94 protein-coding genes, 1 tRNA gene and 3 pseudogenes are annotated in these 103,756 nt (G+C 61.3%); 79 read left to right on the top strand and 19 right to left on the bottom strand.

Annotated features, from left to right (window positions below; all coding sequences use genetic code 11):
- The 18 genes from J7024_RS14935 to J7024_RS14845 form a co-directional block, all read left to right on the top strand.
- Nucleotides 1–976, top strand: a 976-nt coding sequence (locus J7024_RS14935) for a SelB domain-containing protein (protein WP_234745189.1), incomplete at its 5' end; no start/stop codon positions are given.
- Nucleotides 977–1,014: 38 nt separating this feature from the next.
- Nucleotides 1,015–1,107 (top strand) — tRNA-Sec (locus J7024_RS14930).
- A 248-nt stretch (nt 1,108–1,355) separates the two neighbouring features.
- Nucleotides 1,356–2,066 carry a hypothetical protein gene (locus J7024_RS14925; protein ID WP_234745188.1) on the top strand — a complete coding sequence of 237 codons (711 nt, stop codon included), beginning with the start codon at nt 1,356–1,358 and terminating at the stop codon, nt 2,064–2,066.
- Entirely contained in the window at nt 2,066–2,452 is a 387-nt protein-coding gene (locus J7024_RS14920) for a Dabb family protein (protein ID WP_234745196.1), read from the top strand. The genes J7024_RS14925 and J7024_RS14920 overlap by 1 nt, the downstream gene beginning before the upstream one ends.
- Nucleotides 2,453–2,860: 408 nt before the next feature.
- Nucleotides 2,861–3,850 (top strand): XdhC family protein, encoded by a 990-nt coding sequence (locus J7024_RS14915; protein WP_234745187.1) that lies wholly within the window; start codon nt 2,861–2,863, stop codon nt 3,848–3,850.
- Nucleotides 3,851–3,908: 58 nt separating this feature from the next.
- Nucleotides 3,909–4,916, top strand: coding sequence for a winged helix-turn-helix transcriptional regulator (locus tag J7024_RS37335; protein ID WP_124660002.1), 1,008 nt, complete (start codon nt 3,909–3,911; stop codon nt 4,914–4,916).
- A gap of 587 nt (nt 4,917–5,503) precedes the next feature.
- Complete coding sequence (locus tag J7024_RS14900; protein WP_234745186.1) at nt 5,504–6,655, top strand: iron-containing alcohol dehydrogenase; 1,152 nt, start codon at nt 5,504–5,506, stop codon at nt 6,653–6,655.
- 11 nt (nt 6,656–6,666) lie between these two features.
- The gene (locus J7024_RS14895) at nt 6,667–7,089 is read left to right on the top strand and encodes an acyl-CoA thioesterase (RefSeq protein ID WP_234745194.1); all 423 of its coding nucleotides are present in this window, start codon (nt 6,667–6,669) and stop codon (nt 7,087–7,089) included.
- 38 nt (nt 7,090–7,127) lie between these two features.
- Nucleotides 7,128–8,669 carry an enoyl-CoA hydratase-related protein gene (locus J7024_RS14890; protein ID WP_234745185.1) on the top strand — a complete coding sequence of 514 codons (1,542 nt, stop codon included), beginning with the start codon at nt 7,128–7,130 and terminating at the stop codon, nt 8,667–8,669.
- A gap of 11 nt (nt 8,670–8,680) precedes the next feature.
- Entirely contained in the window at nt 8,681–9,559 is an 879-nt protein-coding gene (locus J7024_RS14885) for an FAD binding domain-containing protein (protein WP_234745184.1), read from the top strand.
- The gene (locus tag J7024_RS14880) at nt 9,529–10,089 is read left to right on the top strand and encodes a (2Fe-2S)-binding protein (protein ID WP_268838333.1); all 561 of its coding nucleotides are present in this window, start codon (nt 9,529–9,531) and stop codon (nt 10,087–10,089) included. The genes J7024_RS14885 and J7024_RS14880 overlap by 31 nt, the downstream gene beginning before the upstream one ends.
- Nucleotides 10,086–10,847, top strand: a complete 762-nt coding sequence (locus J7024_RS14875; RefSeq protein ID WP_234745183.1) for an N-acyl homoserine lactonase family protein — start codon at nt 10,086–10,088, stop codon at nt 10,845–10,847. Before J7024_RS14880 ends, J7024_RS14875 begins: the two co-directional genes overlap by 4 nt.
- Nucleotides 10,840–13,284 (top strand): xanthine dehydrogenase family protein molybdopterin-binding subunit, encoded by a 2,445-nt coding sequence (locus tag J7024_RS14870; RefSeq protein ID WP_268838332.1) that lies wholly within the window; start codon nt 10,840–10,842, stop codon nt 13,282–13,284. The genes J7024_RS14875 and J7024_RS14870 overlap by 8 nt, the downstream gene beginning before the upstream one ends.
- On the top strand, nt 13,268–14,020 hold the full coding sequence (locus J7024_RS14865) for an SDR family NAD(P)-dependent oxidoreductase (RefSeq protein ID WP_234745182.1): 753 nt from the start codon (nt 13,268–13,270) through the stop codon (nt 14,018–14,020). The genes J7024_RS14870 and J7024_RS14865 overlap by 17 nt, the downstream gene beginning before the upstream one ends.
- A gap of 83 nt (nt 14,021–14,103) precedes the next feature.
- The gene (locus tag J7024_RS14860) at nt 14,104–15,669 is read left to right on the top strand and encodes a class I adenylate-forming enzyme family protein (RefSeq protein WP_124474563.1); all 1,566 of its coding nucleotides are present in this window, start codon (nt 14,104–14,106) and stop codon (nt 15,667–15,669) included.
- Between the two features lie 35 nt (nt 15,670–15,704).
- The gene (gabD, locus tag J7024_RS14855) at nt 15,705–17,186 is read left to right on the top strand and encodes an NADP-dependent succinate-semialdehyde dehydrogenase (protein ID WP_234745181.1); all 1,482 of its coding nucleotides are present in this window, start codon (nt 15,705–15,707) and stop codon (nt 17,184–17,186) included.
- 140 nt (nt 17,187–17,326) lie between these two features.
- Nucleotides 17,327–18,982, top strand: coding sequence for an MFS transporter (locus tag J7024_RS14850; RefSeq protein WP_124494197.1), 1,656 nt, complete (start codon nt 17,327–17,329; stop codon nt 18,980–18,982).
- Between the two features lie 34 nt (nt 18,983–19,016).
- Complete coding sequence (locus J7024_RS14845; RefSeq protein WP_124474560.1) at nt 19,017–19,556, top strand: gamma carbonic anhydrase family protein; 540 nt, start codon at nt 19,017–19,019, stop codon at nt 19,554–19,556.
- A 179-nt stretch (nt 19,557–19,735) separates the two neighbouring features.
- Here J7024_RS14845 and J7024_RS14840 read toward each other — a convergent pair whose 3' ends face one another.
- Entirely contained in the window at nt 19,736–20,323 is a 588-nt protein-coding gene (locus J7024_RS14840; protein ID WP_234745180.1) for a hypothetical protein, read from the bottom strand.
- Between the two features lie 23 nt (nt 20,324–20,346).
- Nucleotides 20,347–21,192, bottom strand: coding sequence for a hypothetical protein (locus J7024_RS14835; protein WP_234745179.1), 846 nt, complete (start codon nt 21,190–21,192; stop codon nt 20,347–20,349).
- A gap of 185 nt (nt 21,193–21,377) precedes the next feature.
- Between J7024_RS14835 and J7024_RS14830 the strand changes: the two genes are divergently transcribed.
- The 20 genes from J7024_RS14830 to J7024_RS14735 all read left to right on the top strand — a co-directional run bounded on the left by J7024_RS14830 (nt 21,378) and on the right by J7024_RS14735 (nt 44,596).
- Nucleotides 21,378–22,259: a sugar-binding transcriptional regulator gene (locus J7024_RS14830; RefSeq protein ID WP_226238130.1), complete on the top strand. Its 882-nt coding sequence runs from the start codon at nt 21,378–21,380 to the stop codon at nt 22,257–22,259.
- A gap of 387 nt (nt 22,260–22,646) precedes the next feature.
- The gene (locus J7024_RS14825) at nt 22,647–23,975 is read left to right on the top strand and encodes an NAD(P)H-dependent oxidoreductase (protein WP_050011230.1); all 1,329 of its coding nucleotides are present in this window, start codon (nt 22,647–22,649) and stop codon (nt 23,973–23,975) included.
- 10 nt (nt 23,976–23,985) lie between these two features.
- On the top strand, nt 23,986–25,014 hold the full coding sequence (locus J7024_RS14820) for a thiamine pyrophosphate-dependent dehydrogenase E1 component subunit alpha (RefSeq protein ID WP_234745178.1): 1,029 nt from the start codon (nt 23,986–23,988) through the stop codon (nt 25,012–25,014).
- On the top strand, nt 25,001–26,002 hold the full coding sequence (locus tag J7024_RS14815; RefSeq protein WP_282972217.1) for an alpha-ketoacid dehydrogenase subunit beta: 1,002 nt from the start codon (nt 25,001–25,003) through the stop codon (nt 26,000–26,002). The genes J7024_RS14820 and J7024_RS14815 overlap by 14 nt, the downstream gene beginning before the upstream one ends.
- Nucleotide 26,003: 1 nt before the next feature.
- Complete coding sequence (locus J7024_RS14810) at nt 26,004–27,314, top strand: acetoin dehydrogenase dihydrolipoyllysine-residue acetyltransferase subunit (RefSeq protein ID WP_212061788.1); 1,311 nt, start codon at nt 26,004–26,006, stop codon at nt 27,312–27,314.
- Nucleotides 27,315–27,326: 12 nt separating this feature from the next.
- The gene (locus tag J7024_RS14805) at nt 27,327–28,070 is read left to right on the top strand and encodes an SDR family NAD(P)-dependent oxidoreductase (RefSeq protein ID WP_212061790.1); all 744 of its coding nucleotides are present in this window, start codon (nt 27,327–27,329) and stop codon (nt 28,068–28,070) included.
- Nucleotides 28,071–28,230: 160 nt separating this feature from the next.
- Nucleotides 28,231–28,647: a transcriptional regulator GutM gene (locus tag J7024_RS14800; RefSeq protein WP_212061792.1), complete on the top strand. Its 417-nt coding sequence runs from the start codon at nt 28,231–28,233 to the stop codon at nt 28,645–28,647.
- Nucleotides 28,648–28,730: 83 nt separating this feature from the next.
- Nucleotides 28,731–29,285: a PTS glucitol/sorbitol transporter subunit IIC gene (gene srlA, locus J7024_RS14795; protein ID WP_212061800.1), complete on the top strand. Its 555-nt coding sequence runs from the start codon at nt 28,731–28,733 to the stop codon at nt 29,283–29,285.
- A gap of 44 nt (nt 29,286–29,329) precedes the next feature.
- Complete coding sequence (gene srlE / locus J7024_RS14790; protein ID WP_212061802.1) at nt 29,330–30,346, top strand: PTS glucitol/sorbitol transporter subunit IIB; 1,017 nt, start codon at nt 29,330–29,332, stop codon at nt 30,344–30,346.
- A 19-nt stretch (nt 30,347–30,365) separates the two neighbouring features.
- Nucleotides 30,366–30,743, top strand: coding sequence for a PTS glucitol/sorbitol transporter subunit IIA (locus J7024_RS14785; protein ID WP_212061804.1), 378 nt, complete (start codon nt 30,366–30,368; stop codon nt 30,741–30,743).
- A 50-nt stretch (nt 30,744–30,793) separates the two neighbouring features.
- Entirely contained in the window at nt 30,794–32,770 is a 1,977-nt protein-coding gene (gene ptsP / locus J7024_RS14780) for a phosphoenolpyruvate--protein phosphotransferase (RefSeq protein ID WP_212061806.1), read from the top strand.
- A gap of 875 nt (nt 32,771–33,645) precedes the next feature.
- Nucleotides 33,646–35,040: an APC family permease gene (locus J7024_RS14775; RefSeq protein ID WP_234745177.1), complete on the top strand. Its 1,395-nt coding sequence runs from the start codon at nt 33,646–33,648 to the stop codon at nt 35,038–35,040.
- Between the two features lie 210 nt (nt 35,041–35,250).
- A complete protein-coding gene (locus J7024_RS14770; protein WP_212061813.1) occupies nt 35,251–36,390 on the top strand; it encodes an MFS transporter in 1,140 nt (379 codons plus the stop codon).
- Between the two features lie 278 nt (nt 36,391–36,668).
- On the top strand, nt 36,669–37,655 hold the full coding sequence (locus J7024_RS14765) for a threonine ammonia-lyase (RefSeq protein WP_212061814.1): 987 nt from the start codon (nt 36,669–36,671) through the stop codon (nt 37,653–37,655).
- Between the two features lie 51 nt (nt 37,656–37,706).
- Nucleotides 37,707–38,774 (top strand): DUF4392 domain-containing protein, encoded by a 1,068-nt coding sequence (locus J7024_RS14760; protein WP_234745176.1) that lies wholly within the window; start codon nt 37,707–37,709, stop codon nt 38,772–38,774.
- On the top strand, nt 38,771–39,250 hold the full coding sequence (locus J7024_RS14755; RefSeq protein ID WP_212061815.1) for a RidA family protein: 480 nt from the start codon (nt 38,771–38,773) through the stop codon (nt 39,248–39,250). The genes J7024_RS14760 and J7024_RS14755 overlap by 4 nt, the downstream gene beginning before the upstream one ends.
- A 71-nt stretch (nt 39,251–39,321) precedes the next feature.
- Nucleotides 39,322–40,638, top strand: coding sequence for an MFS transporter (locus J7024_RS14750; RefSeq protein WP_234745175.1), 1,317 nt, complete (start codon nt 39,322–39,324; stop codon nt 40,636–40,638).
- Nucleotides 40,639–40,718: 80 nt separating this feature from the next.
- Nucleotides 40,719–41,612 carry a LysR family transcriptional regulator gene (locus tag J7024_RS14745; RefSeq protein ID WP_234745174.1) on the top strand — a complete coding sequence of 298 codons (894 nt, stop codon included), beginning with the start codon at nt 40,719–40,721 and terminating at the stop codon, nt 41,610–41,612.
- A 298-nt stretch (nt 41,613–41,910) separates the two neighbouring features.
- Nucleotides 41,911–42,900 (top strand): lipoyl synthase, encoded by a 990-nt coding sequence (gene lipA / locus J7024_RS14740; RefSeq protein WP_234745173.1) that lies wholly within the window; start codon nt 41,911–41,913, stop codon nt 42,898–42,900.
- A 232-nt stretch (nt 42,901–43,132) separates the two neighbouring features.
- The gene (locus J7024_RS14735; RefSeq protein ID WP_212061824.1) at nt 43,133–44,596 is read left to right on the top strand and encodes an APC family permease; all 1,464 of its coding nucleotides are present in this window, start codon (nt 43,133–43,135) and stop codon (nt 44,594–44,596) included.
- Between the two features lie 73 nt (nt 44,597–44,669).
- Here the strand turns inward: J7024_RS14735 and J7024_RS14730 are convergent, their stop codons facing one another.
- Nucleotides 44,670–45,563 (bottom strand): LysR family transcriptional regulator, encoded by an 894-nt coding sequence (locus J7024_RS14730; protein ID WP_234745172.1) that lies wholly within the window; start codon nt 45,561–45,563, stop codon nt 44,670–44,672.
- Nucleotides 45,564–46,111: 548 nt separating this feature from the next.
- Between J7024_RS14730 and J7024_RS14725 the strand changes: the two genes are divergently transcribed.
- The 24 genes and pseudogenes from J7024_RS14725 to J7024_RS14610 all read left to right on the top strand — a co-directional run.
- Entirely contained in the window at nt 46,112–47,089 is a 978-nt protein-coding gene (locus tag J7024_RS14725; protein ID WP_234745171.1) for a thiamine pyrophosphate-dependent dehydrogenase E1 component subunit alpha, read from the top strand.
- A gap of 12 nt (nt 47,090–47,101) precedes the next feature.
- Nucleotides 47,102–48,109, top strand: coding sequence for an alpha-ketoacid dehydrogenase subunit beta (locus J7024_RS14720; protein WP_212061826.1), 1,008 nt, complete (start codon nt 47,102–47,104; stop codon nt 48,107–48,109).
- A gap of 6 nt (nt 48,110–48,115) precedes the next feature.
- Nucleotides 48,116–49,237: an acetoin dehydrogenase dihydrolipoyllysine-residue acetyltransferase subunit gene (locus J7024_RS14715; RefSeq protein WP_234745170.1), complete on the top strand. Its 1,122-nt coding sequence runs from the start codon at nt 48,116–48,118 to the stop codon at nt 49,235–49,237.
- A 35-nt stretch (nt 49,238–49,272) separates the two neighbouring features.
- Complete coding sequence (locus tag J7024_RS14710) at nt 49,273–50,070, top strand: SDR family NAD(P)-dependent oxidoreductase (protein ID WP_234745169.1); 798 nt, start codon at nt 49,273–49,275, stop codon at nt 50,068–50,070.
- Nucleotides 50,071–50,097: 27 nt separating this feature from the next.
- Nucleotides 50,098–50,511: a GlcG/HbpS family heme-binding protein gene (locus J7024_RS14705; protein ID WP_212061828.1), complete on the top strand. Its 414-nt coding sequence runs from the start codon at nt 50,098–50,100 to the stop codon at nt 50,509–50,511.
- Between the two features lie 26 nt (nt 50,512–50,537).
- Nucleotides 50,538–51,332 (top strand): putative hydro-lyase, encoded by a 795-nt coding sequence (locus J7024_RS14700; protein ID WP_212061830.1) that lies wholly within the window; start codon nt 50,538–50,540, stop codon nt 51,330–51,332.
- Between the two features lie 16 nt (nt 51,333–51,348).
- Nucleotides 51,349–51,666 carry a hypothetical protein gene (locus J7024_RS14695; RefSeq protein WP_212061832.1) on the top strand — a complete coding sequence of 106 codons (318 nt, stop codon included), beginning with the start codon at nt 51,349–51,351 and terminating at the stop codon, nt 51,664–51,666.
- Between the two features lie 73 nt (nt 51,667–51,739).
- On the top strand, nt 51,740–52,189 hold the full coding sequence (locus J7024_RS14690; protein ID WP_212061834.1) for an OsmC family protein: 450 nt from the start codon (nt 51,740–51,742) through the stop codon (nt 52,187–52,189).
- A gap of 54 nt (nt 52,190–52,243) precedes the next feature.
- Nucleotides 52,244–52,540, top strand: coding sequence for a putative quinol monooxygenase (locus tag J7024_RS14685; RefSeq protein WP_234745168.1), 297 nt, complete (start codon nt 52,244–52,246; stop codon nt 52,538–52,540).
- Between the two features lie 65 nt (nt 52,541–52,605).
- On the top strand, nt 52,606–53,391 hold the full coding sequence (locus tag J7024_RS14680) for a LamB/YcsF family protein (protein ID WP_212061838.1): 786 nt from the start codon (nt 52,606–52,608) through the stop codon (nt 53,389–53,391).
- Complete coding sequence (locus J7024_RS14675) at nt 53,384–54,982, top strand: urea amidolyase family protein (RefSeq protein ID WP_327796262.1); 1,599 nt, start codon at nt 53,384–53,386, stop codon at nt 54,980–54,982. Before J7024_RS14680 ends, J7024_RS14675 begins: the two co-directional genes overlap by 8 nt.
- Nucleotides 54,979–56,691 carry an acetyl/propionyl/methylcrotonyl-CoA carboxylase subunit alpha gene (locus J7024_RS14670; RefSeq protein ID WP_234745167.1) on the top strand — a complete coding sequence of 571 codons (1,713 nt, stop codon included), beginning with the start codon at nt 54,979–54,981 and terminating at the stop codon, nt 56,689–56,691. The genes J7024_RS14675 and J7024_RS14670 overlap by 4 nt, the downstream gene beginning before the upstream one ends.
- Nucleotides 56,692–56,856: 165 nt before the next feature.
- Complete coding sequence (locus J7024_RS14665; RefSeq protein WP_212061842.1) at nt 56,857–58,023, top strand: Gfo/Idh/MocA family protein; 1,167 nt, start codon at nt 56,857–56,859, stop codon at nt 58,021–58,023.
- 209 nt (nt 58,024–58,232) lie between these two features.
- Nucleotides 58,233–59,213, top strand: a complete 981-nt coding sequence (locus tag J7024_RS14660) for a Gfo/Idh/MocA family protein (RefSeq protein WP_234745166.1) — start codon at nt 58,233–58,235, stop codon at nt 59,211–59,213.
- Between the two features lie 49 nt (nt 59,214–59,262).
- Nucleotides 59,263–60,255, top strand: a complete 993-nt coding sequence (gene iolG / locus J7024_RS14655; protein ID WP_234745165.1) for an inositol 2-dehydrogenase — start codon at nt 59,263–59,265, stop codon at nt 60,253–60,255.
- Nucleotides 60,252–61,280 (top strand): Gfo/Idh/MocA family protein, encoded by a 1,029-nt coding sequence (locus tag J7024_RS14650; RefSeq protein WP_234745164.1) that lies wholly within the window; start codon nt 60,252–60,254, stop codon nt 61,278–61,280. Before iolG ends, J7024_RS14650 begins: the two co-directional genes overlap by 4 nt.
- Complete coding sequence (locus J7024_RS14645; RefSeq protein ID WP_327796261.1) at nt 61,201–62,373, top strand: Gfo/Idh/MocA family protein; 1,173 nt, start codon at nt 61,201–61,203, stop codon at nt 62,371–62,373. The genes J7024_RS14650 and J7024_RS14645 overlap by 80 nt, the downstream gene beginning before the upstream one ends.
- 591 nt (nt 62,374–62,964) lie before the next feature.
- Nucleotides 62,965–63,897, top strand: a complete 933-nt coding sequence (locus tag J7024_RS14640; protein ID WP_234745162.1) for a LysR family transcriptional regulator — start codon at nt 62,965–62,967, stop codon at nt 63,895–63,897.
- A gap of 267 nt (nt 63,898–64,164) precedes the next feature.
- The gene (locus J7024_RS14635) at nt 64,165–64,869 is read left to right on the top strand and encodes a response regulator transcription factor (protein ID WP_205787339.1); all 705 of its coding nucleotides are present in this window, start codon (nt 64,165–64,167) and stop codon (nt 64,867–64,869) included.
- Nucleotides 64,870–65,379: 510 nt separating this feature from the next.
- Nucleotides 65,380–66,153, top strand: coding sequence for an SDR family NAD(P)-dependent oxidoreductase (locus tag J7024_RS14630; protein ID WP_048985709.1), 774 nt, complete (start codon nt 65,380–65,382; stop codon nt 66,151–66,153).
- 78 nt (nt 66,154–66,231) lie between these two features.
- The gene (locus tag J7024_RS14625; RefSeq protein ID WP_234745161.1) at nt 66,232–67,116 is read left to right on the top strand and encodes an alpha/beta fold hydrolase; all 885 of its coding nucleotides are present in this window, start codon (nt 66,232–66,234) and stop codon (nt 67,114–67,116) included.
- A 247-nt stretch (nt 67,117–67,363) separates the two neighbouring features.
- Nucleotides 67,364–68,488: a porin gene (locus J7024_RS14620; RefSeq protein WP_062885823.1), complete on the top strand. Its 1,125-nt coding sequence runs from the start codon at nt 67,364–67,366 to the stop codon at nt 68,486–68,488.
- Between the two features lie 106 nt (nt 68,489–68,594).
- Complete coding sequence (locus tag J7024_RS14615; RefSeq protein WP_212061852.1) at nt 68,595–69,923, top strand: hypothetical protein; 1,329 nt, start codon at nt 68,595–68,597, stop codon at nt 69,921–69,923.
- 85 nt (nt 69,924–70,008) lie between these two features.
- A pseudogene (locus J7024_RS14610) lies at nt 70,009–70,227 on the top strand (transposase); the annotation flags it as partial.
- Nucleotides 70,228–70,985: 758 nt separating this feature from the next.
- On the opposite strand, the gene J7024_RS14605 reads toward J7024_RS14610, so the two are convergent.
- Entirely contained in the window at nt 70,986–71,684 is a 699-nt protein-coding gene (locus tag J7024_RS14605; RefSeq protein ID WP_212061854.1) for a response regulator transcription factor, read from the bottom strand.
- A 423-nt stretch (nt 71,685–72,107) separates the two neighbouring features.
- On the opposite strand from J7024_RS14605, the gene J7024_RS14600 reads away from it, so the two are divergent.
- The 6 genes from J7024_RS14600 (at nt 72,108) to J7024_RS14575 (ending at nt 79,739) form a co-directional block, all read left to right on the top strand.
- On the top strand, nt 72,108–73,607 hold the full coding sequence (locus J7024_RS14600) for an APC family permease (RefSeq protein WP_234745160.1): 1,500 nt from the start codon (nt 72,108–72,110) through the stop codon (nt 73,605–73,607).
- A 104-nt stretch (nt 73,608–73,711) separates the two neighbouring features.
- Nucleotides 73,712–74,965 carry a hypothetical protein gene (locus tag J7024_RS14595; protein WP_234745159.1) on the top strand — a complete coding sequence of 418 codons (1,254 nt, stop codon included), beginning with the start codon at nt 73,712–73,714 and terminating at the stop codon, nt 74,963–74,965.
- 24 nt (nt 74,966–74,989) lie between these two features.
- Nucleotides 74,990–75,445 (top strand): flavodoxin domain-containing protein, encoded by a 456-nt coding sequence (locus J7024_RS14590; protein ID WP_234745158.1) that lies wholly within the window; start codon nt 74,990–74,992, stop codon nt 75,443–75,445.
- 34 nt (nt 75,446–75,479) lie between these two features.
- Nucleotides 75,480–76,652 (top strand): cytochrome P450, encoded by a 1,173-nt coding sequence (locus J7024_RS14585; RefSeq protein WP_234745157.1) that lies wholly within the window; start codon nt 75,480–75,482, stop codon nt 76,650–76,652.
- 136 nt (nt 76,653–76,788) lie between these two features.
- On the top strand, nt 76,789–78,132 hold the full coding sequence (locus J7024_RS14580; RefSeq protein ID WP_234745156.1) for an MFS transporter: 1,344 nt from the start codon (nt 76,789–76,791) through the stop codon (nt 78,130–78,132).
- Nucleotides 78,133–78,608: 476 nt separating this feature from the next.
- Nucleotides 78,609–79,739, top strand: a complete 1,131-nt coding sequence (locus J7024_RS14575) for a porin (protein ID WP_234745155.1) — start codon at nt 78,609–78,611, stop codon at nt 79,737–79,739.
- An 80-nt stretch (nt 79,740–79,819) separates the two neighbouring features.
- Here J7024_RS14575 and J7024_RS14570 read toward each other — a convergent pair whose 3' ends face one another.
- From J7024_RS14570 to J7024_RS14550, 5 genes are all read right to left on the bottom strand, one after another.
- Nucleotides 79,820–80,515, bottom strand: coding sequence for a GntR family transcriptional regulator (locus J7024_RS14570; RefSeq protein ID WP_234745154.1), 696 nt, complete (start codon nt 80,513–80,515; stop codon nt 79,820–79,822).
- A gap of 146 nt (nt 80,516–80,661) precedes the next feature.
- Entirely contained in the window at nt 80,662–82,275 is a 1,614-nt protein-coding gene (locus J7024_RS14565) for a bifunctional 3-(3-hydroxy-phenyl)propionate/3-hydroxycinnamic acid hydroxylase (protein ID WP_234745153.1), read from the bottom strand.
- A 90-nt stretch (nt 82,276–82,365) separates the two neighbouring features.
- Complete coding sequence (locus J7024_RS14560; protein WP_234745152.1) at nt 82,366–83,799, bottom strand: aldehyde dehydrogenase family protein; 1,434 nt, start codon at nt 83,797–83,799, stop codon at nt 82,366–82,368.
- A 77-nt stretch (nt 83,800–83,876) separates the two neighbouring features.
- Nucleotides 83,877–84,440, bottom strand: coding sequence for a VOC family protein (locus J7024_RS14555; protein ID WP_234745151.1), 564 nt, complete (start codon nt 84,438–84,440; stop codon nt 83,877–83,879).
- Between the two features lie 28 nt (nt 84,441–84,468).
- Nucleotides 84,469–85,317 (bottom strand): fumarylacetoacetate hydrolase family protein, encoded by an 849-nt coding sequence (locus J7024_RS14550; protein WP_212061875.1) that lies wholly within the window; start codon nt 85,315–85,317, stop codon nt 84,469–84,471.
- A gap of 121 nt (nt 85,318–85,438) precedes the next feature.
- Between J7024_RS14550 and J7024_RS14545 the strand changes: the two genes are divergently transcribed.
- The 4 genes from J7024_RS14545 (at nt 85,439) to J7024_RS14530 (ending at nt 88,518) form a co-directional block, all read left to right on the top strand.
- Nucleotides 85,439–86,020: an amino acid synthesis family protein gene (locus tag J7024_RS14545; protein WP_234745190.1), complete on the top strand. Its 582-nt coding sequence runs from the start codon at nt 85,439–85,441 to the stop codon at nt 86,018–86,020.
- Between the two features lie 133 nt (nt 86,021–86,153).
- The gene (locus J7024_RS14540; protein ID WP_234745150.1) at nt 86,154–87,263 is read left to right on the top strand and encodes an alcohol dehydrogenase catalytic domain-containing protein; all 1,110 of its coding nucleotides are present in this window, start codon (nt 86,154–86,156) and stop codon (nt 87,261–87,263) included.
- Between the two features lie 326 nt (nt 87,264–87,589).
- On the top strand, nt 87,590–87,880 hold the full coding sequence (locus tag J7024_RS14535) for a cupin domain-containing protein (RefSeq protein WP_234745149.1): 291 nt from the start codon (nt 87,590–87,592) through the stop codon (nt 87,878–87,880).
- Nucleotides 87,881–87,924: 44 nt separating this feature from the next.
- Complete coding sequence (locus tag J7024_RS14530) at nt 87,925–88,518, top strand: malonic semialdehyde reductase (protein WP_050011388.1); 594 nt, start codon at nt 87,925–87,927, stop codon at nt 88,516–88,518.
- 88 nt (nt 88,519–88,606) lie between these two features.
- On the opposite strand, the gene J7024_RS14525 is transcribed toward J7024_RS14530, so the two are convergent.
- A complete protein-coding gene (locus J7024_RS14525) occupies nt 88,607–89,557 on the bottom strand; it encodes a LysR substrate-binding domain-containing protein (RefSeq protein WP_234745148.1) in 951 nt (316 codons plus the stop codon).
- A gap of 130 nt (nt 89,558–89,687) precedes the next feature.
- Between J7024_RS14525 and J7024_RS14520 the strand changes: the two genes are divergently transcribed.
- The 3 genes from J7024_RS14520 to J7024_RS14510 are packed head-to-tail and all read left to right on the top strand — an operon-like array spanning nt 89,688 to nt 92,391.
- Nucleotides 89,688–90,875 (top strand): acyl-CoA dehydrogenase, encoded by a 1,188-nt coding sequence (locus J7024_RS14520; RefSeq protein ID WP_234745147.1) that lies wholly within the window; start codon nt 89,688–89,690, stop codon nt 90,873–90,875.
- A gap of 6 nt (nt 90,876–90,881) precedes the next feature.
- Nucleotides 90,882–92,120 carry a CaiB/BaiF CoA transferase family protein gene (locus tag J7024_RS14515; protein ID WP_234745146.1) on the top strand — a complete coding sequence of 413 codons (1,239 nt, stop codon included), beginning with the start codon at nt 90,882–90,884 and terminating at the stop codon, nt 92,118–92,120.
- 58 nt (nt 92,121–92,178) lie between these two features.
- On the top strand, nt 92,179–92,391 hold the full coding sequence (locus J7024_RS14510) for a hypothetical protein (protein ID WP_234745145.1): 213 nt from the start codon (nt 92,179–92,181) through the stop codon (nt 92,389–92,391).
- Nucleotides 92,392–92,523: 132 nt separating this feature from the next.
- On the opposite strand, the gene J7024_RS14505 is transcribed toward J7024_RS14510, so the two are convergent.
- The 5 genes and pseudogenes from J7024_RS14505 to J7024_RS37330 form a co-directional block, all read right to left on the bottom strand.
- Complete coding sequence (locus tag J7024_RS14505; RefSeq protein ID WP_233410085.1) at nt 92,524–92,718, bottom strand: hypothetical protein; 195 nt, start codon at nt 92,716–92,718, stop codon at nt 92,524–92,526.
- 662 nt (nt 92,719–93,380) lie between these two features.
- A complete protein-coding gene (locus J7024_RS14500) occupies nt 93,381–94,688 on the bottom strand; it encodes a vWA domain-containing protein (protein ID WP_124826355.1) in 1,308 nt (435 codons plus the stop codon).
- 31 nt (nt 94,689–94,719) lie between these two features.
- A complete protein-coding gene (locus J7024_RS14495; RefSeq protein ID WP_124826354.1) occupies nt 94,720–95,169 on the bottom strand; it encodes a TadE/TadG family type IV pilus assembly protein in 450 nt (149 codons plus the stop codon).
- A 21-nt stretch (nt 95,170–95,190) separates the two neighbouring features.
- A complete protein-coding gene (locus J7024_RS37505) occupies nt 95,191–95,643 on the bottom strand; it encodes a TadE/TadG family type IV pilus assembly protein (protein WP_175751639.1) in 453 nt (150 codons plus the stop codon).
- A gap of 645 nt (nt 95,644–96,288) precedes the next feature.
- Nucleotides 96,289–96,623 (bottom strand): annotated as a pseudogene (locus tag J7024_RS37330) (helix-turn-helix domain-containing protein).
- Between the two features lie 30 nt (nt 96,624–96,653).
- Between J7024_RS37330 and J7024_RS14485 the strand changes: the two are divergent.
- Together J7024_RS14485 and J7024_RS14480 are read left to right on the top strand one after the other, a co-directional pair.
- A pseudogene (locus J7024_RS14485) lies at nt 96,654–96,902 on the top strand (glycoside hydrolase family protein); the annotation flags it as partial.
- Between the two features lie 157 nt (nt 96,903–97,059).
- Nucleotides 97,060–97,272, top strand: coding sequence for a hypothetical protein (locus J7024_RS14480; RefSeq protein ID WP_175751637.1), 213 nt, complete (start codon nt 97,060–97,062; stop codon nt 97,270–97,272).
- A 48-nt stretch (nt 97,273–97,320) separates the two neighbouring features.
- On the opposite strand, the gene J7024_RS14475 is transcribed toward J7024_RS14480, so the two are convergent.
- The 4 genes from J7024_RS14475 to J7024_RS14460 form a co-directional block, all read right to left on the bottom strand.
- The gene (locus J7024_RS14475; protein WP_175751635.1) at nt 97,321–97,620 is read right to left on the bottom strand and encodes a hydrogenase maturation factor; all 300 of its coding nucleotides are present in this window, start codon (nt 97,618–97,620) and stop codon (nt 97,321–97,323) included.
- A gap of 86 nt (nt 97,621–97,706) precedes the next feature.
- A complete protein-coding gene (locus tag J7024_RS14470; protein WP_124826350.1) occupies nt 97,707–98,129 on the bottom strand; it encodes an NUDIX hydrolase in 423 nt (140 codons plus the stop codon).
- Nucleotides 98,130–98,221: 92 nt separating this feature from the next.
- A complete protein-coding gene (locus tag J7024_RS14465) occupies nt 98,222–99,610 on the bottom strand; it encodes a nucleobase:cation symporter-2 family protein (protein ID WP_124826349.1) in 1,389 nt (462 codons plus the stop codon).
- Nucleotides 99,611–99,719: 109 nt separating this feature from the next.
- Nucleotides 99,720–100,508: an AraC family transcriptional regulator gene (locus J7024_RS14460; protein ID WP_175751633.1), complete on the bottom strand. Its 789-nt coding sequence runs from the start codon at nt 100,506–100,508 to the stop codon at nt 99,720–99,722.
- Nucleotides 100,509–100,740: 232 nt separating this feature from the next.
- Here J7024_RS14460 and J7024_RS14455 point away from each other — a divergent pair, with 232 nt between their 5' ends.
- Together J7024_RS14455 and J7024_RS14450 are read left to right on the top strand one after the other, a co-directional pair.
- Nucleotides 100,741–102,873, top strand: coding sequence for a TonB-dependent siderophore receptor (locus J7024_RS14455; RefSeq protein ID WP_234745144.1), 2,133 nt, complete (start codon nt 100,741–100,743; stop codon nt 102,871–102,873).
- Nucleotides 102,867–103,756, top strand: an 890-nt coding sequence (locus J7024_RS14450) for an ABC transporter substrate-binding protein (protein WP_234745143.1), incomplete at its 3' end; no start/stop codon positions are given. The genes J7024_RS14455 and J7024_RS14450, both read left to right, overlap by 7 nt.

The raw sequence follows: 103,756 nt of genomic DNA, 5'->3' as shown, positions 1-103,756 counted from the left end.
GATGCGTGTGCAACTCGTGTTCGACGAACCGGTATTCGCGCTGCCGGGCGATAGATTCATCGTGCGCAACCCGCAAGCGACGCGTACCGTCGGCGGCGGCCGTGTGCTCGATCCGTTCGGACCAGCGCGCAAGCGGCGCACGCCTGCGCGCCGCGCATGGCTCGACGCGCTGGCCGTGTGGCTCGACGAAGGGCGGCTCGATGCGCTGCTCGCGCAGGCGCCGCTCGGCATTGCCCGCACGATGCTCACGCATCTGACGGGGTTCGCGCCGGAGGCGCTCGTGCTGCCGGACGATGCGCTGGCGATCGGCCAGCGCAATGCGGCGTCGAACGACGGCACGGTGATGGCGCGCACGCACTGGCATGCGTTGCAGGCACGGGCGATCGACACGCTGCGCGTGTATCACGAGCGGATGCCGGACGAGCAGGGGATCGATGCGGCACGTCTGCGACGGATGGCGGCGCCGGTCGTCGACGAGGCGCTGTGGCGCTCACTCGTCGATGCGCTGGTGGCGGGCGGGGACGTCGTGCGAAGCGGGCCGTGGCTGCATCTGCCGTCGCATTCGGTGAGCTTCGACGCACGCGAGGAGGCGCTGGCGCGGCAACTGCTGCCGCTGCTTCATGCGGGGCGTTTCGATCCGCCGTGGGTACGCGATCTGGCGCACGACACGGGCGCGGCCGAGGACGCCGTGCGCACGCTGCTGCGCAAGCTCGCGCGGCGCGGCGATGTGCATCAGATCGTGCGCGACCTGTTCTATCACACGGACGTCGTGCGCGAACTGGCCGGGCTGGTTGCGCATCTCGCGCCGACGCGCGGCGGCGGGCTCGATGCCGCGACGTTTCGTGACGCGACCGGGCTCGGCCGCAAGCGGGCGATCCAGATTCTCGAGTTCTTCGATCGGGTTGGGTATACTCGCTTCCACCGCGATCTTCACTTCCTGCGGCCTGACAGCGGTTGGGCGGGTATTCAGGCGTAGGCGCTCGTCGTTCTTCTCGCTCTTTTGTTTTTCCCCACGGAAGGCATTCGTATCCGGTGGTACGGCCGGACTTCAAATCCGGTTGGGGGTGTCAGACACTCCCGGGTAGGTTCGACTCCTGCTGCCTTCCGCCCGGAGCTTCCGAGGCGTTCCTTGGATGGCCTGCAACGTCCGTAAGTTATTGATTCGGCATGTTTCTTGACGCCGACGTCTCTCCGCGTTTCAGCTATTCACATATGGGTTCTGCGTGAATTCGTGGGTAGAGGCATGGGTAGGGCTGCTCCGGGAACGCAGAGGCACACTGGATACGCGACCGGACAAGGAAAAGCACGATCTCTCTTCGCGGTTTCGAGTTCCGCGAAGGAAGTCGAAGCAGGGTGTGCTCAAATGGCTGAGCACGCTGATGGTCCTGCCGGATGCGTTGTCGAACGGAAAACTGGAACCGACGCAGACGCTGGCGGCGTCGATCGTACTCGGTTGCTATCGGTTCTGTATGAGTCCGTGGATCATCTGCGTATTCGACGACGATGCAGGCAATCGCTTCGTCTTGCAGTTGGCCGCAGCATTGGCCATGCAGACGCCGCATCGGATGCTGACGGGCAGGTTTTCGCCTGCGTACGACGCTAGCATCGAGCGTCTTGCGGGTCATCCGGACACGTTATCGTTGATCTCGCAGCCGTCGACCGGAGCGGGCCCCGCGCCGCGGCTCTTCGAGGTTCGCGCCGACGCGCTCATCGGTGATTCGGCTTTGCATGAGAGGTATTCGGCCCAGCAGTCGTCGTCGTGCGGGTTCAGTCGATCGCGCAGGGCACCTGACGGTCACGCTGTGGGGCGCGGCCGCGGACACGCCGGACAATCGCGCGCTGTACGCGCAGCCGAGCGGATCGGTGGGCGCATCCTTTTCGCCGGTGTGCCGATCGGAGTGGTCGTCGCGCACGCTCAGCGTCACGGTGGTCCGTGGCCGACATCGGTCTGCCTGCGGACGACCTCGGTTGGTTATGCGGCGATTGAATGCTTCTTGCGGCCGGTCGCGATGCAGGGCGCCCCGGCCTACGCGATTGCAGCGCGAGACGGGAAGGCCGCATCGTGATGAAGCATATTGTGACGTTTCGAAAGCTCGCCGACGTGCGGCGGCAAGCCGAACTGGAGCAGGAACTGGTTGCGCGAATGAGCGCATTAAACGCCGAGATCCCATTCGTGCGCGAGTGGCGCATGTCGGCCAACGAACTGGATCGGCCGATCTGCAGGGACTATGTGCTGGAGTCGTCTTTAGATAGCCAAGCCGACTTGGAGCGCTATCTGCGACATCCGTCGCACGTGTCGCTGATTCAGGCGCTCAAGCAGGCCCCTGCGTCGCCGAAGGGAGGGCGGTGTCCATTCCATCTCGGTCGTTCAGAGTCGTTTGCGTCGCTGCAGAACCGCCATTCGCTGTCGCGTGCAGCTCCTGGCGTCGGGATCGACGCGACAGCGGGATAGGGAACCTTACCACTACGCCACGATCGTCCGTTCAAACGGAGGTTCCGCGCAACGCGTGGCCGGCGGCTGTCACCGCTCCAGGGGGATTGACATTGGTCTTCGCGAAGCCGGGCTCGGTTAGAACTTTAGTTCGCGGCTGCGATCCCTTGATTCACAAGGGTTTCGCATCTTTCGGTCGACCGAGACTGGCGAAGTGACATCTTTACTTCATAAACGGTGACGACTTTATTTTGGCCTACGGTTGCCCGAACTGTCGCAGCAACTCGAAGCCTGTCCCTCCGTGCCAAGGGCTATCAAAGTCGAAACCAGCGGCAAACCTTCTCACGTGTGTCAGGCGTGCGTTACTTGCATAAATGAACTAATTGGCATACTGTGGAAGGGCCGTGGAGGGGAACTGCGTTGGATAGCATGGATCGAGACGTACTGGAAACTGCCGTCATGTGGCATCGCGCCGAGCGCGCGGTGATGCTCGGCACGGTTCTGAAGACGTGGGGCTCGGCGCCTCGCCCGATCGGCGCGATGGTCGCGCTGCGTGACGACGGTGCAGTGAAGGGTTCCGTATCGGGCGGGTGTCTCGAGGACGATCTGATCGAGCGCGTGTGGCGCGTCGGATTTTCGGGCTCGACGCCGACTGTCGTAACCTACGGCCTCTCGGCGGACGACGCCCATCGCTTCGGCCTTCCGTGCGGCGGCACGCTGATGATTCTCGTGGAACCGGTCCGGGTATCGTCGCGCCTTGACGAGGCGCTGGAATGGGTCAGGCGTGGCCGGGTAGTGATCCGCAACGTGAATGCCAATACCGGCGAAGCCGACGTGAGGCCGACCGATTCGGCGGCCCCGACCTCGTTCGACGGCGTGTCGTTGCGCGCATGTTACGGACCGAGACATCGCCTGCTGATCATCGGTGCAGGGCAACTGTCCGAATATGTTGCGCGGATGGCGGTGGCGCTGGGCTATCGCGTCATCGTTTGCGACCCGCGTGAAGAGTACCTCGGGGAATGGTCTGTGGCTCATACCGAAGTATTTCGCGAAATGCCCGACGACCTGATCGAGCGAGTCGGCCTGGATCCGAACACGGCCGTGGTTGCGCTGACGCATGATCCGAAGATCGACGACCTGGCGTTGATAGAGGCGCTCAAATCCCCGGCATTCTATGTGGGAGCGGTCGGCTCGCGTGCGAATAACGCGAAGCGTCGGGAACGGCTCAAGCTGTTTGACTTGACCGACACACAGGTTGCAGCGCTTCATGGTCCGATCGGGCTTCACGTCGGTGCCAGAACGCCGCCGGAGATCGCGGTGGCTATCATGGCGGAGATGACTTCGCACCGGTACGGTGTGCCGGTCGTGCAGTCGCACGCGCTGCGCGATGCGCCGTCGGTGCCGCAACGGAGCGAATAGGCACGCGCGTACCTGTGTGGCGTTGTGTGAATGGCAGATAAAATTTTTCGATGAACTTATGGCTAAACCCACCATGCTCGAATCGTCGAGCCACAGTGCGTCGGATGCACGTTTTGCATCGATCGAGCGCTATTCATCAGTTGCGAGAACAGTCGAGATACTGTCGGATGCGTGGGGATTTTTGGTGCTGCGAGAGTGCTTTTTTGGCGTCCGGCGATTCGAGCAGTTCCAGAGCATCCTGCAGGTGCCGCGTACCACGCTGGTGGAGCGGCTCAAGAAATTCACGACTCTGGGCATACTGAGGAAACAGCTTCCGTCGACGGGCGGTGCCCGCTACGAGTACCGTTTCACGGAGCAGGGTCGCGACTTATACGCGACGATGATTGCGTTGCTCGCCTTTGGCGACCGTTGGCTTGCGGGCGGCGCGCAGCCTCCGTTGAAACTGATTCACAAGACCTGCAAATGCGATTGCACGCCCCGCGTCGCATGCTCACACTGTCACGCCGGCATTGACCCGAGGTCCGTCCACTATCGCGACGGGCCGGGGGCGGGCAGTGAGGAGCGTATCGCTGAACGCAAGCGTTCGCGCCGGAATTCGGACGTGAGCGTTCTCGAGCGCATTCGCCCATGCTCGGTCGCGCGAACGTTGCAGATCATCGGTGACCGCTGGAGTTTCCTCGTGATCCGGGAATTCTTTTACGGTGTTCGACGCTTCGACGAGTTTCAGTCGCGCCTGGGTATCGCTACCAACATCCTGTCGGACCGACTGCAGCGACTCGTCGAGCAGGGTATCGCGGAGAAGCGGCTGTATCAGGAGAAGCCGAAGCGTTACGAGTACCGGCTGACCGAAATGGGCCGCGACTTGTATGGGCCGCTGCTGGTGATGATGGCCTGGGGTGACAAGTGGCTGTCTGGGGGAAAAGCACCGTTGAAACTCCGGCACCGAGAGTGTGACCACGATTTTCATGCAATCGTCGTATGCGACAAATGCGGCACCGAACTCGATCCGCGTGAAATGTCATACGTGCTGCGGTATGCGCTGCCGGTAGAGCTCGACGTCGCCTGACTCGCGCTTCTTGGTGCCGCGTGGCGCCCGAGCGCGCGTACGGCGGCAGATCGATTCATCAGGATGGCGGCGGCTGTCTTCTCGCCCGGTGGGCCTGGCGGCCGGCTGGGCGTCTCGTTCAAATCGCGCCGGCGGACCGCGCGCGTGGCGATTTGCCTCGTCATCTCCTTTTTCTCCTTCCTCATGGTTTGGTGCGCCGGATCGACTGCACGTGTCGCCACGTGCATCAAGTCGCCCGCGCGGACTTGCCGCGTCCCGATTCGACCTCGCAGCGGACGTTAACCGTGTAGGCATGTCCGGTACACAACAACCAGGAACGTATCGGAAATGCAAGCGATCTCTACGTTCGCGATTTCATATTGGAACGGCTGCGCTCCCCACGAAAGCGACGGCCGCATCCACGCGGAATGCTTCAATAAATCGGTAAATCGCGGCTGGATAGCCGCGCGGCGTCATACATGACAAGTTGTCGAACAAGGAACTTGCAAATCAGAATTTCGCTCACTATAGTCCACTTATGCAAGTTAGTTTGTCGTCACGACATTGTCGTCGATTCCGTGATTCCGTGATCGGGTGGAGGAGCAAAATTGAACGCATTTGAGTTTCAGTCGAACAGGTCTACGATCGTCGAGGCCGGTGCCTCGGCCCGCCTTGGGGAAATCGTCGGCCGGCTGGGCTGTCGCGCGGTCTTTCTCGTGACCGATCGCGGTATCGTCGATAACGGTCTGCTGAAACCGGCTCTTGATAGCCTCGAGGCAGCCGGCACGGCCGTTACGGTGTATGCGGACGTGCAGGCCGATCCGCCGGCTCACGTTGTGAATAGTGCGGCCGATGCGGCGGTGTCCGCCCGGGCCGACTGCGTGGTCGGTATCGGCGGCGGCAGCTCACTCGACGTCGCGAAACTGGTGGCGCTTCTCGCACACCGGACGGAAAAGCTCGACGCCGTCTACGGCGTGGGCGTCGCGAAGGGGCCGCGGCTCCCGCTGGTATTGCTGCCCACGACTGCGGGAACGGGATCCGAGGTCACGCCGATTTCTATCGTGACGACCGGAGACGGAGAAAAGAAGGGCGTTGTCTCGCCCGTTCTGCTGCCGGACATCGCCGTGCTCGATGCGGATCTGACGTTGAGCCTGCCGCCCGCCGTCACAGCAGCGACGGGCATCGACGCGATGGTTCATGCGATCGAGGCGTACACCAGCAAGTGCCTGAAGAATCCGGTCTCCGATTGCCTCGCGAAGGAAGCGCTTCGCTTGCTCGGCGCCAACATCGGCGAGGCTTGTGCCAACGGCACCAATCGCGACGCACGCCAGGCAATGCTGCTCGGCGCAATGCTGGCCGGCCTGGCGTTCGCCAATGCGCCCGTAGCAGGGGTGCACGCGCTGGCCTATCCGGTGGGCGCACGTTTTCATGTTCCGCACGGGCTGTCGAACTCGCTCGTTCTGCCGGCGGTCATGCGTTTCAATCTCGATGCTGCGGCCGACCGGTATGCGGAGCTTTCCGCCGTTCTGATGCCCGACGTCACGGGAAATACCGGTGCGCGTGCGAACGCACTGGTCGAGCGACTGACTGCACTGCCGAAGGCGCTCGGCTTGCCGACGCGGCTGTCGGACGTCGGTATCAGCCGCGGCGATATCGCGACACTGGCGGAAGACGCGATGCGTCAAACCCGTCTGCTCGTGAACAACCCGCGCGAGATTTCCCTTCAGGATGCGGCTGCGCTCTACGAGGAGGTTCTGTGACCCAGAAAAAAATGCCGTCGCGTCGCGCCCAATATCCGCACTTCAGCGCTATCCAGACGCGCTGGTCCGACAACGATTCCTACGGGCACGTGAACAACGTCGTTTACTACGCGTACTTCGATACGGCGGTCAATCGGCATTTGATCGAACGTGGCGTGCTCGATATTGCAACCAGTCCCGTCATCGGGCTCGTGGTCGACACGCGTTGCACGTACTTCTCGTCGATCGGCTTTCCTGACGTCGTCCACGTCGGCGTGAAGGTCGTGCATCTCGGCAACAGTAGCGTGCGCTACGAGGTCGCGCTGTTTCGCAACGATGCTGATACGGCTTCGGCGATCGGCGAGTTCGTACACGTCTATGTCGATCGGGCAACGAACGGTCCGGTGTCGATTCCGCACGATGTCCGGCAAGTCTTGCGGTCGTTGATGGCCTGATGCGCCGGTCACGACAGGTGTCCTGGAGGAGAGAACAAATGGAAATGGCAGGAGAGGCACGGTTGCAGGCATCCCGCGAGACCGTGTGGAACGCGCTCAACGATCCGGCGGTGCTGCAGGCCAGCATCCCAGGGTGCGAAGTGCTCGAGAAGAGCGCCGACAACGAATTTACCGCGACGGTGGTGTCGAAGGTCGGGCCGATCAAGGCGCGGTTCGCCGGCAAGGTGACGTTGTCGAATATCACTGCGCCCGTCAGTTACACGCTGACGGGTGAAGGGTCTGGCGGCGCGGCAGGCTTCGCGCGTGCGGACATCGACGTGGCGCTCGAAGCGCTGGAGCAGGATGTCACGCTGCTTCGATACGGCGTCAAGGCAAACGTCGGCGGCAAGCTGGCGCAGTTGGGCTCGCGAATGATCGATGCGGCGGCGCGCAAGTCGGCGGACGATTTCTTCGATCTGTTCGCGAGGCAGGTCGGCACGAAAATGGCCAATGGCGAACAGGAGACGTCGTCATCAACCATGGGCGTCGATGCACTGATGGCGGCTGTGTCGATCGAGCGTCCGCTCGTTGCGCCGGCTCACGCGGAATTGGCCGTCGCCGCCGAACCCGCGGCGGCGCGGCAACGCGTGGAATCCATCGGCAGCGCTGCGCCGCAGGCTCGCTCCTCTGGGGCGGACGGCGCACCCGCGGTCTCGTTGGCCGATCTTCAGGCGGAGGTGACGGATGCGTTGATGACCGAGAAGATCAAGGTGTGGATCTCCGATCAGATTGCGGTCGTCACCTTGAACCGGCCGCGCAGTCGCAACGCGATGACATACGGGATGTGGCTTGCGATGCCGTCGATTATGGCCGCGCTTGAACGAAATCCCGAGGTGCGGGCCGTGTTGCTGACAGGCGCGGGCGACGACTTCTGTGCCGGCGCCGACATCTCCGAGTTCGAGAAAGTGCGCGCCGACGCTGGCCAGGCGAACGCGTACGAGATTGCGGTGGATGCGTGCTGCGATGCGATCGCGAACATCTCGAAGCCGACCATTGCCGTATTGCGGGGCTACTGCCTGGGCGGAGGCGCGCATCTGGCGATGTCGTGCGACTTCCGCTTCGCGGCTCCCGACGCCACGTTCGGCATTCCTGCGGCGCGCCTGTCCATCATCTACGGCGTGCGTGGGACGCGCAAGCTGTTGTCGCTGGTGGGGGTGTCGCAAGCAAAGAAGATTCTCTACGGCGCAGAGCGATTTGATGCGCGTGCGGCACGCGACATCGGATTCGTGGACCGGATTGCCGGAGACGACGCGCAGGTCGCGCCGCTCTCGTGGTGGCAGCGTGTGACCGGCGGCAAGTCGCGCGCAAGGACGAGCGATCCGATGGCCGATGCGCGCGCGTTCGCGAGAACGATGGCGGCCAACGCGCCGCTGAGCCTGGCGGGAGCGAAATACCAGCTGAACGGGATGGCAATGGGGACCGGCGCGCTGGATCTCGATAGAGCCGAAGCAATGATCGCGGCGGCAGCCAGCAGCGACGACTATCGGGAAGGCCGGGCCGCGTTCGCGGAAAAGCGCTCGGCGAAATTCCAGGGACGTTGACGGAGGAAACGATGAAACCGGCACCGTTTGACTATTGTTGTCCGGACTCCGTCGACGAGGCGATCGCCGCGCTGGTGGCCTGTCGCGGCGATGCGAAATTGATGGCCGGCGGCCAAAGCCTGATGCCGATGCTGAATTTTCGTGTGGTGCGTCCCGCTATGATCGTTGACATCCGCAAACTGGTCGAACTCGACTACGTGCGCGAGCGTGAGGACGGCGGGCTCGAAGTGGGTGCGCTGACGCGTCACCGCGTGCTCGAGACGTCGCGCCAGGTCGCCCGACGTTTTCCGATCATTCCTGACACGATGCGCCATGTCGCCCACCTCGCGATCCGGAATCGCGGCACGATCGGCGGAAGCTTGTCGCATGCCGATCCGGCTGCGGAGTTGCCGATGCTGGCGCGATTGCTGGATGCGACGATCGTCACGCGTTCGCCCCGCGGCGAGCGCAGGATTGCGGCGGCCGATTTCTTCATCGCGCCACTCACGACGAGGCTCGACGATGACGAGATGGTCGTTCGCGTCGATTTTCCGGGCGTGAAACCCGGGACCGGCTGGTGTTTCGAGGAATTCTCGCGTCGCGCAGGCGACTTTGCGCTGGCCGCCGTGGGCGTGCTGCTAGATGTCCGCGACGGCGTCATTCACGATGCGCGCGTCGCGATGATGGGAGTAGGCGACACGCCGTTGCGGCGCAGTGACTCGGAAGCGATCCTGCGCGGCAAGCCGTTGTCCGACGCGCTCGTGGAGGAGGCGGCGGAAATCGCGTGTGACGGACTGTCTCCCGCCATGGATCTGCATGCTTCGCCGGCGTACCGCCGCCATCTCGCGGGCGTGCTGGCGCGGCGCGCGATACGCAGCGCATGGTGCCGTGCTTCAGGAGTCGCGCAATGACCGAACATGACATTGCCCGCAAGCCCGTCTGGATGATCGTCAATGGCACGGTCGTCGAGTGCAGCGTCGAACCGCGCCTGCTTCTGTCCGATTTCTTGCGACACGACCTGTCGCTGACCGGCACGCACGTCGGTTGCGAGCACGGCGTATGCGGGGCTTGCACGGTGATCGTCGACGGCGATAGCGTGCGGTCCTGCCTGATGCTGGCGATCTCGGCCGACGGTTGCGACGTGCGTACCGTGGAGAGCATGGGCACGCCCGATTCGCTGAGCCCGCTGCAGGAGGCGTTCCGTGAACATCATGGCCTTCAGTGCGGGTTCTGTACGCCCGGCATGCTGGCGACCTGCACCGATGCGTTGCAGAAATACCCGCTCGACAGCGATGACGAGATTCGCGACGCGCTGTCCGGAAATCTTTGCCGCTGTACCGGCTACCAGGGCATCGTCGAAGCCGTCCGTATTTGCGTAACGGCGCGCGACGCATTGCGGCAGGCCGCCGGATCCGAGCCAACCGAGGATAACCAACGATGAAAATGCATGTTCTGAATGGCGGCCGGCTCCGGATGCGCAAGAGTGTCTATCTGCCGGAAGCCGAGCGAAGCGAAACGATCGATCTGCCGGTGGCATGCATGCTGTTTCGGCATGGTCAGGGAAACGTATTGTTCGACACCGGATGCCATCCGCAGGTCGTCGACGCTGCCGCCGCTCGCTGGGGGGCGATGGCGAAGGCCATGACGCCGATCGCCGGACCGGAAGACAACGTCATCTCGGAGTTGAAAACGCTCGGGCTCGGGCCGGACGATGTCGATGTAGTCGTCAACTCCCATCTGCACTCCGATCATTGCGGCTGCAATGCGTTCTTCAAGAGAGCGACGTTCTTCTGTCATGCAAAGGAGCTGGCTGCCGCCCAGGGAGAGGAGGCACTGCAACGCGGCTACATTCCCGCCGACTGGCAGCATCCGATGTCGACCGAACTCATCGACGGGGAGCGCGACGTCTTCGGCGATGGAAAGATGCTGCTGGTCCCGTTGCCGGGGCATACGCCAGGGAGCATGGGCATGCTCGCGACGCTGGAGCGTGACGGCGCCTTCCTGCTTGCTGCCGACGCCGTTGCGCTGCGCGAGAATCTGACGCGCGAAGTGATGCCGCGCAACACGTGGGACTCGGATGCCGCGTTGTCATCTCTCAACGAAGTCCGGAGGCTCGAACGAGATGGCGCGAGCGTGATCTTCGGCCACGATCCGCAACAGTGGGAGACGCTTCGCAAGGGGGCTCACGCGTATGAGTAAGCCGCGTCGTGATCCTGGCGCGCCGCCGGACGCCGATGTCGGCATCGACGAACAGCCGCGCGGCGGTTTTGTCGGGCGGCCGGTGCGCCGATTCGAGGACGCGAGACTGCTCACCGGACTCGGACGTTATGTCGACGATCGGCCGGCCGGAAATGCACTTCATCTCGCGATCGTGCGCAGCGACCAGGCGCATGCGCGCATCCGCGCCGTGCGTGCCGACGCTGCACGCGGCATGGAAGGTGTATTCGGCATCTATGCGTGGGCCGATCTGGCTGGCCTCGTCAAGCCGGCTGTCGCGGTATCGCGCATGGCGGATTATCAACCCACGCCGATTCATGCGCTGGCGGACGGTGTCGTGCACTTCGTTGGCGAACCGGTCATCGCGGTGCTCGCCGATAGCCGCTATCTGGCCGAGGATGCGCGGGATGCGATCGAGATCGAATACGAACCGCTGCCGGTCGAGACCGATGCCGAGGCGGCGGCACAGCCTGGCGCGCCACTGCTGCACGACGGGTTGACGAGCAACGTGCTGGTCGAACGACGGTTCGTGCGCGGTGAGATCGACGAAGCATTCGCGAACGCGCCCGTCACCGTTGGCGGCCGGTTCCGGTTTCACCGGAAGATGCCGACCGCGATGGAGCCGCGCACCTATATCGCGGAAGTGGATCCGGGCCGGGACGCCCTGACGCTCTACACGTCGAGCCAGATACCGGGCATCGTGCGCGACGCGATGGCGAATCTGCTCGACATGCCGGGCAACCGGCTGACGGTCATCGCGCCCGATGTCGGGGGCGGATTCGGCGGCAAGACCTCGGTCTATCAGGAGGAGATGCTCGTATGCGTGCTCGCGCGAAAGATCGGGCGCCCGGTGCGCTGGAGCGGTGATCGGCTCGAGGACATGCTGTCGACGAGCCAGGCCTTCGACGAACGGGTCGATGCCGAACTCGCACTGGATAGCGATGGCCGGATTCTGGGGCTGCGTGCCGAAGTGATCGGCGATGTGGGCGCGTATTCGATCTATCCATGGACCGCCGGCATCGAGCCGGTACAGGTCATCAGTTTTCTGCCCGGGCCGTACCGGGTCCCCGCGTATCAAGGACACGTTCGCGGGGTGACGACACCCAAGGCGCCGACCGGACCCTATCGCGGCGTCGGACGCCCGACTTCGACATTCGCGATGGAGCGCCTGATGGATCTGGCGGCAAAGCGTCTCGGAGTGGACCCGACGGAGTTGCGGTTGCGCAACCTTGTGCGTCCCGAGGAGTTCCCGTATCGGACGCCGGTCGGCATCGTGTGGGATCAATCGGCGTTCATCGAAGGACTTGAGGCAGCCAAGGAGCGATTCGACTACTCCGCCGCGAGGCAGGCACAGGCGCAGGCGCGTGCCGAAGGGCGCTGGGTCGGTATCGGCGTCGCCTGCTATGCGGAACTGTCCGGCATCGGCTCGCGCATTTCGGCATCGCCAGGCATGCCGATCAACACCGGCACCGATACGTGCGTGATCCAGCTCGATTCGACCGGAGCGGTCACGGCATCGTTCGGCTGCGCATCGCATGGTCAGGGGCACGAGACGACACTCGCTCAGGTGCTGGCCGACGAACTCGGCGCGCGCATCGAAGATCTGCGCGTGATCACCGGCAATAGTGCCGCCGTACCGCACGGTACCGGCAGTTATGCCAGCCGGACGGCCGTCATCAGCAGCGGGGCGGGAATGCTGGCAGCGCGCGAGCTGCGTGCACGGATGCTGCGCGTCGCAGGCCACCTGCTCGACGTGTCGCCGGAGGATCTCGACGTGGTCGAGAGCGTCATTCGCGTGCGCTGGCGCGACGCCCGTCTCACGTTCGCTGAGCTGGCAAAGGCGCTCTATTCGCAAATGGGACGCGTGCCGCTGGAGTTCCGGGAGAACCTTTGCGTCAGTCGGGTGTACGACCCGGTGGTAGGCACGACCAGTTCGTCGACGCATCTCGTTCAGGTGGAAATCGATCCCGACACGTATGGCGTTCATGTTCAGCGATACGTGATCGCGGAGGACTGCGGACGGGTGATCAATCCGTTGATCGTCGCGGGGCAGACGCGTGGCGCCGTGGCACAGGGCATCGGTGCGGCACTGCTCGAAGAAGTCGTGTACGACGCCGACGGCCAACTGCTGACCGCGAGCCTGGTCGATTACCTGCTGCCGTCGGCCCCGGAAGTCCCGACGTTGGACCTCGTGCACCTCGAGAAACTGGCACCCAACACGCTGGGCGGCTTTCGCGGCATGGGCGAGGGTGGGACGATCGGCTCGCCCGCGGCGATCGCGAATGCGATCGCCGATGCCCTGTCGCCGTTGAACGTCGACATATCGGAGCTACCGGTGACGCCCGAACGTCTGTATCGCCTCATTCATTCATCCCTCATTGAATCAATCAAGGAGCAACAAGATGGAATTCAGACTTGACGGAAAGGTCGCGCTCGTCACCGGGGGCGCCCGGGACGTGGGCCGTGAAATCGCCCTGGGCCTGGCTGCCGAGGGCGCGAGCGTCGTCGTCAACTATCACGGATCGAAGGCCGCGGCCGAAGCGGTCGTGGACGAGATCCGCGCGCAAGGCGGGCGAGGGATGGCGATCGGCTGCGACATCTCGGACCGTCGGGCCGTGGATCAGATGATTGACGAGACCGTCGAGGTCTTTGGCGGTCTCAACATCCTTGTCAACAATGCCGGGCTCGTCATCCGCAAGCGCTTTCTCGATTCCCACCCGGATGAATGGCGCAAGCAGATCGACGTCTGCCTCTACGGCACGCTGAACTGCACGCATGCGGCGTTGCCTCATCTGGAGCGTCAGAAAGGCAGCGGCCGAATCATCACGATCACGGGCGATTCGTCGCGGGTCGGCGAATCCGGCCTGGCGATCGGCGCGGCCGCGCGCGCGGCCAATATCGCACTGATGAAGTCGATCGCACGAGAAACGCGCTCGGGCACGACAGCCAATGCGCTGGCGCTCGGGTTGATCGAGACCGCACACGATCCGGAATTTCTCGAGGCGAATCTGGAACGGCTGGTCAAGCTCTATCCGCTTCGACGTCTCGGTCAGCCGAATGATGTTGCGCCCATGGCGGTCCTGCTTGCATCGGAAAAGGGAAGCTGGATTACCGGTCAGGTGATCAGCATCAGCGGCGGCTTCAGTATGGTCTGACGGCGCAACCCACGGCGTTCTTCCGACAACTGACACATCAGCGCCGCCGACCGAATCCGACGGCAGCGCTCCAGGAGACAAACGTGATTCATACCGAGCTTATTGTGCCTGTCCACGAATTGCTCAAGCGCCATAAGGAGCGCAATCCGGACAAGGCGGCATTCGAGGACGCACGGACGTCCGTCACCTATGCGGAACTGGAGGCGATGACGGCGCGCCTGGCGACGCACTTCCAGCGGGCTGGCGTACAAGTCGGCGATCGCGTCGCCGTCGTGCTGCCGAATTCGATCGAGTGGGCGGTGAGCTGCCTAGCCTGTGTTCGCGCGGGCGCGATTGCCGTGCCGATCAGCCACGAGGCCACCTCGCCGGAGATCGAGTATCGGCTCGATGATGCAGGCTGCACGGCACTCGTGACGAGCGACGCGCGCGAGCGGGAATTGCGTGCGGTCGGTGCTTCTGTCGGCACGGTCAGGGAACATGTGACCGTGTCGTGGTCGCCGCAGCCCGTTGTCGGGACGCCGTTTGCGGTCGCGACGGCGCGCGGTGCCCCGAGCGAGCCGTTGGATCCGGATGCGATCGACGATCCCGCATTCGTGATCTACACGTCGGGAACGACCGGCAAGCCCAAAGGCGTGCTACTGTCGACGCACGGCATGCTGTGGGTCGCCGCCGCATGCTGGGCCCCGATTGCCGGCCTGACGGGCAGCGATCGCGTGCTGAGCGCACTTCCGCTGTATCACTCGTATGCGCTGAACTTCTCCGTGCTGAGCGTGCTCGCAGTCGGTGCGACCGCGTATCTGATGGAGAAGTATTCGTCGAGCGAAATCCCGCGGCTGCTGTCGGACGGGCGCTTCACGGTCATGCCGGGCGTGCCGACGATGTTCCACTACCTGCTCGAATCCGCGCGGGCGAACGGGCGCGGCTCGCTGCCCGGGCTGCGATTATGCGTGTCGGCCGGCGCGATACTGCCGGGGACGACGAATCGCGAATTCGAAAACATGTTCGGCCTGAAGCTGCTCGATGGCTACGGCATTACCGAAACCTCGACGATGGTCACGATGAACTGGCCGACCGGTGCGCGCGTATTCGGCTCGTGCGGGCTGCCGCTGCCGGGCGTAGCGGCGCGCGTCGTCGACCCTGTTGCGTTGCGCGATGTCCGTGTCGGGGAAGAAGGCGAGTTACTCGTCCGCGGCCCCAATGTGATGAAGGGATACCTGAACAAGCCAACGGAAACCGATGCGGCATTGAGCAACGGCTGGTATCGCACGGGCGACTTGGCACGCTTTGATGCGAACGGCTATATCACCATCACGGGGCGCCTCAAGGAAGTAATCATTCGGGGCGGCCAGAACATCTCACCGGCCGAGATCGAAGAGGTGGTCTGCGAGTACGACGGCGTTCACGATTGCGCGGTCGTCGGCATGCCGCATGCGCATCTCGGCGAGGTGCCGGTGGTGTTCGTCGTCGAGCGAGCCGAGGGCGCTGTGGATGTCGCGGCGCTGCTCGCGCACTGCAGTCTCCATCTGTCGGCTTACAAGGTGCCGTCCGCGATTCATGTGACGACGGAAATTCCGCGGACCGGATCTGGGAAGGTCATGCGGTTCAAATTGCGCGAAGCCGTACAACCGGCCGAGCACGGCGACGTCTGACACGTTACGCCTATCCTCTGACTGGAGAAATATTGATGTCGACAATTTCATTGAACGGGCAGGTTACGATTCGGAATCCTGAATTGCTAAGGCATGTATGCCTCATCGCAGGTGAATGGATTCACGCTGACCAAGGGGGCACTATCGACGTGCGCAATCCGTCGACGGGGCAGTCGCTTGGGACCGTGCCGCGCATGGGGCGAGATGAAACATTGCGCGCGATCGACGGCGCCAATGCCGCGCTGGCCGAATGGCGCTCGCGTACTGGGAAGGAGCGTGCGGTGGTTTTGCGTCGCTGGTATGAATTGATGATCGAGAATCAGGATGATCTGGCGGCGATCATGACGGCTGAGCAGGGCAAACCGCTTGCGGAAAGCCGCGCGGAGATCGGCTATGCCGCGTCGTTTCTGGAATGGTTCGCCGAGGAAGCCAAGCGCGTCTATGGCGATACGATTCCGGGGCATGCGCGCGACAAGCGCATCGTCGTGCTGAAGCAACCCATCGGCGTGTGCGCTGCGATCACGCCGTGGAATTTCCCGGCGGCGATGTTGACGCGCAAGATCGGGCCGGCGCTCGCCGCTGGTTGCACGATAGTATTGAAACCGGCGAGCCAGACGCCATTCTCCGCGCTTGCGCTCTGCGTGCTGGCGGAGCGTGCCGGCGTACCAAAGGGGGTGATCTCGTGCGTGACTGGCGCGGCGGCGGAGATCGGCGAAACGTTGACGGCCAGCCCGATCGTCCGCAAGGTCTCGTTCACCGGATCGACGGAAATCGGCAAGGTTCTGCTGGCGCAATGCGCGTCGACCGTCAAGAAGGCATCGATGGAACTGGGCGGCAACGCGCCGTTCATCGTATTCGACGATGCCGATCTCGACGCGGCGGTGAAAGGTGCCATCGCATCGAAGTATCGCAATGCCGGACAGACCTGCGTATGTGCGAACCGGCTGCTGGTTCAGGACAGCGTGTATGACACGTTCATCGAAAAACTGTCGGTGGCCGTGCAATCCATGCGTGTCGGCGACGGATTCGAGGAAGGTGTCGCGATCGGTCCTCTGATCGATGAGCATGCCGTCGCGAAGGTTATGGAGCACGTCGACGACGCGATATCGAAGGGCGCGCGTGTCGTAGTCGGCGGAAAGCGGCATCAGAAGGGCGGCAACTACTACGAGCCGACGATTCTTGCCGATGTGACTCCGTCGATGCGGATCTTTCGCGAGGAGACATTCGGTCCTGTCGCCCCCATTTTCCGGTTCAGTACCGATGACGAGGCAATCGCGCTCGCGAACGACACCGAATTTGGTCTCGCTTCTTATTTCTACAGCCGAGATATCGGCCGCGTGCTCAAAGTGGCCGAGGCGCTCGAGTACGGCATCGTAGGCATCAACGAAGGCCTGATCTCGACCGAAGTCGCACCGTTCGGCGGTGTCAAGGAGAGCGGGCTCGGACGCGAGGGATCGAAGTACGGCATCGAGGACTACCTCGAGCTCAAGTATCTGTGCGTGGGCGGAATCGCCTGACACTCGGGGCGGCACCTGGGTGCATCGACGCTTCGGTGCCGGGTTATCGTGAATTCTTCGATGGAGGTATCTCGCGCAATAAAGTCCAGTAATGAAAGTTAAACAACAACGATGAATCCATTGGTTTGGAGGAGCTAGACATGTCAACGGTCAATGTGGCAGTGCCTGCGTCGCGGATGTCCCGTGACGAAAAACGGGTGGTTTTCGCATCTTCATTAGGTACGGTGTTCGAGTGGTACGACTTCTTTCTCGCTGGCTCGCTGGCGACGTTCATTGGCAGGCACATTTTCTCCGGTGTCAACCCGACCGCGGGATTCATCTTTACGCTGCTGAGCTTTGCTGCGGGTTTCGCGGTGCGACCTCTCGGGGCGATCGTATTTGGACGTCTGGGCGACCTGGTAGGCCGCAAGTACACGTTTCTCGTGACGATCGTCCTGATGGGCGGCTCGACGTTTCTCATCGGGTTGCTGCCGGGCTTTGCCACTATCGGGATCGCTTCGCCGATCCTGTTTGTCGCGATGCGGATGATTCAAGGGCTCGCGCTTGGCGGCGAATATGGCGGCGCGGCGACTTATGTCGCGGAGCATGCGCCGAATGACCGGCGCGGTGCATGGACCGCCTGGATTCAGATGACCGCGACGCTCGGGCTGTTCCTGTCGCTGGTGGTCATTCTGGGTGTGCGAACCACGACAGGCGAAGGTCCGTTCGCATCGTGGGGATGGCGAGTGCCATTCCTGATGTCCATCGTCCTGCTCGGGATATCGGTGTGGATCCGCCTTCAGTTGCACGAGTCGCCGGCATTCGAGCGCATGAAGGCGGAGGGCAGTCGCTCGAAGGCACCCGTAGCCGAGGCATTCGGGCAATGGAAGAACCTCAAACTGGTGTTGGTCGTGTTGTTCGGGCTGACGGCGGGGCAGGCAGTGGTCTGGTATACGGGGCAGTTCTACACGCTGTTCTTTCTGACGCAGACGCTCAAGCTCGAGGGTTCGACGTCGAATGTGATCCTTGCCATCGCACTCGTGATCTCGGCGCCGTTCTATGTCGTGTTCGGTTCATTGTCCGACCGAATCGGACGCAAGCCGATCATCCTGATCGGTTTCGCGCTGGCGGCCGCCACGTATTTTCCGCTGTTCAAGGGGCTCACGCACTTTATCAATCCCGCGCTGGAGACGGCACAACGGAATGCGCCGATTGTGGTGAAGGCATTTCCTCGCGAGTGTTCGTTCCAGTTTAATCCGGTCGGTACGGCGACCTTTACCAGTTCATGCGATATCGCCAAGAGTGCGCTCTCGAAAGCTGGGCTGAGCTACCGTAACGAACCGGCGGCGCCGGGCGAGAGGGCAGCGATCGTCGTCGGCGGCAGCGTCATTTCGTCATACGATGGAAAATCCGCCGACGCAGCCATGCAAGGGCGTGATTTCGATCGGGCGCTGCAGCGTGCGCTGCATGATAACGGCTATCCGGCGAAGGCCGATCCGGGCAAGATCAATTGGCCGATGGCGATCCTTCTGCTGGCGATCCTGATGATCTACGGCACGATGGTCTACGGTCCGATAGCGGCCATGCTCGTCGAGTATTTTCCGACACGGATCCGCTACACGTCGATGTCGTTGCCATATCACATCGGCAACGGATGGTTCGGTGGATTTCTGCCGGCTTCCGCATTCGCGATCGTCGCGGCAAACGGGAACATCTATTCCGGCCTCTGGTATCCGATCGTCATTGCGACCGCTTCGCTGATCGTCGGGATCTTGTGCGTGCGCGAGACGCGCGGCACCGATATCTGCGCAAATTGACCAGACAACATATCGATACGGAGTCGAGCGGATCATGGCGTTATACGAATATCGAGGCGTGGCCCCGCGCGTTCATGCGACCGCTTACGTACACCCGAGTGCGAGCATCATCGGTGACGTGATCGTCGGCGCCGGTTGCTATATTGGGCCCGGAGCCTCGCTACGTGGGGATTTTGGCGCTATTCGTGTCGGCGAGGGCAGCAACGTACAGGACAACTGTACGTTACATGTCGGGCACGGAATGACATGTTTGCTTGGCGAACGGTCTCATGTCGGCCACGGCGCCGTGGTACACGGCGCACGTCTGGAGCGTAACGCGCTGATCGGGATGAACGCCATCGTGATGGACGACGCGGTAGTCGGAGGTTCCGCCATCGTGGCGGCGTGCGCGTTCGTCAAGTCTGGGATGCAGGTGCCGGCACAAACGCTGGTCATGGGCGTGCCGGCCCGTATCGTCCGCGTACTGACCGACGCGGAACTGCGTGAGAAGGTCGAAGCGACGAACCGATACTGCGAACTCGCGGCAGCGAGTTTGGCAACGATACGCCGGATCGACATGTCGATCGGTGGCTGAGCCGAGTGATATTGCCGGAATTCGACAGACCCCCGACCGTCGCGAATGGCATGCGGCGATCGACGATTGTCGCGATCGGCTTTTGCGGCGGAGCGCCGCAATCGTTCGTTGTCGGCACTACCGAACGTAGCCGTGCAGTGCGCCGTAGACGTGCGGGCACTGCACGATTCACATACGAATCAATCGATCCCTGCCGTGCGGTGACCAGCATAGTACGGGGTGCGCCAGTTTGGCGTTATGCCCATGAAGTCGTCGAAATATGCAATGGCCAGCATCGGCTCTTCGAGCAAATTTTCGCGATACGATTGCCAGATCTTGAGCTGTCCGATTTTTTCGGACGGTTCGACGACTTTTCCACATTCCTGCTGTGATACTTTTTTGACGAGCTCAACGCAAAAATGAGTCAGTGCGAATCCGGTCGGCCACCAGTCTGCAATTTCGCTGCTCGGTTTCTTATGTGGAATGACGGTCACCGATGTGTCTCGGACGGCTTTGAATTTCAATAGTTCGGCGAGCAGCGCGCCGATACAGAACTGAAAATAGTCAGCCGCGTTCTTGTGTAGGTAAAACTCGCTGTCTTCGAGGATTTGAGTCCACGCGACGAACGCTTGTGTGAACTGTCGATCATCGAGCTCGAGCAACACGCCGGAATTTTTTGAGTAGTCGTTGCAATACTGCTGAAGAAGCAGTCTGCAAGATGACAGTTTGGTGAGAGCCGGCCATACGCGATGTATGGACCTTGCGATCGGTTCGTGTTCGTCTACCAAGATGCTTCTCCGGCGCATTGACTTCACAGGTAGCTGACAATTCTGGAAAACTCGCGCTGCATCGCGTCGTCCGGATTTTTCGATCGCAATGCCGCTCGAATTCGCGACTCGGACGCGCCTACGAGATCGGCCGCGAAGCGAAGCAGCGTGTCGGGATCGGACGGAAGCGCTGCAGGCCGAACAATTCTTGCGCACCCGGTGATACCGAGTAATAGAAAAACATATACGTTCGGCTCGGATACCAGCCACCACGGCGCGACGACATCAGGCAATTCATCGAATCGTGCGCTTCGAATCGGATGGCGGTCGATGAGCGATAACGTGAGCCGGGAATACGCGCGACAGATATCGTCGGAAAATTCATCCAGCGACGCCTCGGCCTGGATTTCCGATATGCCTTTCAACATTTTGTGCGCGCCGCGCAGGCTGCTGAATGCGTCATTGATGCGGTGTTCAAATATAAGGACGTCCGCCGCACCCGCGTGCAGGATGAATCGCTTCGCGGCTGCGTAATAAAGTGTCGAGCAGTGGCGGATCAGCTTTGTATCCGCGGATTCGCGAATGATGCGTTCCAGGCCGTCGTCGAAGCTGACAGGCGCTTTCCAATGATCCTGCAGTGGGGGAATCGCATGACCTGCATACGTTTCGGCCGTTTCGAGCAGTGTGTCCGCGATATGGCCGACGGAGCCAAGAAATTGCGGCAACGGCGGCAAGTTCGCGCGGCGGGCAGCGGTTCGCTGAGAATCGGACCCAGAGCCGGGGACGTTTCGCGCCGCGTATCGAAGTTGCCGCGCACAATCCATCAATGCAAGGCGAACCTGACTGAGATCCTGGACGATGTGCGATGGCGTCAATGACTTGGGTTCCATGGCTGCCTCGAGACTGAAACATTTGAAGTTAAGATAGCACATTTGTTCAGTGTCATTGATCACGTTAATTTAGGGGAGGAAGCGTGCCGAGAGCCCGAACCAAGCACCGAGAAGAGGCCATCGACGAACAAAGCCCAGCGCGCAGACTGCGGCTGCGCGCGGCATGGATGTACTTCGTGGAGGAGATGACGCAACACGAGATCGCACAGAAACTCGGCATCGGTCGGGTGACGGTCGTGCGCCTGCTGGCCGCTGCGCGCGAGAGAAACGAGGTAAAAATTTCGATTGGGGATCGCCTGGTCGAATGCGTGGATCTCGAACGGCAACTCGAGGAGCGATTCGGGATCGCGGAAGCGATCGTCGTCCCGCTGTCAGCGCGAGACGCGGATGCCACCGCGCCAGTGAGCGCCGCCGCTGGCGAATATGTGTCGTCGATGGTGCGGTCGAACATGAAAATCGGCGTCGGTTGGGGGCGCACCCTTGTCAGTTCGCTGTCGTACATGGGTGAGCGTCCCGTCGAAAACGTCTCGGTGGTTTCACTGCTGGGCGGCATCATGAAAGCCCGACATTTCAACCCGGCGGAGTTCGCTTGGCGTTTCGCGACGTTGTATCAGGCGGACTGCTACCTGATGACCGCGCCGTTGGTGGTCGACAGCCCGGAGACCCGGCGCACGCTCATCGAGCGCTGCGGCCTCCGGGATATTTTCGATCTGGCGAGATCCCTGGATGCGGTCGTGCTCGGCGCTGCGGGCACTGGCCCGGAGGCTACGGCGCACCGATCGCGGTTCATCAGCGATGCTGATCGCGAATCAGTGATCAAGGCGGGTGCCGTGGGCGATCTGCTCTTCAACTTTTTCGACGCCAACGGACAACTGGTTGACCATCCCATCAACGAGCGTGTGATGTCCGTGCCGCTCGACATCGTCAAGCAAGTACCGGTGCGCGTGCTTGCAGCGGGCGGCGTCAGCAAGGTGCCGGCGCTTGGGGGCGCTCTGAGGTTATTGCGACCGTCCGTATTGATTACCGATCAATACGCCGCAGCGGACTTGCTGAAACTAGCGGACTGACCTTCGCGCGGAAAGGTCCCCGTCACCTTTCCGTACTCCGCGCTCGTCCCCACTGCCGAGAGAAGCGCGCTCTCGCACCTCCCCCATTCGCAGCGACGGCAGTGATGCTGCGCCGCATCAATTTCTGTATCAGTGCCCGCCGCTGGGTTGTCGCTCGCGTCAACGAACCCTTGGCGCGGCTCCTCCTCTTTCCGTCCCCAAATTTCCATGCGCTAGGAATAACCCTAGATGCGCTCTTTTTGCCGCTCGGTTGCTTGTACCTTTTGTGAACAAAGTGATATTGTAAAAAACAAATGTGCACTGAACGTCGCGGCGATCCATGTTGCAGACGCGGGTTAAGGGCACATGCCTGCGCAAGCGCGCGTCACTACCCAGGAGACATCGTCGATGCTCAACATCATTCCCAGCGGCCTGGCGGCCGACCTCAAAGCCCGCGCCCAATCGGGCAGACCTATCCGAATCGGCTTGATCGGCTCCGGCGAAATGGGCACGGACATCGTGACCCAGGTCCGGCAAATGGAAGGTCTCGAGATCGGCGCGATCGCGGACCTCCGTGTCGACGCCGCATGCGAAGCGGTTCGAGTCGCCAATCAGGCGGACGACGGCTATCGCGTCGTCGAGACTGGCTCGGGGATTTCGCAGGCGATCGAGGCCGGATCGATCGCCATCACGCAAGACTCGAATGCGATCTGTACCAACGATCAAATCGACGTGGTTATCGATGCGACCGGCAAACCGGCGGTGGGCGCGCAGATCGGGCTGCTGGCCATGGAGCATGGCAAGCATCTCGTGATGATGAACGTCGAAGCCGATGTGACCATTGGCGCATACCTGCGTCGTGAAGCGGAGCGGCTGGGCGTGGTGTACACGCTCGGCGCCGGCGACGAGCCGAGCTCGACGATCGAGTTGATCGATTTCGTCAGCGCGCTCGGTTATCCGATCGTCGCCGCGGGTAAGGGCAAGAACAACCCGCTGAATATCGACGCGACACCGGACGACTACATGGCGGAAGCCAAGGCGCGCAACATGAATCCGCGCATGCTGGTGGAGTTTGTCGACGGTTCGAAGACCGCGGTCGAAATGGCGGCGATCGGAAATGCGACCGGGCTGATTCCGGATGTGGCAGGCATGCACGGTCCCGCGGCCACGCTCGACCAACTGCATGAGGTGCTTTGTCCGGTGGCGGACGGCGGGATCCTCACCCAAAAGGGCGTAGTCGATTACACCATCGGAAAGGGCGTCGCGCCCGGGGTGTTCGTCGTTGCCGAACTTGCACATCCTCGCCTGCGCGAGCGCATGGCAGACCTCAAGCTCGGCAAGGGGCCGTATTACACGTTCTATCGCCCGTATCACCTGACGAGCCTCGAAGTACCGCTCAGCTGCGCGCGCGCTGTCCTGTACGGCAAAGCCGACATGCGGCCGCTCCCCGTTCCGGTGGTCGAGGTTTGCGCGGTGGCGAAGCGAGACCTGAAAGTCGGTGACCGCCTCGACGCGATCGGCGAATTCACGTACCGCGCGTGGGCCATCGCGGCGGACGACGCGCTTGCGGAGCGCGCGGTTCCATGCGGCTTGCTGGAAGGCGGCATCGTCACCCAAGCAATCCGAAAGGGCGAATTGCTGACGTACCAGAACGCCGCGGTCGACGCGAACGCACCGATTGTCAAACTGCGCCAGCGTCAGGACGAGATGGTCCGTGGCGCGCGTGCCGCCGCTTGAGGAGAGGATGATGGGATTCGTTGCAGAGAAGATCGAAGGAATGCCCGAAGTCTATCGGCACGTCTCCGCGCAAGCGTTGCGTGACGCGCTGAAGAAGATGCAACTCGTGCGTCGATTCGAGGAGAGTGCGGAACAGGCGTACATGCGCGGCCTGATTCACGGCACGATGCACCTGTCCATCGGGCAGGAAGCCTCCGCGATCGCGATGACGATGCTCCTCACCGATGAGGACTACATCACGTCGACGCATCGGGGACACGGCCACTGTATCGGCAAAGGTGCGGATCCGAAACGCATGTTCGCCGAATTCTTCGGTAAGGAGACGGGGTATTGCCGGGGGCGGGGCGGTTCGATGCACATCGCGGATGTGAGCCGCGGAAATCTCGGCGCCAACGGTATCGTGGGCGGAGGCTTGCCTATCGCGGTCGGCGCGGCGCTGTCGATCAAGAAGCGGCGCAAGGACTCGGTCGTCGTGTGTTTTTTCGGCGATGGCGCGAACAATGAAGGTGCGTTCCATGAATCGCTGAATTTCGCCGCGATCTGGAAACTGCCGGTGATTTTCGTCTGTGAAAATAACCGGTACGGCATGTCGATGTCGGTCGAACGTTCGACGGCCGTCAGTCGGATCTCGCAGCGCGCGGCTGCGTATGACATGCCCGGCGTAACTGTCGACGGCAACAGCTTCGGCGACGTGCTGACGGCGGCTGAAGGCGCGATCGAGCGTGCGCGAAAAGGCGAGGGGCCGACACTCATCGAGTGCGAGACATACCGCATTCGCGGCCACTCCAAGAGCGACCGGAACCGCTATCGCACCCGCGAAGAGATCGAGTCCTGGGGCGCAAGGGATCCCATTGCGAAATTCGAGCGGCAGTTGGTGGAACTTGGACTGATCGACGCCGCAGAGGTGCAAGTAATCCACGCGGAAGTCGAGGAAGAAATCAAGGCGGGTCTGGACTACGCGCAGAACAGCCCGGCACCGGACATCGCCGAGTTGACGCGCTATGTATATACGGAGAACGGGGGGAATGACCATGAGTGACCAGCGCGAACTGACTTACGCTCAGGCGATTCATGAGGCAATGGGCATCGCAATGGAGCGAGACGAGCGCGTGTTCCTGATGGGCGAGGATATCGGAGTCTACGGCGGTGCGTTCCAGGTGACCGGTGACCTGTTTCAGCGCTTTGGTGCGGAACGTGTCATGGACACGCCCATCGCGGAGCTGGCAGGCGCCGGCATTGCGGTCGGCGCGGCCATGACCGGCTGCCGGCCGATCTACGAATTCCAGTTTTCGGACTTCGCAACGCTTGCGATGGAACAAATCGTGAACCAGGCCGCGAAGATGCGTTACATGCTGGGCGGAGAAGTCTCGGTGCCGGTTGTGATGCGCTTTCCGGCCGGTTCGGGGACAGGTGCCGCAGCCCAGCACAGCCAGAGCCTCGAGGCATGGTTCGCGCACGTTCCTGGGTTGAAGGTGGTGCAACCCAGTACGCCCCATGACGCGAAGGGATTACTGCTTGCTGCGCTCGAGGATCCCGATCCGGTGATGATCTTCGAACACAAGCTCCTGTACAAGAGCAAGGGCATCGTGCCGGATGGCTACTATGTCGAGCCGATCGGCAAGGCCGTCGTTCGCCGCGAGGGGCGGGATGTCACGATCGTCGCGACTTCGATCATGACCGTGCGTTCGCTGGAAGCGGCAGACGCGCTGCAGCAGGAAGGCATCGACGTGGAAGTGATCGATCTGCGCAGCATCCGGCCGATCGACCGCGAGGCGATCATCGCTAGCGTACGCAAGACTTCGCGTCTGGTATGTGTGTACGAAGGTGTTCAGCAACTGGGCATAGGCGCCGAGATCGCGTCGATCGTATGCGAAAGCGACGCCTTCGATTATCTGGACGCACCGATCGTTCGGTTGGGCGGCGCGGATTGTCCGCTGCCTTACAACCCGCAGCTCGAGAAGGCTGCCGTGCCGCAGGTGCCCGACATCGTCGAGGCGGTTCGGCATATCGTCGGTCGGAGGGGCTGAGATGGCGACCGAAGTGATCCTTCCCCGCGTCGATATGGACATGACCGAGGGCACGATTACCGCCTGGTATGTCAAGGACGGCGACACGATCAGACAGGGTGAGCCGATCTTCGACATCGAGACCAGCAAGGCCACGATGGAAGTGGAGGCCCCGGAGAGCGGCACGGTTCGGCAGATTACCGCCAGCGTCGGCGATACGGTCCCCGTCGGAACCGTGATCGCATGGATCTATGCCAATGGCGAGACCGTCATCGAGCAGGACGCCGGCACAACAGCATCAGGCGTTGCCGAGCTTGACGCCGCGGCTGAACCCTCGGTTCATCGTCGCGCGGACGTCGCAGCCGCGGCATCGTCGGGCGATATCGGCGATAGCCGGATTCGCGCAACGCCCGCCGCTCGTCGGGCTGCTCGCGAAAGCGAAATCGACTTGGGCAGCCTGCAAGGATCCGGTCCGCATGGCCGGATCGTCGAAAATGACGTGCGCGCCGTCGCCGTCGGCAACGGTGGTTCACGTGAAGTGCCGGCCGGCGCGAGCCAGCAAGGCGCGCTCAATCGGGTCTGGCTGCAGCGAGGCGGCCCCGCGACGCTGGTGTTTTTGCATGGATTCGGGGCCGAGGCGAACAGCTGGCGCCCGTTCTTCAATGCATTGCGCGACGCCGGCCTTGCCAAGAATCTCGGTGTCCTGTCGATCGATTTGCCCGGACATGGAAAATCGCCGGCCGACGCTGCCGCATCGCTGGAGAAAATCGTCGACGCGATCGGCGCTACGCTGGCGGCCGAAGATGTCGCGAACTGCCATCTCGTCGGGCATTCTTTCGGCGCGGCTGTCGCGATCGCGTTGAGTGCGTCGCGCCAGGTGCGTGTGTCGTCGTTGACGCTGGCCGCACCGGCCGGGCTCGGTACCGAATGCAACGGTGCGTTCTTGCGCGGGCTGACGCAAGCTGCTGATCGAACCAGTCTTACGCCATGGCTGCGGGAATTGGTCGCGCGTCCCGGTGTGATCGATGAAGCCTTCATCGCGACGGCGGAGCAGCAATTGTCGAGTGAGGCAAAACGTGTGACGCTTGCGTCAATCGCGGAGACGTTCTTTCCGGGCGGCCGGCAGAAGATCGATCTGCGAGAAGCCATCGCGTCGCTGACGATGCCTGTTCGCGTCGTCTGGGGGGCGTCGGATAAAATCATTCCGATTACGCACGCGAACGGCCTGCCTGGCCGGATTGCGCAGCACCGCTTCGCAGACGTCGGTCATTTGCCGCACGTCGAAGCGCTGGCTGATGTGGTCGATATCGTCGGCGAGCAGCTGTCACGGTAGGCGGAGCCATTCATGAACCTGGAGCTTGACGGCAAGATCGCGCTGGTAACGGGGCTATCGTCCCCCGTCGGCGACGAGGTGGTCCGTGCGTTGCGTACCGCCGGCGCAACGGTGCTTACGCAGCCGGCACGCGTTCTCGAACTTGTGGGTGAAACGGGAGACGGTCAAGCCAATGTCGACAGTACGCTGGCGGAAATCTTCACGGCGCGGCGTGCGGTCGAACTGGTTGAACGGACCGTGCTTGAATTCGGGAGACTCGATATCGTCGTCCATAACGGCTGCGCGCGCCTGGATGCAGGAAACGATCTCGAGATTCACGAACGAGAGATCGATCACGCGTACGACGAGTGCGTCAAGGCTGCGTTTTACATCGCCCATGCCGCAGCTTTGCAGTATCGGCGAGTCAAGCGAGGCGTGATCGTCAATATCGCGCCAACTGCCGAAGCGGATTCCTGGTGCGTGCCGTGGCAGAGCGCCTGTGCCGCGGCGCTCTGTCAGCTGTCCCAAGCAATGGGGCAACGATTGAAAGGTGACGGGATCCGTGTCAATGCCGTCTGTCCAACGGTACCCTCATATGACGAGTTTCGCCGCGCCTCACATGGTGTGACGCTGCAGCCGACCCCGCTGCCGTCGATCCCGAGGCGAGATGACGGCATGTCCGCCGCAGTGCGTGCCGCTCTATTCCTGGCTTCGGAGGCGTCACACTACATTTCGGGTCTCGTGTTCCCGATCGAGGTCGATTCGGGTTTTTGTTAGAAGAATCGTTGCTGAGGGCTTCGTGTCGCGTTTTCCCGTATTTACCTGAAAATGAACAATTGTATTATTGTGATAAACATTTGTTCAAAACGGCGGCGCGAAATAACCGCCGGATTCGTCTCGTTTGTTAAAGCAGTTCGTGCGAGGGAGGAGACATGCAATGGAACTCGTTCGGTTCGGTTTACTGGCATTGGCTGTTACGTGGGCGCTGCAGCTCATCGCCGGGTGGGCCCATATGCGCTACTACCGGGACACGCTCAGAAAGACTGCGCGAACGTGGGGCGACGGCTTTCTCGGCGTGGGGACGTTCAAGCCGCGGATCGGGCGCGGCGCAGTTGCGATCGTCGTCATCGGTGACGATTGCATTGTCAGACAAGTATTGGCCATGTCTGGACTGACTGTATTCGCTCGTTTCGAGGCGCTTTCCGAATTCAATGGCGGGTCGATCGGTGAGTTTCAACACCATTTGGAGTCCTTGGCGCTTGCACCTCGTCTTAGGCACGCGCTTCACAACGCACTCGACATGGCTTGCAGAACCGCGAACGCTAACCGTCCTATCGGTGCCGTGATTGAGTAGACGAACGCCGTACAGCACGCAGGTCGCAGCACTGTTTTGATTGACGCATCTGTCGCACATCACAACTTCAACAGGAGACAACCATGAATCCGCTTGATTTTCTTACTCATGCCGCCGAGGCATTTATCGGTGTATTCAACGCAGGCGGAAAGACGTTCGTCGGCTTTGTTACGGGTATTTTGCCGACACTGATCGTGCTGCTCACCGCGGTCTACACGGTCATCGCGCTGGTGGGAGAGCAGCGGATTCAGGGATTGGCTCGTTTCCTTTCGAAGAATATCGTGACGCGATACTCGCTGTTGCCATTGCTCGCGATGTTCTTTCTGACCAATCCGATGGCCTACACGTTCGGTGTCTTCCTTGAAGAGCGTCACAAACCCGCATTCTACGACTCCGCAGTGTCCTTGTGTCACCCGATCACTGGCTTGTTTCCGCACTGCAATCCCGGCGAGCTTTTCGTCTGGCTTGGTGTGGCAGCAGGGATCACTAAGCTCGCTGAAACGCATGCCGCACCGTTTTCATTGCCGAAACTCGCGCTCTTTTACCTGGGTGTCGGCCTTTTCGTCAATCTCCTGAAAGGAGTACTGACCGAAGCGATCACCCGCATGATCGCGAAGCGAGAAGGCCTGACGCTTTGAACTCGATACGATAAAACACGAGAAATCATCTGGAGGAGAAGGAAATGGATGCGCGTACGTACAAGGCGGTTGAGGTTCGAAAAGGACCAAACGGCTGGGGCGGTCCAATCGTCATCGCACCGACGGTGGAGCGCAACAAGATCGTGGCCGTGACCGGAGGAGATATTCCGAAGGTGGCACAGCGGCTGGCGGATCTGACCGGAGCAACGGTCGTGGACGGCTTCCGCAATCCGCCGCTCGAATCGGAAATCGCGGCTGTCGTGATCGATTGCGGGGGAACCGCGCGGTGCGGCGTCTATCCGCGAAAGCGCATCCCGACCATCAATCTGAGTCCGGTCGGACAGTCGGGTCCGCTTGCGCAGTTCATTACCGAAGACATCTATGTGTCCGGCGTCGAATTGAACAGCTTGCAGTCCGTCGACGACGACGCGTCGAGCGTCGACGCGCATCACGCCGCTTTCACGAGCGGCGACACACCGCCCGCCGCAATGCCGTCGCCGGCCGAACCGCGAACCGGGGCAGGCCACGGCGGCTTTGTCGGGATGATCACGTCGGTCGGCCGCGGCATGGGCGGCGTCGTGAATGTGCTGTTCACGAGCGGACGCAAGTCTATCGATACCGTCATTCGCAATGTGCTGCCGTTCATGGCGTTCGTGACGATGTTGATCGGCGTGATCAATTCGACCGGGGTGGGAACCGGGCTCGCTCATCTGCTTTCGCCGCTGGCGGGCAATATCGTGGGGCTGGTGATCTTGTCTGCGATCTGCGGTCTTCCGTTCCTGTCGCCCGTACTCGGACCGGGCGCCGTGATCGCGCAGGTCATCGGCGCGGCAATCATCGGGCCGGCCATCGGCAATGGCACGATTCCGCCGCATATGGCGCTACCGGCGCTGTTCGCGTATGACACCCAGGTTGGCTGTGATTTCGTGCCGGTCGGGATGGCACTCGGCGAAGCGAAACCGGAGACGATTCGCGTCGGCGTGCCGGCCGTACTGATCAGTCGCCAGATCATGGGGCCGGTCTCGGTGTTGATCGCTTGGGTGGTCAGTTTTGCTCTCTAAAAACATCTTGAGGTTAGGCATGCATTACTACAAGACAATCATTTCCAGTATCGGCGAAGAAGTGGAACCCCTTCTCGAAGGTGGCGTGCTGATTTTGTATTCGGATGGTGCGCCTTCCGAACTGGCAGAGGTGTCGGTTCTTCACCGCGTAGAGCAGGCGCACAGCCACGCGCCGCGTATCGGCTCCGTGCTGCGCATCGGCGAAATTTCCGCGGTCGTGACTGCCGTGGGGCCGACGGCCTGGAACAAGGTGAGCGAACTCGGCCATGTCGTCATTACGTTCAATGGTGCGCATTCGGCAGAGCGCCCGGGAGAGATTTGCGCATCGACGGTCGATCCTGAACGGCTCTTCAAGAGCATGCAGAAAGGGACCGTCATCGAGATCGTTGACGCCTGAGTCGCACCGACGTCAACGTCGTCACCCACGGAATACGAAAAGGCATCGTCATGTTGGAAACTCAGGTTGTTGTCAAGGTACACGAGGGTCTGCACGCGCGCCCCGCGACGCAATTCGCAAAGCTTGCGAAGGAATTCAATAGCGCGCTGAGAATCGGGAGAGGCGATGCATGGGCGGACGCGAAGAGCGCCGTGAAGCTCATGTTGCTAGGTGTGAAGCAAGACGAGCAGATACTGCTCCGAGCGGACGGCGAAGACGAATGCGAGGCGGTCGACAGGTTGACGCAATTTCTGTCGAATGTCAGCGCAATCGTGCAGGGCGCCACTGCGCCGGACGGCGATCGCGGGTCCGACGGTTCAGCGACGGCTCCGCGAGCGTTCGAGCACGCGGCCGCGGCGCGATCCTCTGACGATGCCGATTCTCCGGGCGGGTTGAGAGGTGTTCCGGCGAGTGAAGGCCTGGCATTTGGCAGTGCGCTCGCGTATGTTCGTGACGAGCTTGTGGTCGATCGCCAGTTCGTGTCGGAACACGAGGTAGCAGACGAGGCCGCGCGATTCACCGCGACGCTCGAGTCCACTTTGGCTGCGATGCTCGAGCCGGGCGACGTGACGATGGGAAACGAGATCATCGAGGCGATCGCCGATGTCGCAAGGAGCGACGACTATGCGGGCTCGATTCGCGAGCTCATCGCAACGCGGTGGAGCGCGGCGGCGGCTACGCTGAAATGCGGCCAGGATCTGGCGTTCGCGTTCGAATCGATGACGGACGAGTATCTTCGCAGCCGGGCCGACGACATTCGCGGCCTGACGCGCGAGATCGCGGCCGTGCTTCTTGGCAAGCAGCAGAAGTCGCTGCGGGAACTGGACGTACCGAGCATCATCCTTGCCGAAGAGCTGTCCGCGCCGGATCTCGCGCGCGCGAACCTCGCCAATATCCTCGGAATCGTCTGCACATCGGGCAGTGCAACGTCTCATGTTGCGATTATTGCGCGCTCGCACGGCATTCCGGCAGTTCTGGGTCTGCCGATCGACAAGGACAGGCTGCGATCGGTCGCGCGTGTTTCGATTGACGGCACGACCGGGGAGGTCTGGCTCGACCATTCTGACGAGCATGAAAAGGAGCTATCGCGCCGCATCGAGGTGCAGCGCGAACAACAATCGGCGCTCCTTGCTTATCGGGACGTCGAGCCGCGCACGCGCGACGGGCGCAAGATACAGATCGCCGCGAACATGGGTTCTCTCTCGGAGCTCGACTCGGCCCTGCAAGCCGGTGCGATGGGCGTGGGGCTATTCCGTACCGAGCTTTTGTTCATGGACCACCTGCGGGTGCCCACGGAGGACGAGCAATACGAAGTTTATGCCACGCTCGCACAGCGCTTTCACCCGTGGCCGGTCATCATTCGGACGCTCGATGCTGGCGGCGACAAGCCGTTGCCGGGCATTCGCTTCCCGAAGGAGGAGAATCCATTTCTGGGGTGGCGAGGCATCCGGATGTGTCTTGACAGCCCTGAAGTGTTCGAGCCGCAACTGCGAGCGCTACTGCGTGCCACCACGCACGGGAACATCTGCGTGATGCTGCCGATGGTCGACGATGTCGACGAGGTTCGCCGCACGAAGGCGATCATCGAGCGCATCGCTGCGGAACTGACCGAAGCGCGGGTGCCGTTTGCGGTTCCGAAGCTCGGCATCATGATCGAGACGCCGGCTGCGGTTCTCACTGCCGATCTGCTGGCGCAGGAAGTCGAGTTCTTCTCGATCGGCACCAACGACCTTACGCAATACATCATGGCCGTCGATCGCATGAATCCCAGCCTTGCCTCGCTCTACAGGACCGAGCACCCGGCTGTCATTCAGGCGATCAAGATGGTATGCGACGCGGCGAAGCGGGCGCACATCAGTGTCGGCGTGTGCGGTGAAGCTGCGTCTCGGCCAAACATGATTCCGGTGTTCGTGAACCTCGGGGTCGACGAACTCAGTATGAGTCCCAACTCGGTACTGCGCGCAAAGAAACTCGTGACGGAAATCTGATTTCCGATCGGGAAACGACAGGGGCGTGGCATCGACGATCCACAAGATTCGTATTTGCCACTGCTTCGCGGGCCCGGCTTGATACACGGAGTGGCGGGCGACCTGTCTCTCCGCGCGGGTATCCGGCCTTGTTGGGCTATTTCACCATGCCTCCCGAGCTGCTTACCGGCCGACACGGCGCGATTCAAGGAGGCGATTTTGCCGGATGGAACTGCCGTCCGGTCTTCACGAACACGCGCAGCCTTCACACCCGAAAGCCGTTCGAGCTTTCTGCGAAATTGCCTGGTTTCCTTCCACGGCTCGTCCAGTCGGGCGTCTGCATCAAGAATACGTGATGAGCCGCGAGGCTGCTCGTCGCGCTGAATCGGTTCTCCGGCGTCCGGCGCGTGCGGTCTGCCCCCAACTGCGTTTCACCCATGCATACCGGGCGATGTCCGTGTGATCCCTGATCATCACTTTTCCTTATATTACCTGCCGGACGGTTGCCATCGCTACAGCCCTGTCTGACAGCGGGTGACGGCATGCGCAACAGATACGCGGCGATTGCGACGAGCGGCGTGGCCAAGTTTCGGACGCAGTGCAGGCCTACTGTCGCATTGATAAATTTTGGCGATCAGCGCAAATCGCGAATCGCAATTGGACCGCTTCAATTTGGAGGTGGACGATCGTTTCACTTGTCGTGAACAAAAAGCTTCTTGAAGCGAAATCGTGAGACAAATGTAGCGAAATAAACCGACAAATACCAGTCGCTGCTGCATTTTCAGGTGTTTTCGTACGGCGAAGATTCACATAATGACGGAGGTGTGACGGAGATGGAGATGAACATGCAAGAGATTCGCATAAGCGAATCTGCACCCAAAAAGTTGTCCGGAAACATGGGGCCGATCGGCCTGGCGCTGATGGTGCTCGCGTTCTCGGCACCTTTGACAACGGTGTCCGGTTACATCCCGTTCGCGCTGATGTTCGGAGGCGTCAGCAGTCCGATCCTGTTCGTCGTCGTCACGATCGTTCTGCTGTTCTTTTCCGTCGGCTACGTGACGCTCAACAACATCGTCAAGCGCCCGGGCGACTTCTATGCGTTCGTCAGTTTCGGCATCGGGAAGTCGACAGGCCTCGGTTCGGGCATCCTCGCGGCGGTGTCGTATTTTCTGCTACTCGCCGGGGTGACGTCGTTCTTCGGCGTGTCCTGTTCCGATCTCCTTCATGAAACGACCGGCGCCGTGCTCCCGTGGTACATCCCGACGATCGCATGCTGGATGGCCTGCGGGATCCTCAGCTACCTGCATGTCGAGTTGTCGGCGAAGGTGCTGACGTGGATCATGCTGCTCGAGATCGCGGTATGTCTCATCTTCTCGTTCTTCGTGCTGGCGAAGGGCGGGGCGGCGGACATCTCGGCAACCGCGCCGTTTGCGCCGAGCCAGCTGTCGAAGAGCGCGAGCGTGCCGTTCTCGGTGCTATTCATCGTCGGCTTCTTCATGGGATTCGAGGCGACCGCGCTGTTCCGGGATGAAGTCCGGATGCCCGACCGGACGATTCCGGTAGCCACGTATGGTGCGGTCATCTTCATCGGCGTCGTCTATACCATTTGTGCGTATGCGCTGATCATGGCCTATGGGTCGCATGTCCAGGACATCGCTACCAAGACACCTGCCGCAATGTTTCCCGACGCATTTTCGAAGTTCGTCAGCGGCCGTCTCCATGTCGTGATCTCGTTGCTGGTGCTGACGTCGGCGTTCGCATCGGCGCTGTCCACGCAGAACGTGCTCGCCCGCTACATGCACAACCTCGGCACCGACGGCGCGCTGCCACGATTCCTCGGCAAGGTTCATTCGAAGCACGAGTCGCCCTATCTCGCGTCGATCACGGTGTCGGTGATGGTGCTCTGCGTGCTGATCCCCTTCATTGCGATGGGTGCCAAGCCGGATCTGCTCTACGGGCAACTCTCCGGCGTCGGTACGTCGGGGATTGTCGTTCTGATGGCGATCGTCAGCATCTCGTCGCTGGTGTGGTACGGACGGAGCGGTAGGCACCAGGGCGTCAGCTTTTTCAAGTCGGCGGTTGCACCTGCGATTTCCTCGGTGTTCTTCATCGCGCTCGTCGTGCTGATTGCGCAGCACTTCGATGTCCTGGCCGGTGGTGATCCGGGGCAGTACGTGTGGATGTTCTACTGCCTGATTGGCGTGCTGTTCGTCGGCATCGCGCTGGCTCAATACTTCAAGTACCTGCGCCCGGAGATTTTCGAAAGACTTGGCCGCAGCCATAAGGACTGAATCGTTGAACGACCGGGGCGGACATGTTCCGCCCCATCCTGGGTCGTTTCTCCTTTGATCCCGAGAAATTTTCGGGATCTTTTTTATTTTCCGGCTCGTTGTTCCCAATGCGTCGGCCTGCCTGTAACGGCCAACGCAGAGACGTCACGACCGGCTTCTCATCATCCGTTCATCCAGAAGATGTCCGATCGATCGGACGCATCCCAAACCATGGTCGTCGAGACTGCAAACGAAAACAACAAACGGGCTGCAACACGCGCATCGTTCTTTCTCGCTGGAATCAGCGTCGCGACGTGGGCGCCTCTGGTGCCTTATGCGAAGGCGCGGCTTGACGTCGACGAAGCGAAATTCGGCTTCCTACTGCTGTTCCTGGGAATCGGTGCCATCGGATGCATGCCGCTCTGTCAGCGCGCGGTCGAGCAATTCGGTTGCCGCAAGGTCATCGGCGCAGGCGCCGCGATGATTTGCGCATCGCTGCCGCTCCTGGCGACGCTTTCCGGCATGCCGGCGATGGCGGTCACGCTGTTGATCTTTGGAGCCGGTCTAGGATTCGTCGACGTGGCGATGAACATCCAGGCCGCGCTCATCGAGCGGCAAAGCGGCGAGCAACTGATGTCCGGCTTCCACGGCCTGTTCAGCGTCGGCGGAATCGCGGGCTCGCTGGTCGGCGGATCGCTGTTGTCGGCCGGCGCGAATCCGCTTGGGGTAGCGGGTGCGATGGTGGCAGTCATCGCCGCGCTCATGTTTCGCTATGCGCGATACCTGGAGTCGGCAGGACCGGGCGAGCGAACGGCCTCCGTGTTGATCCTGCCGCAGGGGATTGTGGTTTTGATGGGGGCCATTGCGATCGGCTGCTTTCTCGTCGAAGGGGCGATGCTCGACTGGAGTGCGCTGTTCCTGACATCCGTGAAGTCTTATGCGCAGGATCGCGCGGGCTTCGGCTATACCGCGTTTGCGACGACGATGGCAATCGGTCGCCTCTTCGGCGACATGTTGATTACCCGTCTTGGCTCGCGTGTGGTGATCATATCGGGCGGGATCGTCGGCGCGGTCGGGATGTGTATCGCAATCGCGTCGCCGTCGGGCATGAGTGCGATCATCGGATTTGCGATATGCGGGATCGGGTGCGCGAATATCGTACCGATCCTGTTTGCATCTGCCGGGCGGCAAAAGGCCATGGACCCGTCGGCAGCCATTTCATCGATCACGACATTGGGCTATGGCGGCAATCTCGTCGGACCGGCAGTCGTCGGCTTCTTTGCACATGCCATCGGTTTGCATCTCGCGTTTGCGCTGCTCGCGGTGCTCCTTCTGCTCGCTGCGTTCGGTGGCCGGAAGATCGATTCCTGACCTGCGCGCCGGCGAAGAGGGAAGTCCACGCGATTCAGCGGACCGGTCGTAACGGCATTCTGTCGTCGTGCTTTTCATCTGTTGGGTCATGGCTTCGGTCGGTGCGTCGGGACCTGTCCCCGCGTGGGCGAGGATGGTGTCTGGCCTGTCGATCGTGCGTTCGACGCTTGTCACCAATCGATTACGAATTCCGATCAGTGATCATTTTTGTTCTTCATTGGATTGAATCAGTCGAGGTTGATGTAATGCGCTGACGTCTTTCACCGTGAGCGAATGCCATGACAGATCTCTCATCCGGCGATTTCTCGGTCGCCGACATCGAAGCCGCCTATGTGCGCATCCTGCCGTTCGTCGTGCGAACGCCTCTGCTCGAGAGCGATGCGCTCAACCGCGCGGCGGGGGCCCGTGTGCTCGTGAAGGCGGAAAGCCTTCAGAAGACGGGTTCCTTCAAGTTCCGGGGCGCATGCAATCGCGTGCTGCAAATTCCGGCTGCACTGCGGCCACGAGGCGTCGTCGCATTCTCGTCGGGAAATCACGCGCTCGCGATCTCGGCGGTTTGCGCGCGGTTCGGCATGCCGGCCACCATCATCATGCCGGCGGATGCGCCCAAGGCAAAAATCGAAGGTGCGCGGGCCTACGGTGCAACCGTACGTCTCTATGACCGACAAACGGACGACCGGGAAGCAATCGGCAGGGACATCGCGGAGCGCACAGGCGCAGTGATCGTTCCCCCCTACGACGATCGCCAGGTGATGGCCGGCCAGGGCACCGTCGGTCTCGAGATCGTGCAGCAAACGCAAGCCATCTCCGTGGTCCCGGATGTGGTTCTTGCGGCCGCCAGCGGCGGCGGTCTGGTCGCTGGGGTCGCGACGGCGATCAGCGCGTACTGCCGGCAAGCGCGCCTCTACGCTGTCGAGCCGAAGGGGTTCGACGATCACGCACGATCGCTTGCGAAGGGGGAGCAAGTTGCCAATGGCGTGGGCGCCAGGTCCATCTGCGATTCCCTGCAGGTCGCATCTCCCGGCAAGCTGACGTTCCCGATCAACAAGAGGCTGCTGGCCGGGAGTCTCGTCGTCGACGATGACGAGGTACGTCGGGCGATGCGCGTGGCGTTCGAGACACTGAAGCTCGTCGTGGAGCCCGGTGGCGCAGTGCCGCTCGCGGCGGTACTTGCCGGGAAGCTCGACGTAGCCGGAAAGACCGTCGTGCTGGTACTGAGCGGCGGTAACGTGGACCACGACATCTTCGTCAGTGCGTTGGCCTGACCAACCGGCATTCATTTACCCGGAGCGCATTCCTGCCAGGAGGCAATTGCCATGCTGCAGCAAGACAGCAAACAGTATCAACGCGTCGCGCGCACGATCGACGAATTCATGACGCTCGACTACACGGGTGTCGGGCTCATCGGCAACATATACGAGGCGCTGCAGAAGCGGCAACCCGGCTTCGCATGCATGGGTGCGGCCGAACGAATCGTCGAGTCGGCAAGGCGACAAGGTGGTCCGGTGCTCATCGCCACGGGATTCCCGGAGGGCGGCGGTGCACCCGAAACCGATGGTCCGGTGGGCGCTGCGCTGATGGCGCGCGCATTCTTCCTTGGCCTGGGGGTACCGACCGTCATCGTGATCGACGAGGACTGGGAGGAGATGATGGTGCAGACCTGCCGCGGCGCAGGGCTGGCGCCGATGCCGTTCCCGGGCGATGGCGTGGTGAAACGGATCGAGTACCTGCGGCCCGTCTACATCCGGACCGTCCCCAAGGATAAGGACGGCAGTCATCGTGTTTCTGATGATCTGCTCGAGCGCACCCGGCCCAGTGTGATGATTTCGATCGAGCGCCCCGGTTGCAATGCGCTAGGGCTCTACCACGGGCTGGGCGGCCGTCCGCTCGACGGGCTCGTCGCCGACCTCGATTACCTGTTTTATCAAGGCAAGGAGCGCGGCATCCTGCATATCGGCGTGGGCGATGGGGGTAACGAACTCGGTATGGGTGTAATCGCGGCAGATCTGCCCGCGTTTTCGCCGAAGGCCGCGTCAACCGGCGTTGCTGGGCGGGGAGGCGTTGCGGCGGTCAATGCGGCTGATCACCTCGTCGTCGCGAACGTATCGAACTGGGGCGCGACGGGTATCATCGCGGCGCTTTCGGCGCTGCTGGAGAACCCTGTCGTGTTTCACGATCCCGAACTCGAGATCCGCTGCATCGAATGCTGTGTCAATTCGGGTGGTGTGGACGGCATGTTCATGGCACCCGAACCCGCCGTGGACGGCATCAGCGCGCTCGAATGGGAGGGCTTGCTTCGCACGCTTCGCGCGAGTGTTCGACGCACGCTGGGAGACTCGATCAACTGGCAAGGGGAGCGTGGAGACTGGAGGCAATTGAAATGACGGATAAGACCAAGACCACGATTGACGCGCGCCTCGCCGAACTGGGCCTCGAATTGCCGTCTGCGAGCGTGCCGCGCGGTAGTTATTTGCCTGCAGTGCGGTCGGGAAACTACCTTCAGATAGCGGGGCAGGGACCGCGTCTGGGTGGTGACCTTCTCTATGCGGGAAAGGTTGGCACCGACCTCAGCGTGGAAGACGGGCAGCGCGCAGCTCAGCTCTGCGCCCTCAATATCCTGAGCCATGTCGGGCGAATGCTGGAGGGCGATTTTTCGCGCGTCGTTCGCATCGTTCGCGTTGCTGGCGTCGTGCAGTGCGATGCCGACTTCACCGAGCACGCGAAGGTGATGAACGGTGCTTCTGATCTGTTCTTCGCCGTTCTTGGCGAGGCCGGGCGGCACGCCCGTATCGCGACCGGCGCCAATTCCTTGCCATCGGGCATGGCGGTGGAAGTGGAGGCGACCGTAGAAATCGCCTGATGCCGGCATGTGTGGATTGCAGGGCGTCGGCCGATCAAGACGGTACGAACCCTGAAGGAAGAGAGGTGAGCATGCAATACGATTCAGCAGCGGGTCCGGTCCGTGACGGCGCGCATTCCGAAGGTACGTACCGAACCGTCGCATTTCGGATTATGCCGTTCCTGATGCTGTGCTACGTCACGGCATATCTCGATCGCATCAACATCGGCTTCGCCAAGCTGCGGATGCTGTCGGATCTCGGGCTGACGGACGGGGCGTACGGGCTGGGGGCCGGCCTGTTCTTCATCGGCTATTTCCTGTTCGAGGTGCCGAGCAATGTGCTGATGGCGAAGATCGGCGCAAAACGGACCATCTCGCGAATCATGATTCTGTGGGCGCTGATTTCGGCGGCCTTTGCGTTTGTTTCGACGCCAGCCCAGTTCTATGTGCTTCGCTTTCTGCTCGGGGTGGCCGAGGCGGGCTTTTACCCCGGCATCATCCTGTACCTGACATATTGGTTTCCGTCAGCGCGCCGTGCGAAGATGGTGGCGCTTTTCGTCGGGGCGGTTCCCTTGTCCGGCATGATCGGGGCGCCCGTATCGGGTGCGATCATGTCGACGCTCGAGGGCGCGCATGGATTGGCGGGATGGCAATGGCTCTTCGTCATTGAGGCGATACCGTCATTTGCGCTCGGGCTACTGACGCTTGTATTCCTCGACGACGGTCCGGCGTCCGCTCTCTGGTTGCCGGATCGAAACAGACGTTTGATCGAGCGTGAGCTGGAAGCGGATCGTCGAGCGATAGACGGACAGGGTGCCGGGATGAACCTGCGGCAGACGGTGACGAACCGCAAGGTCTGGCACATGACGCTCATCTGCTTCTGCTCGGCGATCTGTTCGTACGGCGTTTCGTTCTGGTTGCCGACGCTGGTCGCGCAGCTGGCGCCAGGTGACGTCTTGCGTATCGGGTTCTACACGTCGTTGCCGTTCAGTGCGGCGTTCGTCGGGATGTATCTGATCGGTCGAAGCTCCGATAAACTTCGCGAACGCCGCTGGCATCTCGTCGTGCCGTTTTTGTGCGTGATCACGGGGCTCGTCGCCAGTGTATTCACGCGCGGCGCGCCGGCCATTGCATTGGCGGCGTTGTGTGTCGCCGCCGTGGGTGCGTACAGTACGACGTCGATGTTGTTCTCGATTCCGGGACTGTTCCTGACCGGGATCGGCATGGCTGCCGGTGTTGCCTTCATCAACTGCGTCGGCGGGTTGGGCGGGTTCGTCAGCCCCTATGTCGTGGGCGTCGTCAAGGAAATGACCGGGAGCACCGATTACGGTGTTTTCTTTATTTCGTTGATGGCCGCAATCGGCGTGGTTCTGACTTTGTGCCTTCCCAAGAAGCTCGTCAATCGCTGAGGTCGATGGCCACTGACACCTGTTGCGTCTGAACGATTGCGGGTCGGAAATTTTCTTCATGTTCGACGTGAACAGAGCAGATGATCAATCTGAAAAGCCTGGAAACCTTCTACTGGGTCGCAACGCTCAACAGCTTTCATAAGGCGGCGACCAAGCTGCACACGACGCAATCCGCGGTGTCGCACCGGATTTCAGGCCTGGAGGACGATCTGGGCGTGCTGCTGTTCGAGCGCGCGGCGCGTACCATCCGGTTGACACCCCGTGGCCGGACTCTGCTGGAATACGCGGAACGGTTTCTGGCGCTCGAGTCCGAACTGATTTCGGCGATCGCAAGCCCTCAGACGCTGTCCGGTGTGGTTCGTCTGGGTGTCGCCGAAACGATCGTTCATATGTGGCTCACCGAGTTCATCGAGAGCGTGCATCGCGAACATTCGGGCATCGTCATCGACATTGTGGTCGACATCACGCCGGCGCTTCGCGACGCGCTTAAGTCCGGCGAGATCGACATGGCATTTCTGTTGGCCGGGCCCGTGGTGGATCCCGATTTTGTCGAAGCACCCTTGTGCAGATATCCGGTCGACTTCCTCGTGTCTCCTGACCTCGATGTCGGCGACGGCCATTTGACGCCGGAGACCCTGGCGCGCTTCCCAATCATCACGCTGCCGAAGCGGACCCATCCGTACATCACGCTGAGGGACGCCATTGCGACGCGGGACAAGCCTTCCCCGCGCATCTTTGCCAACTGGTCCCTGTCGACGATCGTGAAGATGGCGGTCGACAGGATCGGTATTGCCGTGATGCCGGGTGCGGTCGCGCGGCGCGAAATCGAGTCGGGGGTGCTCGTCGTCAAGGAATCGACGCTCGCGCTGGACGATTTCGCATTCAGTGCGGCGTACGCGCGCGGGCTCGACGTACGCATCTACGAAATCCTGACCGGATTGGCCCACGACGCGGCCGCGTCGACGCGTCGCTAGACGCATGTTTCCGACGTTCGACAGCGCGTCGCGATTAATGGGGTTGCATCAGCGCGCAACCCGTTGCCTGACGAGGTTTGGAGATTTTTATCATCCTTTGGGTGGACGAGGGATGCACGCGTCATTTCTAGAATGAAATCAATTGCCGGCACACGCGATATCACCGTCCGGCTTGACGCGATGCGCACGTTGCGCGCTTTTCGAAGGGGTTCCGGGAAAAGCGGCATGGCGATCATTTCGACCGACAAATAGGCTGTTGACCACCGGCTTTCGCAAAAGAGCCGGGCAGGAGGCGAAAATGACCGATGCGAGCGAGAAGCGGGTGGCCTCGACGAACCCGGCGGTGCGCTACGACGCTTCAGAAAAGCAGAGGGCACAGGCTAAAACGGCGCGCATTCCGATCAAGATCGTTCCGATCGAGCCGCTTCGCAAACCATGGTGGATCCGCGCTAAAGTGGCGACGCCCAACACGCGCTTTTTCGAGATCAAGACGATCCTGCGCGAGCACAACCTGCACACCGTGTGCGAGGAAGCGAGCTGCCCGAACATCGGCGAATGCTTCGGCAAGGGCACCGCGACGTTCATGATCATGGGCGACAAGTGCACGCGCCGCTGCCCGTTCTGCGACGTCGGCCACGGCCGTCCCGATCCGCTCGATGCGGATGAACCGAAGAACCTGGCCCGCACGATCGCCGCGCTGAAGCTCAAGTACGTGGTGATCACGAGCGTCGACCGCGACGACCTGCGCGACGGCGGCGCCGCCCACTTCGTCGAGTGCATCCGCGAAGTGCGCGAGCAGTCGCCGGAAACGCGCATCGAGATCCTGACGCCGGACTTCCGCGGCCGTCTCGACCGCGCGATCTCGATCCTGAACGCGGCACCGCCCGACGTGATGAACCACAACCTCGAGACGGTGCCGCGCCTGTACAAGGAAGCGCGCCCGGGTTCGGACTACGCGCACTCGCTGAAGCTCCTGAAGGACTTCAAGGCGCAGCATCCGGACGTCGCGACGAAGTCGGGCCTGATGGTCGGCCTCGGCGAGACCGAAGAGGAAATCCTGCAGGTGATGCGCGACCTGCGCGCGCACGACGTCGACATGCTGACGATCGGCCAGTACCTGCAGCCGTCCGAGCACCACCTGCCGGTGCGTGCATACGTGCATCCCGACACGTTCAAGATGTACGAGGAAGAGGCGTACAAGATGGGCTTCACGCACGCGGCCGTCGGCGCGATGGTGCGGTCGAGCTATCACGCCGATCTGCAGGCGCACGGGGCCGGCGTTGCGTGAAAAGACGAAGCCGGTACGCGTGATAAAGAACTGTTATCGAAAAACATCGCGAACGGCAATTGGACCTGATCAATTTGGCGGCCGACGATGGCCGCCATACGAACCGGACTGAGTACCGTACTGGCCCGCGACCGGAGACGGCCGCCCGGAAACATGAACGTTCGCGGTGCGATGCGGCGAAGGTTCGACCATGCTGACGATATGTTGGAGGCGCAAGGAGATGGAGGCAGAGATGGAGATGAAGCTGAATATGGAAGACGTTCAAATTGAACCGTCTCCGCAGAAGAAACTGTCGGGCAGCATGGGGGCCGTCGGTCTGGCGCTTACCGTGCTGGCGTTCTCGGCGCCGCTGACGACCGTATCGGGTTACATCCCGTTCGCGCTGATGTTCGGCGGAGTCGGCAGCCCCGTGATCTTTGTACTGACGACGCTCGTACTGCTGCTGTTTTCCGTCGGCTATGTGACGCTCAACAATATCGTGAAGCGCCCAGGCGACTTCTATGCGTTCATCAGCTATGGCATCGGAAAGTCGACGGGCCTCGGCTCCGGCATACTCGCGGCGGTTTCGTACTTCCTGCTCCTCGCCGGTGTCACGTCATTCTTCGGCGTCTCGTGCTCGGATCTCGTGCACGACATGACCGGCATGGCGATTCCGTGGTACTGGCCGACGCTCGCGTGCTGGCTGGTGGTTTCGATGCTGGGATATCTTCATGTCGAGCTGTCCGCGAAGGTGCTGACGTGGGTGATGATTCTCGAGATCGTCGTCTGTCTGGTATTTTCATTCGGTGTGCTGGCAAAAGGCGGCGTGCCGGGTGTTTCCGCATCCGCTCCGTTCATGCCGAGCCAACTGGCGAACAGTACCAACGTGCCGTTCTGCATGCTGTTCACCGTGTCGTTCTTCATGGGGTTCGAGGCGACCGCCTTGTTTCGCGACGAGGTAAAGATGCCGGACCGGACGATTCCGCGTGCGACGTATGGTGCCGTCATCTTCATCGGCGTGATCTACACCCTGTGTGCGTACGCGATGATCATGGCTTACGGGCCGCAGGTTCAGTCGATCGCGGCCAAGACGCCCGCGGCGATGTTCCCTGACGCCTTCGCGAAATTCGTGAGCCCTGGCTTGCATCTGGTCGTTTCGGTGCTGGTGATGACGTCGGCGTTCGCGGCGAGCCTGTCCACGCAGAACGTGCTTTCGCGCTATATGCACAACCTGGGCACGGACGGCGCGCTGCCCCGCTTCCTCGGAAAGGTGCACGCGAAGCACGAATCTCCGTATCTTGCTTCGATGACCGTCTCGGTCATGGTGCTGTGCGTGCTGTTGCCGTTCATTCTGATGGGAGCCAAGCCCGATCTACTTTACGGGCAGCTCTCCGGCGTCGGAACGTCGGGCATCATCATTCTGATGACCATTGTCAACGTCTCGTCGCTGGTCTGGTACGTTCGTCGAGGCAGGCAACAGGGCGTGAGTTTCGCCAAGTCGTTTCTGGCACCGGCGATTTCGTCAGTATTCTTCATCGCGCTGGTTTATCTCGTGGCCGCACACTTCGACGTGCTTGCGGGCGGTGACCCCGGGCAGTACGTGTGGATGTTCTATTGCCTGATCGGCGTGCAGGTCGCGGGCATGGCACTTGCCCAATACTTCAAGCACCGGCGCCCCGAAGTCTTCGAATGCCTGGGGCGCAGCCAGAACGGTTGACGATGACGACAAGCCAGGACTCGCCGAGTCCTGGCTTTTTTTTCGATTGCGCCAAGCAAGCGCGGCGTGGCGCTTAGCGCCCTTCGTAATGTGCGGCGACGTTTTGCGCGAGCCCGGCAACGATCGCACTCAGCGGCATGTCGACGCGGCGAACGAAACTGGCGGTGAACGGCATCACCGGCATCTCGTGGCCGGTGTCGATTCGGCGCAGCCGGCCGCTCGCCAGGTGTTCAGCCACGACGTGGTGTGGAATCGCCGCGATCCCGATGCCGTCGAGCGTCATCCGGACGATCGACGACAGCGACGAGTTGCCGAAGATTCTCACGTGATGCAGATGCGACCGATCGAACATCTCCTTTAGCTGCATGTACGGACGTGTCGATCTGGAGAACGTGATGATCGGATGCCGCGCAAGACCGTTCAGCGTGAGGTTGGCCGTGTCGCATTCAAAATCCGACGAGACGATCCAGCTGATCGGATAGCTGCACAACGGCAGATTCTCCGCGTTGCTCGCGTTCACGGGGCCCATCAGGAGCGCGACGTCGATTGTGCCGTCGGCGAGCCCCGCGGTCAGGTTCGGCGTTGCGTCGACATTGACCTCGAGCGTGATCTCCGGGTATTCGATGCTGAGCCGCTTGAGCAGCGCGGACAGCCATGTGTGCACGATCGTGTCCGACGCGCCGAGCTGAACCGTCCCGCTCAGGGCCGCCCGGCCAGCGACGGCCTCGACCATTTCGGCGCTCAGCGAAATCATTTGTTCCGCGTAGACGAGCAGTTGCCTGCCCTTGATGGTCAGGAAGCAACCCCGCTTGTCCCGCTCGAACAGACGTCCCTTCAGTTGCTGTTCGAGTTGCGCGATGCGCGCGGATACAGCGGGCTGTGTCGTGTGCAACCTTTCCGCGGCACGGTGAAATCCCCCCAGCTGGGCGACGGCGTAAAAAGTCTCCAGGTTTCGAAGATCGATCATGTGGCGAACTCCACCCGCGTGGGGGAAAGCGATTCGATCGCGCGTATCCGAATGTCGGTCGGCGATCGGACGAGGCGACGCATATCCCCGATGCGGGGAAGGTTTGATCGATCATAGCGACGAAGGTTGAGGTGCTCAACACCGAACACCTGATTCCGGGGAAAGCGGACGCGCTGCGATTTCTTTCTCCACCTTTAGGTGGACGAACCTCATCAGGCGCATCACTAGAATTTCAACAACGCTGAAACGAACGGTGCGTTCGTGGCGGTTGAACCGAGCAGTCGATGATCGATCGCGATCGCACCATTCTGGTGTCGACGTGAATTCATGATTGGGATGCGGACTGGCGCTCACGCACTGATAAGAATCGGTGATCGCGCGAAATCGCCAATCACAATTGGACCGGACGAAATTGAACGGTGACCATTGAAATGGCATGTAGGCACTGCTGTCGCGATATTCGTGGGGCGAGCCGGATTTGCAACACGGTTGAGTGTGTCGCGTCGAAGCGCACAGCCACGCACACCATTTAAATTAAGGAGATTCGAATGTCCGCCTTGAAGTTTCCCAGTGAGCGGCTCGTGGACGCTTATCGCGCCATGCGAACGATTCGCCGCTTCGAGGAGCGCGTGATGGACGAGATGGCGACCGGCGACATTCCGGGCAACACCCATCTTTGTGCCGGGCAGGAGGCGAGCGCCGTCGGCGTGTGCCTGCACCTGACGGACAAGGACTACATTTCGTCGACCCATCGCGGGCATGGTCACAGCATTGCCAAGGGATGCGATATCGGCGCAATGATGGCCGAGCTGTTCGGGCGTGCGACGGGAACGTGCGGCGGCAAAGGCGGCTCGCAGCATATCGCGGATCTGCGCAAGGGGATGCTGGGCGCGAACGGCATCGTGGCCGGCGGTGCGCCGATCACGTGCGGCGCCGCGCTCACGGCGAAGTTGCTCGGCACCGGTGGCGTGGCGGTTGCGTTCGCAGGTGACGGTGCGATGAACGAAGGCGTGATGTCGGAGAGCTTCAACCTCGCGAAGATCTGGATGCTTCCGATCGTCTTCGTGATCGAGGATAACGGCTTCGGCGAAGCGACGGCTAATTCGTTCGTCTCGGCAGGCAGCTTCACGCGGCGCGCGCAGAGCTACGACATTCCCGCTGCCGAAGTCGACGGTACGGACTTGTTCGCGGTCTACGAGGCCGCCGGCCAGGCGATCGATCGTGCCCGCAATGGCGGCGGCCCGAGCCTTCTGCAGATTCACGTGCCGCGCTACTACGGTCACTACAGCGGAGACCCCGACAACTATCGCACTCCGGAAGAAAAGAAGGCCATGCGCCAGGAGCGCGATTGCGTCGCCAATTTCCGCAGGCAGGTGCAGGAAGGGTCGCGAGTGGCCAGCGGCGAGCTGGACGCGATCGACGCGCAGATCGAGACCGAGATCGACGCCGCCGTGAGTGCTGCGCGCGCAGCTCCGTTCCCGCCGCTTTCGGCACTGACCGCCGACGTTTACGTGAAGTATCTGTAAGGACCCACAGCAATGGCAAAGAAATCGTTCCGTCAAGCGCTGAATGACGCGCTGCACTCGGAGATGGCGCGTGATCCGCGCGTGATCATGATGGGTGAGGATTTGACCGGCGGCGCGGGCGCCAATGGCGTCAAGGATGCGTGGGGCGGTGCTTTCGGCGTGACGCGCGGGCTGCTCGACGCCTACGGCCCCGAGCGCATTCGCGATACGCCGATCAGCGAGGCCGCATTCGTCGGCGCAGCCGCCGGCGCGGCCCTGACGGGTTTGCGTCCGATCGCCGAACTGATGTTCGTCGACTTCGCCGGCGTGTGTCTCGACCAGATCATGAATCAGATCGCGAAGTTCCGGTACATGTTCGGCGGTCGCGCCAAGACGCCGCTCGTGATTCGCGCGACGTACGGTGCCGGCACGCGCTCGGCCGCGCAGCACACGCAGGCGTTCTATCCGATCTTCACGCACATTCCCGGCCTCAAGGTCGTGATCCCGTCGAATCCGTACGACGCGAAAGGCCTGCTGCTCCAGGCGATCCGCGACGATGATCCGGTGATCTTCCTCGAAAACAAGATGCTGTACGACACCGTGGGCGAAGTGCCCGACGGTGCATACACGATCCCGTTCGGCGAGGCGCGGGTGGTGCGGGACGGGAAAGACGTGCTGATCGTTGCGCTCGGCCGCATGGTCGGCGTGGCGGAGGCGGCCGCTCGCCTCCTCGCGGCAGATGGCGTGTCGGCATGCATCATCGATCCGCGCACGACGTCGCCGCTCGACGAGGACACGCTGCTCGAATATACCGAGGACATCGGACGGGTCGTGATCGTCGACGAGGCGAATCCGCGCTGCAGCGTCGCGACGGACATCTCCGCGCTGCTGGCCGACAAGTGCTTCGACTCGCTGAAGGGGCCGATCCGGCTCGTGACGGCGCCGCACACGCCGGTGCCGTATGCACCGAACCTGGAAGACGCGTACGTGCCGTCGCCTGAAGCCGTTGTGAATGCCGTCAAGTCGATTCTGAAGGGGTAATCAATCATGTCGTTCATTGAAGCCGTCACCATCCCCAAGTGGGGGATGACGATGACCGAAGGCACCGTGCTCGAGTGGCACGCGAAGGAGGGGGACAAGGTCGAACGCGGCCAGGAACTCCTCGAGGTCGAATCCACGAAGGTCAACAACGTGGTGGAGGCGACCGTGTCCGGGATCCTGCGGCGTATCGTCATCAACGAGGGTGAAATCGCGCCGGTCGGCGCGCTGATTGGCGTCATCGCCGATGAGGCGGCGACCGAGGAAGAAATCGACGCGCTCGTCGCAAGCTACGCGCATCGCCTGAATGCGGACGACGGCGAGGCGGGCGGTGTGGTCGCACCGAAGGCGGTCGCCGTGTCCGGCGGCAGCGTGAACGTGCTGGAGCTCGGCCCCGAAAGCAACGAAACCGTGTTGTTCATTCACGGCTTCGGCGGCGACCTGTCGACGTGGTTGTTCAATCAGGGCACGCTCGCCGAGCACTTCCAGACGATCGCGATGGATCTTCCCGGGCACGGCGCGTCGACGCCGATTACCGGTGGTGGCGTGATCAAAAAGATCACTGTGGCGGTCGAGGAAGCGGCGAGCGCGATCACGTCCGGGAAACTGCACCTGGTCGGTCACTCGTTCGGCGGCGCGATCGCCGCGGCCTTCGCGGCCGCCAACCCGTCGCGTGTCGCATCGGTGACGCTCATCGCGCCGATCGGCCTGGGCAAGGAGATCAACCGCTCGTTCGTGACCGAATTCGTCGCCGCGGAGCGCCGCCGTCCGCTTCAGGCCGCGCTGGAGAAGCTGTTTGCCGATCCGTCGAAGATCACGAGCGAAATGGTCGAGGGCACGCTTCAGTTCAAGCGGCTGGAAGGCGTCCAGGAGGCGCTGTCCGCCATCGCCGACACCATCGCCGACGAAAACGGCCAGGTTCAGACGATCGGTGCGACGCTGGCCGGACTCACCTGCCCCGTGATGCTGCTCTGGGGCGAGCGCGACGCCATCATTCCGGTCCCGCTGGCCGACGGCCTGCCGTCCACGGTGCAGTTGCGCGTGATTCCGGACGTCGGCCACATGCCGCAAATGGAGGCAGCGTCGGTCGTGAACGATGCGCTGCTGGAGAACATCCGTCGCGCCCGATAACCGCTCGTGCCGGGCGGCGGGACGCCGATTCGGCGGTGTGGAGCGGTTATCGGCACAATGATCTTGAGGAGACAGTCATGTCAGGACGTTTGACAGGCAAGCGGGTACTTCTGACCGGCGGCGTTGCCAATATCGGTCTCGCCATTCTGGAGTCGTTCGTTGCCGAAGGTGCGACCGTGTCGGTCGTCGATATAGATGAGGTCAAGGGCCGCGCGCTCGAATCCCGGTTCGGCGACAAGGTGCGTTTTTTTCGAACCGACATCTCGAGCGAAGACGAGATCAAGGCCGTCATCGAGAAGTCGTCGGAATGGATGCGCGGCATCGACACGTTGTGTCTGAATGCCGGCGTCCAGCTCTCTGGGCGGATCGAGCAGTTCAGCACCGAGAGCTGGGACAAGGTCTTCGGGATCAACGTGCGCGCCAACTTCATTTTCGCGCGCGAGTCGCTCCGTCACCTGAGAGCCGCGAAGAAGTCTTCGATCGTGATGATGTCGTCGCTCGCGGGCAAGCGCGGCGGCACCGGCCTCGCATGCTACTCGGCGTCCAAGGCGGCCATCATCGGTCTGACGACCACGCTTGCAATCGAGCTCGCGCCGGACGGCGTGCGTGTCAATGCCGTGTGTCCCGGCTGGATCGATACGCCGTTCAATCAACCGGTGATCGATTTCATGGGTGGCCGCGACAAGCAGGAGTCGGTGGTTCGGACGGCTATCCCCCTGGGCCGACAGGCGACGCCGGACGAGGTCGCGCCGCTGTTTGTCTACCTCGCATCGGACGAGTCGTCTTACGTCACCGCGCAGGCAATCAATGTCGATGGCGGCGCGTACAACTGACTGCCGGACAGAATCGGGAAGAAACCAATGAGCAAGCAGATCACATATGAAGCCGCGCGGCGGGCGATCGAAGCGGGCGTCGCGAAGGCGAACGAACTGGCGCAACGCTCGTCGTTGTCGATCGTGGATGCGGGCGGCCACCTTGTTGCGTTCACACGCGTGAACGGCGCGGCGTTCGGCACGATCGAAATTGCGCACAACAAGGCGTATACCGCCGCAGCACTGCGGTTCCCTACCGATTACTGGATGAAACTCGTCCAGCCCGGAGCCGAGCTCTACGGGCTCGAGCGCGCGGCGTCCCGCCCGCTAGTCGTGTTCGGCGGCGGCCTGCCGGTGAAGCACGGCGACGAGGTCATCGGTGGGGTCGGCGTGTCGGGTGGTCCGGAGGAAGCGGACGTGGCGATTGCGCGTGCGATGGTTGCTGCGCTCGGCGAGAACTGAACATCTTCCTGCAAAGGGTACTTTCAATGGAATCGACTGCAGGTACGCGGACGATGTCGGCCGACCAGGTTCGGCTGCTGATTCGCGACGGCAAGCTGCGTGCGCCGACGACGGGATACGCCGACGGCTTCATGCAGGCAAATCTGGCAATTCTGCCGAAGACGTACGCAGATGATTTTCGCGAGTTTTGCCGAATCAACCCCAAGAGCTGTCCGCTGGTGGGAGTCGGGCAGCCCGGCAACCCGGGGCTGGACGGACTCGGCGCGATCGATATTCGGACCGACGTGCCCCGCTACCGGGTGTACCGGGACGGGGTTCACACCGATACGGTCGACGATCTGGTCGATCTGTGGCGTGACGATCTCGTGACGTTCGCGCTCGGTTGCTCGTTTTCGTTCGAGAGCGCGATTCTGCAGGCGGGGATCGACATTCGCCACATCAGTGCGAACCGGAACGTACCGATGTACGTGACGAACATCCAGACGGCGGCCGCGGGGCCGTTTCATGGCCCGATGGTCGTGTCGATGCGTGCGTTCAAGCCCGCCGATGCGATCCAGGCGATCGTGCTGTCGGAGCGGTTTCCGCTCGCGCACGGCGCACCGGTTCATATCGGCGACCCGGCGACGATCGGGATTCGCGACGTCACACAGCCGGAGTTTGGCGATCCGCCGGTGATCGAGGCCGGTGACATCCTCGGTTTCTGGGCCTGTGGGGTGACGCCCCAGATGGCACTTCAGGCGGCGAAGCCGGACTTTGCGATCACGCATGAACCGGGGTACATGCTCGTCACGGATTTGCCGGCGAACACGGCGGCTGTGTAAGCCAGGAGTCGTTGCAATGTTCGATGCAGAAATCGCCGCGAAGCTGCTCAATCGCGGAACATCGCAGGCGTCGGACGACTGTGACATGCAATACCTCGACGTGTTGCGCGAGGGGCTGCTCGATTTTTCTCACAGGATCGAGCGTCTGGCCGTAAAGGACTCCGGTTCCGAGGTTCCTTGCGAAATCGAGTGGCTGACATTTCGCGACGGCTCCCGTGCGTTGCGCATTCGTACCGACGACGTGCAGACGTGCTGGAGCGAATGGGTTTCGATTGCGAAATCCGGTGTCGTCGACTCGATAAAGCGTGCGAATAAATATATTGCGGCGCAGTGAAGCGACGAGGCCGTCGCAGCCCGTCTGCAATGGAAATTGACTGATTGGCGAGGAAGCTCGCCGGGAGACACCAATGTCCGAGCATGGCGTCCGACTGGAATGGACTGTCGATAAGCACCACGAGCGAGAAGGGACCTATAGCCGGGACCACCGGGCGATCATCAGCCCGACGGTGACGATCCCTGTATCCGCGGCACCCGATTATCTCGGGAATGAAAACCTGGCCGACCCGGAGCAGTTGCTCGTCAACGCGCTTGCGAGTTGCCACATGCTGTACTTCCTCGCGCTCTGCGAAGGAAGCGGGTATGCGGTCGAATCATACTCCGACAACGCAGTCGGGAAAGTCGAGAAAAGCGCCGAAGGGTTTCACTGGGTATCTGAGATCGTGCTCAGACCTCGCGTGACCTTCGCGTCCGAAAAGCAGCCGAGCCAGGCGCAACTCGAGCGACTGCATCACCGTGCCCACAAAGGGTGTTTCATCGCCAATTCGATCAAGTCGAAAGTGGAAATCGATCTCGGCTGAATGGGGACCGGGATCGACTGCCAGCCGATCAACAACCGTAATGAGGAAAGTGAGATGAAAAAGGAAGGTCTGGTCGTGGTCGCAACCGTCGTGGCTCGCTCCGGTAGCGAAGACGTGCTGCGCGAAGCGTTGAAGGAGCTGGTGCCATATGCAAAGACGGAGCCGGGGTTCATTCAATACGATCTTCATGAATCGACCGAGACGCCGGGACAGTTCGTCTTCTACGAAATCTGGGAGGACGAAGCGGCCCTTGAGGCGCATTCGAATACCGAGTTCGCGAAGGCGTTCGGCGCACGGGCGGGGCAATGGATCGAATCCGTCTCGCTCAGCAAGTTTCGGAAAATCGCGTGAATCTCGCACGAACGCCGGGGCAGCGTCGTGTGTTCGTGCACTGAAGGAATCCTGTAGGCAGCGTCATGGTAAGCATTGATTTGAACTGCGATCTCGGTGAGAGCTTCGGCGCCTGGCGCATGGGCGACGATGCGGCGATGCTCGACATCGTGACTAGCGCGAATGTTGCCTGCGGTTTTCATGCCGGCGATCCGGCGGGGATCTATACCGTGCTGCATGAAGCGGCACGGCGCGGCGTCGCCGTTGGCGCGCACGTCGGCTATCGCGACCTGGTGGGCTTCGGGCGTCGCAACATGCAGCCGTCCCGTGCAGAACTGACGGGCGACGTGATCTACCAGATTGGTGCGCTGCAGGGGCTTGCAAAAGCTGCAGGCACGTCGATTCGCTACGTGAAGCCTCACGGCGCGCTGTACAACACGATTGCGCGCGATACCTACCAGGCGGCGGCCGTCATCGACGCGATTCTGGCGATTGATCCGACGCTCGTGCTGATGACGCTGGCCGGCGCACCCATCACGGATCAGGCGCGCGAAGCCGGCCTTGCCGTCGTCAGCGAGGCATTTGCCGACCGGGCGTACAACGTAGATGGAAGTCTCTTGAATCGCCGCATAGAAGGGGCTGTCATTCATGATCCGGACGTCGTTGCGCGTCGCATGCTGCGGTTCGTGAAAAAGGGTGTCGTGACGGCAATCGACGGCACGGATATCAGGATCGACGCGCAGTCGATCTGCATCCACGGAGACAACCCATCGGCCGTCGAGACCGCTCGCGTGCTGCGAAAGCAACTCACCGCGTGTGGCGTCACGCTTCGACCATTTGCCGGTGCGTGCAGGGGAGATAACCGTGCCTGAGCAGATGCGGATCCTGTCAGCCGGCTCCGCCGGCGTTCTGGTCGAACTTGAGAGTCTCGAAACGACGCTGGCACTTCTCGACCGGCTGCTCGCGTGCGAAGTGGACGGAGTCGACGAAGTCGTTCCGGGCGCGCGTACGGTGCTGGTTCGCTTCGACCCGATTGTCATCGATCGCGCGGCACTGATCGAGCGGCTCGGGCAGCTGGACGTGTCCCAGCGTCGGGAGCGCAGCGGGAACACGTTCGATATCCCGGTTTCATACAACGGCGAGGATCTGGGCGAGGTCGCCGAACTGCTGGGCTGGTCCGTGGCCGAACTCGTCCAGCGGCATCTGGATGCAGTGCACTCGGTCGCGTTTACCGGATTTGCCCCAGGGTTTGCGTATATGACCACCGACGATCCGGGATTCGATGTCCCGCGACGCAAGACGCCGCGCGTGCGTATCCCGGCAGGCTCGGTCGCGATCGCGGGGAAATTCAGCGGGATCTATCCGTCGGATAGCCCCGGAGGATGGCAGCTTCTCGGCACGACGCAGGTGCCGATGTGGGACGTGACGCGTCCGCGGGCGGCATTGCTCGCGCCCGGCGATCGGGTCCGCTTCCGCGATGCGAGGAAAGGTGCGGCCGTTCCGGTATCGGGGCGACGGGAGTCGACGCCGGTGTGCCAGGTTTCGGGCACTGGCATTTTGGTGACGCGTGCGGATCGCCCGGTGCTGTACCAGGATCTCGGGCGGCCGCGGCAGGCTGACCAGGGTGTCTCGCTATGTGGTGCCGTCGACCGTGTCGCGCTGCGAATCGCGAACGCCTGTGTCGGCAATCCCGACGGCAGCGCCGCGCTCGAAGTGACGTTCGGTGGTCTTTCGCTGGTGCCCGATCGCCCGGTGACCCTGGCGGTAACGGGGGCGCCGTGTCCGATTTCGATTCGTGACCCGAATGGCCGCGTGACGGTTGTCCCCCATTCGCGTCCTTTTGCCGTCGATGCGGGCGAGGAAGTCACGCTCGACATCCCAGGCCGTGGCATGCGGAGCTACGTCGCACTGCGTGGCGGGTTTGTCATCGAGCGCACGTTGGGGTCTGCGTCGACCGATACGCTTTCGAGGATCGGCCCGGCGCCGATCGTTCGTGGCGATGTTCTGGTCCCGGCCAACGAGGTTGCTACGTTCGTCGAGCCGGATCTGCCGGCCGCGCGGCCGCTTGCGCGCGAAGGCGATGTAATCGATGTCGACGTCGTCCCGGGGCCACGCATCGACTGGTTTACCGACGACAGCGTCGCCCGGTTTCTGTCCCAGGAATGGCGCGTCACGTCCGAATCGAGCCGTGTCGGCATGCGACTGTCGGGCGACCTGGCGCTGGAGCGGCGCGACGACGCGGAGCTGCCGTCGGAAGGCACGCTGTTCGGATCGATCCAGGTGCCCCACAGCGGCCAGCCGGTGCTGTTTCTGACGGATCACCCCGTCACCGGCGGGTATCCGGTGATTGCCGTGGTCGCGGCCCATCATCTCGACGCGCTCGGGCAGATTCCAATCGGCGCCTGCATTCGTTTCAACCAGATATCCGCATTCGATCCGCAAGTGAAGGAACTCGTTCGATGAAGAAGCTGCTCATCGCCAATCGTGGCGAAATCGCCATTCGCGTCATTCGCGCCGCGCGCGACTACAACGTGACGTCGGTCGCAATCTACTCGGACGCGGATGCCGGTTCGCTGCATGCCGAGCTGGCCGACGAAGCGTACGGGTTGGGTGCGGGGCGCCCTGCGGATACCTATCTCGATATTTCGAAGATTCTGGCGATTGCACGCCGCTCCGGTGCCGATGCGGTCCACCCGGGCTACGGTTTTTTGTCCGAGCGCGCAGAATTCGCGCAGGCGGTCATCGATGCCGGATTGATCTGGGTCGGCCCGTCACCGGAGGTCATCACCGCACTCGGCGACAAGGTGCAGGCTCGACGTATCGCATCGAAGGTCGGCGCGCCGCTGGTCAAGGGATCCGATGGGCCGTTAAGCAGTGCGTCGGACGCGGTAGCCTTCGCGCGGGAAGTCGGCTTGCCGCTGGCGATCAAGGCTTCATTCGGGGGCGGCGGCCGCGGCATGAAGATCGTCCGACGCATCGAAGACGTTGCGGAAATGTTCGATTCAGCCGTCCGTGAGGCGACGGAAGCGTTCGGTCGGGGCGACTGCTACGCAGAGCAATTTCTCGACCGTCCGCGCCATATCGAGGCGCAGATCATTGCCGACCATCACGGCAATACCGTCGTTCTCGGCACGCGCGACTGTTCGCTTCAACGCCGCAACCAGAAGCTCGTGGAGGAGGCCCCCGCGCCTTTCATCAGCGACGAGCAGCGGGCGCGCATTCACGATGCTGCGCGGAGTATATGTGCCGAGGCCGGCTATACGGGGGCGGGCACGGTCGAGTTTCTGCTTTCTCAGGATGGGGTCATCTCGTTTCTCGAGGTGAATACGCGGTTGCAAGTCGAGCATCCGGTGACGGAGGAAACCACCGGAGTCGACATCGTGATCGAGCAACTGCGCATCGCGGACGGCCGTCCGGTCTCGATCACGGCTACGCCTGAGCCGCGCGGTCATGCGATCGAGTTCCGTATCAACGCGGAGGATCCGGGCCGCGGCTTCTTGCCGACACCGGGTGCGATCACACGCTTTCGTCCGCCCGCAGGTCCCGGTGTGCGGCTCGACGCCGGTATCGAATCCGGTTCGCAGATTCCGGGACTGTACGACTCGCTGATGGCCAAGCTCGTCATCACGGGTGATACGCGGCAACAAGCGCTGGTCCGTGCGCGTCGCGCGCTCGCCGAATTCAGCATCGAGGGTGTGGCTTCGGTATTGCCTTTCCATCGGGCGGTGCTCGAGGAAAAGAGCTTCACCGGCGAAGATGGATTCAAGGTTCATACCAACTGGATCGAAACGGAGTTTAGCGGAGTTGAGCCTTCCGGGCGCGTCGCGCCGGCTGAGGGGGGCTTGCTGAAGAGCTTCATCGAGATCGACGGAAAGCGTCACACGATTGGCCTGCCCGCATCGCTGTTTGCGAACGTCGGCGCTCCACGCGTATTCGACGATTCGGTGAAGGCGGAAGCGGGCGCCGACATCGTGACGGCACCGGTTCCTGGAACGCTGCAGAAGTGGCTGGTGGAAGAAGGGGCGATGGTGGTGGAAGGTGATGCCGTCGCCATCATGGAAGCGATGAAGATGGAGATGCGTGTCGTCGCGCCGAAAAGCGGGAGAATCCGGATCCATGGGGAAGCTGGAAGTCCGGTTACGTCGGGCGAAAAGATCGCGATTATCGAGTAAGGGGCGAAAGAGACATTGAATCGAGCTTGAGCTGTCGAGATGTAGAGGATGTGCGTCATGTGATTCGGAATACTGAATGGATGACGAAAGATCAAATTGAAGTTGGAAGAGTCAAGGAATCGGCTGAGTGCGTCACGAGTACGACAGCCTTATTGGAGGAAAACCGTGAAAAAACTGAATGTCGCTCTGGTGGGCACTGGCTTCATGGGCAAGGCCCACTCCATCGCTACTGCCGTGGTGCCGATCCTGTTCGGCGCGCCGGTGGAAATCGAGCGCAAGGTCGTGGTCGATATCGACGACGAACTCGCGCGCAATGCGGCTGCGCAATATGGGTTCGCCGAGCACGCGACGGACTGGCGCGAAGTTGTGTCGCGCCCGGATATCGACATCGTCGACATCTGTACGCCGAACGACACGCACGCGGCGATCGCGATCGCTGCCGCGAAGGCGGGCAAGCACGTGATGTGCGAGAAGCCGATGGCCATGACGGTAGCCGACGCGGAAGCCATGCATGCCGCCGCGAAGGAAACGGGCGTGGTAACGATGATCTCGTACAACTATCGCCACACGCCGGCGCTACAGATGGCCAAGCGCCTGATCGACGAAGGGCGTATCGGCGAGATCCTGACGTTCCGTGGCTACTACCTGCAGGACTGGGGCGCGGATCCGAGCACGCCGCTGTCGTGGCGCTTCAACAAAGAGAAGGCCGGCTCGGGCACGCTCGGCGATATCGGCACGCACGTCATCGACGCGGCGCGCCTGCTCGTCGGCGAGTTCGAATCGGTGAACTCGATTGTCAAGACCTTTATCGCCGAGCGGCCGCTGCCGGCCGGTCGCTTCTTCGGCCCGGCGGGTCAGGCGTCGTCGGAAAAGGGCAAGGTCGACGTCGACGACATGGCCATGACGATGATCAAGTTCACCAACGGCGTGTGCGGGACGATTGAAGTGACGCGCAATGCGTGGGGCCACCATAACCAGCTCGGCTTCGAAATCCACGGTACGCGCGGTTCGATTGCGTTCGATTATCAGCGTCTGAACGAACTGCGCGTGGCATTTGCGGACGATCCTTCGGACGCGTTCGGCTTCCGCACGATCTACTCGGGCCCGCATCAACCGTTTGGCGACAAGCTGTGGCCGGTTGCCGGGATGGGGCAGGGCTACATCGATATCAAGTCGATCGAGTGGTACAACTTCCTGCAGGCAATCGCTGGGAACAAGCCCGCCGCGCCGAACTTCGAGGACGGAGTCCAGATCGAGCGCATCGCTGACGCGATCCTCGTGTCGGGGAAGAGCGGTGTGTGGGAACACATCCAGCAGCCGGCTCGCGGGTAACACGGCGGCCGCCTGGAGTCGCGCGGAGACGGTGAGCTTCCTCGGCGAGCGGAAAATCAGTCTGGCGGCTCGTCGGCAACAGATCCGACGAGCACCTCCTCGTCTGTTCAGGTATCACCGTCGCGGTCGGCGAAATGCGATAGATCCGAATGCGGTCGCCACGCCGACCGTATTCGAACGATAGCGTGTCAATAGATCGGAGGCTGGAGATGACCTTGGCAATTGGGGTGATCGGCGTCGGCGTAATGGGATCGGAGCACGCTCGGATTCTGCGTGAAGAGACGTCGGGAGCGGAGCTGGTCGCAGTCTGCGATGCAGACGAAGGGCGCGCACGGACCGTGGCGGGTGACGCGAGAGTCTATACGGACCCGCGGGCGCTGATTCGGTCCGAGCATGTCGACGCCGTTCTCGTTGCCGCACCGGACCCGCTGCACGGCGATCTCGTACTCCAGTGCATCGAGGCAGACAAGGCGGTTCTGTGCGAGAAGCCGCTGGCCGGTACGGCGGCCGAGGCCCTCACGGTCGTTGACGCGGAAATCGCGAAGGGCCGCAGGCTGGTCCAGGTTGGTTACATGCGTCGTTTCGACCAACCGTACATCGAGATGAAGCGCGCGATTGGAGACGGCGAGATTGGGGCGCCGGTTGTCGTACACAACGTCCACCGCAATCCCGTCGCGCCGACCTGGTTCAACGGCGCGATGTCCATCACCAATGCGTTCGTTCACGAAATCGATGCAAGCCGCTGGCTGCTCGATTCCGAGCCTGTTGCCGCAAGTGTCTACAGTGCTGAAAACGGTGATCCGCTGGTTGTCGTGATGGAAATGGCCGGCGACGTGATCGTGTCGTCGGAGGTGTTCATGAATTGCCAGTATGGCTATCACGTACACGTACAAGTCGTCGGGCGAACCGGAACAATCGAGACTGCTCCGCCCGGATGTGTTGGCAGGAATGCCGGCGGCTACGGCATGACGGCCTATGCCGGCAATTGGATCGACCGATTCAGGTCCGCTTATGTGAAGCAGCTCAACGAGTGGATCCGATCGATCGGCGCCGGCACGCCAAGCGGGGGTGCAAGTGCCTGGGACGGCTATGTCACGACGTCCGTCGCAGAGCAGATCGTCGCTGCAATGGGGCACGGAGCGTCAGTAACGTTCTCGGCCGAGCGCGACCGTCCGACGATGTACGCGTAGTCGTGCCGATCCACGGAAATGCGGATGTTTGCGCGACTAAGGAGAAGAAATGATCAGAATCGGTATTCTCGGATGTGGGCGCATTGGTCAAGTTCATGCACTCGGTATCAAGCAGATTCCGTCGGCAAAGCTGGTCGCGGTTGCAGACGTCAACGAGAGCGCCGCAGCAGCCTGCGCTGAACGATTTGAGGTTGACGCACGCAATGCATCGGAAATTCTCGAGGGGAAGGACATCGATGCGGTTGTGATTGCGACACCGTCATCGACGCATTTCGATCTCGTTCACGCGGCGGTGGTTGCGCGAAAGGCCATTTTTTGCGAGAAGCCGATCGACCTGTCGTCGGCCCGGGTAAAGGCATGCATGGAGGCCGTCGAGAATGTGGGGGTGCCCTTCATGACGGCGTTCAACCAGCGGTTCGACCCGCACTTCGGCGAGTTGGCGCGCCGCGTACGCGAGGGTGAGATCGGCGATGTCGAGACTGTCACGATCACATCTCGTGATCCGGCACCGCCGCCGCTGTCGTATCTGAAAACGTCCGGTGGCCTCTTTCGCGACATGATGATTCACGATTTCGACCTCGCGCGATTCCTGCTGCGCGAAGACCCGGTGCGGGTGTTCGCCACCGGATCGGTGCTGGTCGAGCCATCCATTGCGGAGGTGGGCGACGTGGATACGGCGGCAGTGATCCTGACGACGAAGTCGGGGCGGATCTGCCAGATCTCGAATTCGCGCCGCTCGACCTACGGCTATGACCAGCGAATCGAGATCCACGGATCGCGCGGCATGCTGCGTGTCAAAAACGTTCATGAGTCTCAGGTGGAGCGTGCCACGGAAGTCGGGTTCGTCATGCCGGTCGCGCAACCATTCTTTCTCGAGCGCTTCGGCGCTGCTTACCTCGCCGAAATGCGCTACTTCGTCGACACGGTGTCGGCAGGAAAAATGCCGCGACCGGACGCCAGCGATGGCTTGAAAGCCCAGTTGATCGCCGACGCAGCCACGCTTTCGTGGCAGAGCGGGCAGCCGGTGGACATCGCCGGTTGATCGACGCGACCGGCATGAGAAACCGGTCGGTCTCCATTTCACACATATCGGGTGCTCACATGAAGATCGGTATCGTCGGCCTCGGCAACGTAGCAGAGCTGCACGTGACGGCTCTCGCCGAAATGGATCCGAAGCTGTTTTGCGGCGGTTGGAGCCGGACTTACAGAAAGGCGCAGGAATTTGTCGACAGGTTCGGTGGGCGCGCATACGAAACCGTTGACGAACTGCTGGGCGACGAAGCGGTCGATGCGGTTGTCGTGTGCACGAATACCGCCTCGCACTTCGACATGGCCAGGCGTGCGCTACTGGCACGCAAACACGTATTGCTCGAGAAGCCGTTGTGCGAGCAGGCGACGCAGATTCGTGAGCTTGCGGAGATTGCACGTTCGCAATCGAGGATCTGCATGCCTTCCCACAATTATGTCTATGCAGAGAGCATGCGGCGACTGCATGCGCATGTTGCGTCCGGGAAACTGGGACGGATCGTCAATTTCTGGGCGATCTACAACAAGCGACATGACGCTTCGATCGGCGCGCCGGATCTGACGATGCGCGAGCTGATGGTGCATCACGCGTACTGCATGCTGTATTTCGTCGGTCGCCCGTCGTCGGTGTTCGCGACCGGTTCCAATGTGCACTTCGACGATCCGAACGCCGACGATCAACTGATGATCACCGCGGAATACCCGAACGGAACGATTGCGAATCTGTGGGGAAGTTTTTCGGCCGATGATCGCAGCCGGGATCCCTGGTCCGTCTATTTCAAGATCATCGGCTCCGACGGAAGCGGCGTGATCCCGTGGGATGTCACGAAGTTTGGCGACGCGAGACTTCCGTTCTGGGATGACGCGACCTACTGGGACAGCTTTCTTCAGGTCGAAAGCTTCTTCGTGAATGAGTGCGTCGCGAAAGGTACGACGCCGTTGTCGACGCTCGACGACGCATATGACGCAGCCGTCGTGCTGGATGCGGCGCGTCGGTCTCTGCGCGAGCGGAGCGTCGTGCCGGTCGTCTACGGTTCCTGAGCCAGGCATAGAGGCAAACATGATCAGATACGCTGTTGTAGGCGCTGGATGGATATCGCAAGAGGCGTTCATGCCGGCTGTTGCCCAGACAGGAAATTCGGCGATCGGCGCGTTGGTTTCCGGAAATCCTGACGGGGCGCGGAAGCTCGCGAGATTCCATGGCGTCGACACGATCGTCGGGTACGACGACTATGACCGGATGTTGAACAGCGATGTTGTCGACGCGGTCTATATTGCCGTACCCAACCCGCTCCACGCCGATTATGCGATTCGCGCGGCACGAGCCGGCAAGCACGTATTGGTCGAGAAGCCGATGGCGACCAACGTCGCGGATGCGGAGGCGATGATTGAGGCAGCAGCCGAGGCCGGCGTATTGTTGAGCACATGTTACCGCTTGCATCACGAGGCAGGGACGATCGCGGCACTGGAAGCGATCCGGGAAGGCCGCATCGGCGATCCGAAGTACTTCAGCGGGGTGTTCGGATTTCAGTCCGCGGCGGGTAACCACCGGCTGGACAGCAAGAACTGGGGCGGCCCGCTTCAAGACATCGGGATTTACTGCGTCAACGCGGCGCGGCACGTCTTTTCTGACGAACCCGTCGATGCGTCGGCGATCACGACACGCCAGCCCGGAGATCCCCGCTTCTCGGACATCGACGACGCCATTGCGGTCACGTTGCGCTTCCCTCGCGATCGAATCGCACAGTTCTATTGCAGTTTTGGCACGGCGTCGATCGATATGTACAGGGTGCTGGGAACCGAAGGGGACCTGACCATGGAGCCCGGTTTCAGGTTCGAAACGCCGACCCGAATGGTACTGAACACGAAGGATGCTTCGGAGACGATGCATTTCCGACACTGCGATCACTTCGGCGGTTTGATTCAGCAGTTCTCCGAATGCATTCAGAAACGCAGCAAGCCTGCGTCGAGTGTCGAAGAGGGCTTGGCTGACCTGAGGGCCTTGTTGGCGATCGAGGCGTCTGCTCGCACGGGAACGGTGGTATCCGTCGAACCGACGCGTTTTAGCCGCCGAAACCTGACGCTCGATGATGTGCGCGCCGTACCGAGAACGGAGAAGCGGCTGCTGCTGTAGGCGTTCAAGCCGGGAGAACTTGCGCGACATGCTACCCGAGGCTCGCACGGCGTGCCTCGAATCCCTGTCACGGATGCAGATCCGTGGCGCGAGACTTAGTTGTAGCCGAGGATCGATACCGACCGGAGATCGGGCCGATCGGGAACATTCGCCGCGATGGAAGACATCGGTTCACGCAGAAGGGCGGTGTACGGAGAGACGTTTCGCTGGTCCGTGGCGGGTACGTTTCGATGGTTCGTGCGGGTTACCGGGGCAGCGTTGTGAAGGGCGGTGCCGAGAACTTTCCGTGGCGTCATGGGGCGAGGGTCCAGATATATCCGTCGTTTCGAGATTCGCGGTTTGCCGAATGGCTTTCGCACTCTACGTCGTAAAGAAGGAATGCGAATAAATAATAGGATCGGAAATGATCTTGAGCCAACGAGAAATTCCGCACACGGCTGTCAACATTTTCCTGACAAGCAGATACGAACGTATCGATGTTCGACACCAATGCGCTGTCTTCGCCGTGTTGACTCGAGAAGATCGACGGGCGCAGGCAGGTGTTCTGTGGCGTATGACGGGACGGAAACCTGCATCCTCGATGGTGAGGCAATGAATACACGCTTCCTGGAGACGTTCGTGACGCTCGCGCAACAAGGCAGCTTCCGGGCTACGGCGCGTCTTCTTCATACTTCGCCCGCGACGATATCGACACGTATCAAGGCGTTGGAAGACGAGTTGAGGACCGAGCTCGTCGATCGAACGGCGGCGGATTTTCGTCTCACCCTGTCTGGGCAGAGCTTGTTGACGCTGGCGATGAACGTGGTAGACGCGACCCGTGCGCTCAAGAAGGCAGCCGGTCTCGATCTCGCGTTACGCGGACCGATACGTTTCGGCGTGATCGACACGATCGTTCACAGCTGGCTTTCCTTGTATGTGACGCAGTTGAGGGAGCGCGTCCCGGGCTTGGTGGTCGAGCTGACCGTAGATTCGAGCCCGGCGCTGAACAGGAAAATCTTGCAGGGCGAGCTCGACATGGCTGTCTGCGCAGAGGTCGTTGGTAGCGACAAGGTCATGTCGAGCAGGATTGCAAGCTATCCGGTTCGATGGATTGTCAGCCGGGAGCTGCTTTCCGGTTCGGACGTGGATCCGGTTCACCTCGCCCTGGCGCGGCCGATACTGACATTCGGAAGGGGCACGACGTCGCACCTGGCGGTGGAACGCATCGTCCGAACACTGGCCGGTGGAGTCGGCATCCCGGACGAGGCGATACGCATAACCTGTGCCTCTTCGGTCGCTGCGATCGTGCAATTGGTGCGTGATGGATACGGTGTCGGGGCAGTCCCGCACCTGTTCGTGCATGACGAACTGGAGAACGGGCGAATCGCCGAGCTCGCGCTGGAGCCGCAGCCGCCGTCGATCGACGTGTCGTTGTGCATGCCGGTCAATGCATCACCGGCCGTCGTAGCGGCAGCCGACGCGGCCCGGGACGTGTGCGCCACATACTGCCGAGGAAAACCGGAGACGCTGATCCGGGCCGCCTGACCGATCATCCCGATTGCGGTCGTTCGGGCAGTGGCGGCGTACCGATTGACTTTCGGAATATGGTCGCCGGCGGGTATATGACTTCCCTAATATGATCCGGAGGCGCGTTGCGGTAGCCTGTCGCATTAGGTATCAGATGTTAGTCTGGTGCGAATTTCATGCTCTCCGCTCATGCGGCTTTCGGTTTCGGTGCTGGCGCACCTGTCGGGCCGCTGATTTCGGGCGATCGGCGCTCGCGCTCATCCCTACCGGCAAAGAGAATTGGCGATGTTAGTCGAAGTCAGCAAATTCAAGGAATCCCAGGAGTTCGCTCTTCAGACCGTTAACTTTGCACGGTCGATGCTCAATTGTTCGGCCGCCGTGTTCACATGGCTCGATTCGCACGATCAGCTATTGCCGCACACCCAGATGGGATGGCCTGAAGAGACCATCAAGGACTATTACACGGTATTCGCCTCGGCCGATCCGCTGAACGTCTATCGTCTGATTAAACAGCGTGCGACCGTAGTGACCCTCAAAGGGGCAAAGCGCGACGACCAGCACTCCAGTTGGTCGGATTACCAGAGGAAGTACGGGCTCGTGGACGAAGTCGGGTTCCTGTTCTGGGCGGGAGATACACCACTAGCGTGCCTCTCCGTCATCAAGAAGCAAGGCGATAGCCCGTTCTCGACCCCAGAACCCTTCGGACAGATGTACGACTATATGCAGCACAGCTTCTCGATGCTTGCATCCGTCAAGAAGGTCCAGGCAGACCACGCGCTGCGAAACGAGTACTTCCTGACGGAGCGGGAGCTCTCAGTCGCGTCCCTGATGACCGCCGGCCTGTCCAACAGGGATATCGCCGAGACGCTGGGCATCGAGCTTGCCACCGTCAAGTCGCACGTCATTCGAATCCTGGGCAAGCTGGGCATCGAGAGCCGAACCCAGCTTGCGGCGTTCTCCGCCGACCTGGGCACACCGACAACGAAATAGCCTGGGTGCACCGGGGCGGTGCGTTCGTCTTCGCCGCCGCTTGCATCAACGGAAATTTTTCTCATCCTTTGGATGGACGCACGGCGTCTTGGCCATACATACAATGGTTTCAAGGCCGCCGGACATCATCCAGACGGTCGTAACTCTCGCATTGGTTCACGCCTGTTGCGTGGCCTGACAGCTCACTTCATCGATCACGATCTTCAACCTTGAGGGTGGTGCGCGTTACACATGGCTTGAGCGGCGTCCGGCTGTCAATTCGCATAACGAATTAACGTCCGATGCGTGACGGATGTTTGCCGAGTGCCGGTTGATTGTGGACCGTATTCGGTCCAGTTCGCCGAATTGATAGAAATTCGTGATCTGCATGCATCGAGAATCACAATTGGACCTCGTCTAATTGGCGCAAGACGATGCATGCAAGCGAATCCTGGAAACAGAAAGCGCACGATTCGCCGGCTCGGTGAGCAGCGCACGTGCTGGTTAAAGTGAAGTCAAGGAGACGTTTCAGTGAATGATTATTCCGGGCGCGTGGTTGTCGTAACCGGTGCTGGTTCCGGCATGGGGCGAGCAATGGTTCGCGAGTTCGTTTCGAGAGGGGCGAACGTAGCCGCACTCGACATCAATCTCAAGAATGCCGTTGCCACTGTCGAAGCGTTGGCGAATCCGTCGATGGCGTACGCACATCAAGTGGACGTCAGCGACCCGCGTAGCGTCGAGGCCGCTGTCAAGGCGGTGATCGAGCGTTGGGGGCACATCGATCTTCTGTGCAATAACGCCGGCATTCTGGATGGACACGCGACGGCTCACGAGGTGAGCGTCGAAGAGTGGGACCGCGTCATCGCCGTTAACCTCACGGGACCCTTCCTGATGGCTCGAGCGGTCATTCCGCAGATGCTGAAGCAGGGCAAAGGGGCGATCGTGAACACGTCGTCCACCTCGGGCTTTAGTGCTGCGGGCGGCGGGACTGCCTACACGGCTTCCAAACACGGTGTGATCGGTCTGACCCGACAACTCACTTTCGAATACGGCGCGCGCGGCATTCGTGTCAATACGATTTGCCCGGGCGCAACCGCAACCCCGCTGGCGATGTCGGAGCACACGACGGCGAATTCGCCTGATATGGAGGCGGCCCTGCAGAAATTCCCGGCCCGTCGCTGGTGTCAGCCGGAAGAAATTGCCAAGCTCGCCGCGTATTTGGGTGGCGATGATGCCGACTTCGTGCATGGCAGCGAGTACGTGATGGACGGCGGCTGGCTTGCTGCTGCCCGGGATCCTTTCTGAGCGGGCGTTTGGCTACACGCGTGGCGCGGCGCAGGTGCCCGCGCCTGCACATGTCGGTGGAACAACAGGAGCTTGTGAATGTTTTCGAATCGTGAATGGCCGGAGACCGGCATCGAGGGATTCAAACGAGGCTTTCAGACGGTTGATGGCGTGCGGATGCATTATGTGAGCGGCGGCAAGCCGGACGGCGACGTGCTGGTTCTGATTTGCGGTTTCCCTCAAAGCTGGTATGCGTGGCGCAAGGTTCTGCCTCTGCTGGGGCATCGGTACCGTGTTATTGCTCCGGATCTTCCCGGGCAAGGTGACTCGGATCGTCCCGCGGGTGCGCTCGACACGGTCAAGGCCGCCAAACTCCTTCGTGGTCTGGTCGAGAAACTCGGTGTCGATCGACATGCACTTGTCGTACACGACATCGGTGGATGGGTCGGCTATCCCTACGCGGCGATGAATGGCGACAGGGTCACCGGCCTCGCGATCCTCGACACGGGTATCCCGGGCATCAGTCTTCCGGATACGCTCCCGTGGGCTTCTGACGTTGCGTGGCGGACGTGGCACGTCGCATTCCACAACATTCCGGATCTTCCGGAAGCGCTCTTGGCCGGCCGCGAGCACATCTATCTCGAGTGGTATTTGCAACGGAAGGCGGCAAATCCGCAGGTGTTCTCCAAAGCGGACTTCGAGGAATACCATCGCGTATTCCTGACGAATGGTCTGAAAGGCGGTCTCGCTTATTACCGCGCTATCTCGGTGTCTGCCGAGCAGAATCGCGAATTGAGTGCGAAGGGCAAGCTCAAGATGCCGGTCCTTGCGGTCCGTGCAGATCAGGGATCAATGCCCGACCTGGTCCCGCAGCTGCAGCAGGTCGCTGCGGACGTTCGCGGCACGATGGTAGCTTCCGGACACTACATCCCGGAAGAGGCGCCCGAGGCGCTTGCAAAGGAACTCGAGAGTTTCTTCGGATAGTACGAGCGGACAAGCAGGTGCCGCTCCTGACGATCTGGCCAGCGTCTGGAGAAATCCGTCGCCCAGTTCGAACGGGTATGGAGCGCCCGCCGCATGCTGCCGAGCGATGTCAGTGCGTCGCGGGCGCTGCACTATGCCCGATGAGAGATCTTCGATCTTGAGATAGAAATGGCAGGCATCGAATAAATTCGATGGTTCATTTAGTAAGTATTCCTAGTGAAATTAACTTTGGTGATTTGGGGGGGGGATGAACAAGAAAATCATTGCAGTCGCCGCACTGAGCATCGTAGCGTACTCGCAAGCAAAGGCTCAAAGTTCCGTAACGCTCTATGGGATCGTCGACACGGGTGTGGGCTATGTACACAACAGCGGCGGGCAGAGTTCGCAAGTGAGGATGTTGCCCAGCAATCTTTCGGCTTCCCTGTGGGGATTGAAGGGAACGGAGGATCTGGGTGGCGGGCTCTCGGCCATCTTTACAGTAGAGAGCGGCTTTGACGGCACGAACGGCGCACTTGCGACACCGGGAAAGTTGTTCAGCCGACAAGCGTTCGTGGGCATTTCGAGCCAGTACGGCACCCTGACGCTCGGTCGTCAGTACGATCCGCTGACCGATCTCGAACAGCAGTTGACCGCTGATGTCTACAGCGGCTGGTTCGCTACGCCGGGTGACGTCGACAATTACGATTCGAGTGCTCGATTCAACAACGCCGTGAAATGGGTGAGTCCGTCGTGGGGCGGTGTTTCGGCCGAGGTCATGTATGCGCTCGGTGGCGTCGCTGGATCCACGGGGTCGGGGCAGACGTGGAGCGCAGCAGTTGGCTATCAAAGCACGTCGTTCAGCGTCGGCGGCGGCGTTCTCCACATCGACAACGGCAACGCAACGTTGGGCAATCGCGGCACCTCCTCGTCCGACTCGCTGTTCAATTCGCCGGTAAATGCGGCTTATGCGTCAGCCCGGTCGATCAATATCGCCCGGATCGGTGCCAATTACGTTGCGGGCCCGTTCACGGTGGGCGCGGCGTATGGCTATGCCCAGTATTCGGCCGATTCGGCATCGACGTTCACGGGGTCGGAGAAGTATCACAACGGTTCGGTCTTTGCCCAGTATCAGGTGACGCCTGCGTTCCTGCTGATCGCCGGCTACAACTACACGCGCGCACTGGGGGATTCGTCTGCCAAGTACCACCAGGTGAATATCGGGGCCGACTACAGCTTGAGCAAGCGCACCGACGTCTATGCGCTCGCAGGGTATCAGCATGCAAGCGGGCAGAACGGGCAAGGCGCCGCTGAGGCTTCCATCGGGTCGTACGGAATTGCGGCGGGCAAAGGTACTCAGGAAGTTGTAGCCGTTGGCCTGCGGCACAAGTTCTGAAGCAATCTGTATGAGGCGCCGCGGACCGATGCGAGGGTGATTCCTTCGTGAATTCCGCGGCGCCGCGTTGCTCATTTTCCTGACACGAAGGTATTGGGATTTCTGTATGCCGGCATCAACTCACTCCGATGATGATTACGCGTCCAGTCCGGTTCCTGAAGATGCAAGGACCGGTTGGAAGGGCATATTCTTCGCTACGTTAGGTATTGCGACCGCGCTTTTCTTTGCTCAGATTGCGTCGATCATTACCGTGAGGTTTGGCGTAGCAGCAGCGCTGATCGGGCTGGCCTACGGATACTGCGTTTCGACATTCGTCGGTGTGCTGCTCGTTCGTCGATCCATCCAGACAGGGTTTGGCATCAATATCTGGGCCAGAACCGTGCTCGGGTATCGTGGAGCGGGATTATTCAGCCTGGCCTACGGAGTGGCCTGCCTCACTTACTTCGTCGCAGAAGCCAGCATCATGGGGGCTTCGCTGCAGGCTCTCTTTCCGCAAGCTCCTCATGCGTTGATATACATCTGCCTTGTCTTCGTCATGTTGCCGCTCGTGTGGTCGGGCATGAAGGTCCTTGCAAGATTCCAGACAATGAGTCTGGTGCTGTTCGTTGTGTTTGTTGTGTGGGCGATAAGAAACGCGCTTGATGTTCCCGTGGCTGGCGCTCCGCTCCCGGAGATTCGTCTTGCGGCAGCCCCCTTCACCAGCCTGCTTGAAGTATTGGGCATCGTTAACGGTCTCGCCTTCATCATTGGTCTCGTGACGGCCGACTATGCAAGATTTGTGCGCAAACGAGAACTCCGAGCAGGGACCGTGTTTGTCGGCGCGTTGTTTCCTGCGTTCTGTTATGGGATCACCGGGATCTTGGGGATCTGGTTCGCTGTCCAGATGCGGGAAAGCAATCCCGGCGTCTATTTCGTTTCGTTGCTGGGTGCGGGGGGGATCATTTTCGCGTGTACGACGCAGCTCAGAATCAATCTCGGGAACATCTACTCAGGCACCGTTGCCTTCGTCAACGCACTCGAGCATCTATTTGGCGTTTCCGTCAGCAGAAGAGTCGTCATCGTTGCTTTCTGCGCGGTTGCGGCCACTGTGCTGATTTCAGATGGTACGCACTTGCTCGCGAGTGCCCTGAACTATATCGGTATGTCCATGGCTTGCTTCGTCACGTTGCTTCTCGTCGATCAGTTCTGGGTTGGACGATCCCGAGATGTGCCCGATGTCATGCCTCAAGTGATCATGAACTGGCGATGGACGGGATTGAGCTCATGCCTGATCGCAACCCTATGTGGAGTGTGCATCGGTAACGCATCGCTCTTCCCATCGTTGTACCAGTGGGCGACACCGGTGTCGGTGCTTGTCCAGGTGATCCTCTTTGTTGGTATCGAATCGTACTGCAATCGACGAAGGGAACTGTCGTCACATGCTGCCTCGAGTTAGAGGGGCTACGTGAGAAACGGACCTGTTCTCTGGAGCGCTAGGCTACCTGACACCAGCAAAGGTCACTTTCGAGGAAGGTTTGAGAATGCGAAAGCGCTTTACGGACGAGCAAATCATCGGCTTCTTGAGAGAGGCCGAAGCTGGCGAGGCGGTCCAGTATCTGTGCAGGACGTACGGTTTCAGCGATACCTCCTTCTACTCCTGGCGGGCGAAGTTTGGTGGCAACGACGGCGTTGAATCGCAAAGGTTGAAGTACCTTGAGGGCGAGAATGATCGACTAAGGAAGCTATTGGCGGAAGCCTTGGCCAAGCAAGGGGCATCGGGTATCGCTAGAGACGATGTGTAGATCGTCCACGTCGCCTGGGTCGTCGTCGTTCCGATGTCGTTGTGATTGGCGTCGAGCGATCCGGCATTCGACTTGAACAGATCATGATGCTTCACGCTTTGTCGATCGTAACCACCTCTGCGCTTCAATGTCGGGCTGGCGCGCAGACCTAAGTAGTGGACTCAACAGGGAACCGAGTCATGCGAAAGATATTCCTGAGATCGCTGCATAGCCGTCATCCGATTGACTCAGCAGAGGTCTCTGCTTGTCAGACGGGTTCCGATGCTGGAATCCGTAACATTGAGTCAGACCGAAACAGCTTGGTTACGTACTACAGCCTCGGACAAGTGGTTGCGCACCTGCGTTTCGACGCGCGGAATGGAGAGCAGAGTCCGGCCGAGCGTAGCCGAAAATAAAAAAACCGGTCCAACGTCAGATCACGGCATGGGAGCGGCCACCGCCAGATTACGCGGTGGAAACGCCACTGAACGTGCCAAGTCGGACCCGATCTCTCGTCTGTACCTGTGACGAAGCTGTCGAAACCATAGCGTGTCAAACTGATGGTATTGCGAAAGCTTGCAGGCTCAGCGGCCGCGTGCGTTCGTATGGTGCCTGGAGCGGGGCGCAAGTCGTTTCGACGGCCTGGTTGAGGGCGGCGTCGGTTCGCCCCGCCTCCAACTGAACTGCAATGGAGCTCACGCATCAGACTTCGCTGCCACGAAGCGGAACTGCAACGGTCAATCTGCGGTTATCGAGTGCAGAAATGACGCGACTTGTGACCGCGTATTCAATCCGAGCTTTGCCAGCACCCTTCCCACGTGCGTTTTGACCGTCACCAGCTCGATCTGGCATTCGTGGCAAATCTCCTTGTTGGAAAGTCCACTCGCAATCAAGTTGGTGATCGCTAGCTCTCGAGCTGTCAATAGATGGTGCTCGGTGAGTTTCCGATTGCGTCGATGGGTTTTTATCGAATCCAAACCGAGCAGGTTGTACTGGATATAGCTATGCATTTCCTGGAGTACGGATTCATTGTCGAGCGTTTTGTCGTGTCTGCCTTTTAGAACATTGAGAAAAGCGATGGCTCGGTTGTCCTGCCAAAAGACAAAGGCGGCCTCGTCCACGAATCCGTACCGCGCCATAAACTGTGCGTACGGGATGTGGCAATCTCTAAATCTATTGTCTGCGATCTTTCTTAGAGTAACGACCGAAGATCTGTTTGATAAAAGGAAGTCGGGGGAGATCGGATCGAACTCTCTGAAGTCTCGATAATAGTCGCGAATCATCACGTCGCCGAGGCCGTGTTCCGTGCACGGTGGAATCTTCTGGGTAGCGTCAATCCAGGTAAAGATCGCGGCAGACGACTCCAGAAGGGTTTGGGAAAATGCAATGGTCCGCTTGGCGAAGTCCTTGCAATCGTCGTTCAAGTGATATCGCATGGTTTATCCAAGTGGAATAGACAAAGGATCCTTTTCCGAACCTGTCTGACGGAGGCTGGAACGCTGGCAGCCTACGCGAAAAGGCTGCTAGCGCGATGTTCAGCGATGGGATGCAAGAACCGAACCAAGACGACTGGCAGGTCACACGCCCCCGTATACGGTGACGGTGGCGACGAATCCGGCAAAGTGCCCCGGGTGCCGTAGAGGTAGACGCACGATCTGGAAGCGCGTCATTGCACCTTGGTCGTGCATGGCGCACCACGTGCGATCGGCGCTCCATCTTGAAGCGACGTATAGATACTTTCGGAGGATGTTGGCCAGAAATTCGCTGAATATAGTTCGGCTACCAAGTCAACGGGTTCCGCGGTACGCGTATCAAGGTGCGATACCGAGAGAACCGCGCACAGAAAAGAGGTGGCTCGAATGAAGACAAGCGGTTACAGGGCGATTGCAGAGAAGGGAAATAAACTTACCGGGAACATGGGCGCCTTTGGTCTTGCGCTGAGCGTTCTGGCTTTTTCGGCCCCTCTCACGACCGTATCGGGATATGTGCCGGTCGCGTTGATGTATGGCGGTGCAGCCAGCCCTACCATCTTCATCGCGACGATGGTTCTGCTGATGCTGTTCTCGCTGGGGTATCTGACACTCAACCATGCTGCGAAGCGACCGGGCGACTTCTACGCATTCATCACGCATGGCTTGGGCAAGAGTGCCGGGCTTGGAGCCGGATTGCTCGCCACGATTACGTACTTCATCATCCTTGCCGGTGTTCCGGCGTATTTTGGCGTTGCGTCCGCTGATCTGCAGCGGACGCTCACGGGATGGGCATTCCCCTGGTACTACTTTACGCTCGCATGTTGGCTTGCCATCGCGATTTTCGGGTATCTGCACATCGAAGTATCCGCGAAGTTCCTGACTTGGGTAATGCTTGCCGAAGTCATCGTTTGCGTCGCGTTCTGCGCTGGAGTTATTGGCAGCAATCCCCCAAGCGACTTGCCGCCGAACGCCATTTTTTCCCCATCCGGATTGTTCAACGCGAACAGCCCGTTCGCCATGCTGTTTGCCGTCTCTTTCTTTATGGGGTTCGAGGCGACGGCTTTGTTCCGTGACGAGGTGCGCGACCCGGATAGAACCATTCCGCGAGCAACTTATGGTGCGGTGATCTTCATCGGTCTGTTGTATACGTTCTGCGCATATGCACTTATTCGCGTGTATGGACACGACGTAATCTCCGTAGCAACGCAATCGCCCGCCACCATGTTTCAGAATGCCTTCGACAAATTCGTCAGCGCGCGGATGCGCACGCCGGTCGCGATCCTGGTTTTGACCTCGGCATTTGCATCCAGCTTGTCCATTCATAACGTGCTGACGCGTTATCTTCACAACCTCGGCATCGATGGCGCATTTCCGCAGTACCTGAGTGCGATCCATCCGAAGCATTTGTCACCGCACCGCTCGTCCATTACGGTTTCGACGCTGACGCTGCTTGTTCTTCTGCCGTTCATCGTGACCGGGGCCCAACCGGAATTGCTTTACGGTCGACTGTCCGGCGTCGGTACCGCAGGAGGGCTGATCCTTATGACCGTCGTAAATGTTTCATGTCTCGTCTGGTATTTCCGCGAGGGGCGGTTCATCGGTGCAGGCGTTTTCAAAGCGTGTGTTGCGCCCGGTATCTCCGCAGTCCTGTTCGTTGCGCTCGTCGTCCTCGTTGGCAAGCACTTCGAGCTTCTCGTTGGCGGCGAACCAGGTCAAAGCACGTGGATGCTCTATAGCCTGTGTGCAGTGCAGATTTTCGGGATGGCATTGGCCGTTTATTTCAGGAAGGCCAAGCCCGAAGTGTTCCGGCGGTTGGGGCGCAATCCTGACGTCGAGTCTCGAGATAGCGACACGGACGACGAGGCCGTTCTCGCCGTCACCCAATGACATATCCATGCTTCGGATGTGAATCGCAATAGCTTCGGCTTCAGTCGCGAAGCAACTCGGCATCCGATTCATCTCGGTTTCAAGAGACCAGTCCAGGTACGTTCATGCGCATCATTAATCCATCCATTGCCGTCGTGGGAAGCGGACCGTCCGGGTGCTACCTGGCTCAGTCGTTGATAAAGGTTTGGCCGGATTCTGCAGTGTCGGTGTTTGAATCGGAGCCGGTGCCATTCGGTCTGTTGCGTTACGGCATCGCGGCCGATCATCAGGGTTCGAAATCCGTGGCGATGCAGTTCGATCGGTTGTTTCGACGCGAGGGGGTCAATTTTTTTGGGAATGTAACTATCGGAAAAGACCTGTCGTTTGAGCGATTGACAGAGAGTTTCGACATTGTCGCGCTCGCGACGGGTTTGGCAACGGATTCGGTTCTTCCGGTTCCACAACACCCGAAAGCAAACGTCGTTGGGGCAGGCGAAATACTGCGGGCGCTGAACGGCTATCCCGAGCCTCGGTTGCCCCATGACAGAGGGCGATTTTGCTCCTTGGGTGAATCGTTGGCGATCGTCGGGCACGGGAACGTCGCCATAGACGTTGCCCGGTTGCTGGCCAAACGCATCGAGCAATTCGATAACTCCGATATCGACGACGAGCGGCTATCGATGCTTCGCTCGAATCGTCTCGAGCGGATTCATCTCGTCGGAAGATCCAGCGCAGGCGACGCGAAATTTGACATTGCCATGCTGCGCGAACTCTGTGATCTGGGGCATGTAAAGGTATCTGCATCGGGTCTTTCGGACGACGATCAGAGCGAAAAGGCACAAGTGCTGCGGAATGCCGCGAGACGCATCGTATATGCTAAACCGCTGGTCGATATTGTTTTCCACTTCGAATGTACGCCAGTGCAGGTCGATGCATTGCTGACGAAGAGCGTTTTGCGCGGACGTTCGAAAGCCGAAGGTATCGTGAGCTTTCACGTCGACACGATCGTTACTGCCATTGGTTTTACGAACGAGGTCGGCGATATCGGCGCTCGATGCAGGCCGTGGCGTGCGTTGAATGTATTCGAGGTCGGTTGGGCGAAGAACGGCGGAAAGGGCGGGGTTGCCGCGAATCGCAGAGACGCACAAGCCGTGGCCGCGCAGATCGTCGCGATGGTGCAAGACGGAGCGCTGCCGATCGGCCGGCCCGGATTGGCCGCGCTCGGAGACCAGTTTCCAGCCGATTTCGTGAATTACGCCGGCTGGCTGGAGGTGGACCGGTATGAACGGGATGCGGCGGGGCCGAACAGGCTCCGCAAGAAAATTGCAGATCGCAGGCGCCTGCTGGAAGTGGCAAGGCAGGTCGTGAGCGTGGGGTAATCGTCTAAATATGAGCAAAAAGAAATGAGTGCATCAATTCTGATTCTGTTTGGCACGGAGAGCGGTAACGCAGAGATGGTTGCCGACGATATTGCGATGTGCTTCGCCGAGAAAGATATGCCGAGCGTCGTCAAATCGATGGCGGATCAAGCAGTGGACGAACTGGAGGCGGTCAGTTTCGCGATCTTTGTTACCTCTACGTACGGCGAGGGCGATATGCCGGAGACGACCGAGCCGTTCTATCGCGCGCTCGTCGATACGCGTCCCAATCTGGCTGCGACGAGATTTGCCGCGTTTGGGCTTGGGGATTCCAGTTACGCGAATTACAACCGCGCAATCGATCTATTGACTGAAATGCTCGCTTCGTGCGGAGCCACGCAAATTGGCGAAACGGGACGACACAATGCATCGAAAGGCATGCCTGCAAACCAGGTGGCGGTGGAATGGTCCCAAAGCATCCTTTCGATTTTAGGCGAATAAGGTGGTTTCGATGAAAAATCAAACAGGCGATTTCATGAACGACCCTTACCTTCCGTGGGCGGACCTCGCATTTCGTGACAACCCGTACCCGTGGTATGAGCGATTGCAACGCGAGGCACCGGTGTATCGGATTAGCGAACGTGAGTTCGTCGTCTCGAAGTATTCCGACTATGTGGAGTTTGCCAAGCATCCGGCGATGAGCATGGAGGAGCCGAACTGGGTGAAACCCCACCCGTGGCACGTGTTCAAGGAGAGTGTGCTGTTCTACGACCCGCCGCGGCAGACGTTATTGCGGCGGCACTTCAACAAGTGGTTCACGCCGAAGATGGTCGCAGAGTGGGCGAAGCATACAAAGGCGCTAGTGAGCGACGCGCTGGACAATGTCGCGCAAGATGGCGTTGTCGAGGCTCATCACAATATTTGTGTCGTGCCCACCCACGTCACGATGTGTCGCATCTTCGACATACCGGAGGACGACATCGAAGGCGTGATAGAGAACGGGTTGCGTATTGTCATGGCTCAGTCTCCGGCTTCAACGAAGGCGCAACTGGACGATGCGGTAGAGGGGTTCAAATATCTGTTCGACCGGTGCAACGCGTTTGTTGCCGAGAAGCGTCGAAATCCCGGAAACGGTCTTGCGGATGCGCTAATCGAGGCACAAGCGCGAGGCGAACTATCCGAGGCTGAGGTCGTCCAGGCTATGGTCAATTTTTTCTTCTCTGGTGCACCCAATCCGGCTTACGTACTCGCGTCGGCGTTGGAGCATTTCACGCGTGAACCTGAACTCTTCGACCTCTACAAAGCCGATCGCGAAAGCCGCCAGGCGATGATCAACGAATTCCTGCGCCTGTATCCGCCAGAGATGTCCTTCACTCGGTACAACAAAGCCGCAGTTACGATCAGAGGCACGGTGATCCCGGAAAATAGCGTCATTCGCTTCATGACTGCGGCAGTCAATCGGGATCCTGATGTGTTCGAGGATCCGAACACATTCGACCATACTCGTTCGATGCGTGAAAGCCAGATGCTGTCGTTCGGCATCGGAACACACAGCTGCGCGGGGCAATTGATCAGCCGCGTCGAAATCGAGGTGATCTTGTCAGCCATAGCGGAACGCTATTCACGCGTGGAACTAGCCGGCTCGCCCGCGGTTCAGCACGACGATCGCATTCGCAACTATTTGACTTTGCCGTTGCGCTTTTCCTGAAGTGACCAAGGGCGCGAATCGGGGGATGCTCGCTGATCGGGCGTATTCCGGACTAGCGCTCGAGGAGCGTCTCGCGTGCAACATCTGCTCGGGGCGCTCCCTTCATTCCGCTATCGGCGACCCGCCCGGTGTCGTCATGCGCACGCTGTCGACCGTATCGTCCGTTGCTTCCATCATTCCTCATCCGCGCTCCGATAGCATGCCTTCCAATAGCAGCTCGTCCGGGAAGTTTCCCGGCGATGTCCCAACCTCACGACATCAATGGTTCGCCGTATTGGCCGTCGCGGTCAGCGCATTTGCGTTCGTCACTTGCGAATTTCTACCGGTCGGCATTCTGGCGCACATCGCTCTGGATCTGCATGTCACGTCCGGGACGGCAGGCTTGATGATGACCTTGCCCGGTGTGATGGCTGCCTTGGCCGCGCCGACCTCGGTGGTTGTTGCTGGAAAATGGGATCGCAGGTACATACTTTTGATATTAACCGGATTGCTGACGTGCTCAAGCTTCGTCAGTGCGTACTCGACGAACTTCACGACGATGCTTGCTGGCAGGGCACTGTTGGGGATCGCATTGGGAGGGTTCTGGACGCTCGCGACCGCGGCGGTGGGGCGCATGGTGCAAGCCCGGGATACGGCGCGCGCGATCGCATGCATCCTGGGAGGAGTTGCATCGGCTACCGTCATTGGTGTGCCGCTCGGGACACTGATCGCTACGCTCGCATCCTGGCGGGAATCGTTCATTGCGACCGGTGTCCTCGCAACGGTAGCGCTTTTTGCGCAGGTCGCCTTCGTGCCGAAGCTGACAGCTGAAACCACCGTGGGCGTTCAGGACTTCATTTCGCTGCTGCGCCGGCCGCACGTGCGTCTGAGCCTGATGATGGTGGCGTTCGTATTCGGCGCGCATTTTTCCACCTATACGTACCTGGAACCTCGTCTCGGAGAGGACTTTTCGGTATCGGAGATTTCAAGCCTGCTTATGGTGTTTGGTATTGTCGGCTTCATGTCGAACGTGACGCTTTCGGCGGTGATGGATGGCCACGTGAAAGTCGCCACCGCGATCGCGACGGCTCTGCTGTTCTTCGCATTGTTGCTGATGGTGCTACTGGATCACGCGCGAATCGGCGAGGCGGCAGCATTGTCGCTTTGGGGCGTAGCGTTCGGCGCAATCCCGTTGTGCTTCAGCATCTGGACTCAGCACGATGCCGCTGACTGCCCCGAAGTCGGTTCGGCGCTCTTCATTTGCGTTGTTCAAGTCGCCATCGCGATTGGGTCCGCCGTGGGAGGGCTGATCGTCGATCATATGGGCATACGAGCAGATTTCTCTATCGGGTGTATTTCCTCCGTGCTCGGGTTGGTGACCCTATGCACACTGAAGGCCCCATCATGCGGGCAGCTGGCGTTTTTGTCTGCTACGGGTAGAACCGTAGTCGGCCAACATCCTGGCTCGTCACATCGAGATAGCCCCCCAGTCTCTGAATGACCGCTATCCAATCCAGCGATTCGCCTAACCTTTTCCCGCTTCAGAGCGCGGTCTGGAGTTGATTGGATCGTGCGACACGGCGTCCCCACCGCAACCGGGCAGGACGTACTTGCCGCGATCGGGGAATACGAACTCGCCGCCATCGTGACCGTTATGAAAGTCATTGAGTCACGAACACGTGCAGCGTTGAAAGACCATCACGGTGCGAAGCGAAGCCTCGCTTCTCGGCCTGCGCCCCCCGGATGCTGATCGCTGGCCCTTTGCAACGTCATTGACGTGCCACGTAGCGACCGCCGCAGCGCGTGGAGTAGCTGCAGCTTCGACGTCGGCGTGCGTCTTCATGCTGCAGCGCACTCACGCGTAAACACGGAGTTTTGCGTCTTGCAAAGCCGTGTAGAGTGTGCGTAAAGAATATAAATATGCACAAAAATGACGCTTAGGCATTTGTTGTGTACATTGGCGACTTCGTAAACGGTATGGAGGAGACGACGGTGAAAAGGTGGGTCATTACGTCAATTGCCTGCGCAACAGCGGGCCTGGGCCCGGTATCGTGTGCCTATGGGCAAAGCAGCGTGACGCTCTGGGGCTTGCTCGATGCAGGTGTGTCATACATCAGCAATACGTCGGGCCACCCTGCATGGCGGCTCGACGACGGCATCGCGTTGCCCAACCTGCTGGGATTTCGCGGGACCGAGGATCTCGGTGGCGGTACCCGCGCGGTGTTCCAGCTGGTGACGCAGTTCACGCTGCAGGGCAATCTCGTCGCTCAGAAGAGCAACGGGAGCGGTACCGGAACCGGGCTTTTCGCGCGCAATGCATGGGTCGGCCTCGACAACGCGCGCTTCGGCAAGCTCACGCTCGGACGCCAGTACGACTTCATGGTCGACACGCTGTTCGCCGATGTCGGGGCCGATATGGCGATGTATGGCGGCGGATTCTACGGCTTCCGGGATGGTCCGTTTGCTAAGCTCGGCATTCCCGATTCTCCGCCGAACGAGGCGTTCGACTTCGACCGCATGAACGGCGACACGCCTCTTGGCAACGCGGTCAAGTACACGAGTCCGTTGCTGGGAGGATTCCGGTTCGGCGGAATGTACGCATTCGGCGGCGTGGCGGGGGATTTCCGCCAAAACAGCGCGGAAAGCTTCGGTGCCAGCTATAGTGCTGGCGCGTTTGCATTCGGCGCGGCCTATACCGACGTGCGTTATGCGTCATTGCTCGGCGACAGCATCAGGAACTACGGGCTCGGCGCGAAATATCGCGGCGACAAGTTGCTGCTGACGGCGCTGTTCACTGACACGCACAATACGCATAACGGCGCGGTTGTCAACGCGGCGGAGGTCGGCGCACTGTATCAGTTCACGCCGGCATTCTCGACGAGCCTCGCCTACACCTACATGTGGGGGAACGAGGTTGTCGACCGCAATCACGCCCATCAATGGGGGGCCGTTGCGAAGTACCATCTGTCGAAGCGGACGGCCGTCTATCTGCAATCGGTGTATCAGCTGACGAACGGGGGGGCGAATGCGTCGATCAACGGGACGTTCGGCCCGTCGAGCAGTCGCTCGCAGTTCATCGGCCGGATCGGCATGCAAACGATATTCTGATTGATCCGTGCGACGGTGGCGGGAGTCGTCGTCGCAATGGGGTGCATTCGCAGACGCAGTATCGGGGCACTGCGCGCGACTTACTGCACCGAGGCCAATTGCCGCTCCAGTGCGGCGGCAACTCGAGTCAGCGTTCCTTCGATATGCTTGCGCAGCAATTTCGCTGCCTTGTCCTTTTCCCGTCCGATCGCCGCTTTCATCAGCGCCTCGTGTTCCGCGCCCTTGTGGCGTTCCTCCGTCCGATGGAGTGCCGAGTAGCGCCGATAGCGTTCGGCGCGGTCGAACAGCGATCCGACCATGTTCAGCAGCAGCGGGCTCGGCGTCGCGGACAGCAACGCCATATGGTAGGCGCGATGGCGCTCCGACCAGTCGTCATCGAGGGCCACCGGGCCGGTACCCATCCGCTTTTCGGCGAGGCTCAGCCGATGGAACGCCGTCAGCACGGCAACTTCCCAGTCGTCGTCGCCATGCTCGATGGAATCCATCAGCGCTTCGTGTTCAAGCAGGACGCGCAGGCGCGTGATGTCCTTGAAGTCGTCGATACTGATCGGTGCGACCCAGAAGCCGCGATTCTCGGCCGCCTGCACGATTCCGTCCTGCGCGAGGCGGTTCAGTGCTTCGCGAATCGGTGAACTGCTGAGACCGTAGGTCTTCGACAGACTCTCGACTTTCAGGCGCGTGCCTGGCTCCAGTTCACACCGGATGATCGAGGTTTTCATCCGCGCGAAAGCAACATCGATGAGCGGGGCACCATTGGAGGCAGGTGTCGAATCCATGGCGTGGCATTCCGGATTGTCAATGCGGTAATTTTATGCGCAAAGATCGCTTCTATGCAAGATTGAGTCGGAAGGCTCGTCGGACAAAAAAAGCGCTCGGGCGAAGCACCGAGCGCTGAAGGCTGTTACATGATGCGCGTTCCGGATCAAAAGCTCGTTGCCGGCGCGTCAAGTGCTTGCGAGCCGTTGGTCGCCAGCGCGCCCACGAGCTCGTCGAGCAGCGCAAGCGCCTCATGCGGCTCGCGGCAACCACCGTACACATAGTGATCGGGGCGGGCGAGAACCACACGGCAATCGTGTTGCGCCATCCAGCCGGTCAGCACGCCACTGACGTCCTGATACGTATCCGGCGAGGCATCGGGCGCGAGCGCGTCGGGCCCGATCGAGACGAACCGGATCGCCGGATATTGCAGGCGATCGCATGCCTGCCGAAGTTGCGCGACGGTCGCGACATCAGTACGTGCGTCCACCGCGAGCCGGAAGGTCGCGCCGGTCACGTCGTCGAGCAGGCGCTCGTCGCCGGTGGACGTCCGCACGCGTGGTTGCGGAAACAGCAGCCCGCGTGGCCCGTCGCTCGAAGCGGACAGAAAGCCGTCGCTCAACCCCGGGATCAACGATTGCCGGACCATTCCCTGCGGATTGGCGGCCATCTCCGCATGCAAGCGCTCGTCGCGCGCGCTGGCCGCGACCGGATCGCGTTCACAGATCAGCTTGCCCAGTTCCTTCGTCACGAGTGTCGTGCGCTTGACGTGCGGCAACCGTTCAGCCTGGTAGCTGTCGAGCAGTGCCGTACCGGCCTTGCCGCGCGAAACCATCGCGATCTTCCAGACGAGATTGGACGCATCCCGGATGCCTTGACACATTCCCTGCGCGAGGAACGGCGGCGTCATGTGCGCCGCGTCACCGAGGAAGAATATCCGTCCGGCTTGCCAGCGGCGCAGCACGAGCGCGTGAAACCGGTAGGCGGATGCACGCCAGATTTCGTATTCGTCGTCGGCGAGCCAGCGCGAAATCAGCTTTTTCACGAATTCGGGCCGGCAGGCCTCGGCAGGCGTCTCGTCCGCGTTGATCATGAACTCCCAACGGCGGCAGCGGCCGGGTCCGACGACGAACGTCGAAGGGCGCGCGACCTCGCAATACTGCACGTTGGTTGCCGGCAGGCTCTCGCCGGCACCGTCTTTGAGCATCACATCGACGACGAGCCATGGCTCGTCGAAGTCGAGATCCTCCATGTCCAAGCCGAGCCGCGTACGGATCGGGCTCGTTCCTCCATCGCAGGCCAGCACATGGCCCGCGGTGAACGTGCGTTGCTCGCCCGACGCCAGCGAGATCGTCACGGATGCGGCATCGTCGTGCGATTCGGCCGCGGTCGCTTCCGCACCGAGCTCGACCCTGACCGACGGGTAGCCGGCGAGATTGTCGCGCAGGATTCCTTCGATTTGCGGCTGCATGAACACGTAGTTCGGTGCCCAGCCGAGCTGGTACGGCGGGGCTGCCGCGTCGATGCGGCGGATCACCCGCGTGTCGGTCGTCCGGTATTCGGACGGGCGGTACGGCATCACGTATTGCGCGATCCTGTCTGCGATCCCGAGGTTGGCCAGGATTCGCATGATTTCCTGGTCGAATCCCATTGCCCGCGGCTTGTCGTAGACAGTAGGCGACTTGTCGACGACCAGCGTGCGCAGGCTGGCCTGACCGGCCAGGTTGGCGGCGACTGCACCGACCGGGCCGAGACCGACAATGATCAAATCGAAGTCCACATCTCCTCCATGTTCATATTCGTTCCGCCAGAGCCGACCACGTTCGCCCGGCGGTGCGGGCGGGTCCACCGGACCGTCGCCCGACTGATCTCAGTATGCCTTCGTGTAGGCGGTCTTGACGGTCGTGAAGAATTCGGCGGCGTATCGGCCTTGCTCGCGCGAGCCGTAGCTCGACGACTTCGTGCCACCGAACGGCACGTGATAGTCGACCCCCGCGGTGGGCACGTTGACCATCACCATCCCGCTGCGCATGTGTTGCCTGAAATGCGCCGCATGTTTCAGAGACGTCGTACAGATGCCGGCTGACAATCCGAACTCGCTGTCGTTCGCGATCTCCAGCGCCTCGTCGTAATCTTTCGCCGGGATAGCGCACGCGATCGGGCCGAAGATCTCCTCGCGCGCGATGCGCATCGTCGGTGTCGCATCGGAGAACAGCGCCGGCGTCAGAAAATGGCCTCGTGTGCTGCGGACGACGGTCGTACCGCCGCAGATCAGCGTCGCCCCTTCATTCCGGCCGATTTCCACGTACGCTTCGTCCAGTCGCAGTTGCTCGCTGTCGACAACGGGCCCGATTTGCGTGTCGGCGTCGAGCGCATGCCCGACGCGGAGCTGCCCGAGTGCCTCCGCAACACGGTTGACGAAGCGCGTGTAGATGCCTTTCTGCACGATGAAACGGGATGATGCGGTGCAGCGCTGCCCGGTCGAGTAATAGGCGCCCTGTATCGCACAGTCGACGGCGACGTCGAGGTCCGCGTCGTCCAGGACGACGAGCGGATTCTTGCCGCCCATCTCGAGCTGCATTCGCTTGAACTGGCGCGCGCCCTGCAGCAGCAGATTCCGCCCGGTATCGACCGATCCGGTGAACGAGATCGCGTGGATGTTCGGCGAGGCGACCATCGCGTTGCCGACGACACTGCCGCGCCCCATCACGAGATTGAATGTGCCGGGCGGAATGCCGCTGCGGTGGATGATGTCCGCGAGCGCCCACGCGGATCCCGGGACGAGGTCCGCCGGCTTGAAGACGACGCTGTTGCCGTGCGCCAGTGCCGGCGCGATCTTCCAGGCCGGAATGGCCATCGGGAAGTTCCACGGCGTGATGATGCCGACGACACCGACCGGCTCGCGCGTGATACTGACGTCGACGAGCGGCCTGACCGACGGCAGGGACTCGCCGCCCGTGCGCACCGCTTCGGCGGCGTGGAACTTGAATATCTGCCCGGCGCGCGCGACTTCGGCAATGCCCTCGGCAAGCGTCTTGCCTTCTTCACGCGATAGCAGCGTACCGAGTTCCGTCTGCCGCGAGAGCAATTCGCTGCCGATCGCGTCGAGTGCATTCGCTCTGGCCTGGATGCCGCTGTCCCGCCAGCCGCATTGAGCGTCGCACGCTGCGTCGATTGCCTCGTGTGCCTGTTCGACATCCGCGTACGCATAGTCGCCGATCGCGTCGTCGAGATCGGACGGATTGATGTTGCGGCGTGAAGTGGCGCCGGTGCGCCACGACCCGCCAATCAGATTGCACTTCATGACCAGTGATCTCCCCCAGTTTCGCAGGGTGGCGTCCGCCTGCCGTCGAACGCGGCGGACGCTACGGATTGGTATGTCTATTCGTCGAACGCGGTGCGCTGGGCGGTGATGCGTTCGCGCATTGCCGCGATCCATGCGTGGCGCGTCAGGAAGCCCGAGCGGCGCTGGCACATCGCTTCCGTCCGTCTCAGGACTTCAGCGCTTGGGAGATCGAGATCGAGCGGCTCGCGACAAGGCTGCGCGGTGAAGAACGGGCTGTCGACGTAGAGTTCAATCGGATTGCCTTCCGGATCCTTGAAATAGATCGACCACGCGTTGCCGTGATCGACTTGCTCGATACCGGCGACGCCCGCGCGTTTCGCGCGTTGGTAATACGTCCGCAGATCGTCCAGCGAATCGAGCAGGAAGGAAAGCTGGTTGACCGGGTTGAAGGGGAGGTTGGTGGGCTTTCCATCGAACAACACGAGCTGGTGATGGATTTCCGGATCCTGCGTCATGAAGTACAGATTGTGTCCGGTCGACGCGACACCCTTGTCGCTGATCACGAACCCGAGTGCCTTGCGGTAATAGTCGACCATCCTGTCGAGGTCGCTGCAGAAGATTCCGCAGTGGGTGAACTGAATTTTCGGCAATGCTGCCATGATCGTCTCCTGATAGTTCGAGTATCGCTCACGCTTCGTCGGCCACCGGGTTCGACAGCGTGCCGACGCCCGGAATCACCACGTCGAAGGTGTCACCGGGCTTCAGGAATACCGGCGGCTGACGCTTGAAGCCGATCCCGCTCGGGGTGCCGGTCGCGAGGATGTCGCCCGGCTGCCAGTCGAGCGCCTGCGATACGTATGCGATCAGGGCCGGAATGTCGAAGGCGAGTTCGGACAGTTTGCCGATCTGCATCTGTTCACCATTCAACAGACCGTGCACGGAGAGTTCACGGTAGTCCGGAATTTCGTCGGCCGTGACGAGCCACGGGCCGAGCGCGCCGGTGCCGCGGAAATTCTTGCCCATCCCGTATTGGTGCGTATGGAACTGCCAATCACGGACGCTGGCGTCGTTGAAGCATGTATAGCCGGCAACATGGCTCATCGCGTCTTCCGGTGCGATATGCGAACCGCCGCGGCCGATGACGACCGCGAGTTCGGCCTCGAAATCGAAATTTTCTGAAATGGTCGGACGAATCAGCGGTGCACCGTGCGGCAACAGGGTTTCCGCGTAACGATGGAAGATGACAGGGTACTTGCCGACCGTGCGCCCGGCTTCCGCTGCGTGCGCGACATAGTTGATGCCGACGCAGATGATCTTGTTCGGGCGTGGAATGACCGGCTCGAGCTCGACATCGGCCAACGGGAAATCCGCGGCCGCGGCGACGAGCCTGCGTGCTTCGTTCAGCGCCGCGTCATCCGCGAGCAGCGCTGCGAGATCGGCCAGCGCCGGCATGCGCGACGCGAGATCGATGACGCCTTCTTCCTTGATTGCACCGAAAGCGGCCTTGCCGGCCCGGCGATACGACACGAGTTTCATTACTCCTCCATTTGGGCACAAAACATGTTTTTATGCATATTATACAGGAATGGATATAATGCAAGCACGGGAGCACAAACTGTGCTCCCGGCAATCCGAACAATTTCCGTGGAGCAGAAAGATGCCGCTGGTCAATGTCAGAAAGATCAAGCTCGATGTGGAGGAGGTCTGGCATGAAGGGGGAGAGCGCGTGAGTGAGCCGCTGCGGGTTGCGGTCGCGACCGCCATCGTCGCGAATCCGTATGCGGGGCGGTACGAGCCTGACCTGCTGCCGTTCATGCAGGCGCTGCGCGAACTCGGGCATGACCTCTCGTCACGCCTCGTGGCGCTGCTCGGCGGCGCGGAGAACGTCCAGGCTTACGGAAAGGGCGCGATCGTTGGCGAGGATGGCGAACTCGAGCATGGCGCCGTATGGCACGAAGCCGGCGGCTGGGCGATGCGGGAATCGCTGGGCCAGCCGAAAGCAATGGTGCCGTCGGCCAAGACGATCGGTGGCGTCGGTACGCGCCTGATGGTCCCGCTGGGCCATATCCAGGCGTCTTATGTCCGCAGTCACTATGGCACGTGCGAGGTGACCGTCTGGGATGGCCCGCGCCGCAACGAGATCGCGTTCGCACTCGCGATGGCGACGGGCGGGCGCGTGCACGCGCGACTGGGCGGCCTCGCGGCGTCGGACGTCAAGGGTCTCGACGGCCTGCGATGAAGTTCAGGCGGAATTTGTGTTTTTATGCATAAAAATTGATATTATGCATTGATCCGGCTTGAGTCGCAGACAGATGACCGGGCCGGTGAATGTGTGTTGCGAATACACGAAGAGTGACAGACAGGAGACAGACATGACGAAGATGATGCGAGCAGCACGTATGCACGATGTCGGCGCACCGATGGTGGTGGAGGAGATCCCGGTGCCGTCGCCGCGGCCGACCGACGTGCTGGTGAGAGTCAAGGCATGTGGCATCGTGCCCAACCTCGGCAACGTGCTGAGCAACTGGCAGAAATGGTTTCCGCACCTGCCGCTGCCCCGGCTGCCGGCGATTTTCGGTCTGGACGCGACGGGCGTGATCGAGGAGGTTGGCAGTCAGGTCCATGCGTTCAACGTGGGGGACCGCGTCTATGTGAATCCGGCGCGCTATTGCGGCGGTTGCCGCGCGTGCCGCTCGGGTGATACCACGGCCTGTCCGTACTACACATTCAACGGCTATTTCGGGTTCAGCCAGCGATCGCAGGCCATCTTCGACGACTATCCGTACGGCGGGCTGTGCGAGTTCATGACCGCGCCGCAATACAGCCTGGTCAAGATACCCGACAACCTGAGCCATGAGACCGCGGCGCGCTTCGGCTATCTCGGCACCGCCTATCGTGCGCTGAAGAAGGCGGAAGTTGGGCCGAGCAGCACGATCCTGGTCAATGGCATCAGCGGGACGCTCGGTATCGGGGTTGCACTGTTCGGGCTCGCAATGGGGGCGCGGAAGATTTTCGGCACCGCACGCAACAAGGAATTGCTGCAGCGCGTGAAGGCGATTGCGCCGGATCGCATCGAGGTCCTGGCGCTCGATGACGAGCCGGTCGACGCATGGGCGGCGCGCATCACGCGCGGTGAAGGCGTCGATGCGGTGATCGATGCGCTCGGACCGGGCGCACCGCATACGACACTGCAGGAGTCGCTGAAGACGCTGCGACGTGGCGGTCATCTCGTCAATGTCGGCGCGGTCGCCGGCGACGTGCCGGTCAATCTTCACTACATGATGGACAACGACCAGCGCCTGAGCGGCTCCGCGTGGTTCACGGCCGGGCAAGGACAGGAAATGGCGGACATGGTCGAATCCGGGGTCGTCGACCTGTCGGTCTTCGAACACTGCACGTTCAAGCTGGAGGACATCAATGTCGCGCTGGGCGGGATCGAGAATCGCAATGGCGGCTTCAGCAACTACGTGATCTGTCCGTAAAGCACATCGACGACACTTCTGCGTCACATCGGCACCGGGGTGTCGTCGGCCGAAAGCGTTTCCTTACAGCGAGGCAACTCATGCACATTCGACGCGTGGTGACCGGCCGTGATCCGCACGGCCGGTCCGTTGTGGTTTCCGATGGTCCGACACCCCGAACTGTCCTGTTCGACTCCATTCCCGGGCATGCATTCGCACAGGTGTGGACAACTGCGGCATCTCCGTCGCTGGCGACGACGGTCGATCCGACGATCGGAAAAGACACCCTGATTCCGCCGGTCGGCGCGACCAGTCTCCTGGTCGTAACCTTTCCGCCGGATCAGGTCATGGCGGCTCCGCAGTTCGATCCCGCAGCAGCGGCAAGCGAATGTGTCGCGCGCATGCCGGATCTCGCAGCGACGTTCGAGCCCGACCATCCAGGCATGCATGCGACCGAAACGGTCGACTATGCGATCGTGCTGTCGGGCGAGATCTGGCTGGAGCTCGATGACGGGCAGGCGACGCGGCTCGGGCCGATGGATGTCGTCGTACAGAATGGCACGCGTCATGCATGGCGCAATTACGGGAACAGCCCGGCGACCGTGGCGTTCTTCATGGTCGGTGCGACGCGCACGTGATGCGCGCGCATGGCCTTTCGATGGTCGATCTGGAGGAAAACGGAATGAGCGAGCCGCTCGATACCCGCGCGCGCCAGCAGCTATTTACCGACGCACGCAGCCAGAACGCGTGGTTGGACCGAGCGGTGCCCGATGCGGTGCTGCGTGACCTGTACGAACTGACCCGATGGGGCCCGACGAGCATGAACTGCTCGCCGATGCGCGTCGTGTTCGTGCGGTCGCTGCTGGCGCGCGAAAAGTTGTTGTCGGCTGTTTTTACGGGGAACGTCGAGAAAGTGCGTACCGCGCCGGTCGTTGCGATCATTGCGCAGGATGTGGCGTTCTACACGCAGCTCGACAAGCTGTTTCCGCATCGGCCGGGTGCAGGGAAGATGTTCATCGAGCAACCGGAGCTGGCGCGAGATACATGCTTTCGCAACAGCTCGCTGCAGGGTGGCTATTTCATCATGGCGGCGCGCACGCTCGGTCTCGACTGCGGACCGCTCTCGGGGTTCGACGCGGCCAGGGTCGATCAGTTGTTCTTCGACGGTACGGCACTGCGCGTGAACTTTCTTTGCTGCCTCGGGTATGGCGATCCGGACGGCCTGTTTCCCCGCAGCCCGCGGCTCGATTTCGACGACGCTTGCGAGGTTCTGTAGGTTATAGGCGCGGCAACGAAGCCAGTTCGCCGCCCATACGCTTCAGCTGAGGCGCACACTTGCGAAACGCCGTTTCGATCAGATGCAGTCACTGTGCGCGCCGGTGATGCCGAGCACCGCGTGATTGAGACATGTGCGCAATGTTCTCGTTGTATCGTCGCGCTTCGCCGCTCAGCCATTCCCGAAACGCAGCCAGCATCGAGCTTTCCGTCTTGGCTTCCGGGTAGATCAGGAAGTACGCCTTCCCGGTCGGATGTTCGTAGCGACCGACCTGCACCAGCGTCCCGCGCGATAGTTCGTCTTCGACGAGCAGTCGAGGAATCAGTGCGATTCCGATTCGGCTCGATGCCGCTTCGGCCAGCATCGAGAACAATTCATACCGCGGTCCGGACAGGTCGCCTTCCATTTCGAGTCCTTGCGCCGCGAACCACTCGCGCCATGCGTACGGTCGCGTACTTTGCTGAAGCAACCGATAGCGCCGCCAATCCGCCCGGGTCGGCTGGGTGCGCGACGCGACAAGCTTCGGGCTGGCGACCGCGATCACGCTTTCCTGCATCAGCACATCGCCGGCCGTACCGGGCCAGGGCGCGGGGCCCGCGTGGAGCGATGCGTCGAAACCTGTCGTATCGAACATGAACGGACGCGGCATGGCGGTCAGATTGACGGTGATGTCCGGATGCGTATCGATGAACGCCGGCATGCGCGGCAGCAGCCATCGGGTCGCGAAGGTCGGCACGGCCGCGAGCTCCAGGGTACCGCCTTTGCCGCCCGTCGCCATCATCTCCAGCGCGTCGTATTCGATCTGATCGAGTCTCGATGCCACACGGCGGCTGTACGCCGCACCGGCTTCGGTCAGTGTCACGCCGCGGCGGGTGCGCCGAAACAGCTTCACGCCAAGAAATGCCTCGAGCATACCGATCTGACGACAGATCGCACTTTGCGTGACGGCGAGTTCGTCCGCCGCTTTCGTGAAGCTCTGGTGGCGAGCGGCGGACTCGAATGCGGACAAGGCCGTTGTGGAGGGGATCGTGCGGCGCATGATGCGTGTCCAGGTGAGTGGCGAGATCGACGAGTGATATTTTTGCACATGTTGGTGAGAACAAATCGTTTGTTTTGACGGTACGTGGCGAATAAAGTTGGCGTAACACCTTCACGCTGGCGATCAACAAATGACTAATGAACACAAATCGATTTCGTTTCAGTGGGACGACGCGCTGCTGATGGACCAGCAGCTTGGCGAGGACGAACGCATGGTGCGCGATTCCGCGCACGCATACTGTCAGGAGCGGCTGGCACCGCGCGTTCTCGATGCGTTTCGTCGCGAGGAGACCGATCGGGCGATCTTTCGCGAATTGGGCGAGCTTGGCCTGCTCGGTATCACGATTCCGGACACCTATGGCGGCGCGGGTAGCAACTACGTCAGCTATGGGCTCGTCGCGCGCGAGGTCGAACGCGTGGATTCCGGCTATCGCTCGATGATGAGCGTGCAATCGTCCCTCGTGATGGTGCCGATCCATGCATTCGGTCATGAAGCGACCCGCCAGAAATACTTGCCCAAGCTGGCATCGGGGGAACTGGTCGGCTGCTTCGGCCTGACCGAGCCGAATCACGGTTCCGATCCGGGCGGCATGGCGGCGCGCGCGCGGAAGGTCGACGGCGGCTATCGCCTGACGGGCAGCAAGATGTGGATCACGAACAGCCCGATCGCGGACTTGTTCGTCGTCTGGGCGAAGGACGACGAGGGCGCGATTCGCGGCTTCGTGCTGGAGAAGGGGTGGAAGGGTTTGTCGGCACCGGCGATTCACGGCAAGGTCGGGCTGCGTGCGTCGATCACCGGCGAGATCGTGATGGACGACGTATTCTGTCCGGAGGAGAACGCGTTTCCGGAAGTCCGCGGCCTCAAGGGGCCGTTCACCTGCCTGAACAGCGCGCGCTACGGTATCGCGTGGGGCGCGCTCGGCGCCGCCGAGGATTGCTGGCATCGCGCTCGGCAGTACGTGCTCGATCGCAAGCAGTTCGGCCGGCCACTCGCCGCGAACCAGCTGATCCAGAAGAAGCTTGCCGACATGCAGACCGAGATCACGCTCGGCCTGCAAGGCTGCCTGAGGCTCGGCCGGATGAAGGACGAAGGCACGGCGGCCGTCGAGATCACGTCGATCATGAAGCGGAACTCATGCGGCAAGGCGCTCGACATTGCGCGGGTCGCGCGGGACATGCTGGGCGGAAACGGGATCAGTGACGAATTCGGCATCGCACGGCACCTCGTGAACCTCGAGGTCGTGAACACGTATGAGGGTACGCACGACATCCATGCGCTGATTCTCGGCCGGGCGATCACCGGCATTGCCGCATTCTGAGCCGCCATGGAAACGATCGCACAGCAAGGCGCATTGGCCGGCCTCCGCGTACTCGATCTGTCGCGGGTGCTGGCCGGGCCGTGGGCCGGCCAGCTTCTCGCCGATCTCGGCGCCGATGTCGTCAAGGTCGAGCGGCCGGGGACGGGCGACGACACGCGGGCGTGGGGCCCGCCGTGGCTGCTCGACGCGGACGGGCAGTCGACGGGCGAATCGGCATACTACTTGAGCGCCAATCGCAACAAACGCTCGATCGCGGTCGATCTGAGCCGGCCGGACGGCCAGTCGCTAGTTCGGCAACTCGCGCAGCAGGTTGATATCGTGCTCGAGAATTTCAAGGCCGGTGGCCTTGCCCAGTACGGGCTGGATTACGCGACGCTCAGCGCCGAGAACCCGCGCCTGATCTACTGCTCGATTACCGGGTTCGGGCAGACGGGTCCGTATGCGTCACGTGCTGGCTACGACTTCCTGATACAAGGGATGGGCGGCCTGATGAGCGTGACGGGGCGCGCAGACGGCACGGAAGGTGCCGGTCCGGTGAAGGTCGGCGTCGCGCTGACCGACGTGATGACGGGGCTGTATGCGACGGTTGCCGTGCTGGCCGCCGTTGCCCATCGTGAGCGCACGGGGCGTGGACAACATATCGACCTGGCGCTGCTCGACGTGCAGATCGCCGCGCTCGCGAACCAGGCGGCCAATTACCTGGTCGGTGGCATCGTGCCGCACCGGATGGGGAACGCGCATCCGAACATCGTGCCCTACCAGGATTTTCCGACGGCCGATGGCCACATGATCATCGCGGTCGGCAATGATGGCCAGTTCACCAGCCTGTGTGGGGTGCTCGGTCAGCCGCAGTGGGCGAGCGATGCACGTTTCGCGACGAATCCTTTACGCGTACAGCATCGCGACGAACTGGTCGCGCTGATTGGCGCAGTGACCACGTGCCGGTTGACCGACGAGTGGGTCATCGCGATGGAGGAGGCTGGCGTGCCGTGCGGGCCGATCAATGGGCTCGATCGGGTATTTGCGGACGAACAGGTCAAGGCGCGCGACATTCGTATCGAGATGCCGCATGCATCGGCCGGCAGCGTGCCGCTCGTGGCGAATCCGATCCGAATGTCCGATTCGCCAGTCCAGTATCTCCGCCCGCCGCCGCGGCTCGGCGAACAGACCGACGAGATCCTGGGCGCATGGCTGGGACTGAGCCACGACGAGATCGACGCATTGCACGAGCGAAAAATCATCTGACATCATGATTTCGATATGCGATCCTTCACTGGGCTGGGAGGCAATCTGCGAGGCACGGATGGTTGCCGCTGCTACCGCGAACGCGGACGATGCTTCGGTATGGAGATGGTTTGCGGCGATGCTCGAAGAACGGCGCATCCGCTGGCGCTTCATGTTCAACGCGTGGGTTGTTCATGTCGACCGGAAGGAAGTCGCGATTGAATCGAGCTTCTATGAGGCGATCCGATCCGCCAAGTATGAATCGGAAGAGCTTGGCCTTGGCGCACTTTAGTATGAGTTGGATTGCCGCCGCGCCGAATATGGGTAGGATCGTGGGTAGGAAGCCATTTGCGATCGCGGGAGTCTTACCTGCCGGGCCTATGCAAGCGATGGTTGGAATCTGCTGCCTTCCGCCACAAGGGTTTCAAGCGATTTCGACGTTCCGCGTGGAATGTCTGTTGCGCCTGAGGTGTGGGTTTTTCTGCCGGATGATCGTTTCGAGCTTGCCTATCTTGTGGGCGTATTTGATCGCGGCCCGGAGATAGCCGGGCGTGTTGTGAATCGTTCCATCGGCACTCTGCTTCTTCGGATGCTCCTGGCGATCAACGCTCGAGCGCATCTTGATCTTCGTATTCGGCCGCATACTTCGTCATAATTTGCAGGCGTGCCTTCCGATCCTTCCATTCGGCACCTTCATCAGTGACGTGAATCCGGACGCACTCGCCAATTGTGACGATTGGCTTACCCAGCATAAAGTGTGTAAGGCTAGATCAGGTCTCTCTATCGGCGCTACCTCGTCAAGGGCTGCAGCCGCTCGGTTTTTTTACTCTGTTCGAATTGCTGGATTCTAGTGCCATCCGTGCAAAACGAGTCATGCGCCTACCCGATCACGATGCCGATCTCATACGACATATTCGTTGGCTGGCAATAGCGGCGCAGGCGTGTATCGGGAATTAAAGATCCTGGAGATTCAATTTCGATGGCGCAGGTATAGCGTTACAACTGGCAAAATTCCGTAGACCATACAGAAAAGTGCCGAAAAAATTCCTGCCATCACCATGCCATGAAGCAGTGCCGATCTCTTTCTCGCCGTTTTGCTGCCAAATGGATCTTCGGAGCCACACATTCGACAACGAATTGAGCCAATCCTAAGCGAGCCGGCGCAATGAATGCAGTTTTTTGTGAGTTCGGCGGGTTCACTCTGCTCGCCAAACCTGGATGGAGTATTGTCCATTTAATCAACCTTTCGATTATTTTCGATGTCATCAATTTTTCATGATTTTACGTGGCAGATGCTGGAATTAGACGCGGTTTCGTAAGGCTGTAAGAAATGGTGCTGAAAATTGATTTAAGGTTGGCAGTGCCTCCATTGGAGCCGGAGCAGGTGTCGGAATAAAAATAAGCTGGGCCGCTGGCAATTGATTTCATCGTTGCGCATGGCGACAAAGGATCGCTTCCATCACTGCAGGTAGACGACGCGCTACCGCCACCGATATATGCCACGGTATATATAAGTGTTCCTGCTCCTTTTGCTGTGGCTGCAGTGTTTATTGCTGCCTGGCATTCTGTTCCATAGTTTGACTTATACGTAGAGCCAAGTTGCGTTTGGCTTGACGATGCATCGCCGTCGCTTAATAGAATGATGACGTTTTGACCGGGTGGGAGCTGTGTCGAGGATAGAGTCTGTAACGACTGCTGTGCAGCGGCAATCGCCTGAGCATAGTAAGTTCCCAGTCCGCCAGGGGCAGCGAGTCCGCTACATGAACCGCCGCCAAGGGCTTGGACCAGCCCGGAACTTGTGTTGGCCTGGCCACTGCTCCCCAGGAATCCCGTGCCCAGCTTGCTGTATTGGTAACCGGCGCTTGCCGCCGCAGAATAGCTTCCCGCAATGCTGGGGGCACTACTGCCGCATGAGAAAGAGTAGTTGGAGGACATGGGAGGGAACGCCATCAGCCCCACGTTGTCTCCAGCATTTGTTAGCGTCTCAATAAGCTGCAAGGCTGCGGCTTTTGCGCATGCGAGACGCGTTTGCACGACTCCCGCCGAATTCTTGCAATTGCTGTCATTGGTGTTCATCGACGCAGTCGTGTCGAGGATGATCATCACGTTGTACTGAGCGGGGCCACCTGCACCACCGGCTGCCGCGGTCGATGTTGCGGAGACGGTCGTCGCCTTGACACCGAACACGCTCGCAAAGAACGACGTGACGCTCGCTTTCTGTGTTACCTGAATGCCGTTATAACCGGACAGGGCCTGTTTGTAAGGAAGCTGAATGCTTGTCAGCGTTAGTCCGGTCACGGACGTTGAGTTGACGGTCGCGCCTCCCGGAAGTTGGTTGGCCTGGCCTGCTGAGTATGCGACTGCGTCGTTATATGCCGTATTCCACGGCTGACTCCAGAGATCCGCCGCACCTGCGAGTGCCGCCGCGTCAGTGGCCGCCTGCAAGCGCCGTTGTGTGTAGATCAAGTAACCGACATCGACGCAAATTGCGGCGAAACCCAGAATGGCGACCATTGATGCTGCAACAATGATGATGACTGCACCGCGCTGATGGCGCATTGCCCTGTCAAGAGGCTTTGAAGTATTCACTCTTCCCACCTTTCTCTCTGTTGGTTCACAGTCATTGCACGCGTGCGGTAACAGTCGCAGCTAATTGCGATGGCATCATGGATTTCAGGTTGAGATAATTTCCGGGCACAACAGGATTAAAGCCAGAGTAAATTACGCTAACTTTGACAGGCACGTTGACTGCGGCACTCGATGCCGGCGCCAGATCGGACGCACAACCCGCGTCGTCTACACATGCAACACCGTTGACGGATGTAGAAATCGTGATGCTACTCTGGTTGAGAAATGAAGCAGCCGCCTTTGCTTGAGATAACGTCGTAGTGTACGGAGTGGTGGTGCCTCTCTGCGAAGCGAACGTTCGCGCAGCGGATGATGCAGCATTACCCACTGCTATGGAGTTGGCGAGGAGCCAGCCAAACTGTGCAATACCCAGGAGAATGAAAAGGATAACGGGCATCGTCACGGCCATTTCAATTGAAGCCGACCCCTTTTGCGATTTCATGATGCTCGCCCCCCCGTAAAATTACTGAGCTACTTCAGTCATTGTCGATGTAATGTTTTTTGGCATGATGCTGCCCAATGAGCCCCAGGATCCAGAATACAATGGATTGAATACATGCCCGATTGTTACTGTCACAGTTGAGCCGGCCGCCAAGGAATTAGCCATTGTTCCTAGCGCGGTTTGGCATGCGGAATCCGATGTGCAAGACACCCCGTTTACGGAAGTTGAAATACTAATTCCGGTCCGGATTGGCCCAAGCGCATTTGTGACACTGGAAACCGTATCGGAGTACGGGGTAGAGAATCCGCGCTCGGAGGCAAATTGATGTGCCCCGACCGACGCCGCGTGCGTCACGATAATGAAATTGAAAATCAGCCACGAGAACTGTGCGATGCCAAGAAGTATCAGCAACAGAACCGGAAGCAAAAATGAAAACTCTACCGTCGCGACTCCTCGCTGTGCTTTCTTCTGCATGACGGTCCCCGTATGACGTTTGAAGGTGATGCGTGGCTTCGTTGACCACATTCACACCCATCAGTTACAGCTAGGCCATCGGTCCAATGCCAGATTCGTGCCAATGCGCGCCTCTTAAGGAAAGGCGACGCTTCCTTGTTGTGTGGAGCTGACCACGGGCTTGCCTTGTTTCATGTCTGAAACGCGCATTCCACAAAGGATTTGCCCTGGAGGCTGCTGACGGAAAGGAGCGGCGATACGCCAAGAGCCGGCCTGTGACCGGACTCGCAGGGTTGATATCCAATTTGATAGGCTTTGCGCACACCGCAGGATGACCCGATGCACCGGGAGTATCGCGACGTGGCCAGCAAAAAATCCGTATCCAGCTAGGCTCGATGTTTCAACGCTGAAACGTTGGTGGCTTGCCGGCGATTCATGTTTCCAGGTCGACGGTCCGTTCCAGGCGGAACCGAGTCAGTCGCTCTGACGCTGTCTGTTTGGTCTGGTGCAAACTGATAGCCGGTCGGGATTTTTCCGTTTACGCGCCCGGAATTGATATGGTCGTCTTGATGTTTCGTCACCGTCCGCGCCGGGTGCGCGCAGCCGTAGCAGTGATCGCGCTCATGCGGTTGCATTACGCAGACCGGGGCGACGAGCGACACCGCGTTACGGCTGCGCAGGCGGCTCGATCAGGTCGTCAACCGGCACGGAGAGCGCGCTGGCGACCTTCGACAGCACGTCGATAGTGCCGACGCGCTGACGCGTTTCGATCTGGCTGAGATACGGTTTGCTGATGCCCGCCGCTGCGGCGAGCGCATCGTGCGTCATACGCAGATGATTGCGCCAGCACGAACGGGATGATCGCCAGCCTGTTCCGCGTCAAGTACGGTGGCCGGGATGCGGTGGCCGTCGTCGCTTGCCTTTGCGTGTGCATAAAGTGCTTCGTCTCCGAGGTCTTCGAGTCGGTCCTTCACGCGGTCCCACAGTTCGATGGGGATCACCGCAAAGGCGCGGCAGTCCTTGTTTTTTCTATGGTCCCGAAGTTTGAAGGGGAGGTGCCGGTCGCCAGGCCGGACCCGATCGGTATCGTCACGGGATGCTGCGGGGATACGAAGAACGTGAAGCTCAACCGACGCTTCACGCATGACGAATGCCTTGCTCGACTGGAGCAACGCCTCATCGAACATGCGGAGCCGGTGCTGAAGTGCACGCCGGGTCTGAAAGGGCATCCGAGTCAGGTCGCGGCCGTGGTGAGCTTTGCATACAACATCGGGGCAGGTCAGCGACACACCCCGCAGCGACCGCGAAGCCGTAATCCTGATCGGTAAAGGCACCGAATTCGCGGCGATTGTTTCCGCGCTATCGTTGAAGCACGGGCGGTCGCCGCATGCACCATGCGCGGATACCGTCCGGGCAATGACCGTAGACGGGGGCTGTATGAAAAACACGATCGAAAACACCGCGGGGCCGGTCTGGGGTGTGGCGGCAGGCTTGCTCCTCGCCGTCGCAGGACTGGGTCTCGGCCTCTTCCCGAAATCGCTGCACGGCTCGGGAAGCGAGAACGACTTCATGGCATCCGGTGTCGCGATGCTGGGCATCTTCCTCGTCGTCTATTCCACACACGAATTGCGAAGAAGGCGCTCGCACTGAGCGCACGCGCATCGTTGCGCCGGAAAAAGCGCTGGGCCGCCCGACGGCTCAGGAGTGCGCGCGTCCTTCGGCCGAACCCGAATCGACGAGCAGATCGTCGACGATGATTTCGCCGGCCGCCCGGCCGGCGCGCAACGCGTTGCGGGTGTTGCGGAACAGGCGGCCGCCGTCGTCGCCGAGCCGGATCGGCGCCAGCAGGCGCGGCGCGACGCCGGCCGCCCGCACCTGCACGATCGCGACGAACCCGAACCGCAGCGGGTCGGGCGGTGCGTGGTCGCGCGGCAGGTCGAGCCGGAATTCGCAGCGGACATCGATCGTATATCCGCGGTAGGTGTACGCACTGTTCATCTGCAGCTCGCTCGGAAGGGAACGCGGCAACGGACCGTGGGCGCATCATATCGGCTCGGGCGAGCCAGCGGGGCTGGGGTGTCTACCTACGTGTGCAGCTCGTGCCGGTAAACGAGTTCGACGATCCGCTTCGTCGGAATGCTCGCGCGCAACTCGTCGACGCGGTCGATGGGAAACCACCGGCACTTCTCGATCTCGTTGCTCGCCTGCGGAATCTGGTCGGGGCTGGCTTCCGCGAAGAACACGTGATGGATCTTCGCGAGCCCGGTGAACTGCATCGAGTAGACGAGATCCTGGCCCGTGATGCCGGTTTCTTCCTGCAACTCGCGGTGCGCGGCTTCGAGCGGCGTTTCTCCGCGCTTGATCGTGCCGCCGGGCAATGCCCATCGCGACGATGCCCGGGCGACGAGCAATACCCGTTCGTCGCGATAGCAGACCACGGTGGCCCGTTCCTTGACCGGAACGACGGCGATTTCAGGAGTATTCGGGGAGACGGGGGCTTGACGCATGAGCCGATTCTAACCAGTGTCGGGCATCCGGCCAAGTCGGTGTGCGCGACGCGGCCCGTCGATCGGGCCGCATCGTCATGGAGTGCGTAGCGTTACTTCTGTTCGGGGAGGAACCAGTTCATCACGAGCGCGCAGATGCCACCCGTCGCGACACCCGATTCGAGCACGTTCTTCAGCGCGTGCGGAAGGCTGTTCAGGATGTCGGGCACCTGCGACACGCCGAGGCCGAGCGCGAGCGACACCGCGATGATCAGCAGTGCGCGACGATCGAGCTGGATGCCCGAAAGAATGTTGATGCCCGACGCGGCCACCGCACCGAACATCACCATCGCCGCGCCGCCCAGCACGGGCTCCGGCACGGCCTGCAGCACGCCGGCGACGACCGGGAACAGGCCGAGCACCACGAGCATCCCCGCGATCCAGATGCCGACGTAGCGGCTCGCGACGCCGGTGATCTGGATCACGCCGTTGTTCTGCGCGAACACCGAACTCGGGAACGTATTGAACACGCCGGCCAGCAGCGAGTTCGCGCCGTTGACGAGCACGCCGCCCTTGATTCGTTGCATCCACACCGGCCCTTCGACCGGCTCCTTCGAGATCTTGCTGGTGGCCGTGACATCGCCGATCGCCTCGAGCGAGGTGACGAGGTAGATGATCAGCATCGGGATGAACAGCGCCCACGAGAAGCCGATGCCGAAGTGCAGCGGGGTCGGCACCTGGAACAGCGCGGCCTGGTGCACGCCGGTGAAGTCGAGACGGCCGAGCACCGCGGCGGCGATATAGCCGATCACGAGCGCGATGACGAGCGCGGTGCTGCGCACCCAGACGATCGGCACGCGGTTCAGCAGGATGATCGTGCCGAGCACGAGGCATGACAGCGTCAGGTTGCCGGCGCTCGCGAACGTGCCGTTGGCCATCGCGCCGTAGCCGCCGCCCATGCTGATGAGGCCGACCTTGATCAGCGTGAGGCCGATCAGCAGCACGACGATGCCGGTGACGAGCGGCGTGATCAGGCGCTTCACGAACGGCAGGATGCGCGACACGCCCATCTCGACGAACGAGCCGGCGATCACGACGCCGAAGATCGCGGCCATCACGGTCTCGACCGGCGTGCCCTGCTTGACCATCACGCTGCCGCCGGCGATCAGCGGGCCGACGAAGTTGAAGCTCGTGCCCTGCACGATCAGCAGCCCGGCGCCCAGCGGGCCGAAACGCTTGCACTGCACGAAGGTGGCGATGCCGGAAATCACGAGCGACATCGACACGATGAGGGTCGTATCGCGGCTCGATACGCCGAGCGCCTGGCAGATCAGCAGGCCGGGCGTGACGATCGGCACGATGATCGCGAGCAGGTGCTGCAGCGCGGCGACGAACGCGACCATCGGCGCGGGCCGGTCATTGGGGCCATAGACGAGGTCGTGCGACGGGTCGGTATCGTCGGCGCCGTGGGAAGCGGATCGGGCGGGGGAAGCGGGTTGCATGGCGAGCGGGCCGGACAAAAGGGAAAGTGCGGCATTTTAGCCGAAGGGCTCGCCCGCGCCGCCCCGGCGCTGCAATAGCCGGGATTCGGCGGATCGGCCGCGCGCCGGGTCAGCCGCCGGTCGACAGGTATTGCTGCGGGGCCTGGCCGAACAGCCGCCGGAACATCACGGTAAACGCGCTCGGCGTGCTGTAGCCGAGATCGAGCGCGACGGACGCGACGCTCGCGCCGTGCGCGAGCCGCGTCATCGCTTCGGCCGCGCGCATGTGCTGCCGCCAGTGGCCGAAGCTCATGCCGGTTTCGTCGCGAAAATGCCGTGCGAGCGTGCGGCTGCTGGTGCCGATCTCGTCGGCCCAGCGATCGAGCGTGTAGTCGTTCGCCGGGTCGGTCATCATGTGCTCGCAGATCGCGAGCAGGCGCGGGTCGCGCGGCAGCGGCAACCCGCCTTCGCCGAGCGGCGGTGCCTCTTCCAGCAGTTTCAGCAGCAGCGGCACCGCGAGCGCGGTGCTGCCGTCGGGCGGGTAGTCGCCGCCATCGCGCAGCATGTTCGTGACGAGCTCGCGGATCAGCGAGTCGATCGCGATCACGCGGCCGGTCGGCCAGCGCCACGGGGTGGCGTCGGGCTCGACACTGACCGTGCACAGCGTGAGGCGTCCGACCGCATGCAACTCGTGGTCGATGTTGGGCGGTAGCCACACGCCGCGCGACGGCGGCAACGTCCACGTGCGGTTCGGCGTCAGCACGCGCACGACGCCCCTCAGTGCGAGGATCACGTGGCCGAACTCGTGCTGGTGCCACGGCTCGTGCTGGCCGTTCTCGTAAGCGATGGCCCGCACGATCACGGGGCGCGGCAGGCGGCGCCGTTCATGCGGGTAGCGGTTGAGCAGGAATTCCTTCATCCGGAGCCGGGGTGGTTGATGCGGACTGTTCAGCACCGGACAGAATCTGGCCGAAACTGAACATTTGTTGTCTACCTGTGAAATAAGGTAGCCGCTATGCTTGTCGCGTGTCAAATGAACGAAAACGATAGTGCGACTGAAAATGGTAATGAGTCGCATTAACTGCGGCGAAAATCGGCGACAGCCATACGCAAGGGCGACAGGAATGAGGTTCGGGGAAATGAGGGGGCCGTTGAAGCTGGGTATCGCGGCGACGTTGCTCGGCGGGACGGTGCTGCGGGCCAGCGCGGCGGACGACGGCACGACGCCGGCGCCGGCACGGGAGGGCACGCTGCCGACACTGGAGGTGCGGGCGGCGTCGATGCAGGACCCGGCTGGGCCGGGCGTTGGCTACGTCGCGACGCGCTCGGCGACCGGGACGAAGACGGATTCGGACCGGCTTACGCAGCCGCAGAGCGTGTCGGTCGTGACGCGTGGCCAGATGGACGATCTCGGCGCGCAGACGGTCGACCAGGCATTGCGTTATACGCCGGGCGTCTACTCGCAGGACGGCACCGACATTCGCTTCGATCAGTTGTCGGGGCGCGGTTTCTCGCTCGACTCGTATCTCGACGGCCTGCATCTGTACCAGTCGCCGCGCTTCGCGACGCCGCGTATCGATCCCTATTTCCTCGAGCGGATGGAAGTGCTGCACGGACCCGCGTCGGTACTGTACGGGCAGGGCAGCCCGGGCGGCATCGTCAACTACGTGAGCAAGCTGCCGACCGCCGAGCCGTATCACGAGGTGCTGCTGCAGGCCGGCAATCATGACAACTACCAGCTCGGTTTCGACTTCAGCGGCCCGGTCGACAAGGCGGGCACGGTGTCGTATCGCGTGGTCGGCCTCGGTCGCACGGCCGGCACGCAGGTCGGCCAGATCAAGGACCAGCGGATCGCGATCGCGCCGTCCGTCACGTTGCGTCCGGATCGCGACACGACCTTCGCGCTGCAGGGCGGCTTCCAGCGCGATCCGAACGGCGGCCTGTTCAACACGGTGCCAGCGAGCGGCACGCTGTTCGTGAACCCGAACGGGCGGCTCGGCCCCGACCGCTATTTCGGTGATCCCGACCGGGACGGGATGCATCGCACGCAATACTGGTTCGGTTATCGGTTCGATCATGCGTTCGACGATCGCTTCAGCGTGTCGCAGACGCTGCGCTATCTGCATATCGACCAGCACTACTACCAGACGTCGGTGACGAGCCCGTTCTCCGCCGACGGCAAGACGGTCTCGATGTGGGGCAACGTCGACAACGAGCATTACACGCAGTTCGAGGTCGACACGCATGCGCAGGCGCGTTTCTCGACGGGCCCGGTCGAACATACCGCGCTGTTCGGCGTCGACTACCAGCGCTCGATGCTCGGCGACAACGAGGGCAATTCGGTGGTCGGCACGGTCAACCTGTTCCAGCCGAACTATGCGGCGCTGGGGATCCAGCCCGTCGACACGCGGCTCGACTATGCGCTCAGCACGTTCGGCGTCTATGCGCAGGACGAGGCGCGTTACCGGAACTGGGTGCTCACGCTCGGCGTACGCCAGGACTGGGCGGGCGGCAACCAGCAGACGACCTCGCTCGCGTCCGGGGCAGGCACGATCTACCACTCGGACGACCACGCGTTCACGTGGCGCGCGGGCCTCGCGTACCGCTTCGACAACGGGATCGCGCCGTATGTCAGCTACGCGCGCTCGTTCCAGCCGCTGCTCGGGGCCGCGTATGGGGGCGTGCCGTATTCGCCGACCAAGGGCAAGCAGCTCGAGGCGGGCGTCCGGTATCAGCCGAAGGGCTTCGATGGATTCTTCTCGGTCGCAGCGTTCACGCTCACGCAGGACAACGTGCAGGTGACGGACCCCGTTCATCCGCAGTTCGCGATCCAGACGGGGCAGGTCCGCTCGCGCGGCATCGAGGCCGAGGCGCACGCGAACGTCACGCCGAACCTGAAGCTGATCGCGTCGTATTCGTACCTGAATCAATCGGTGACCGAGAGCACGATGGCGAACCTCGGCAAGCGGCCGACCATCGCGCCGCGCCATACGGCGGCCGCATGGGCCGACTACACGTTCCTGAGCGGGCCGCTGCGCCACTTCGGCATCGGTTCCGGCGTGCGCTACACGAGCAGTTCGGCGGGCGACAGCGCGAACACGTTCGACGTGCCGGCGCGCGTGCTGGTCGATCTGGGCGTGCACTACGACCTGCAGAACTGGCGGTTCGCGCTGAACGTGAACAACCTGTTCGATCGCGAATACATTTCGTACTGCTCGTCGTCGTCGCTGTGCTACTGGGGCGCGACGCGGACGATCCTCGGCACGGCGCGCTATCAATGGTGACCGCGGCGCTTCACGATGCGAGCGGTGTCGATGCGGGTCCGGCCAGCGTGACGCGTCGCCGCGCGCTTGCGTGGTGTGCCGCAGCCGCAATCGGTGGCGTGGGCGGCGTGGCGCATGCGGCCGTTGCCGCGTCGCCGCCTTCGGCGTCGCCCGTGACGGCGGCTTCCGCGCACGGGGCGCCGAGAATCGTCGTGCTCGACTGGCCGCTGACCGAGATCGTGCTGTCGCTGGGCGTCGTGCCGGTCGGCGTGGCGCGTCCGCCGTGGTACATGCGCGTCGACGGGGATCCGCCGCTGCCGTCGGGCGTGACCGATACGGGGCTGCTGTTCCAGCCGAACTTCGAAGTGCTCGATGCGCTGAAACCGGATCTGGTCGTCATCACGCCGTTGCATGCGCCGCTGCGCGCAATGCTGGAACGGATCGCGCCGACCCTGACCGTCGGGCTGTTCGGTCGCGGGGTCGATGTCTATGCGGCCGTTCGCGATGCGACCCGGCACCTCGCGCAGCGCTTCGACCGTCGCGCGGCGGCCGACGCGCTGCTGGCGCGGGCCGACGCGCAGCTCGCCGACGCGACGCAGCGGCTGGCGGCTTTCCGCGCGACGGGGCGGCCGGTCTATCTGCTGTATCCGGTCGACGACCGGCACATGTCGGTGTTCGGCGCGAACAGCCTGTACGGCGGCGTGCTGTCGCGCGTCGGGATCGCGAACGCGTGGCGCGGCGACACCGATCCGCAGGGCGCGACGCAAACCGGGCTCGCGGCGCTCGCGCGGCCGCCCGATGCGCACGCGCTTCTGCTCGACGTGCCGCCCGCTTTCGACGCGCAACTGGCGCCCCGCCCGCCGTTGCATCCTCTGCCGTTCGTGACGGCGCAGCGCGTGCACGC

Origin of the sequence: Burkholderia sp. WTPI3, assembly GCF_021483755.1 — a bacterium.
Taxonomy (GTDB): Bacteria; Pseudomonadota; Gammaproteobacteria; order Burkholderiales; family Burkholderiaceae; genus Burkholderia.
This window is presented reverse-complemented; position numbering and strand designations above follow the sequence as displayed.

Coding starts and splice junctions, on each gene's coding strand:
- J7024_RS14920 (WP_234745196.1), top strand. CDS start 2,066: ATGAAGCATATTGTGACGTTTCGAAAGCTCGCCGACGTGCGGCGGCAA.
- J7024_RS14915 (WP_234745187.1), top strand. CDS start 2,861: ATGGATCGAGACGTACTGGAAACTGCCGTCATGTGGCATCGCGCCGAG.
- J7024_RS37335 (WP_124660002.1), top strand. CDS start 3,909: ATGGCTAAACCCACCATGCTCGAATCGTCGAGCCACAGTGCGTCGGAT.
- J7024_RS14895 (WP_234745194.1), top strand. CDS start 6,667: ATGCCGTCGCGTCGCGCCCAATATCCGCACTTCAGCGCTATCCAGACG.
- J7024_RS14890 (WP_234745185.1), top strand. CDS start 7,128: ATGGAAATGGCAGGAGAGGCACGGTTGCAGGCATCCCGCGAGACCGTG.
- J7024_RS14885 (WP_234745184.1), top strand. CDS start 8,681: ATGAAACCGGCACCGTTTGACTATTGTTGTCCGGACTCCGTCGACGAG.
- J7024_RS14880 (WP_268838333.1), top strand. CDS start 9,529: ATGGTGCCGTGCTTCAGGAGTCGCGCAATGACCGAACATGACATTGCC.
- J7024_RS14875 (WP_234745183.1), top strand. CDS start 10,086: ATGAAAATGCATGTTCTGAATGGCGGCCGGCTCCGGATGCGCAAGAGT.
- J7024_RS14870 (WP_268838332.1), top strand. CDS start 10,840: ATGAGTAAGCCGCGTCGTGATCCTGGCGCGCCGCCGGACGCCGATGTC.
- J7024_RS14865 (WP_234745182.1), top strand. CDS start 13,268: ATGGAATTCAGACTTGACGGAAAGGTCGCGCTCGTCACCGGGGGCGCC.
- gabD (WP_234745181.1), top strand. CDS start 15,705: ATGTCGACAATTTCATTGAACGGGCAGGTTACGATTCGGAATCCTGAA.
- J7024_RS14850 (WP_124494197.1), top strand. CDS start 17,327: ATGTCAACGGTCAATGTGGCAGTGCCTGCGTCGCGGATGTCCCGTGAC.
- J7024_RS14845 (WP_124474560.1), top strand. CDS start 19,017: ATGGCGTTATACGAATATCGAGGCGTGGCCCCGCGCGTTCATGCGACC.
- J7024_RS14835 (WP_234745179.1), bottom strand. CDS start 21,192: ATGGAACCCAAGTCATTGACGCCATCGCACATCGTCCAGGATCTCAGT.
- J7024_RS14830 (WP_226238130.1), top strand. CDS start 21,378: ATGACGCAACACGAGATCGCACAGAAACTCGGCATCGGTCGGGTGACG.
- J7024_RS14825 (WP_050011230.1), top strand. CDS start 22,647: ATGCTCAACATCATTCCCAGCGGCCTGGCGGCCGACCTCAAAGCCCGC.
- J7024_RS14820 (WP_234745178.1), top strand. CDS start 23,986: ATGGGATTCGTTGCAGAGAAGATCGAAGGAATGCCCGAAGTCTATCGG.
- J7024_RS14815 (WP_282972217.1), top strand. CDS start 25,001: ATGACCATGAGTGACCAGCGCGAACTGACTTACGCTCAGGCGATTCAT.
- J7024_RS14810 (WP_212061788.1), top strand. CDS start 26,004: ATGGCGACCGAAGTGATCCTTCCCCGCGTCGATATGGACATGACCGAG.
- J7024_RS14805 (WP_212061790.1), top strand. CDS start 27,327: ATGAACCTGGAGCTTGACGGCAAGATCGCGCTGGTAACGGGGCTATCG.
- J7024_RS14800 (WP_212061792.1), top strand. CDS start 28,231: ATGGAACTCGTTCGGTTCGGTTTACTGGCATTGGCTGTTACGTGGGCG.
- srlA (WP_212061800.1), top strand. CDS start 28,731: ATGAATCCGCTTGATTTTCTTACTCATGCCGCCGAGGCATTTATCGGT.
- srlE (WP_212061802.1), top strand. CDS start 29,330: ATGGATGCGCGTACGTACAAGGCGGTTGAGGTTCGAAAAGGACCAAAC.
- J7024_RS14785 (WP_212061804.1), top strand. CDS start 30,366: ATGCATTACTACAAGACAATCATTTCCAGTATCGGCGAAGAAGTGGAA.
- ptsP (WP_212061806.1), top strand. CDS start 30,794: ATGTTGGAAACTCAGGTTGTTGTCAAGGTACACGAGGGTCTGCACGCG.
- J7024_RS14775 (WP_234745177.1), top strand. CDS start 33,646: ATGGGGCCGATCGGCCTGGCGCTGATGGTGCTCGCGTTCTCGGCACCT.
- J7024_RS14770 (WP_212061813.1), top strand. CDS start 35,251: ATGGTCGTCGAGACTGCAAACGAAAACAACAAACGGGCTGCAACACGC.
- J7024_RS14765 (WP_212061814.1), top strand. CDS start 36,669: ATGACAGATCTCTCATCCGGCGATTTCTCGGTCGCCGACATCGAAGCC.
- J7024_RS14760 (WP_234745176.1), top strand. CDS start 37,707: ATGCTGCAGCAAGACAGCAAACAGTATCAACGCGTCGCGCGCACGATC.
- J7024_RS14755 (WP_212061815.1), top strand. CDS start 38,771: ATGACGGATAAGACCAAGACCACGATTGACGCGCGCCTCGCCGAACTG.
- J7024_RS14750 (WP_234745175.1), top strand. CDS start 39,322: ATGCAATACGATTCAGCAGCGGGTCCGGTCCGTGACGGCGCGCATTCC.
- J7024_RS14745 (WP_234745174.1), top strand. CDS start 40,719: ATGATCAATCTGAAAAGCCTGGAAACCTTCTACTGGGTCGCAACGCTC.
- lipA (WP_234745173.1), top strand. CDS start 41,911: ATGACCGATGCGAGCGAGAAGCGGGTGGCCTCGACGAACCCGGCGGTG.
- J7024_RS14735 (WP_212061824.1), top strand. CDS start 43,133: ATGGAGATGAAGCTGAATATGGAAGACGTTCAAATTGAACCGTCTCCG.
- J7024_RS14730 (WP_234745172.1), bottom strand. CDS start 45,563: ATGATCGATCTTCGAAACCTGGAGACTTTTTACGCCGTCGCCCAGCTG.
- J7024_RS14725 (WP_234745171.1), top strand. CDS start 46,112: ATGTCCGCCTTGAAGTTTCCCAGTGAGCGGCTCGTGGACGCTTATCGC.
- J7024_RS14720 (WP_212061826.1), top strand. CDS start 47,102: ATGGCAAAGAAATCGTTCCGTCAAGCGCTGAATGACGCGCTGCACTCG.
- J7024_RS14715 (WP_234745170.1), top strand. CDS start 48,116: ATGTCGTTCATTGAAGCCGTCACCATCCCCAAGTGGGGGATGACGATG.
- J7024_RS14705 (WP_212061828.1), top strand. CDS start 50,098: ATGAGCAAGCAGATCACATATGAAGCCGCGCGGCGGGCGATCGAAGCG.
- J7024_RS14700 (WP_212061830.1), top strand. CDS start 50,538: ATGGAATCGACTGCAGGTACGCGGACGATGTCGGCCGACCAGGTTCGG.
- J7024_RS14695 (WP_212061832.1), top strand. CDS start 51,349: ATGTTCGATGCAGAAATCGCCGCGAAGCTGCTCAATCGCGGAACATCG.
- J7024_RS14690 (WP_212061834.1), top strand. CDS start 51,740: ATGTCCGAGCATGGCGTCCGACTGGAATGGACTGTCGATAAGCACCAC.
- J7024_RS14685 (WP_234745168.1), top strand. CDS start 52,244: ATGAAAAAGGAAGGTCTGGTCGTGGTCGCAACCGTCGTGGCTCGCTCC.
- J7024_RS14680 (WP_212061838.1), top strand. CDS start 52,606: ATGGTAAGCATTGATTTGAACTGCGATCTCGGTGAGAGCTTCGGCGCC.
- J7024_RS14670 (WP_234745167.1), top strand. CDS start 54,979: ATGAAGAAGCTGCTCATCGCCAATCGTGGCGAAATCGCCATTCGCGTC.
- J7024_RS14660 (WP_234745166.1), top strand. CDS start 58,233: ATGACCTTGGCAATTGGGGTGATCGGCGTCGGCGTAATGGGATCGGAG.
- iolG (WP_234745165.1), top strand. CDS start 59,263: ATGATCAGAATCGGTATTCTCGGATGTGGGCGCATTGGTCAAGTTCAT.
- J7024_RS14645 (WP_327796261.1), top strand. CDS start 61,201: ATGACGCAGCCGTCGTGCTGGATGCGGCGCGTCGGTCTCTGCGCGAGC.
- J7024_RS14640 (WP_234745162.1), top strand. CDS start 62,965: ATGAATACACGCTTCCTGGAGACGTTCGTGACGCTCGCGCAACAAGGC.
- J7024_RS14635 (WP_205787339.1), top strand. CDS start 64,165: ATGTTAGTCGAAGTCAGCAAATTCAAGGAATCCCAGGAGTTCGCTCTT.
- J7024_RS14625 (WP_234745161.1), top strand. CDS start 66,232: ATGTTTTCGAATCGTGAATGGCCGGAGACCGGCATCGAGGGATTCAAA.
- J7024_RS14620 (WP_062885823.1), top strand. CDS start 67,364: ATGAACAAGAAAATCATTGCAGTCGCCGCACTGAGCATCGTAGCGTAC.
- J7024_RS14615 (WP_212061852.1), top strand. CDS start 68,595: ATGCCGGCATCAACTCACTCCGATGATGATTACGCGTCCAGTCCGGTT.
- J7024_RS14605 (WP_212061854.1), bottom strand. CDS start 71,684: ATGCGATATCACTTGAACGACGATTGCAAGGACTTCGCCAAGCGGACC.
- J7024_RS14600 (WP_234745160.1), top strand. CDS start 72,108: ATGAAGACAAGCGGTTACAGGGCGATTGCAGAGAAGGGAAATAAACTT.
- J7024_RS14595 (WP_234745159.1), top strand. CDS start 73,712: ATGCGCATCATTAATCCATCCATTGCCGTCGTGGGAAGCGGACCGTCC.
- J7024_RS14590 (WP_234745158.1), top strand. CDS start 74,990: ATGAGTGCATCAATTCTGATTCTGTTTGGCACGGAGAGCGGTAACGCA.
- J7024_RS14585 (WP_234745157.1), top strand. CDS start 75,480: ATGAACGACCCTTACCTTCCGTGGGCGGACCTCGCATTTCGTGACAAC.
- J7024_RS14580 (WP_234745156.1), top strand. CDS start 76,789: ATGCGCACGCTGTCGACCGTATCGTCCGTTGCTTCCATCATTCCTCAT.
- J7024_RS14575 (WP_234745155.1), top strand. CDS start 78,609: ATGGAGGAGACGACGGTGAAAAGGTGGGTCATTACGTCAATTGCCTGC.
- J7024_RS14570 (WP_234745154.1), bottom strand. CDS start 80,515: ATGGATTCGACACCTGCCTCCAATGGTGCCCCGCTCATCGATGTTGCT.
- J7024_RS14560 (WP_234745152.1), bottom strand. CDS start 83,799: ATGAAGTGCAATCTGATTGGCGGGTCGTGGCGCACCGGCGCCACTTCA.
- J7024_RS14555 (WP_234745151.1), bottom strand. CDS start 84,440: ATGGCAGCATTGCCGAAAATTCAGTTCACCCACTGCGGAATCTTCTGC.
- J7024_RS14550 (WP_212061875.1), bottom strand. CDS start 85,317: ATGAAACTCGTGTCGTATCGCCGGGCCGGCAAGGCCGCTTTCGGTGCA.
- J7024_RS14545 (WP_234745190.1), top strand. CDS start 85,439: ATGCCGCTGGTCAATGTCAGAAAGATCAAGCTCGATGTGGAGGAGGTC.
- J7024_RS14540 (WP_234745150.1), top strand. CDS start 86,154: ATGACGAAGATGATGCGAGCAGCACGTATGCACGATGTCGGCGCACCG.
- J7024_RS14535 (WP_234745149.1), top strand. CDS start 87,590: ATGGCGGCTCCGCAGTTCGATCCCGCAGCAGCGGCAAGCGAATGTGTC.
- J7024_RS14530 (WP_050011388.1), top strand. CDS start 87,925: ATGAGCGAGCCGCTCGATACCCGCGCGCGCCAGCAGCTATTTACCGAC.
- J7024_RS14525 (WP_234745148.1), bottom strand. CDS start 89,557: ATGCGCCGCACGATCCCCTCCACAACGGCCTTGTCCGCATTCGAGTCC.
- J7024_RS14520 (WP_234745147.1), top strand. CDS start 89,688: ATGACTAATGAACACAAATCGATTTCGTTTCAGTGGGACGACGCGCTG.
- J7024_RS14515 (WP_234745146.1), top strand. CDS start 90,882: ATGGAAACGATCGCACAGCAAGGCGCATTGGCCGGCCTCCGCGTACTC.
- J7024_RS14510 (WP_234745145.1), top strand. CDS start 92,179: ATGGTTGCCGCTGCTACCGCGAACGCGGACGATGCTTCGGTATGGAGA.
- J7024_RS14505 (WP_233410085.1), bottom strand. CDS start 92,718: ATGCGCTCGAGCGTTGATCGCCAGGAGCATCCGAAGAAGCAGAGTGCC.
- J7024_RS14495 (WP_124826354.1), bottom strand. CDS start 95,169: ATGAAATCGCAAAAGGGGTCGGCTTCAATTGAAATGGCCGTGACGATG.
- J7024_RS37505 (WP_175751639.1), bottom strand. CDS start 95,643: ATGCAGAAGAAAGCACAGCGAGGAGTCGCGACGGTAGAGTTTTCATTT.
- J7024_RS14480 (WP_175751637.1), top strand. CDS start 97,060: ATGAAAAACACGATCGAAAACACCGCGGGGCCGGTCTGGGGTGTGGCG.
- J7024_RS14475 (WP_175751635.1), bottom strand. CDS start 97,620: ATGAACAGTGCGTACACCTACCGCGGATATACGATCGATGTCCGCTGC.
- J7024_RS14470 (WP_124826350.1), bottom strand. CDS start 98,129: ATGCGTCAAGCCCCCGTCTCCCCGAATACTCCTGAAATCGCCGTCGTT.
- J7024_RS14465 (WP_124826349.1), bottom strand. CDS start 99,610: ATGCAACCCGCTTCCCCCGCCCGATCCGCTTCCCACGGCGCCGACGAT.
- J7024_RS14460 (WP_175751633.1), bottom strand. CDS start 100,508: ATGAAGGAATTCCTGCTCAACCGCTACCCGCATGAACGGCGCCGCCTG.